This window comes from Bradyrhizobium sp. ISRA442 (assembly GCF_038085055.1).
Lineage (GTDB): Bacteria > Pseudomonadota > Alphaproteobacteria > Rhizobiales > Xanthobacteraceae > Bradyrhizobium.
In genome coordinates, this window is record NZ_JALGCN010000020.1 from 1 (window position 1) to 115,343 (window position 115,343).

The window sequence follows — 115,343 nt, forward strand, 5'->3', positions numbered from 1 at the left end:
ACTTGTTACCTTTCTGGTAGCTACGCGTCCTGTTTGACCGAAATTGATCAAACGACCGGCGGACGGTGCGTCCAAGCCTCTAACAATCCGTGAAATGAAATCGCCGGTTTGTCCCAGACGGACTAACAAAGGTACCCCGAGCCGGCCCGAACCGGCCTCGAACTGGCCCCATCCCCATTGAAATTATTACGCTTTCTGCGTCGACCGTCAGCGTTTACGACCCGTTAACCACATTCAGCAAGGATCAACTCCAAATCAGAGCCGACTGCCGTCATCGCGTGGCGCGCGCGACGCTCGTTACTAAAGAGTTGATGGAGAACAGGCATGGCCCTCAAGGTCGAGCTCAGGCCGCACGAACGCATCATCGTCGGCAATTGCGTGATTACCAACACCGACCAGCGCGCCCGCCTCCTGATCGACGGCGACAACGTGCCGATCCTGCGCGAGCGCGACATCCTCACGCCGGAGACCGCCAACACGCCGGCCAAGCTGGTCTATCTGGCGGTCCAGCTCATGTACATCTCGCCCGATCCGCAGACCCAGCACGGCACTTACTTCAACCTGGTGCGCGACATCGTCACCGCCGTGCCGAGCGCCTGGCCGATCATCGAGGGCATCAACAACAACATCATGAGCGGCGATCTCTACCGGGCGCTGAAGGATGCGCGCAAGCTGATCGCCTATGAAGACAAGCTGCGGAATCAATACGAGGCCACCCATCCCAAGGATGACGTCAAAGGTGACGTCAGTACCGCGGCCTAAGCGCTTCGCCACATCACAATGGTCAACGCCCTGGACGAGGTCCGGGGCGTGTTCATTTCGGTCGCTCTCGAGCTCACTGTACCGCGAGCGGCGGCGCCTCGGTTTCGATCAGGCCTTGGCCCGATCGCCGCGCGCCGAACTCCAGCACGGCCGATACCAGCGCATCGATGTCGGTCTCATCCGTGCGGTGATTGACGATCGCGGCTCGGATCGCGAAGTTTCCGTCCAGCGTCGTGCTCGACGGCGCCGCAATGCCGGACTCCTGGACGTCGGCGACGATCTCGCGATTGATCGCATCGTCGGCGCGATAGCGGAAGCACACGATGTTGAGATTCACGGGGGCGAGCAATTCCAGCCGCGGCTCCGCGAGCACGCGCGACTCGAGATATCTTGCCAGCGCGCAGCTTCGCGCGATCACCGCGCCCAGCCGGTCGGTGCCGAACGTCTTCAGCGTGAACCAGGTCTTCAGCGCGCGGAAGCCGCGCGACAGATCCGGACCGAGATCGCAGGGCCAGACCGCGCCGGCCGCAAGCCCCCTCGCCTCGCGCCGCAGATAGGCCGCGGGCTGCGCGAACGCCTGCCGATGCCGCTCACCGTCGCGCACCAGCAAGAAGCCGGCGTCATAGGGCACTTGCCCCCATTTGTGGAAGTCGAGCGCGATCGAATCCGCCAGCTCGATGCCGTCCAGCAGCGGCGCGAGCTCTGGTGAGAGTATCGCGAGCGCGCCGAACGCGCCATCGACGTGGAACCAGATCCCCTCCTCGCGGCACAGCGCCGCGAGTGCCTTGAGATCGTCGATCGCGCCGATGTCGACCGTGCCGGCGGAGGCAACGACGAGAAACGGCTTGAACCCGACCTCGCGATCAATCGCGATCTGCGCACGCAGTGCGGCGACATCGATGCGATGATCGGCATCGACGTCGATCTTACGCAGCGCGTCGGTGCCGAGCCCCGCAATGTCCATTGCCCTGGAGATGCAGCCATGCGCGGATTTCGACGTGTAGGCCGTGAGCAGCGCGCCGTCATTGCCGATGCCATGCTGCCGTGCCAGCGCGCCGAGCGCGCTCGAGCGCGCCACCAGCACAGCCATCAGATTGGCCATCGACGTGCCCGTAACGAAGAGGCCGCTGGCGCTCTCCGGGAAAGCGAACAGGGCGCGCATCCAATCGACGATCTGGCGCTCGACCTCGATCGGCATGTGATCCCGCCCGCCGAGATTGGCGTTGAGTCCCGCAGACAACATCTCGGCGAGCATGCCGACGGCGGTGCCGCCACCATGCACCCAACCCATGAAGCCGGGATGGACGTTGCCAGTCGCGTAAGGAGCGACGCTCTCGGAGAATTCGCGATAGACATCGGCGAGATCAGTTGCCCGACGTGGCACGTCGGCCCTGAACTTCGCGCGGATATCGTCGGGGATCGACCGCCAGACCGGACGCGCACGGACGTTTGCAATGCCGTCGATCGTCTCGTCCAGCATGCGATGGGCGAGCGCGCGAAACTCGTTCCAGTCCTGCGGATCGAGCGAATTGCCGGTGACGGCTGCTTGCGTGTTGCGGATGATCTCGTTCATGTTGCACTCCCCTCGCCGGCCCCGGCGTGACGGGCCAGCATGGCCGTGAACGCCGCGAAGATCTTGCGCATCTGCGGCTGCTTGTACGGAAAGACGTCCGGCGAATCCATGTTGTGCACGACCGCGGTGTTGTCGGCCTCGAAGATCAGCAGCTCGCCGTCTTTGTTCTCGGCGCAATCGATCGTGAAATAGTCGAGCCCGACGCGCCCCGACATCTCCCGCAGCGCGCCACGATGACGCGCGGCGAAGACATCGTCGAAGTTGCGCATGAATGCAGCCTCTTCCGCGCGCTTCTCTTCGCTGAACGCCATGTAGGCGTTGAGATACCAGATGTCCCAGCGGTCGGCGATCGCCATGTGGCAGGCGTAGGGTTGGCCGTCGACGATAGCGAGACGATACTTGCGATAGAGCCCGTCGGCGCTCGCATAGTCGACGAAGCGCGCGACGAAGAATTCCTGCTCCTGCCTCTCGGCGAGATAGGCCGCGAGCGATGCGGCGTTGTCGAGCTTCGCCAGTCCCGCGCCGGCATGCGAGCCGCGCGGCCGCGCGATCATCGGAAAATGCAGATCTCCGGTGATGTCCGCGCAGCGGATCGTGCCTTGTGCAAGCGCCGACAATTGCGCGCGCGTGACGTTGACGGTTGCGGGAATGTCGAGACCGGTGATACCCGCGAGCAACCGATGCAGCTTGTCGCGATCCAGATTGGCGATGCGGTCCGGATGATTGAGCAGCGGCCGCGGCCAGCGCGGCGCCGCCTGCTCGATCGCAGCAAGCGCCTCGCGGCACTCCTCGGAATCGGATGCGATGACAATCGCAATGTCGTGATCCGGCAGTGGATCAGGCAAACCGAATCCCTTGACGACGTAGAGCGTCATCAGCTCGATGTCGGAGCCTTCGAGCAGGAATTCGATCGGCGTATTGCCGCCCATGTCGATGGCGGCTGCCAGCGCAAGGACGCGCAGGGCCGGCTTTGTGACCGCGCAGGGCGAGCGAAACAATTGATGAAAGGCGAGCACCTCGGCCTGGATTGCGAGTCCCGCCTCCTTGTCGCCGAGAAGCTGGGCGATCAACGATAGATCGAGTCCTTCGCCGGCCTGCGCAGTGCCTTCCGCGATCCGGGCGACGAGCCGGTCGCGGAGCGGACGCAGATCGACGCCGTCAAAAGCCTGGTGAGTCAGCCGGGCAAAGCCGATGCGATCGGCATAGTTTGGTACGGTCACGCCGATCGGCGCGGAAACGGGATGCTGCATTTCACACCTCGAACACGGACTTGCCCGGCAGAGCCGCGCCGTCCACGCGGCCAAGCAGCAGCTCGATCTTCACCAGGACGTGGGCGATACGATCGAGGACATGCTGCAGATTGCGTTGCACCTGCGCTTCGTCCGCCGACCAGGCATCGGTCACGTTCCGCGCGCCGACGCACAGGCGCCGCGGGCCGCCGCCGGAGGCGAGCAGCGTGTCGAGCGGCGTGAAGACATCGCGCAGGCCATAGCGCGAGCCGCCGCCAAAGAGGCGCTCCGCTGCCTGCCAGCGGGATGCGCCGATGCTCATCCCGAAAGACTCACGCCGCATCGGCCGCCGACGTCGCGGGTGCCGGCGCGAATTGCGAGGCGATGTCGCCGTGGAAGACAGACGGGCCGACATGATCGAGCGAGCTCTGGATGTCGGCCCAGATCTCGCCGCCGATGTCGGTCCAGCGCTTGCAGAAGGCGAAGTCCTCGGAAAGGTAGGTGCCGGTCGCCGGATCGATCATGCATTCGAACAGCGCGAACCGGTTCCGGCTCGCCGCCAGCGTGTCATGCGAATGCTCGCGGAAGAATTGCAAGCCCGCGTAATTCGGATGGCGGCACATCGCCTCCAGTACGTGACGCCGGATCATCAGGAATCCGGTGCCGGCAAAACGCACACGGGTAAAGCCGTTGACCACCACGATGCGGTCGGGATCCTCGATCTCAAGGACATAGTCGAGCGAGGCTGCCGCCACGTCGGTCCGGCCTGCCGTGATCGCTCGCTTGGCCTTGTCCCAGTTGACCCGCTTGATCGGATAGCAGCCGGCGACGACGTCAGCCCCGCATTCGACCAGGCGGAACACCTGCTCGGGCTTGAAGCCGATGTCAGCGTCGACGAACAGGAAGTGCGTCGCCGCGGGATCGTCCAGGAACATCGCGACCAGATTGGCCCGCGCCCGCGTGATCAGCGCATCGCCGTCCCGCAGGAGCACCTTGAGCTCGAGATTGGACATTCCGTGCACGGCACGCTGGAGCGCGAAGATCGAACTCGCATAGATGCTCGAGACCTGCCCGCCGAAGCAGGGCGTTGCTACCACGAGCTGCATCTTATCCGGCATCGACGGCCCCCGCCCCCACCTCAAACCCTCACCAAGAGGTAAACAGGCATGGTTAACGGCGACTTAACGCTCCCTTAAAGGAACTTGACCAGCGAGAGCTGCGCGAGGTTCGCGGTGGTCTGGTAGGAGGCCTGGAGCGCGTTCTGGAGCGCCAGAATTTCGCTCGCCACCTGGTCGGGAGAGGCCGACTCCGCCTGGTCGATAATGCTCTGGAGCTGCGCCTTGGCCTGGGTCTGGCGCGTGGTCGCGTCCTTCATCGTGTTCTGGGCCATCGCGATATCGGTCTGGATGTCCTCGATGCGCTGCTGTCCGGGCTGCTGCGTCAGCGCCTGGGTCGTGCGCAGGCTCAGCGCCGCAACCTGCCCGCTTGAATATTGCCCGGTCGGCGAGGTCGAGAACGTGCCGAACACGGCGATCGCCTGGAGCTGCCGGCGGATCGCGTCCTCATCGGCCTGCGCGCCATATTGCACGGTGATGGAATCGTCGACCCGCGCCATCGCGGTCGAGCGCGGCGAGCCGGGCCCATCATTGCCCTGGTACCATTTCACGGTGTTGGCCGAGCCGTTCACCAACGTCGTCGCCGAGCTTGCTGGCGACGAGCCGACACGCAGCGGCGGCTGCGTTGCCGTGATCGGGGACGAACTGAAGCCAAGCGAGGTCATTGCCGCCGTGTTCGTGCTCGTGATGTTCAGGCTGGCAGCATCGTCGGTGTTGATCGTGATCACGCCGCCATGGATCGTCGATGGCTTCGATGTTCCCGTGATCGAGTCGATCTTGCTCAGCAGGGTCTGGATGCTGTCGGTGACGTTGAGCTGGTTCCCGGTCGCACCTGAATTGACGAATGTCAGCGTGGTCCCGTTCACAGTGATGGTGTTGCCGGCGGTGAAGCCGGGCGAGATCGAATCCGATGGGTTGGTGCCCCACAGCGCCGTCGCGCCCGTGGCCGTGGTCGAAGCCGGCGGTGCGGCCTGATTGGTGACCGCCGTAGTCCCGATCGCTGAACTCGCCGTGTTGAAGAAATTGTCGCCCGCCGTGACGGCGGACGCCGCCACCAACGATGTGTTGGCGAGCTTCTTGATGGCGTCGTTCAACGCCGCGTTGAGATTCGATACCGTGTTGGCTGGGTTGGGCGGAGTGCTCGTGTCGATCGCGAAGCTACCCGTCGGCGTCGGCGTGGCCGTGGACGCAGTCAGGTTGACCTGCTCTGTCGATCCGTCCGGCAGCGTGAACTGAACACTCAGCTTGTCGCCGTTGCTCGGATTGGTGCCGTTAAGATTGATCGAGAACGACACCGGCGAGCCGCTCGGGCCGGTGAGCGTTGCACCCGTCAGCGTCGAGGAGACCGCCGCGATTTTCAGGCCGAACGGCGAGGTGGCAGAATCTTCCGCCACCGTGATCGAACTCCCAGTCTGCGTCTGCACCAGCCGTCCCATGCCGTTGGCACCGAGGTCGGCCGCCTGTCGCTCGGCCATCACAGTCTTCAGCCCCGCCTGTGTCGTGGTGCCATTGATGATGATGCCCGCGTCCGCGACCGACTGTGTATTGACGGCCGTTCCGGAGAACAGATAGCGATTGCCCGACTGCGTGTTGAGCACGCCGACCATCGAGCCGAACTGGGCGGCAGCGGTGTTCTGCGCGATGGTCTGTCCGTTGACGTTGAGATCCTGCGCGGTGTTAGCCGAGCCCGTCTGCACCGTATTGCGGATCGTCGTCAGCGACTGAAGCGCCGTGTTGGCGAGGTTGATGTTGACGTTGACGTTGGTGATCGTGTCGGTATAGGCGCCGATGTTGGAAAGCTGTGCGCGCGAGGCGATGGCAAAGCCTTCGTTGGTGCCCATGCCCGAGTAATTCTGCGACAGCTTGCCCGTGGAGAGCTGCGTCGACAGGTCGGTGAGCTGCTGATTGATGTTGCGGATCTGCGCGCCGAGGACCGACGAGGAGTAGTTGATACTGCTGATCGACATCTTTCAGAGCCCTGTACTGGTTACACTTGAGCCTGGATCAAGGTGTTCATCATGCTCTGCACCACCGACATGACGTGGGCGTTGGCGGCGTAGGCGTTCTGGAGCTGGATCAGGTTCGACATCTCCGAGTCGAGGTTGACGCTGGAGGTCGAGTTGAACTTGGCCTGGAGCGTCGACACCACGACACTCTGCCCTTGCTGGAGCTGGGTCGCCTGCGTCGACGCGTTGCTCTGAACGCTGAGGAACTGCTGGAGGTAGTTCGAGACGCTGCCGGTGAAAGGCTGGCTCGCCGAGCCGAGGCCGGTCTGCGGTGAATATGAGAACACCGCCGTGGTGAGCTGCGAATAGAGATAGTCCGAGCGGGTGGTGTCGCCGGCCGGCGTCACCGGCGAGGTGCTGTAGACCGACAAGCGGGTCGGATCGGCGGCCAGTGACGTGTTCACCGCGATGCGTCCGGCAAGGCCCGTCATTTGCGAGCCGGATGCGGTGATGGCGCCTGTATACAGCGCCTGGCCACCGTCGGTGAACAGCGGCAATTGCGGATTGCCCGAGGTCAGCGACGAGATCGTCTTGGTGCTGGACGAGGAATTGACCTTGGCGAGGCCGGTGTTGTCGTCCGTGATCCGCAGCGTCGTGGCGGTGGCCGGCGATGGCGCAGCCGAGAACGTCAGATGTGAGCCGGCAAGCGCGGTGTTGAGCGCGGAGGCGATCGCGCCCATGCCGCCGGAGAAGTTCACACCAACCCGCATCGGGTTGGCATTGGTGGCGTTCTGGAGCGGCAGCGCCGCCGGATCGGTGACGTTGACCAGCGTGATCTGGCGCTGGGTGTTGGTCGTCGTGTCTGTGTAGGTGATGTTGACGGTGTTGCCGGGCTGCGCACCGGCGAGGTCGACGTCGAAGCCCGCCGGCGGGCCGGAAACCGTGCTGCCGGCCGTGGTCTTGTCGGAGAGCGCGCTCGCCATCGTCGCAGCGAGCTGGTCGATTTGGTTCTGCGCCTGCACCAGGGTCTGGTCGCGCAGCTTCAGATCGGCCGCGATCTGGCCCGAGGAGACCACGTTGTTGGCGACGACGTCGACCTGCGAGCCGTTCGGCAGCCTGATGTTGAACGCACCGACGCCGGACTTGGCCGGATCGGTATTGTAGAGCGAGGTCGCCCCGAGCGCGCCGGCCGACGCGAAGGAGAATTGCGAGGCGAGCCCGGCGCCGACGAGCTGGATGCCGGTGTTGGTGAAGATGTTGGCCTGGTTCGAACCGTCGGTGACGACGCGGACGTCGACGTATTTCGACAGCGTATTGATGGCCTGGTCGCGCTGATCCATCAACGTCGCGGCGGACGGATCGTTCGCCGACAGGCCCTGGAGCTTGGTGTTGATGTCGGCGATCTTCTGCATCGCCGCGTTCGCCTGCTGCGCCGAGGTGCCGAGATCCTGCTCGACGTTCGAGCGCAGCGACTGGATACCCTTGGTCGTGACGTTGAGCTGCTGTGCCAGCGTCTGTGCCGCACCGAGAGCGACCGTCTGAGCCGACGAGGAACCTGCGCTTGTCGACAGCGCCTGCAGCGCCGAGGTGAAATTGTTCAGCGCAGTTTCGAGCGTTCCGTCATTGCCGGGCGTGCCGTAGACATTCTGAAGCTGCTTCAGAATGTTGGCCATCTGGTCGGCATAGCCGCTGCCGCCGGTCTCGGTGCGGAGCTGATTCAGCACATAGGTGTCGAGCTCCCGGCTGACGCCGGTCGTCATCGCCGTCGAGCCGAAGTCGCCGGTGGTGACCTCGATCTGGTTCGGCGTCTGGACGACGTAACCCGGCGTCTGCGAGTTGGCGACGTTCGAGGAGACGATCGAGAGCGCGGCCTGGTTGGCACGCAGGCCGCTCATCGCGCTGGCAAGGGCTGAACTCAAACCCATGTTGACTGGCCGCCTTTGGTTACGTCACGCGCCGATCAGCGCAACACGTTGAGGAGGTCCTGCACCATCGAATTCGCCGTCGTGATCACCTTGGTGTTGGCCGAATAGGCCTGCTGGGTCACGATCAGCTTGGTGAATTCGTCGGCGATGTCGGTGTTGGATCCTTCCAGCGACGAGCCGCTGATGGTGCCGGATGCGCCGGCGATGGCCGGGCCCGACTGGTCGGTTACCGCGTAGGCGCCGCCGTCGAGCGCCTTCAGGTAGTTGGTGCCGTTGAAGTGCGACAGCGTCACCGCGGCGAGGTCGAGGTTCTGGCCGTTGGAGAAGGTGCCGACCACGAGGCCGTTGTTGTTGACGGCGACCGAGCGGAGCTGACCGGCGGCGTAGCCGTTCTGCGTGATGGTGTTGATCGTGACCGCGCCGCTGGTGCTGGCATATTGCGTCAGCCCGCCGGAAGAGATGTTGAAGGCGACCGAGCCGAGCGACTGACCGCTGACGACAACGTTGTTGATGGTGATGCCCGAGCCGCTCGGCGACGTCAGCGAGCCGTCGCTGGCGAAGGTGAAAGCCTGTCCAGTGTTGACCCAGCCGACCGTCGTGCCGGTCGCGTTGGGGTCGGTCTGGTAGAACAGGTTCCAGGTGTCGGAATGACCTGCGCCGAGCGAGGCGCTGTCGGTCTTGGCCCAGCGCAGTTGCAGGTTCACCGGCGTACCGGCGGCGTTATATGCGGTCACCGCACCACCGCTGATCGACTCCTTGGTGAAGGTGGCGATATCGTTGCCGATCACGGTGCCGGTGCCGGCGGTGCCGCCGCCGTCGCGGTTCTTGCTGATGGACGAGGTGAATCCGAGCGCAGCGAAGGCTGCGCTGTTAGAACTGGACACTGTCAGGTTAGAGGCGGTGCCGGTGTTCAGAGTGATCACGCCGGCGCTGCTGATCGAGGAGCCCGATGCGCCGCTGAGCGCGTCGATCTTGCCGAGCAGCGTTGTGATGTTGTCGGTGACGTTGATCTGGTTCGGGCCGGATGCACCCGAAGCCACGAAGGTCAGCGTCTGACCGTTCACCGTGATGGTGTCGGCGGGAGGTCCTGCCGAGAAGCCCGATGAGAGCACTTCCGCACCGCCGGCGGTCGCGGTGCCGCTGAGTACCGTCGCACCAGTGATGGCGGGCGTGGACAGCACGTTGCCGCCGCGGGTCACGCTACTGATACCGAGCGCGGTGGCCGCCGTGCCGCTGCCGATCGCCACGTCGGTGCCGGTGCCGGTCGAGATCTGGATGTTGCCACTGGCGCTTAGCGACGCCGTGACGCCGGCGCCGCCGGCGGTCTGGATCGCGTTCAGGATATCGGACACCGTGGCCGTCGTACCCGCGCCGAGACCGATCGTGGTGTTGCTGCCGACCGTCGAGACGGTGGTGCCGGCGTTGAAGGTGATCGTATTGCCGTTGATGGTCAGCGTCTGGCCACTCAGCGCGGTGAGGATACTGGAGGCGAGATGCGTGCCCGCGGAGTTATCGAGGGAGGTGGTTGTGGAGGCTACCGCCGAGGAATTGTTCTGGAGCGCAACCGTGCCCGTTCCGGTCGTTGACGAGTAGGCCGAGCGGACGTTGCCAGTCGCGGCTGCGCCGGAGACCGTCGCATTCGTATAGGGCGCCGGCGGCGTACCCACCGGCAGCGGGTTGGCGGAGAAGTCCGACGGGTTGAGCCCGCCGGCCGCGAGCAGCGATCCGCTCTGCGCCGTTGAGCTTGCCACCGTGTTCGGCTGGGTCGGCAGGTTCGCCGCGTATTGGATTGCGGTCGTCGCCTGCGCCGGGATGAAGTTGTTCTGGAATTGCAGCACCGTCGGCACGTTACCGAGCGGGTTGCCGGTCTTCGGGTCGACCGCGACGCCCATCAGGTAGTAACCGGCGCCGTTGACCAGATTGCCATTGGCATTGACCTGGAAGTCGCCGCGGCGGGTGTAATAGGTGACGCCGTTGAACACCGGCACGTTGTCGACGACACCGCTCGCCTTCTGTACCGAGAAGAAGCCGTCGCCGGTGATCGCCATGTTGGTGGCGACGCTGGAGGCCGAGATTGTGCCTTGCGTCGTGATGGTCGCCTGCGCATGCGCAGTGACGCCGCCGGCGACCTGCTTGCTCGGCACGGAGGAGTCGGGGATGAGATCCTCGAAGCTGGTCCCGATGCCCTTGTAACCGGTGGTGGATGAGTTCGCGATGTTGCCGGAAATGTTCTGAAGCGCATAGGACTGCGCCTGCAGGCCACCCACCGAGGTGTTCATTGCATCGAAGATACCCATAACTTTGTCTCCAAATCCGATCTCGGCGGCCGGTCGACCCATGGCCGCAGTCGAAAGGAGACGTCGCAAGGCCTATGCCAATGCGGTATCTTAAGGAAATCAATGGCTTAAATAGTGATGCCCCGGCCGAATGACCGGGGCACAATTGCCGGGCCGGCAACAATTGCCGGGATCCGACCTACGTCGCGGACGGCGTCGCCGGGTGGAAGACCAGCCCGAAACCGTCGATGCAGTAGCGCAGTCCGGTCGGCTTCGGACCATCGTCGAAGACATGGCCGAGATGGCCGCCGCAGCGGCGGCAATGCACCTCGGTGCGGACCATGCCGTAGGTCCGATCTTCGGTCTTGCCGACATTGCCCTCGATCGGCTGGTAGAAGCTCGGCCAGCCCGTGCCGCTCTCGAACTTGGTGTCGGACGAGAACAGCGGCAGGTCGCAGCCGGCACAGGCAAAGACGCCTTTGCGGTGCTCCTTCAGAAGCGGGCTGGAGCCCGGCCGCTCGGTGCCATGGTTACGCAAGATTTCGTATTGCTGCGGCGTGAGTTGGGCACGCCACTCGGCCTCGGTCTTCTCGATCTCGAACTTTTCCGCGGCCTTCTCACCGGCCTCGGCAGGTGATGCTCGCAGCCAGCGGAGGGCCGAAAGGCCGAACAGGCCGGCGACAGTCGTCAACAGGATGCGGCGGTCAAACATCTCTTTCTCCGTGCGCTGGCCAAGTCCACGCGCTGAGATACGGGTTCTAACGGCCGACGTTACACCGTCAGGCGGAGATTTTTCTCAACTTATTGCGAGAGAGGTTCCTCCTCCCCGGCCCTGCTGCCTGCCACTGGTGCCCGTTCCGGCGGGGCGGCAGGCCGCACCGGCGGGTGCTCTGGGCGCGGACGCCGCGGACCCGTACCGGCGGCCCGGTTGGCTTCGGCGAGCCGCTGCTCCCGCTCGCGTTCCTTGACCCGCGCCTTTTCGCGATAGCGCGCAAGCGAACCTGCGGCGCTGGAACTCGCCCTGGTCCAAATCCCGACGAGCTGGCCCGCAACCCTTCCCGTCGCGCCTCCCGCCCACACCAGTTCGAACGGCGAGAACAGCCGCCAGCGCTCGTCTCCCCTCAGGATGCTACGCGCAATCAATTGTCCGGCCATGGCCGAGGTGTTCATGCCCTGGCGGCCAAAACCGCTCGCCACCCACAGACCTTTGCGCAGCTCACCGATCTGCGGCATGCCGTGCACGGTCTGTCCGGTGGCACCGCCGAACATGTCGGCGATCTCGACATTGCCGAGCTCGGGGAAGATGGTCCGGATCCGCCGCCTGACGGCGCCAGCGAAACGCTGCGGGCGTGCGGCCCAGGTGGTTTCCGGGCTCTCCCACATCAGCCGGTCGCCATCGACGATGCGGAAATGGTCGATGCCGTCGGAATCCATCACCGAGCCCTTGAATGCGATGATGTCATGGATGCGCTCGCCGAGCGGCGCGGTGATCCCGGCATAGCGCGACACCGGCAGCAACGTCTCCGACAAGCGCTTCAATGGCGCGCCAAGATGGATGTTTCCCGCGAGCACGATGTGAGTGGTGCGCAGCCGCGCCGACGGTGTGACGATGCGCTTGCGGATACCGGAATGATCGATGCTGACCACCGGCGTATCCTCGAAGATGCGCGCACCCGCCCGCCGCGCCAACGCCGCAAGACCATGCACATATTTGCGCCCGTCGACCTGGAATGCCCTCGGATAGTACACGCCGTGGAAATACCGATCGGTCCCGAGCACGTCGCGGACGCGATCGACCTGCCAGCCCTCGACTTCCGTGTCGAAATCCTCATTGAGCATCTGCAAGCGGCTGATCAGCCGGTCGCCGGCATCGACATTGGATACTTCCAGCACGCCGTCGCTAACGCCAATGCCCGGCATGTTCGCCTCGGTGGCATTGGCGCGAACGAACTCGGCCCCCTCCTTCGACAGCGTCCACAATTCGCGCGCGTCCTCGAACCCGATGCGCTCGACCAGCTCGGCAAGCGGCAGCGCGAAGCCCGGCATCACCGTGCCGAGCTGGTTGCCCGAGGCGTTCCAGCCGACGTGACGCCCCTCGAGCACGGCGACGCTGGCGCCGAGCCGGGCCGCCTCCAGCGCCACGGAAAGCCCGGCGAGACCGGCGCCGATGACACAGATGTCGGCGTCGAGATCGAACGTCAGCCGCTCGCGCTCACGAAAGCCGGCTTCTTCTTTCTGGGACATGCTTGTGAAAGTCTCGCTCATGCCGTTTTCTTAAAGGACCGATCCGGCGCTTGTCACCTTGTCCGCAACCGGCGTCTGTAGATTATCCAGGACGCGTAATGATTCGAGAATGCCATGCGCCGTTTGATGCTGCTGCGTCACGCCAAGACCGAGACTGACGCACCCAGCGGCCGTGACCGGGATCGCCGGCTCGACGACCGCGGCCACAGGGATGCGGCGCAAATGGGGGACTGGCTGGCCGCCCATCCGCCGTTCCCCGAGGTCGTGCTGGTGTCTCACGCCGTCCGGGCGAGGCAGACCTGGGACATTGCCTGGGAGACGATGAAGGACCGCGTCGCGGCGCCGCAGGTCGAAATCCTGCCGGAACTCTACGGCGCCGATCCGGCGCAGATCCTGGATTCAATTCGCACTGCAACCGCGCCCGCCGCCCCCAGGCGGCTGATGCTGATCGGCCATAATCCCGGCATGCATGAGGTCGCCCTGATGCTGATGGGCGGCGGCGATCCGGCCGGCGCCAAGGCGCTCGCCCACAACCTGCCTACCGCGGGACTTGCGATCTTCGACTTTGACGTCAAGGATTGGGAAGACGTGGCCTACCGCCGCGGCAAGCTGGTGCTGTTCGTCAGCCCCAAGCTGCTTCGACTGGGATGAGACGCGCGGGCGCCGTCTCGACCGGTTGATCCAGCTTGATCAACAGGGAGGCGCAGATGTTCAAGTCCATTCTCGTGCCCATCGACCTCGCCGACACCGATCTGGCAAAGCCGGCGATTGCGACCGCGGCGACGCTGTCGCAGACTTGGAGCGGAACGATACGGCTGCTCAACGTGCTGCCGATGACGCCGGTTATGCTCGCCGAATATGTGCCGGCGGATTTCGACGAGCAGCAGCGCCAGACCTCGGAAGAAGCGCTCGCCATCGTCGCGCGCGAGTCCGGCATCGAGCCGGCGCGCATCTCCAGCGTGGTGCGCCAGGGCGGCATCTATCACGAAATTTTGGAGGAAGCGGCCCACATGAAGGCCGATTTGATCGTCATGACCTCGCACCGGCCGGCGATGCGCACCTATTTCCTGGGCTCAAATGCCGGGCATGTCGTGCGCTACGCCAAGTGCTCGGTGCTGGTCGTACGGCACTAACCTTCGCGCCTATTCCGTCATTGCGAGCGCAGCGAAGCAATCCAGACTGCCGCCGCGGAACGATTCTGGATTGCTTCGCTGCGCTCGCAATGACGATGGTCAGGCATTTCACGCCTCTCGATAGGTCATCACGCCCGGGCGTATTCCGGGCATGATGGTCGTCGAAACACCCTTACAGATACCGCGTCAGCTCGGCTTTGACCTGTCCGTAGACGGCGTCCTCGATCTGGCAGCGCGTGATCCCGATGTCGCGCAGCGCGCGGTCGTCGAGCTCGTTCAGCGTCTTGATGGCGGAGCGGCGCTCCAGGCGCTCGAACAGCGCATAGGCGCCGCTGGCAAGCGCGCGGAAAAATCCGCCCGATGAGGATGGGCGTAAATTCTGCCCGGCAGTTTGCGAGATCGTGGTCATTGTTCTTCTCCGGCGTAGCGTCCCGCGCGGCGCAGCCGATGCCGTTGGCGCACACGCCTGGCGAGGCGCCTGCACCTTTGTGCCCTCGGATTGCTCTCGCACTCCTCGGCTCAATCGCGGAACTTGATGGAACTTAAATGCTCCAGTACAATTCTCGGTGCAAGGAAAACATTGCTCTCGGTGCAATAATGTCCAAGTTCGAGTATGTGAAGCTGGCCGACGCCATTGCGGCCGATATCTCTAACGGGACGTTAAGACCGGGCGACCGGCTGCCGCCGCAGCGCAATTTTGCCTATGACCGCGGCATTGCGGTCTCGACCGCGAGCCGGGTTTATACCGAGCTGCTGCGCCGCGGGCTCGTGGTCGGCGAGGTCGGCCGCGGCACCTTCATCTCCGGCGACGTCAAGCGCGAGATCGAAGTGATGAGCGAGCCGCGCGACGCACGCATCGATTTCGAGGTCAACTATCCGCTGCTGCCGCAGCAGTGGGCGATGATCGCCAAGAGCCTTGCGGGACTGGAGCGCATCGACGCGCTCGAATCCGTGCTGCGCGCCTCGACCAGCACCGGCACGAAGAGCGCGCGCAATGCCGCGGCCGCCTATCTCGCGCGCAAGGAGTGGACGCCGCAGGCCGACCAGATCGTCTTTACCGCCAACGGCAAGCAATCGATTGCCGCTGCGCTCGCCGCACTCGTGCCGACGGGCGGCCGTTGCGGCGTCGAGGCCCTTACTTACCCCTACGTCAAGAGCATCGCGGCACGGCTCGGGGTCACCCTCGTCCCGATCGCGATGGACGAGTACGGCGCGCGTCCCGACGCGGTCCAGAAGGCGCATCGCGAGGCGCATCTCACCGCGCTGTACATCCAGCCCACGATCCATAATCCGCTCGGCGTCACCATGAATGCGGCGCGACGCGCCGACATCATGCGCGTCGCCGAGAAGCTCGACCTCACCATCATCGAGGACACTGTCTACGGCTTCCTCGCCGACGAGACGCCGCTGGCCGCGCTCGCCCCGGACCGCTGCCTCGTGCTCGACAGCCTGTCCAAGAAGGTCGCTCCGGGTCTCGCGCTCGGCATCCTGGTCGCGCCACCTCGCCTGCGCGAGAGCGTGATGAGCGCGGTCCGGACCGGCGGATGGATTGCCTCGGGCCATGCGCTCGCAGCCGGGCAACGGCTGATGGCCGACGGCACGGTCGCCGAGCTGACACGGCTGAAGCGCATCGACGCCACACGACGCCAGCAGGCTGCAGCGCGGCATCTCGCCGGCTATCAGATCTCGGCCGACACGCGCTCGTATCATCTGTGGCTCACGCTGCCGCCGCATTGGCGCTCGCAGACCTTCGTCGCCGCAGCAGCCCGGCGCGGCATCGCGCTGACGCCGTCCTCGACGTTTGCGATCGCGCATGGTCACGCGCCGAACGCCGTGCGGCTCGCCCTCGCACCGCCCTCGCCCGAGCAGCTCGATGCCGGCCTGCGCACGATTGCCTCCCTGCTCGGCACCAAGGAAGAGGATTTCGACTCGACGGAGTAGCGCGAGTGCCTTCGCCGCTCAGCCTTGCGGCCATTCCGCGATAAAGCCCCTCGCCTTGTACGGCTCGATCTTGTCCCATTCGTGCAGGATGCGGCGGCGGAATTCGGCATCGGTGTGCCAGAGCGCGCGCGGAGTTGGAAAGCTGTCGACTGTGAGCAGCATCTTCGTAACATCCGGCCAATGCCGGTGCAGCGTCATCGGGTAGCGCCGCGCGGTCCAGGTGTTGCCGAGGCAGATCACGCTGCGGATGTTTTGCAGTCCCAGCGCCGCGTCGATGATCGGCAGCGAGAGAATCACGTTCTCGCCGGTGTTCATCGCGCGATGTTCCTCCAGGATCCGGTCCGCCGGAATGCCTGCCGCGGCCATCGCCGCCTTGATGATCGTGCACTCGGATTGCTCCGAGCCCGGCGTCACGCCGCCGCTGACAATAGACCAGCGGAAATAGCCGTCGCGCCAGAGCCGCGCGGCGGCCTCGACGCGCAACGCGACGTCCTCGCGCGTGCCGAACATGAACACCAGGTCGGCCGGCAAGAGTGGCGTATCGATCAGATGGGTCCGGTTGATCTCGGCGACCTCATCGGCCGTCGGCACGCGGGTGCTGCGATCCATGGCTGACATGGTCGCACGATGCGACACCGTCGCCCGGTCGCGAAGTCACGTTTGATTGCGGCCGGTTGCAGGCCTAGGCAGCAAGGACTGCGGCAGACGATCGAAAGTATAGGTCCGCGGCTGGTTGCGCCGCACGAAGCCGCCGATCTGCCAGGTGAAGAAGCCGGCGAAGCCGATGACGAACAGTGCGCCGGCGAATTCGCCGACCATGAGCGCACGGATCAGGAGCCCGGCCATCGCCACCGCCAGCATCGCCAGAAGCGCAAGCGCCGCCGCATAGGTTTTGCGCCCGAGCCCTGCCGTCAGCACCGCGCGGCTGCCGGCTTTCGCCATCCGCGCATGCAATTCCACGATGAAGTCGCGATAGCCATTGTCCTGCGGCGCCATCAGGGCCGCGCTCTGCCAGCTCGTCGACAGGATCGCGATGCGGCCGCCGCCCGCACGGCTGACATCTGCGCGGAAGCGGCGCTGCTGCATCGACACCGGACGGAACGACAGCCGGATCGCGCTGATCTCGTCATAGCGCCACAGGCCGGAGCGGCCGGCGATGTGCCAGGACAAGCCCTCGTCCGTCAGTTCGAAGCGGTGCGCCGAGTCGATCAGCGAGGCTTTGTAAGCGTAGCTTGTGACTGAAGCGGCCTGCACCTCGGAAACCTGCATCTTGTTGACCGATCCCGTCCGCGATCGGCTTGCGCGATCGCCCCCCGCCATCCTACAAGCGAGGCATGGCTGAGACGATCTTTTTTCCGCGCCGTCTGATTCTCGGGGCTGCCGTGATCTCCGGCGTGCTGCTCGCGCTCGCGGTGCACGTGCTGGGAGCGCGCTACGGGCTCGACCTCGGCGGCCTCTGGCGCTCGGACACGCACGAATTCATGCCGGCGGGTGCGGCGATCGCCTGGTGGCTGATTGCAACGGTCGGCTTTTCCGGCGGCTACTTCACCGCCACGCTGATGCACAGCGCCGTTTCCGGCCAGATCCCGCAGCGGATGCGGCAGTTCCTGATCGCGGTCGGCGTGCTTCTGCTTGCCGGTGCGGGCCAGGCGGCGTCCGCGCCGAGCACGATCTCGACCGCCTCCGCCGTGCTTGCGGGCCTTGCCGCGCTCAGCCTCGGCGCCGTGATGGCATTTTGCGGCGCGCATTTCGCGCTACGCCGCGGATAACCCTTACGCCGAGGCGCGCAGCCGCGGCCGTTCCAGCATCATCGCCACGTCGGAGGCCGGCCTCGGCTTGCTGAACAGATAACCCTGCGCCTGGGTGCAGCCTTCACGCCGCAGCAGTTCGAGCTGCGCGTCGTTCTCGACACCTTCCGCCGTGGTCACGATGCCGAGGCTTCGCCCCAGGCCCGTCACGGCGCGGATGATCGCCATGGAGTCCTCGCGGGTCGCAAGCTCCGACACGAAGGAGCGGTCAATCTTGATCTTGTCGAACGGGAAGCTGCGCAGATAACTCAGCGAGGAATAGCCGGTGCCGAAATCGTCGAGCGAGATCCGCACGCCCTTGGCGCGCAGCTCGTGCAGGATGGCAAGCGTCGCCTCGCTGTTCTGGAGCAGGACGGACTCGGTGATCTCGAGTTCGAGGCGACGCGCCGCAAGTCCCGACGATTCCAGTGCGTCGACGACGGATGCAATCAGGTTCGGGCTCTTGAACTGGACCGGCGACAGGTTGACGGCGACGCCGATATCGTCCGGCCAGGTCGCCGCATCCGCGCAGGCGCGACGCAGCACGAGCTCGCCAAGCTGCACGATCAGTCCGGTCTCCTCGGCCAGCGGAATGAAGCTAATGGGCGAGATCAGGCCGCGCTGCGGATGGTTCCAGCGCAGCAGCGCTTCGAAGGCGACGACGCGATCGCTGGCGACGTCGCGGATCGGCTGGTAGTGGACCTCGAACTCGCTCCGTTGCAGCGCCGCGCGCAAATCCATTTCCAGAAGGCGCCGCGCCTGCGCGCGCGCATCCATGCCTGCCTCGAAGAAGCGATAGGTGCCGCGGCCGTCCGCCTTGGCGCGGTACAGCGCCAGGTCGGCATTCTTCAACAGCTCGTCCGGATTGCTGCCGTCCTGCGGCGACAGCGATATGCCGATCGAGACACCGATCACGATCTGATGATCGGCAATCTCGTAGGGCGCGGAGATCACCTCGACGAGGCGGCCGGCGAGGACCGTCGCGGCGGCCTCTTCCGACCGGCCGAGCTGGACTACGGCGAACTCGTCGCCGCCGAGACGCGCCACGGTGTCGTTCTCCCCGACGCAGGCGGCGAGCCTGCGGCCGACCTGCTGCAGCAGCGCATCGCCGATCGGATGACCGAGGGAATCGTTGATGTCCTTGAAGTGATCGAGATCGAGGCAGAGCACCGCGAGCTGATCGTTCGCCTTCGCCACGCGAAGCCCCTGCTCCAGCCGCTCGTGGAACAACATGCGGTTCGGCAGATTGGTGAGCGCATCGTGGCGTGCCATGTGCGAGATCTTCGCCTGCGCCTCGAGCCATTCAGTGATGTCCTCGAAGGTCGCGACCCAGCCGCCGCCCTGCATCGGCTGGTTGACGACGCGGATCGAGCGGCCGAACCGCTTGGCGACATCGGTCGTGGTACGGCCGCCGCGGGCGTCCTCCACGAGACGCGCGAAGAACTGGTCGGGATCGCCGTTCCACTGACCCTTGGCCTGCTCTTCCTTCAAGACATCGAGGAGCAGGCGGCCGGTGAGCTGCATGTCGGAGCGGCGCAGCATCGCCGCATATCGCTCGTTGAACAGCAGGATCTTGCCCTCGGAATCGAACATGCACAGCCCCTGCGACATGTTCTCGAGCGCGGTGTCCAGCACGACCTGCTGACGTCCCAGCTCACCCTTGGCGCGGCGGTCGAGCAGCGCTGCCACGAGCGCAATCGCGATGATCGCGACCGCAGCGCTGGCGGTGAGGAAGGACATCGAAGCCGGCGGGATCGACAACCCGCCGATCGCGCGCGCGGGATCGGGCGTCAACTGCACCGCGCCCATGGCCGTGAAATGATGTGAGACGATGGCGACGGTCAGCAGGACTGTCGCGCCCAGAGCGTCGGACAGGCTGTCGCTTCGTCCAGCGACGAACAAGGCAAGCGATCCGAAAATGATGCCGAGCAGGATCGATACCGTCACGGTGCCGGTCGCCCAACTGATATCCGCGGGGATATCGAGCGCCATCATGCCGGTATAGTGCATCGCTGCCACGCCGCCACCGACGACGGCGCCGCCAACCGCGACCAGTGGACGGCGCGTGGTCGACACCGAGATGCTCAGCCCGATGAAGGTGACGGCGATCGCAAAGATGAGCGAGAGGAGCGTCACTGGAATGTCGTAGGCGCCCGCGGCGCCGGGACCATAGGCCAGCATCGCGATGAAATGCGTTGCCCAGATGCCGCCGCCGGCGACAGCAGCGTCGAGCGTGATCCACGCCACACGGGCCCCTCCGTGCGCCGCGCGCGCCCGGTGAAACAGGCTGATCGCCGCCGCGCTGGCGAGCAGGCACACCGCGCCGCCGAGCGCGACGAGGCGCCAATCATGCTCGTCGGTGAGACAGTAAAGAACTTGGTACATGGCCAGCCCCTGTTGGACCTGCACTTGAGCCCACAGAGGTGGATAGTCGGTAACCGGCTACAAATCGGTTTCCGAAATGGTGAACAGAGAATGTGTGCGCTCGCTCACATTGTTCATGCACGCGGCGATGCGCCGAGTCCGATCACGGCCGCCGCAAGCAGCAGCACGGCGGCTGAAACGAGCAGCGACAGATGCAGGCCCGCCATGAACGCGCCTTCGCCCGCGACCAGGGAGCCGAACAGCGCGACGCCCAGCACGCTACCGGTCTGCCGCGTCGCGTTAAGGACTCCGGCGGCAATGCCGGAGCGGACCTTCTCCACACTGCCCAATAAGGTCGAGGTTAACGGTGGCACGAGCAGCCCAAGCCCGCCGCTGATCGCGATGAGCTGCGCGCAGATCGCCCAGTAGCTCGTCCCGGCGCCGATCCAGAGCAGGCCGATGCAGCCGAGCGCCGAAATGCAGGTGCCGACGACGATCGTCGGGCATGGGCCGATGCGCTCGGCCACGCGCGGCGCCAGCAGGTTGACCGGCAGCACGGCGCCCATCATCGGCACGAAGGCGAGCCCGGTCCACCACGCCGACAGCCCATTGATCCTCTGAAAGTACAGGCTGAGCACGAAGATCAGGCCGTAGATCGCAACGTTCACAAGAAGGCCGACGAGCGAGGTCAGTGCGAACAGCCGATGGCAGAACAGCGACAGCGGCAGCATCGGCTGCGCTGCGCGGCTCTCCTGCCATACGAACAGTCCTCCGAGGATCGCGGCCGCGGCGAAGGCTCCGAACACGGCGGGATGGGCCCAGCCGAGCGCGCCGGCTTCGATGATCGCACCGGCGAGTGCACCCAGCGCGCCGATCGCAGCGAGTTGGCCGGGCAGGTCGATCTCGCGCGAGGGGGCGCGCGTAGTCTCGTCGGCATAGCGCCAGGTCAGCCACAGGCCCATCACGCCGATGGGCAAATTGACCAGAAAGATCGCGCGCCAGCCGACCAGCGTAATCAGGCCACCGCCGATGAAGGGGCCTGCGGTGAGCGCCAGGCTCGCGCCGGCGGCCCACACCGCAACAGCGCGTCCGCGCGCGCGATCATCCGCGTAGGCATGGTTCAGCAGCGCCAGCGAATTCGGCACCAGGATCGCCGCCGCCAGTCCCTGGACCAGCCGCGCCCCGATCAGCACGGCCGCATTGGGCGACAGCGCGCAGGCGAACGAGGCCGCGGTGAAGATGGCGAACCCTGCCATGAAGATGCGCTTGGCGCCGATGCGGTCGCCGAGCGCGCCGGCGGTCAGGATGAAGGCCGCAAAGGCGATGGTGTAGGCGCTGACCACCCATTGCAGTTCGGCGACACCGCCGCCGAGCGTCTTGCCCATCTCATCGAGCGCGGTATTGACGATAGTGACGTCGAGCTGCACCACGCCATAGCCGAGACTCATGGCAGCAAGCGTCAGTAAAGACGCGGCTTGCGCGTTCCGTGCGTTCCTTGTCTGCGGCAACGATTGCAGCTCGAGAGATTTTACCGGCATGATCCACCTCGATGTTTGCGGGTGAACGCAGCCATTAGGCTTCCGTTGCGTGATCATGCTTCGGCTCTGATCGAAGCATTGCCGCGCGACGAATCGTATCTTTCAGCAGAAAGCATCGAAGTCTCGGCCCTGCTCGCCACGCAGGCCGGATCCCCATGGTGACATGGGAACAGCGCGAGATTGCTTCGTGTTGATCCCCTCAATTCTCTTCAAGGCAGCGAAGTCATGGCAAGAGTTGGCAACACCTCGATTCCGTCAACGGCAAGATGGGAGTTCGGCAAGAGCGCAACCGTCGTTGCGGTCGCCTGCATGATCGGCGCACTGTTCGCCGGCAGCACGATCGCAACCCCGCTCTACGTCATCTACAAGCAGCAGTTTGGTTTCTCCCAGATCACGTTGACCTTGATCTATGCAGTTTACGTCGTCGGAAACCTGACCGCGCTTCTGGTGTTTGGCCGGATCTCCGACGAGATCGGACGCCGGCGCGCTGCGGCCATTGCCATGGGTATCGCCATCGTGGGCGCGCTCGTGTTCCTGTTAGCGCGCGGGGTTGCCTCGCTTTACGTTGCACGGGTGCTGAGCGGCCTTGCGATCGGGATCGGCGCAGGAACCGGCACTGCGTGGCTTGCGGAACTGATCGCCGAACAGGATCGTTCGCGCGCCACCGTGATCGCGACGGTCGCGAACTTCACCGGCCTTGGTCTCGGCGCGTTGGTTGCCGGTCTGCTGGCCGAATATGTCGCGCTTCCGCTGCGAATGCCGTTCGTTGCTTATCTCGCAACGCTGGTCGTGGTCGCGGCACTTCTTGCCTTTGCCCGCGAGACCGTGGAGCGGCCGCTCGGTACATTCGCCCGGGTGTCGATACGGCCGCGTGCGAGCGTCCCATCATCCATCCGGTCCCGGTTCGTCGCGCCGGCGGTGACCGGTTTCGGCGCCATGGCCCTCGTCGCCTTCTTCGCCGCGCTCGCTCCGAGCGTGCTCGCGAACGAGCTGCACGAAGCCAGCCACGCCGTTGCAGGAGCGATCTTCCTCGAGCTTGCGGCCGCCGTGGCCCTCGTCATCGCCCTGACCCGCTCGCTGTCGAGCCGCACCGCGATGCTGTGGTCGCTCGGTCTCATGCTGCCGAGCCTTGCGCTGCTCGTGATCGCACAGTTCATGGAGTCGCTGGGCATCATGATCGCGGCCACCGCGACCTGCGGAGTGGCGGCGGGCCTCGGCTATCGCGGCAGCCTGCAGGTGGTAAACCAGATCGCGCCCGATGATCGGCGCGCCGAGGTGGTCTCGGCCTATTTCATCTGCTGTTTCCTCGGCAACGCGCTTCCGGTCATCGGCATCGGCATCCTCTCGACCCTGATCAGCTCGACCGTGGCGAGTCTGGTCTTTGCCGTGACCATCGCAGTCTTTGCGGTGGTCGCACTGGCGTTTGGGCTGAAATACCAGGTCGAGTAGGCGCAGCCGCAAAAAGAAACGCTGCACGGGACGCGCGGCGTTTTCCTGACAAAAGGCATCTCGCCTCAGCTTGCCGCGCGCAGGTTCACTTTGCTCTCGGCGAGTGAGGTCAGCTTCTTGTCGGTCGCCTTCTCTTCCTCGAGCGTCTTGGCGAGAACCGCTGCGCAGTCGTTGCGGCCGAGCTGCTTGGCCCAGGCGATCAGGCTGCCATAACGCACGATCTCGTAGTGCTCGGCAGCTTGCGCTGCGTTGATCAGGGCCGCGTCGAGCACCGCCTTGTCGGCGACTTCGCCGGCCGTGTCATCGGTCTCTTCGATGATCCCGTCGATCGCTGGGCAGTCGATCGCCTTCACGGCGACGCCGTGCATCCTGAACACTTCCTCAAGACGCGTGACGTGCTGCTTTGTCTCTTCCAGATGCGTCAAAAAGCCCTGCTTCAACTGTGGATCGGTGGCCCTATTGGCCATTTTGGGCAGCGCCTTGGTGAGTTGCTGCTCGGCGTAATAGATGTCCTGGAGCTGATGCACGAACAGGTCGTTCATGGTTTTGATATCTTTTGTGAACAGTCCCATCGTTCCAATCCTCGGGAGTTTGGGAACAGGACGGCGCGGGCTTGCACGCAAGGCCTATCCCGCCATGTTCGATTGCTGATGCGGCGCTAACCGGCACATTGCGCCGACGTTCCGAAAAAGCTCGCATTCGTTTGCGCTGGAACAATGCCGGCGGAAGGCCCGCGACTCAAATCCTTAACGGACCGCAATGTGTAGCACGTATGACAAAAGCGGCCGGGTCAGATGGAGAACCCATCCTTGTCAAGGGCTGCACAAGTCGACGTTTTTGCCCTAATGGATTAGATCATGCCTAGCGATCCGCGCCCCACTCTTGGTAGCGATCGCGCCCCGATCAGCCTGCGAGCCCGATCGGGCGGTCTTGCCCCCGCCGGGAGGATGAATGCACGGACTGCTGCCCGCGCTGAAACGCGGCTTCAAACGATGGATCGGCTGGCGACGCCTCGGAATTGCCGCGAGCGTCATGATCATCGCCTTCGCGATCACTACACTGGTACGGACCCTCAAGGGCATCGATACCAGCGTCATCCTGACCGCGTTAACCGAGATTCCCCGTGGAAGCATCGGGCTTGCCGCGATTTGTGTGCTCTTCGCGTTCTGTACGCTGACCTTCTATGACTTTTTTGCGCTGCGCACGATCGGTAAGAAACACGTTCCCTATCGCATTGCGGCGCTCTCCAGCTTCACCTCCTATTCGATCGGCCACAATATCGGTGCCACCGTCTTCACCGGTGGGGCGATCCGATTCCGGATCTATTCGGATTACGGGTTGAACGCGATCGACGTCGCCAAAATCTGTTTCCTCTCCGGCCTGACCTTCTGGCTCGGTAACATCTTCGTGCTCTCGATCGGCATGGCCATCCATCCGGACGCGGCCTCGGCGATGGATCAGCTCCCCTCGGCGATTAACCGTCTGATCGCATTGGGCGGTCTCGCCTCGATTGGCGCCTATCTGGTCTGGCTGTCCATGGGCGAGAAGCGTCGCGAGCTCGGCCAGAAGGGTTGGAAGGTGGTACTGCCGTCCGCCCCGCTGACGCTGGTGCAGATCCTGATCGGCGTGGTCGACCTCGGCTTCTGCGCCACCGCGATGTACCTGTTGATGCCGGCCAATCCGCCGATCGACTTCATGTCGCTCGCGGTGGTCTTCATCCTGGCGACGCTTCTCGGTTTCGCCAGCCATGCCCCCGGCTCGATCGGCGTGTTCGACGCCGCCATGCTGGTGGCGCTGCCGGAGTTCGGACGCGAGCAGCTCCTGGCCACTCTCCTGGTGTTCCGCATCCTCTATTTCGTAATTCCGTTCGGCCTTGCCATTTCCATCATGGGCACCCGCGAGCTCTGGATGAACGTGGTCGAACCATGGCAGGAGCGGCGGCGGCTGGCGGAGGCCTGCGCCCAGGCCAACCTACCCAAGCAGGTGACGCCGATGGAGCGCGAGCGGCCGTTGCGGCAGGCCAACAAGCGGTAAGGCGCTGGACGGGCGGCCTTAAACCGGTCAGACAAACGTCGCAGGCGGATCGATCAAGCCTCTCTTATTTCCGCCTCAACTTTGCCGTTGAAAACGCGGGCCATGATCCGAACCACCCTTCGCACCTTCCTCGCAGGCGCCCTGCTTGCCGGGATTCTCAGCGCTTTGCCGATTGAGCGCGCCGCCGCCCAGGACGCGGGCGCCATGCAGATCACCTGGGAGGTCCGCAACCGTTTCCGCCTGTTCCGCGAAGAGCGCGACTTCCTGCTGCATGTTGAGAACGCGCGGAACCGCAGCATCCTCTCCGCCGAGCAGTCGCTGGAAATCCAGAGCGAGGGCCGCGGCTGGGCCCGCAACATGGTCAACCGGCTCTGCATTGATCTCCAGGGCCGGATCAACCAGCCTTGCACCCGCGACAACGTCAAGGAGAACTACATCACCCCGATCGACCATCCCGTCACCGTGCGCCTGACCGGCGCGGTGCCGGTCGGGGCGATCTGCGCCTGGTCGTTCGACGACGGCGACGGGCCGCAAGCCTCGACCTTTGACTGCGCCGAGCCGGTGAACCTGCGCGTCCGCTACGGCAAGCAGACGGTCGCGACTGTCGACGTCTCTGCCGGCTCCGATCCGGTCCAGCGGGTCCAAACCGAGATACAGGTCCGCGACCTCTTCATCGCCGGTCTCGGCGATAGCATCGCCTCCGGCGAAGGCAATCCGGACCGGGCGCTGGCGCTGTCCGACGAAGGCTTCTGCTTCCGCTCCTATCTCGGCACGGCGGGTGCGCAGTACTACCGGCCGAGCCGCGCCGGCTTCAAGGGCGGCCGCGCCTGCGAGGCCCCCGATACGCTCGCCAACTGGCAGCGCTACGGCGCGCTTTGGTTCAACTCTCCCTGTCACCGCTCGCTCTACAGCTACCAGACCCGCACCGCGCTGGCGCTCGCGGTGCGCTACACCCACATCGCGGTGACCTATCTGCCGCTCGCCTGCACCGGTGCCAGCATCAGCGATGGGCTGCTCGGCTCGCAGCGCGCTCGCGAATGCCCGCCCGGCAAGAGCGGCACCTGCCAGACCAGCGTGAGCGCGCAGGTCTCCGAGCTGCGCGAGGCGCTCACCGCTGCCAGGAAGCGCCAGCCGGACCGCACGCTCGACCTCGTGCTGCTCTCGATCGGCGCCAACGACGTCTACTTCTCCGGCCTCGTTGCCGATGTCATCGTCGACACCGCGACCGAGCGCACGCTGTTCCGACGCTCCGGTGTGATGGCGAGCGTCGACGACTCCCGCGATGCGCTGACGCGCGAACTGCCGCAGAACTTCGTCAGGCTGCGCGAAGCGCTAAAGCCGCTCGTCGGCGGCGACCTCTCGCACGTCGTCTACGTCTCCTACGCCAATCCCGCGCTTGCAGATGGCGGCGTGCCCTGCCGCGGCGGCCGCGCCGGCTTCGACATCCATCCATCCTTCAACGCCGATCCACAGCGGCTCGCCCGGGTCTCGACCTTCGTCGACACCGAGTTCCTGCCGCAACTGAGGGGGCTCGCCACCTGCACCCGCGGCGCGCTGTGCCGCGATCCCGAGTCCGACCGGATGACTTTCGTCGATACGCATCAGGGCGCGTTCGCCGATCACGGCTTCTGCGCCCATTCCGGCAACGATCCCGAATTCGACCGCACCTGCTTTGCCGAGAACGGCCAGAGCTTCAATCCGGATATCGTGACCGCGGCGAGCCAGCCGATGCTGTGCGGACGCGGCGCTTCCGAATATCGCGCCTATCTGCCCCGCGCCCGCTGGATCCGCGACGCCAATGACAGCTACTTCGCCGCAATGACCTATCCGCAAGGCTTGCCGGCGGCGAGCCAGCCCACCGACATTCACGATGCCACCTGGGGCGTGCTGTCGGCCGTCTATGGCGGCGCCGTGCATCCCTCTGCCGAAGGCCACGCGGCGATGGCAGACGCGGCGCTTCCAGCCGCGAGCGCCGTGCTCGGGCTTGATGCAGTGCCGCCGGGCGTGACGCGGGGATTTTTGCCGCAGCTCCTGCCGAGCGCGCGGCAGTAAAAAAGAGCTCTCCCAAATCGTCATTGCGAGTGCAGCGAAGCAATCCAGAGTCCCTCCGCGGAAAGATCCTGGATTGCTTCGCTGCGCTCGCAATGACGAGATTGAGGAACGCGCTCGCCACCTTCTCGCTGTCATCGCCCGCGAAGGCGGCGATCCAGTATTCCAGAGGCGGTGACGAATACGGAGAAGCTGCGGCGTACTTCATTCCCCGCTTTCGCGGGGAATGACCGTGGAGTGGCTGGCGGCCATGTTCGCTATCCTCGCTATCGTTCCCCTCACCTGCCGTTCCATCAATCCAAAAACGGTATCAATCGATACCCCCTTCAACTTGGACAGTTTCCCGCACGCGCCTCTAGGAGTCCCCGCGAGGAAACGTTTCGACTTGAGGAGGCGCGTGATGAGCGCAGTGGTGTCCGCAGCGGACGTGAGGAGGTCTCGCGTCAGACTGTTCATCGTGACCATGTTGTTCCTGGTCACCACCGTCAACTATGCCGACCGCGCCACGCTGTCGATCGCGGGTCCCGCGCTCGCCAAGGAGCTCCATCTCGATCCCGTCGCCATGGGCTACATCTTCTCGGCGTTCGGCTGGTCCTATGTGATCGCGCAGGTGCCGGGCGGCTGGCTGCTCGACCGCTACGGTTCGCGCCTCGTCTACGCCTTCAGCATCATCGTCTGGTCGCTGTTCACGCTGATGCAGGGCTGGGTCGGCTTCTTCAGCGCCGGCACCGCGATCGTCGTCCTGTTCGCACTTCGCTTCCTCGTCGGCATCGCGGAGGCGCCCTCCTTCCCGGCCAACGCCCGCATCGTCGCGGCCTGGTTTCCCGGCAATGAGCGCGGCACCGCGTCGGCCTTCTTCAACTCGGGACAGTATTTCGCGACCGTGATCTTCGCGCCGCTGATGGGCTGGATCGCCCACGACTACGGCTGGCGCTACGTGTTCTTCGTGATGGGCGCGCTCGGCGTCGTCATGGGCCTTGCCTGGATCAAGACGGTCTACGGCCCGAAGGAGCATCCTTCGATCAACGAGGCAGAGTTCGACTACATCAAGGAGGGCGGCGCGCTGGTCGATCTCGATGCGCCCAAGGGCGAGCGCGCGCCGGACTCCGGCCCGAAATGGGACCATATCCGCCAGCTCCTCTCCAACCGCATGATGCTCGGCGTCTATCTCGGCCAGTACTGCATCAATACGCTGACCTACTTCTTCCTGACCTGGTTCCCGGTCTACCTCGTCAAGGAGCGCGGCCTGTCGATCCTGCAAGCCGGATTCGTCGCGACACTGCCGGCGCTGTGCGGCTTCATCGGCGGCGTGCTCGGCGGCATCATCTCTGATTTCATCCTGCGCAAGACGAACTCGCTGACTATGGCGCGCAAGATCCCGATCGTCGGCGGCATGCTCCTGTCGATGTCGATCATTGCCTGCAACTATGTCGACGGACAGGCGCTCGTTGTCGGCTTCATGGCGCTCGCCTTCTTCGGCAAGGGCATCGGCGCGCTCGGCTGGGCGGTCGTCTCCGATACCTCGCCGAAGGAAGCCGGCGGCGTCTCCGGCGGCTTGTTCAACACCTTCGGCAACCTCTCCTCGATCACCACCCCGATCGTGATCGGCTACATCGTGGCCGCGACTGGCTCGTTCAACGGTGCCCTCGTATTCGTCGGCATCAACGCGCTCATCGCCGCGATCGCCTATCTCGTCGTGGTCGGCAAGATCGAGCGGGTGGTGCTCAAGCGTTCCTCCTGAGGGCTCCCATGGGAGCTTGACCAGGCAACTCAACGGCGGCTTCACGGCCGCCGTCTTTGTTTTGGGGGTGATCGATGCTAGAAATGCCGGGGAAACGCCTTATCCATCTAAGGCATGTATCGATGTTTGACCTTAACCAGCTCCGCTGCTTCGTCACAGTGGCGGAGGAATTGCATTTCGGCCGCGCCGCCGCGCGGCTGAACATGACCCAGCCGCCGCTATCCAGGCAGATCCAGGTGCTCGAGCACATCATCGATGCGCCGCTTCTGGAGCGCACCAGCCGCTCGGTGCGGCTGACGCCGGCCGGGCGCAGCTTCCTGCCGGAGGCGCGGCGCATCCTCAAGCTTGCAGAGAGCGCTTCGCAGGTCGCCCGCCGCATCGCGCTCGGCAAGACCGGCTCGCTGAAGATCGGCTTCACCGCGGCCGCCGCCTACGGCTTCCTCCCCGAGCTCATCGCGGCCTGCCGCGCGAAATTGCCCGAGGTCGATTTCTCGTTGAAGGAGATGGTCTCGGGCGACCAGTTCGAGGCGCTGACCTCGGGCCAGATCGATGCCGGCCTGTTGCGGCCGCCGATCGCGCGGCCGGAGCTCACCAGCCGCCGCGTCGTCGCCGAGCCGCTGCTCGCCGCGATCCCGAAGAAGCATCCGCTGGCGAATGCCGAGAACATCACCATCAAAGATTTCGACGACCAGCCCTTCGTGATGTACTCGCCTTATGAGAGCCGCTACTTCCACGACCTCTTGGTGGCGCTCTTCACCCGCGCTGACATCCTGCCGCGCTATGTCCAGCACCTCAGTCAGATCCACTCGATCCTCGCTATGGTTCGCGCCGGCCTCGGCCTTGCCATCGTGCCGGCCGCGGCTGCGAGCCTGAAGATCTCCGACGTGCGCCTGCGCCCGCTCAAGCTGCGCACACGCGTCCCCGTGGAGCTGTTCATGGTCTGGCGCCGCGACGACGAGAACCCGCTGCTCTCGGCCCTGGTGAAGATCGCGGGCGAACTGGCCTCGCAGGACACCGCGGAAGATTGATGCTGATTCCGCATCAGTCGATATAGGCTTTGGCTTGGACGCGCATCGAACGGTCTCTTAAACAACGCCGCATGGACGCGGCTTTGGTTGCGTCCTCCACAACATGAGAGAAGGGAGTGGCGCCCATGAGCAAGATGACCCCGCAGGAGATGGCCAAGACAATCGGCTCTGGCCTCCTGTCCTTCCCCGTCACGCCCTTCAAGGCTGACTATTCCTTCGACGAGACCACCTACCGTGCCAACATGGACTGGCTCTGCGGCTACGACGTCGCGGGTCTGTTCGCCGCCGGCGGCACCGGCGAGTTCTTCTCACTGACGCCGACCGAAGTTCCGCAAGTGGTGAAGGTCGCTGTCGAAGAGACCAAGGGCCGCGTGCCGGTGCTCGCCGGCACCGGCTACGGCACTGCGATCGCGCGCGAGATCGCGATCGGTGCGGAGAAGGCAGGCGCTGACGGCCTGCTCTTGCTGCCGCCCTATCTCACACATTCCGAGCAGGACGGCCTTGCCGCCCATGTCGAGGCGGTCTGCGCCGCCGTGAAGATCGGCGTCATCGTCTACAACCGCGACAATGCCATCCTGCAGCCCGATACGCTGGCGCGTCTCGCCGAGCGCTGCCCGAACCTCGTCGGCTACAAGGACGGCATCGGCGACATCGAGCTGATGACCCGCGTCTACACCAAGCTCGGCGATCGCCTGACCTATATCGGCGGCCTGCCGACGGCGGAAACTTTCGCGCTGCCCTATCTCGACATGGGCGTGACGACCTACTCCTCGGCCGTGTTCAACTTCGTGCCGGAGTTCGCGACCAAATTCTACGCCGCCGTGCGCAAACGCGACCATGAGACGATCCATGCAGGCTTGAAGAACTTCATCCTGCCCCTGATCGCCATCCGCAACCGCAAGAAGGGCTATGCAGTCTCGATCATCAAGGCCGGCATGAAGGTGATCGGCCGCAACTCCGGCCCGGTCCGCCCGCCGCTCACCGACCTCACCGGCCAGGAGATTGCGGAACTGACCGCGCTGGTCGAGAAACTGCCCGCCATCCGATCGACACAACAGGCGGCAGAATAACGACACAAAAGGGAGGAGCAGCCGATGGTCGAGAGCGGAATCTCCGGCGCACCAGTCGTCACGTCGATGCAGGTGATTCCGGTCGCGGGCCGCGACAGCATGCTCCTCAACTTAAGCGGCGCGCATGCGCCGTTCTTCACGCGCAACATCGTCATCCTCACCGACAACTCCGGTCACACCGGCGTCGGCGAGGTGCCGGGCGGGCAAAAAATCTGGCAGACGCTGCAGGACGCGCGCGATCTCGTGATCGGCAAGACCATCGGCGCCCTGAACAACATTCTTGCCGACATCCGCACGGCCTTTGCCGACCGGGACGCCGGCGGCCGCGGCAAGCAGACGTTCGACCTGCGAGTCATGATCCATGCCGTTACAGCCGTGGAATCCGCGCTGCTCGATCTGCTCGGCCAGCACCTCGGCCTGCCCGTTGCGGCGCTGCTCGGCGAAGGCCAGCAGCGCAAGAGCGTCGAGACGCTCGGCTATCTCTTCTTCGTCGGCGACATCAACAAGAGCAAGCTCGATTACGTCAAGGGCGACACCGGCAAACCCGAATGGTTCAATCTCCGCCATCGGGAAGCGATGACGCCGGAGACAGTGGTGCGGCTCGCGGAGGCCACCCACGACCACTACGGCTTCGCCGACTTCAAGCTGAAGGGCGGCGTGCTGCGCGGCGAGCAGGAGATCGAGGCCGTCACCGCCATCGCCAAGCGCTTCCCCAAGGCGCGCGTCACGCTGGACCCGAACGGCGCCTGGTCGCTCGACGAGGCGATCCGGCTCTGCAAGGACATGCACGGCATCCTCGCCTATGCGGAGGATCCCTGCGGCGCCGAGGCGGGCTTCTCCGGCCGCGAGATCATGGCCGAGTTCCGCCGCGCCACCGGGCTGCCGACCGCGACCAACATGATCGCGACCGACTGGCGGCAGCTCTCCCACGCGCTGCGCTTAGGGGCGGTGGACATTCCGCTCGCTGACCCCCATTTCTGGACGATGCAAGGCTCGGTGCGCGTTGCCCAGACCTGCCGTGACAACGGCCTGACCTGGGGCTCGCACTCCAACAACCACTTTGACATTTCGCTCGCCATGTTCACCCATGTCGGCGCCGCCGCTCCCGGCAAGGTCACCGCGATCGATACCCACTGGATCTGGCAGGATGGCCAGGCGCTGACCAAGGAGCCGCTCCAGATCAAGGGCGGCCAGATCGCCGTGCCCGATCGTCCCGGCCTTGGCGTCGAAATTGACCGGGCAGCTATCGACGCCGCGCATGAGCTCTACAAGCAGCATGGACTTGGCGCCCGCGATGACGCTATTGCCATGCAGGACCTGATCCCCGGCTGGACCTTTGACGACAAGCGTCCCTGCCTAGTGCGTTAAGAAACTCTGGAGGAAGCGATGACTGCGATCCTGAAGAACTTCATCGGTGGCGAATGGGTCGATGGCCCCGGCGTCACCAGGAACATCAACCCCTCCAACACCAACGATCTCGTCGGCGAATACGCCAAGGCCGATAAGGCGCAGACCGAAAAGGCGATCGCAGCCGCGAAGGCCGCCTTCCCCGCCTGGGCACGCTCGACGCCGCAGGAGCGCTATGACGCGCTGAACAAGATCTCGACCGAAATCCTCGCCCGCAAGGAGGAACTTGGCCGCCTGCTCGCCCGCGAGGAAGGCAAGACGCTGCCTGAAGGCATCGGCGAGGTCGCGCGCGCCGGTCAGATCTTCGCATTCTTTGCCGGCGAAGCACTGCGGCTGACCGGCGAGAAGGGCCCATCCGTCCGTCCTGGACTCGAAGTCGAAATCACCCGCGAGGCGGTCGGCGTCGTCGGCATGATCACCCCCTGGAATTTCCCGATCGCGATCCCCGCCTGGAAGATCGCACCCGCGCTGTGCTACGGCAATACCGTCGTATTCAAGCCCGCCGAGCTCGTACCGGGCTCTGCGCATGCGCTCTCCGAGATCATCACCCGCTCCGGAATTCCGGCCGGCGTGTTCAACCTCGTCGTCGGCTCCGGCTCTGTGGTCGGCCAGACCTTGCTCGAGCATCCCGACGTCGCCGCGATCTCCTTCACCGGTTCGGTGCAGACCGGTCGCAAGATCGCGCAGGCCTGCGTACTGTCGAACCCCATGAAGAAATTCCAGCTCGAGATGGGCGGCAAAAATCCGCTGGTCGTGCTCGACGATGCGGATCTCAAGACTGCGGTCGAGGTCGCCGTCAACGGCGCCTATTTCTCCACCGGCCAGCGCTGCACCGCCTCCTCCCGCCTGATCGTCACCGAAGGCATCCACGACCGCTTCGTCGCAGCGATGACCGAGCGCATGAAGGGGCTGTCGGTCGATGATGCGCTCAAGGCCGGCGTGCATATCGGCCCCGTGGTCGACCAGAGCCAGCTCGACCAGGACCTGCGCTATCTCAAGATCGGCCAGGACGAAGGCGCCAAACTCGCCTGGGGCGGCGAGCTGCTGAACCGCGAGACGCCCGGCTACTACCTCCAGCCGGCGCTGTTCACGGAAGCCAACAACAACATGCGCATCGCGCGTGAGGAAATCTTCGGTCCGGTTGCCACCGTCATCCGCGCCAAGAACTACGAGGAGGCGCTCGCGATCTCCAACGACACCGAGTTCGGCCTCGCCTCCGGCATCTGCACCACCAGCCTGAAATACGCCACGCATTACAAGCGCAACAGCGAGGCCGGCATGGTGATGGTCAATCTGCCGACCGCCGGCGTCGACTATCACGTGCCGTTCGGTGGCCGGAAGGGTTCGAGCTATGGCGCCCGCGAGCAGGGCTCCTACGCCCGCGAGTTCTACACCGCGGTGAAGACCGCCTACACGAATCCCGGCTGATAGGCCGACACCGTAGGGTGGGTTCGCGTCAGCGTAACCCACCTCGGCCACAACGCATGAAGCATGGTGGGTTACGCCTTCGGCTAACTCACCCTACAATTCTGTTCTTGAGGAAAGCGCATGGACCAGGACATCGCGGCGAAAGAGCAGCCCCGCTACATCAAGCTCAACGAGCGCGACAATGTCGCGATCGTGGTCAATGATTTCGGGCTTCCCGCCGGCTCCCGCTTCGCCTGCGGGCTCACGCTGCGCGCTTTCGTGCCGCAGGGGCACAAGACGGCGCTGGTCGATATTGCGGAAGGCGCGCCGATAATCCGCTATGGCGAGGTGATCGGCTACGCGCTGGCGCCAATCCTCGCCGGCGAATGGGTCGATGAGGCACGCATCCGCATGCCGGAGGCGCCACCGCTCGACAAGCTGGAGATCTCCACCGCCGTCCCCGCTCCGCTGCCGCCGCTCGAAGGCTACACATTCGAGGGCTATCGCAATCCCGACGGCTCGGTCGGAACCAAGAACATCCTCGGCATCTCCTCCTCCGTGCAATGCGTCAAGGGCACGATGGAATATGCTGTGAAGCGCATCCGCACCGAGCTGCTGCCGAAATATCCGAACGTCGACGACGTCGTTCCCCTCACCCATGCCTATGGCTGCGGCGTCGCGATCACCGCGCCCGACGCGGTCGTGCCGATCCGCACGCTGCAAAATCTCGCGCTCAATCCGAACTTCGGCGGCGAGATCCTCGTCGTCGGCCTCGGCTGCGAGAAGCTCGCGCCCGAACGGCTGGTGCCGGAAGGCGTGGGCGACGCCATCGTCCGCATGCAGGACGAGGCCTTCGATGGCTTCGGCGCGATCGTCGATGCGATCATGACCCAGGCCGAGGCGCGGCTGAAAGTCCTCAACACGCGCAAACGCGAGACCTGCCCGGCTTCCGACCTCGTCATCGGCCTGCAATGCGGCGGCAGCGACGCCTTCTCCGGCGTCACCGCGAACCCCGCCGTCGGCTTCGCGGCCGACCTTCTGGTGCGCGCCGGCGCCACCGTGATGTTCTCCGAGGTCACGGAGGTGCGCGACGCCATCCAGCTCCTCACCCGCCGTGCCATCAACGAGGATGTCGGCCGCGCGCTGGTGCGCGAGATGGCCTGGTACGATTCCTATCTCGCCCGCGGCGGCGCCGACCGCAGCGCCAACACCACACCCGGCAACAAGAAGGGCGGGCTCGCCAACATCGTCGAGAAGTCGCTCGGCTCGATCGTCAAGTCCGGATCAAGCGCCATCACCGGCGTGCTCTCGCCCGGCGAGAAAGCGACGCAGAAGGGCATGCTGTTCGCGGCAACGCCGGCGTCCGATTTCATCTGTGGCACGCTCCAGCTTGCCTCTGGCATGACGCTGCAGGTGTTCACCACCGGCCGCGGCACGCCCTACGGCCTTGCCGCTGCACCCGTGATCAAGGTCGCAACCCGCAGCGAGCTTGCGCGGCGCTGGAAGGACCTGATCGACTTCGATGCGGGCCGCATCGCCACCGGCGAGAAGACCATCGAGGAAACCGGCTGGGACCTGTTCCGCCTGATCCTCGACGTCGCCAGCGGCCGCACCAAGCCCTGGTCGGACCGTTGGGGCATCCACAACGATCTCACATTGTTCAATCCAGCTCCGGTGACCTAGTTGTATCTTCCCGTCGTCATTCCGGGATGCGCCCACCGGGTCCGGCCTTCGGCCGGCCCGATGACAGGCTCCGACGCAGGCCCGGAATCCATATCCCCAGTTCGTGGTTATGGATTCCGGGCTCGACGCTTACGCGTCGCCCCGGAATGACAGTTCACGATAATCGCGTTTTAAGACCAAGAGGACTCCTGAATGTCCCGCATCACGACCCTGCGCACCATCCGCATCGATGAGCGGCCGAACCTGATCTGGGTCGAGATCGAGACCGACGAAGGACTGACCGGCTTAGGCGAGAGCTTCCGCGGCGCGCAGGCCGTCGAAGCCGCGGTACATGAGCTCGCCGCGCCCCTGCTGCTCGGCCAGGACTCCCGCCGGATCGAGGCGATCTCGCGCCAATTACTGACGCCGTATCTCGGCTTCCACAGCGTCAGCGCCGAGGTGCGCGCCGCCAGCGCCATTGACATCGCGCTGTGGGACATCAAGGGCCAGCGCCACGGCATTCCCGTGCACGAGGCGCTCGGCGGCGCGAGCCAGCTCGAGATCCGTGCCTACAACACCTGCGCCGGCTATGCCTACACAACACCAAGAGCGCCAAGCGCCGCGAGATCGGCGCTGAGGATGCCGCGCTCGGCCCCTATGACGACCAGATCGCCTTCATGCGCGACGCCGGCGCGCTCGCCGAAAGCCTCGTCAGCGAAGGCTTTGGCGCGATGAAGATCTGGCCGTTCGATCCCTTTGCCGCCAATGGCGGCCATTCGATTTCGCTCGCCGACCTCAACACCGGTCTCGAACCGTTCCGTAAGATTCGCGCCGCCGTCGGCGATCGCATCGAGATCATGTGCGAGCTGCACAGCCTGTGGGGCGCGCACACCGCCGAGCGCATCTGCCGTGCGCTGGAAGATTACGGCGTGTTCTGGGTCGAGGATCCGCTTGGCAAGATGGACGACGTGCAGAGCCTTGCCGACCTCAGGCGCCGCGTCAAGACGCCGATCTGCGGCAGCGAGACGCTGGCCGGCGCGGCGAGCTTCCGCAATCTGCTCGCGGCCGATGCCATCGACGTGGTCATGCTCGATATCGCCTGGTGCGGCGGATTGAGCGAAGCGCGCAAGATCGCCGCCCTTGCCGAGTCTTACAACAAGCCGCTCGCTCCGCACGATTGCACGGGACCGGTGGCGCTGATGGCGGGCCTGCACTTGGCGTTGCATGCGCCGACCGCGATCTTCCAGGAGGTGGTTCGTGCGACGCTGTCGACCTGGTATCGCGATCTCGTCACCGCGCTTCCGATTGTAAACAACGGCATCGTATCCGCGCCGACTGCACCCGGCCTCGGACTTGCGCTCAACCCGGACTTGCATCGCCGTGCGGACGCAGTGGTGCGAGAGTCGAAGCTTGGCGCGTAAGGCACAATCTGCGCGTCGTCACGCGACGGCCTCGAAACCGTCCGGAAACATTGGCGCGGAAAAACGTCTGCTCCGCTTCGTTGCGGCCGCACCACGCAGCAATGACGCGCGCTGGCGCACGTCAGAATTTTTCGAGCGCCCGCACCTCGCGTGCTGCGGTCGCCATCAGCGGCTTCACGGCCCGATCCTCGCGACCGACGATCACGCCCGAAGCAAAGGCGCCGGCTCTGCCGTTGCGGCGTGGCGCATGAAGTGCGGCATCAACGGCCATCTCGTGATGGGCGACGAAGTCGTTCAGCGAGCCCAAAGCATCCTGGATATTCTTCATATGTTTCGACAGGCGCGCGAGCTGCTTCTGCTCGCCTTTATCCGCGAACAGGCTCTCGAAAAACTCGATCGCGTATCTGAGCTTCTTGATCCCGATCCGGAACTTGTGCCGCTCCCGCGCGGACATCCGGTCGAGATGCCGGCCATCCTTGCGGACCTTCTTGATGCGGCGATGGAGCACGTCGCGCGCGAATTTTCCGATTCGTGTCTTGCCCTGGTCCGGTGCGATCGTTGAGCCGGATTCGATCCACTGCAACGTATCGATCAGCAGCGCGCGAAATCGCTCCGAACAGACCGCTTTCCTCGCACGCTCGAAGGCCCGCTCTCGCCGCTCCGAAAACTCCTGTCTGATCGCTTTGCCGCCGCGGCGCAGCAGGGCATCGCGGCTAGCCGGCTCGATATTGTCCTTCACGAACACGTCGATCTCACGCGCAGGCGCGAGCTCGTTCGACAACCACTTCAGATCCGTCTTGGCCTTTTCGCGACCCGTTCGCGACAGGATTCCAGAGAACAACGAGATGGCCGCGCGCAGACGCCGCAGGCCCACCCGCATCTGGTGAATGCCTTCCGCATCCCCGCGGCGTACGGCGTTGGCGTTGCCGGAGAAATGGCGCGCGGTCGCGCGGGCAACGATCCTGAATGCGCCGCCCGCGCTCATATTGGCATCCAGCATGATGCCGTCGGCGGACATGACCGGATGCTCCTCGCCGCGCGCGAGAGCATACCCGCGATCAGATTTTGACCGCAAGTCGAGCTCGGCCTGCGACTTGCGCTCGAGCGTCTTGGCCATCCGAAACAGGTCCACTGGGCGGCCGCTCTTGAGCTCGAGCTCGAGCTCCGCGATCGGGCTCGAGCGCGGTCCGGCAATGATCCGGCCACGGTCGATGGCGAGTTCGATCTCGCTGCGCCTGGTGCGGATCGGCAACGTGATGCGACGGACCGACGTCTCGAAGACCGGCTTCAGCTTGCGGCGCAGCTTTTTCGAGGCGATCGGCTCCAGTGGCGTGCCATCGGCCTTGCCAAGGTGCGGCACGTGACCCCTTATCTCGCTTTCCCATTCGCCGCGACCGAACTCGGCCCCGTTCGCCGACTTCACGGTCTGAACGTGCGTGTGGCCATCCCGTCGCACGCGAAGCGTCAACCCATGCCGCTTCAACCTGCATTTGGTGGTATCAAAATAGGTCGAGAGCAAATCGCTTGTGGCGCGCGTTCCCGCCTTGCCGCCCGGCACCCGCCCCTGCGCTATTGTCGCGAGGCGACGCGCAGGAACCTGGAATTTTAATTCGGCTTCGACGGCCATCCCGACCTCCGCACGCTCGGCGGACTTCCTGTAACGCACGAGAACGCACCAGGTGCCGCGATGGACGATGAAGCCGGGAACCGCCTTGCGCAGCCCCTTGAGTGCTTCGCTGCGCTCGCAATGACGAGCTCGAGGTCCGCACGTTCCACACCAATGCTGTCATCGCCCGCCTTGTGCGCAATTGCGCACTGGGGGCCGGCTATGACAGCGGTGTGTGAGGGAAGCGCTCGAGAAGGACCCGCGACGTGGCCCTACTGCTTCGCCGGCGCCATCATCGCCCCGCCCTTCTTCGCCGCAGGCGCCGACGGCTTCACGGCGGCGGCCTGGGCGGGGAGATATTTGGCGATGATGGCCGGATCGATCTGCGCCATGTTGGCGTCCGGCAGGCGGGTCCAGGTCTCGTCCTTGCCGAGCAGCGAAATGCCGAGATAGCCGCGCAAGGTCAGCGTCTGCCCGTCCGGACTGACCTTCATGTTGGCCTTCCAGATGTTGCCGTCGCGCGGATTGAGCACGTTGCCGCCTTCGTACTTCAATCCCTCGCGCTTCATGTTGCGGACGAAGGAGATGCCGAGCAGCGGCGCGTTCTTGCGGTCGTCCGTGCACTTGGCGCAGATCTCGTTCGGATTGTCGCCGGGCCGCGGAAAGGTCTTGGCGATGACGCCTTCGAAGACGCCATTGTGGTCGACGAAGAGAAACCATCCCACCGGCCTGCCGTCTTCGACCTTCTGCCAGAGGCCCGCAGCGGTGGGCTCCGGCGCTTGCGCGGTAGCCGGGCGAACCGCACCGAGCGCGAGCCCGATCGCGAGAAGCGAGAGCAGCCGAGGGCTGGAAACGAGATTCCGCATTATGATCACCTTGCTAAGCCACGACTGGGATGGCCGCAGACTACGGCGATTTCGCGAAGGGTTCCAGCATCAGAAACATGGGGCATCGCCTTCCCGCCGCGGTAAGCTCAGTTGACTCCGAGCTTCTTTTGCAGGCTGGAGGACGAGGTCGTGTACTGGAACACCAGCCGCTTGTCCGGATAGACGTAGCGGTGGGCTTTTTGCGCCATCAGCGCGCCCTCGTGGAAACCGCACAGGATCAGCTTGATCTTGCCGGGATAGGTGTTGATGTCGCCGATCGCGAAGATGCCGGACACGTTGGTCTCGAATGCGGACGTCTCGACCGGCACCAGATTGTGCTCCAGCGCGATACCCCAGTTAGCGACCGGACCGAGCTTCATGGTGAGGCCGAAGAACGGAAGCATGGTGTCGCAGGAAACTTCGGCAATGCTGTTGTCGTTGCCTTTCACGGTGGCGCCGGTGAGCTTGCCGTCGGCTCCGGACAGCGCGGTGACCTGGCCGAGCCTGAGATCCATCTTGCCGGCCGCCACCAGCGCGCGCATCTGTTCGACGCTGTGTGGCGCGGCGCGGAATTCATCGCGACGGTGCAGCAGCGTGACGCGCTTGGCGAGCGGATGCAGGTTGAGCGTCCAGTCGAGCGCGGAATCGCCGCCGCCGACGATCAGCACGTTCTTGTCGCGGAACGTCTCCATCTTGCGCACGGCGTAGTGCACCGAGGTGCCCTCGTAGGCCTCGATCCCCGGCACCGGCGGACGCTTGGGCTGGAACGAGCCGCCGCCCGCGGCAATCACCACCACCTTGCATTCGAACACCTTGCCGGTGTCGGTAGTGCAGCGAAACAGGGGATCGCCGATCTTCTCCACCGTCTCCACCATCTCGCCGAGATGGAAGGTCGGATGGAACGGCTTGATCTGTTCCATCAGCGCGTCGGTAAGGCCCTGGCCCGAAACCTGCGGAATGCCGGGAATGTCGTAGATCGGCTTTTCCGGATAGAGCTCGGCGCACTGGCCGCCGACCTTGTCGAGGATGTCGACGAAATGCGCCTTCATGTCGAGAAGCCCAAGCTCGAAGGCGGCGAACAGACCGCAGGGGCCGGCGCCAATAATCAGCACATCGGTTTTGATCGTGTCGCTCATGTCGTCTCTTTATCGGTGGTTATCGGTTGGACGGCGCCAGACGGGCAGAGGGAACCTTTCCTGTCTAGCCAACGAGGATAGATCAGGGAAGGCATAAAAGCAGGAGCACCCCGCAGCCTGGCCTACTTGCCGGGTCAAAATAACTGAGCTGTAAGGGATGAGGGATATGACGGAGATCAATCGGTGAACGCACCAAGCCACCTCGATACGACGCCGCGACTGGAGGACTTCCCCTATCGGCTCAGCGACAACGTCCGCTTCGGCGATCTCGATCCCAACCAGCACGTCAACAACGCGGTCTACGCCACCTATTTCGAGACCGGCCGCGTGACGCTGATGAAGAGCCCGCAATACGGGCTGACGCCGCCGGGCCTCGCCTGGATCATGGTGCGGCTCGACATCCATTTCCGCGCCGAGCTGCACTGGCCCAACACCATCGAGCTCGGCCTCGGCGTCGTGAAACTGGGCCGGACCTCGGTGACCTTCGAGCAGGTCGTGTTTTCGGAAGGAACGTGTATCGCCTCGGCGACGTCGGTCGGCGTCATGCTCGACGAGGCGACGCGGCGGCCGGCCCCCCTCACCGCCGAGATCGTCGAGAAGCTCAGACCCTGGCACAAGCGCGGTATCGAGGTCGCGCCGCCGAGCATCTAGAACATATGGAATATGTAAGAAGGATCAGGCCTGGCGTTCCGGCGTCGACACCACGAGCCCGTCGAGTTCGTCGCTCACCTTGATCTGACAGGACAGGCGCGAGTTCGGACGCACGTCGAAGCCGAAGTCGAGCATGTCCTCTTCCATCGGCGTCGGGCTGCCGACCTTCTCGCGCCAGGCTTCATCGACATAGACATGGCAGGTGGCGCAGGCGCAGGCGCCGCCGCATTCGGCCTCGATCCCGGGAATGCTGTTGCGGATGGCGGCTTCCATCACGGTCGCGCCGTTCTCGATGTCCACCGTGCGGGTTTCGCCCTTGTGGTCGATGAAGTGAATCTTGGCCATGTGTGCTCGTGCTGCCGGGATCTTTGGAATAAGGGAGGGTCCGGGCTGTCCTATAACGGGTCGATCCGGCCTGCGCTAGTGCGCAAGCCACCGGGTCGCCGCGGGATCGCGGCTCAGGCCTTCAGGATCGTCGCGATGACGGCACGGACCTCGGCCACCGCCTCCTTCAGCGCGGCGAAGGCGCGGGGCGGGTTTTCGCCGGTCCGGATCGCGGTCTCGAGCCCCGCCGCGGCATCGGCCACCGCAAAGGCACCGACCCCGCGCGCGGACCCTTTAAGCTTGTGTGCGAGCACGGCGGCATCGGCCGGCACGGCCGACATCGCGGCGATCAGCCGGACCGACTGCTCGGCGAACATCGCGAGCACTTCCTGTTCCACCTCGGCATCGCCGAGGGTCATGCGCGCGAGATGGTCGAGATCAAGGGGGCTGTCGAGAGGTGCAAGCGGCGGCGAGGGCATCCAGTCCATCCGTTGCAGGTCAGGCATCATGGCGACAGGCCCCCCGGCATCGCGCGGCGCTCCTCCGATCGGGCGGCGAGCTTTGCTTCACCCAAGCATGGAAATGGTTAACGAAGTGTTTGGACGGCTTTACGTAATTCTGCCCGTTTATTGACGAAAAGTTGCCGCAATCGGTCGAGTTCCGTGGAAAATTCCATTTAGTGCTAAGGCGTTACGGCCCGATCCTGTTAACGATGATTAAGAATGTCTTAATCGCGGGCATTTCATTCGCGACGCTCTGCCAATAGGATGTTGCGGAAATTAGCGGACAAGCCGTTCGGGTGGGGACGGCTCGGAGATCCGCATAAGCGGCATGATCCGGTCTGTGGGCTTGCGTGGCGCGCGGGGCTCGCGGGGGGCGTGACAAGTAACGAGGGCTCAGACTGAACATGGCGAACACTCCCAAAAAGGTCAAAGACCCAACTGAAGTGGCACTTTCTGCGATCCAGGAAGCCCTGAACATCAGCGACACCGCTGCGGACACCAGCCGCGCTGCATCGGCAGCGCGCAACGACGCGGTGCCTCCGGTGGCGCCGCCCGCACCTCCCGTGTTCGACGATCCCGCTTTCGAGCCGCGGCCGGCCGCCAACGAGCGGGCGGTGTTCGAATCGATCGAGGAGCCCCGCCCCTCGCACCGCGCCGCCAACGACGACCGCGAGACCATCGGCCAGTTGCTCCAGGCACTGCAGAAGGGCCGCCCCGCCCGCAGCGTGTACACCTTCGCGACCGTGTTCGCCGGCATCTGGCTCGCGGCCTGCGCCGCGCTGAGCGTCGGCTTCCTGCCCTCGATCCAGGCCGCCATGGGCCAGAGCGGCGGCGTGCTGGTCATCGCCGGCCTGATTGCGATGTTCTTCGCGCCCATCATGCTGTTCTACTTCCTCGCGAGCCTCGTCTGGCGCGGCCAGGAGATGCGCATGATCGCGCAGGCCATGGCACAAGTGGCGATGCGCTTCTCCGAGCCGGAAGGCTCGGCCTCCGATTCGATGGTCACCGTCGGCCAGGCGATCCGCCGCGAAGTCGCCGCCATGGGCGACGGTATCGAACGCGCGATCGCGCGCGCCGGCGAGCTCGAAACGCTGGTCGCGAACGAAGTCGCGGCGCTCGAACGCGCCTATTCCGACAACGAAGTGCGCATCCGAGCCCTGCTTCAGGACATCGCCCACCAGCGCGACAACCTGGTCGGCCAGGCCGAGCAAGTCCGCAGCGCCATCTCGGGCGTACAGATCGACCTGCGCCACGACATTGCGCTGATCTCCGATGCGATCGCCTCGCGCGTCGACGAGGTCGCCAAGAGCATCACCGGCGCGCTGGAAGAGCGCGGCGCCCATATCACCCAGGCGCTCAGCAACGCGGGCGACAACATGATCCTGGCGCTCGGCGAGCGCGGCGGCGACCTGCTCGACCGCCTCGAAGAGGCCAGCAACGAGACCACGCGCGCCGTGCTCGACGCCAGTGAGCGGCTGACTACCAGCCTCAACTTCAAGACCGGCCACGTCCACGATGAGTTCGTCGACCTCGCCGACCGCGTCCACGAAATGCTGAACGAGCGCATTGACCGCATCACCGGCGAGTTCGAGCAGCGCTCCGCCGCGATCGTCGATGGCATCTCCGAGCGTACCGAGCAGGTGCACGACTCCCTGAAGAATTCGTCCGACTCGCTGCTGCTCGAACTCGAGCTGCGCAGCAACGACCTCTCCGCCAAGATCGACGACGCCGGCAACCGGCTGGCCGGCCAGATCATGAGCTCCGGCGATAAGGCCAGCGAGGCGCTCGACGCCACCGTGAACACGCTGGTCGCCAAGGTGGTGAGCCAGACCGAGACCGCGCATGACTCGCTGTCGCTGCAGATGAGCGCGTTCGACGAGCTGGTGAAGAACCAGGGTGCCGAGCTGGTCGAGAAGTTCGCCCGCGACTCCGGCACGCTGGGGGCGCTGATCACGCGCCACATCTCCGAGTTCGACCGCACCGTGAAGACGTTCGGCGGCGAGATCGTCGATCGCATGGGTCAGCGCACGCAGGACATTGCCGAAACGCTGAAGACGTACGTCGAGAACTTCGACACCCGCCTCACCTCGAACGGCGGCCAGATCACCGCGGCGCTGGATCAGCGCCTGGTGCAGTTCGAAACCACGCTGGGCGAACGCGTCACCAACCTCGACTCGTCGATCGAGGGCCACATCAAGACCTTCGACGAGCAGTTCGGCGGCCGCGTCGGCGTCCTCGAACAGTCGTTCGATGCGCGCGCGAAATCCGTCACCGAGACCATCGACGCACGTCTCAACACACTGGCGACGTCGCTGACCGACGGCGCCACACAGGCGATCCAATCGATCGACTCCCGCCTCACCCACCTCACGACGTCGCTCACGGATGGCGCCTCGCAGACGATCCAGTCGATCGATGCCCGCCTCACCCATCTGACGGCGACGCTGACGAACGGCGCATCGCAGGCCGTGCAGTCGATCGACACGCGCCTCACCCTCCTGACCTCGACGCTCACGGACGGCACAGCGCAGGCGATCGAGGCGGTCGACCGCCGCATCGCCGGCGTCACCGAGACCATCGACGGCCGCAGCCTGCACCTGACCGACACGGTCACGGCGCGCTTCCAGGAGATCCACCAGGCCATCGAGGCCAAGGTCGGCTCGGTCGCCAACGACATCGACGTGCGCGTCGCGCAGTTCGAGGACCTGCTCGGCTCGCGTGTCGAGGCCGTTGCCGGCCGCATCGAGAGCAGCGGACGCCAGGCCAGCGAAGACCTGATGTCACGCTCCGAGATGATCTCGACCGCGATCCGCTCGCATGTCGAGGACGCCGAGCGCTCGCTCACCAACCTCGTGGTCAACACCAGCGAGACGATCCAGACCGGCGCGCGCGCCGCCCAGCAGTCGCTGATGACGGTCTCCTCCGAGGTCAACGCGCAGCTCAATCTGACCTCGGCCGAGGTCGAGCGCGCGCTGACTGCGGTCGGCACGGGCGCCGCGAACTCGATCCTGGCCAGCGCCCGTGAGGCGCAGTCGACCCTGGTCGGGGCGTCGGGCGAAGCATCGAACCAGATCAAGGCCCTGTCGGCCGACATCGAGCGCACCCTGTCGGCAGCGGGATCGGCGACCGCCGCCTCGATCCTGGCGGGCGCCCGCGAGGTGCAGACCACGCTCGTCACCGCCTCCGCGGACGCGGCGACCCATGTCAAGACGCTCACCGCCGACGTGCAGCACTCGCTGTCGATGGCCGGTGCCACCACGGCCGAGGCGATCACCGCCGGTGCGCGTGATGCGCAGGGCACGCTGATCGCGGCTTCGACCGAGACCGCCAATCAGATCAAGGCGCTGTCCTCGGACGTGCAGCGCTCGCTCTCGATGGCGGGTACCTCGACGGCCGAGACCATCACGGCCGGCGCCCGCGAGGCCCAGACCACGCTGGTCACGGCGTCCTCGGATGCGGCAAACCAGGTCAAGTCGCTCGCAGCCGAGGTGCATCGTTCGCTCTCGCAGGCCGGCCAGATGACGGCCGAAACGATCACGGCCAGCGCCCGCGACGCCCAGAGCACCCTGCTCGCTGTCTCGGTCGAGCAGACCGGCCAGGTCCGCTCGCTCGCGGCCGAGATGCAGCGCGCGCTGGCGACCGCCGGCGGCGCTACCATCGAGGCGCTCACGAGCGGCGTGCGCGAGGCCCAAGGCACGCTGATCTCCGCTTCGACGGACGCAGCAAGCCAGATCAAGTCGCTGACCACGGACATCGAGCGCACGCTGACCGCGGTCGGCGCCGACACGGCCTCGACGATCCTCAACAGCGCGCGCGAAGCGCAGACGTCCCTGACCTCGACGTCGGCGGACGCCGCCAGCCAGATCCGCACGATCTCGACCGAAATCGAGCGTGCGCTCGGCGCGGCCACCGCGAACGCGACCAACGACATCCAGACCAGCGCGCTCAACGCGCAGAACGCGCTGATCAGCGCCTCCAACGAGGCGAGCTCGCGAGTCAAGTCGAGCTCGGCCGACGTCGAGCGCTCGGTGCTCGCCGCCAGCAGCAGCTTCGGCCAGGCTATGACCGGCAAGACCGACGAGATCGTCACCTACGTGCAGCAGCAGGCCGACCGCCTGTCGAACATGATCGACGCCAAGCGCGGTGCGCTGATCGATGCGATCGGCTCGAAAGCCAGTCAGCTCACGCTCGACATCGACCGCGTCACGTCGGACGCGCTGAAGTCGATCGAGACGCGCGGCCAGGCGTTCTCGCAGACGATGATGGGCAACGGCTCCGACGTGGCGCGCACCATCAACGCGGCGAGCGAGCTCGCCACTGGCGCGGTCGCCAAGTCGCTCAAGGACCTCGAGCAAGCCTCGCGTTCCGCGATCGACCAGTCGCGCCAGGTCTCGATCGCGGCGGTCACCGAGATGCAGGAGACCAGCAAGATCCTGCGCACCGACACGGTGGCCCTGTTCGAGCGGCTGCGCGAAGGCAACATCCTCCTCCAGGAGGTGCTGACCGGGGCGCACGACAACCTCAACTCGCTCGAGCGGGCGCTGGTGACGCGCGTCGCCGACTTCGTCTCGGCGATGAACGACGTCACCGCCCGCAACGGCACGGCGACGCAGAACCTGGAAGAGCAGCTCAACGTGTTCAACACCAAGACCACGAAAGCGCTCCAGGATCTCGGCGAGCTGTCGACCCAGTTCGACGCTCACGGCAAGGCGCTCGTCGATGCCGCGACCGTTGTCGAGCAGAGCAACAAGAACACCACCGCTTCGCTTGCCGAGCGCAAGCAGGCGCTGGAGTCGCTCGTCACCACGATCGACCTGCGCACGGCCGATCTCGACCAGCGGCTGTCGCGCTTCACCGGCCTGCTCGATGAATCGCTCGCCGCAGCCGAAGAGCGCGCCCGCGACATCGCCCGCGTCGTGGCAGAGACCGCCGGCGCCGGCTCGGCCGCGATCACCCGCCAGTTCGAGGCGGTGCGGTCCGCGTCCGAAGAGGAACACCGGCAGACCATCGAGGCCATGCACGACATCTACCGCCAGACCACTGACGAGGCGGATGCGATGTTCAAGCAATCGACCGAGAAGTTCGCCAACCTCGTCTCCAGCATGAAGCAGATGGCGTTCGAGATGCACAACGAGCTCGAAGCCACCCGCAACGAGCTGCGGCGCGGTGTGCTCGAGATGCCTCAGGAGGCCGCCGAGAGCACCGCGCAGATGCGCAAGGTGATCGTCGACCAGATCGAGGCGCTCGCCGAGCTCAACCGCATCGTGGCGCAGCACGGCCGCGGTCTCGATGTCACGACGACAGGCCGCGCCACGGTCCAGCGTCAGGAAGAGCCGATGTTGGCAGCCGTCGCCGGCCGTGGCACCGAGACGCGCATGCGCGAGAGCACCAGCGCCTCGACCCTGCCGCCGCCCGACCTCGGCGTGCCCGCCTCGCGCCGCCCCGAGGCTTCCCCGGTCGCGCCCGCCGGCAACGACCAGGGCCGTGACGGCTGGCTGTCGGACCTCTTGAACCGCGCCGACACCGGTCCTGCCGCCCCGGCGGGCCGTGAGGCACCGCGCGGCCGTGCTCCGGCTCCGCAGCAGCCGCAGGCCTCGCAGAACGGTGGTAATCCGCTGGAGTCGCTGTCGCTCGACATCGGCCGGCTGATGGACCGCAACCTCGCATCCGAGATGTGGGACCGCTATCAGCGCGGCGAGAACAAGGCCTTCACCAAGCGGCTCTATACGCCCGCCGGCCAGAAGGCCTTCGACGAGGTCGCCCGCAAGTACCGCGCCGACCGCAACTTCAAGGGCACGGTCGACCGCTACATCGCGGAGTTCGAACGCCTGCTCGACGAAGTCGCCCGCGACGGCCGTGGCCCGCAGGAGCTGCGCAGCCACCTCACCTCGGAGACGGGTCTGGTCTACACCCTGCTCGCACATGCAGCGGGACGGCTGGGGTGAGACGAAGCTCGCGAATGGCGAGTAGCGAATAGCGCATGAAAAACGGAGCCCTCGCGGGCTCCGTTTTGTTTTGGATCGACGCTGTGTGGAGGGCCCTATGGCTATTCGCCACGCACCATTCGCGCCCTCTACTGCCGCCGGCGCTCGTTCGAAGACGTGGGCTTCGGCGGCTCGGCCGGTGGCGGCGCGGCCTGCGTGCTGTTGCTGGCGCCGAACAGCACGCGCGTGGGGTTGCGGTCGAAATTGTTCACGGCGCGACTGATGTCGCCGAGTGTGCGGCGGCCGTCGGCCATCAGCGCACCGGAGCGCTTGTCGAAGTCATCGGCGAGCTCGCGGATCGACTTCACCGCCTGGAATAGCTCGCCGCCGTCCTTGCCGCCGGCGAGCGTATTGAGGCCCAGCATGAGGTTGTCGGCCTTGAGCATCACGCCGTCGACCTTGGCCATCACGGCGTCGACCCTCTCGGAGTTGCGCGCCAGCGAGTTGGTGAAAGTCTCGAGGTTCTTCAGCGACTTCTTCACCGATTCCTGATTGTCGGCGACAAGCTTGTTGATGTTCTGGAGCGTGCCGCGGATCGCCTCGGTGACATCCTGGAGCTTGTTCGGGTCGGCCGTCAGCGTCGGGATGCCGTCTTCGTCGAGCGGCGGCGCGGGCGCGGCCTCCTCGCCGCCCTTGAGCGAGATCGCGGCGACGCCGGTCAGACCCTGGAATTCCAGGCCGACTAGGGTGTCCTTGCGGATCGGGGCATTGTTCTCGACCATGGCGAGTGCGACAACCCGCCGCGGGTTGTCCAGCTTCACCGAAACAACTTCACCTACCCTGATACCGTTGAAGTTGACGCTACCGCCATTGCGCAGGCCGGCCGCCGGTCCCTCGAACACGACACGCAGGGGACTGCGCTGCTTGGTGGTGTGCAGCGACTGAAACCACAGCACGAAGCCGATCGCAGCGGCGATCACCGCCAGCGTGAACGACCCGATCAGTACGTAATTCGCCCGCGTTTCCATCAGGTGCTCCGGCTACTCAACCCATGACCGCGCGGGCGCGCTTGCCATGAAAATACTGCCTCAGCCAGGGATGCTGCGAGGCCTGCATGTCGGCCATCGACCCTGCCGCAATGATCTTACCGTTCCCTAAAACGGCGATGCGGTCACAGGCTGTGTAGAGGCTGTCGAGGTCGTGGGTTACCATGAAAACAGTCAGGCCCAAAGTACGCTGCAGAGTCCTGACCAGCTCGTCGAAATCGCCGGCGCCGATCGGATCGAGGCCAGAGGTCGGCTCATCCAGGAAGACAAGGTCCGGATCGAGCGACAGCGCCCGAGCCAGCGCCACGCGCTTGATCATGCCGCCGGAGAGCTCCGACGGGAAGCGCTCGGCGACCTCGGGCTTGAGGCCGACCATGGTGAGCTTGGCGATGGTGATCTCGTCCATCAGCCGCTGCGACACCCGCAGATATTCGCGCATCGGAAATTGGATGTTCTGCCGTACGGTCAGCGAGGAGAACAGCGCGCCCTGCTGAAACAGCACGCCCCAGCGCCGTTCGACGCCGCGGCGCTCTGCGCCGCCGGACGCATCGAGATCGACGCCGAACACCTCGATGCGGCCGGCGACCTTCGGCACGAGGCCGATGATGGTGCGCGTCAGCACCGATTTGCCCGCGCCCGACGGGCCGACGAAGCCGAGGATCTCGCCGCGCTTGACGTCGAGATTGAGGCCGTCGAGCACGCGCGTCGCGCCGAACTGCACGGTGATGTCGCGGACGCGGATGATGGGATTTTGAATCGCGGTTTGGATTTCTTGCGCCATCATCACATTCCGATCGATGCGAAGAAGATGGCGAACACGCCGTCCATGACGATGACGAAGAAAATGCCCTTCACCACCGACGACGTCGTGTGCTGCCCGAGCGATTCCGCGCTGCCCTGCACAGCTAACCCTTCGACACAGGCGACGATGCCGATCACGGCGGCCATCACCGGCGCCTTCACGATGCCGACGATGAAATGGTCGATCGAGATGGCGTCGCGCAGGCGTAAGAGGAAGGCCTCGGGATCGACGCCACCATAGAGCCACGCCACCAGCCCGCCGCCATAGAGCGCCGCCATGGCGCCGAGAAAGGCGAGGATCGGCAGCGCCAGCACCAGCGCCAGCATGCGCGGCAGCACCAAGACCTCGATCGGATCAAAACCCATGGTCCGCAGCGCGTCGATCTCTTCGCGCATCTTCATCGAGCCGAGCTCGGCGGTGTAGGCACTGCCGGAACGGCCCGCGACCATGATCGCGACCAGCAAGACGCCGATCTCGCGCAGCACCAGCACGCCCAGCATGTCGACGACGAAGATATCGGCGCCGAACCTGCGGAAATGGAAGATGCCCTGCTGTGCGATGATGCAGCCGATCAGGAAGGTGATCAGCACGATGATCGGCACCGCGCGCCAGCAGACCTGCTCGAGATGATGCACGGTCGAGGTCAGGCGGAGCGATCGCGGGCGGATCAGCACGCGGCCGCTCGCCGCAAGCACCGCGCCGAGCATGTCGACGAGGCCCGCCACCGTGCCGGCAACACCAGCCACGGCCCGGCCGATCTGCTCCAGCATGCCGGTGATCGTGACCGCGCCGGTCTCGACGACCGGCGTCGCCTTCACCCGCCGCACTTCGTCGACCAGGCTCGAATAGTCCGCCGACAGACCTGCGATCTGCGCCTCGACGGGACCTTGCGTGAGGCTGCGGCGCAGCCGCTCGATCAGCCAGGCACCAAAGGTGTCGAGTTTCGCGACTTCGGAGACGTCGATGAAAATGCTCTGCGGGCTGCCGGCGAGTTTCTCGGCCTCAGCCACCATCCGCTCCAGGACCGGCGCGAAGCTCGCGGTCCAGGTTCCGGTGGCGCAGAGTGCCAGCGCATTGCCTTTGGCAATCCGCTCCAGCTTCGGATCGCCGCTCAAGATGTCCGCTCCCGTGCCGAGGCATCCGAGGCGGAAGAATAGAGATGGTTGCGCACGCGCCCCTACCTAGAGAAGGTACCCCCAACTAGCCACTGTTAGTTGCATCAGGTAACCAGCCGGTTCAGAAATTGCCAGAGTTCCAAATGACTTCCAGCAAACTTTCGATGTTGGCGCGCATCGAGCGCTTCCCGATCGCCGGGACCTTCACGATCAGTCGAGGTGCCAAGACAGAGGCCGTCACCGTTGTGGCGGAAATTAGCCGGGATGGGCTGACCGGCCGTGGCGAATGCGTTCCTTATCCGCGCTATGGCGAAACGCCCGAGGGAACGCTTGGGGCCCTCCAGGCCATGCAGGACGCCATTGCCGGGGGCCTCACCCGGAAGGCCCTGCAAACGGCTATGCCGCCGGGCGCGGCCCGCAACGCGCTGGACTGCGCCCTGATCGACCTGGAAGCCAAGACAGCGGACGTTCGAGCCTGGAACCTGCTGGGCCGCCCGGTGCCGAGCGAGTGCACCACGGCCTACACGATCTCGCTGGGCAGCCCGGAGGCGATGGCGGCGGCCACCGCCAAGGCGGCGCACCGGCCGCTGCTCAAGATCAAGCTCGGCGGCGATGGCGACGAAGCCAGGATCGCAGCGGTGCGCAAGGCCGCCCCCGAATCGGAACTGATCATCGATGCCAACGAGGCCTGGACCGAGGCCAATCTGGAACGCAACCTCGCCGCCTGCGCCGCGGTCGGCGTCACGCTGGTAGAGCAGCCGCTGCCGGCCAGGCAGGACGGCGCGCTGGCACGGATCAAGCGCCCGCTCGCGGTCTGCGCCGATGAGAGCGTGCATGACCGCTCTTCGCTCGCGCCTTTGCGCGAGCGCTATGACGCCGTGAACATCAAGCTCGACAAGACCGGCGGCCTCACCGAGGCGCTCGCCATGGCCGATGCGGCACAGGCGCTCGGCTTCAAGATCATGGTCGGCTGCATGGTCGCCACCTCGCTGTCGATGGCGCCCGCGATGCTGGTCACGCCGCAGGCGCGCTTCGTCGATCTCGACGGACCGCTCCTGCTGGCGCGCGATCGCGATCACGCCCTGCGCTATGACGGCAGCCTGGTCTATCCGCCGGACTCCTCGCTCTGGGGCTGAGCGCTGAGACGGTGCCGCGTCGACCAGATCACGAGCGCACCAACGCCGGCCATCGCAGCCATCACGTAATACAGGCCCTCGCCGATGCGCGTGTAGATCGCGCCCGAGACGATCGAGGTCGCCGCACCCAACAGCCCGATGCACGCAGCGTAGTAGCCCTGCCCGCGTGCGATCTGATGCGATGGCACGCGCTGCACCAGGAGACTCATGGTGCCGAGGATGGTCATGCCGAAGGTAAGACCGTGGCCAAGCTGCACGATCGCGAGCAGTGCAAGCGGCGGCTCGTTCGCGGTGACGATCCAGCGCGCGACGGCGCCCGCACCGCCGATCGCCATGAGTGACGAGGCGTGCAGCGAGAAGCGCGGCGACAGCGCGAAGACGAGAATCTCGGCGATCACGCCGAGCGTCCACAGGCCCGCGATGGTCAGCCCGCCGAGGCCGTGGGCCCGCCAGTTGATCGCCGAAAATGTATAGTAGGCGACATGGCTGTCCTGGATCAGCGCAGCCGAGACGATGATGGCCCAGAAGGCGGGATCGCGCAGCAGTGCCGTTCCGCCGCGCTGCTCCGCGCCCTTTCGCCGCACATCGTCGAGCGGCTGAAGCAGGAGGCTTGCGAGCGCGGCGACGACGGCAAGCGCGACGATGACCCAGATCAGGTCGCGCGCGGCGATCGTGTCGACCAGAAAGCCGCAAGCGAGAGAACCGGCGGCGAAGGCCGCCGAGCCCCACAGCCGCACCGGCCCATAGTCGAGCTTGTAGTGAGCGACGCCACGCAATGCATAAGCATCAGTCAGCGGGATCGTCGGCGTCCAGAGCACGCAGGTCACAGCGTAGACCAGGAACAGCGCCAGCGGCTGTTGCTGCAGGCCGAGCACGGCAAAGCCCGCGGCGGTCGCGAACACCGACACCATCATGCCGGCGCGAATGGCGCGGCGCTTTTCGGCCAAAGCGGTTGCGTAAGGCAGCGTGGTAAAACGCGTCATCGCCGGCAGCGCCATGATGACGCCGATCCAGGCCGCATCGATGCCGATCGCTTTCAGCCAGACCGAGAAGAACGGCAGATGAGCGCCCGACACCGCGAACACCGCCGAATAGAACAGCGCCAGGCGTACGGCGAATCGCTGCTTCAGAGGTGCAGCAACGGGGATTTGTGATTCGGGTGCCATCAAACCAATTGCGATTCGGTCGATATCGTGGTGATCGTTACTGTAACGCGCACTGATTTGCGCGACGAGATTGCCATGGCCACTGAAGCATTTGCCCTCTCGCCCATGTCTGCCCGCGCGGCCGAGCCGAACGAGCAGGACTACGACGCGATCCGCGAAGCCTTCATGGAGACTGCGCGCGGCCGCTGGTTCCTCGGCGAATACGCCAAGCGCAACCGCAATGCCGACACCCGCATGGTGCTCGATGCGGTCGCGAAAATCGAAGAAACGCTTGCGGCGCAGCGGCAACCTGTCATCGAGGATCGCTTGCCCGAGGCGCTGGTGGCGATCCGCCGCGCGGTCGAGGACACCGAAGGCGCAGCCGCCGCGGCGTTCGATCCGGCGGCGATCGAGGCGGCCCTCGCGCCGATCCAGCGCGGCGTCCGCATCATCAAGGAGATCTCCTGGCGCTGGCGCGAGATCGGCGCCGACGGGCGAATCTGCGACCTGATTGATTCGCAGCTCGCCTCGATCGAGAGCGCCTGCACGCAGGTTTCGACCATCGACCCGCGCACCGAACTCAAGGCCGCCTTTGATCTGCTTAAGGACCGGATCGAGCAGACCGGCGCTGACGGCAGCGCAGCGCCGCAGACAGCCGCACGTCCTTCGTCGGCTCCGGTGCAGGAAGCGCCGGCTGTGGCGGAAGCAGCGGCTGTCGAGGCTGCACCTGCCGCAACGGCCAGTGAAGCGCCCACGGCCTTTACGGAGGCGCCGCAGGGCGTTGCAGCGCCGGCCGAGCCTGAGGCGGCCCTTGAAGAGATCGGCGCCACCGAGGCGAACTCCGGCGCTGACGAAGCGATGGACGTCGCTGTTGAGCCGGAGATCGTTGCCGAAAGCCAGGTCGCGGCTGAAGAGCGCCTCGTTGAACCTGCTGCGATCGCGGAGAAGACGGAGCTTCCGTTCGATGCCGCCGCGGAGGCCGAGGACGAAGCCGTGCTCGAGCGGATCGCATTCGAGATGGCCGCGCCCGATCCGGATTTCAACGAGATCATCGAGCCGATGGAGATGCCCGCGGACATCCGCGAGCCGATGGCCGCTGACGTCGCCGAGCCGATCGCAGCCGAGCCGGCCGTCGCACCGATCGAGGAAGAGCCTGCCGTCGCGCCGATTGCAGCACAGGCGTCGGCTGTCGAAGCGCCGATTGCGGCTGAATCGCTCGCGCGCCTCACCGACGCGATCGCCGAGGCTGCGGCCGAGGTGATGGAGCATCCGGCCCCGGCCGTGGCAGTCACGGCGACATTCCCCATGGCGCCGACCGCGACGCTGCCCATGCCGTCCCCCCTGCCCGAGCCTTCGCTCGGCGCAACCATCCTCGCCAGCGGCATCCTGCAAAAGCCCCGCGCTCCCGCGAACGATCCCCTCGCTCCGATCCGCCGCATGACCCAGGCGGAGAAGATCGCGTTCTTCTCCTAAGACGAGCGGTCACTCCATCATGGCCGGGCTTGTCCCTGCCATCCACGCATCACCGCACGTGAGGGTAGATGTGGATGTCCGGGACCCGGCTCCGCCGAGGCTTCGCCGGGCTACCGGTGTTGGGCCGGCGTAGCTTCAGCGAAGACGGCAAGCCCCGGGCATGACGACCGAAGTTCTGGCGTGCACCTGTCTCTACATCGTCATTGCGAGCGAAGCGAAGCAATCCAGGCTGCTGCCGCGGAGGGATTCTGGATTGCTTCGCTGCGCCGAGGCCGGGGCATTTGCGGTCGTAGATTTGGTGCGCTCAGTCACCCGCTTCTCGCACATGCGGTCGGTCAGGATGACGCTGCACTTGCGGCCCCGCTTGGCTGAGGGGGCGGCGGCAGGGCGGACGGCACCGTCAATTCGGGGAGTGAGGGAGGCCAGAGGGAAATCGATCATCGAGGAGCGGATCAACTGGATGAAGACGCCCGTCCGCAAGCCGGACGGCGAGATGCGGCCCCGGCTGCAGGCGTGGGAGAACACATCAATCTGCCGAAGCTCGATGCGGAACATGCCCGCACCCGCGTCCTTTCCGAGGACGAGATCAAGATATTCTGGCATGGCCTCGACGATGAGAATTTGATGCGGTCATGGGATCGCAGAACGCGGCTGGCGCTGAAGTTCGAGCTAGTGACCATGCTGCGGTCGAGCGAGTTGCTCGGCGCGCACCGCGACGAATTGTTTGACCTCGACGGCGAGCACCCGCGGTTTGATGTGCCGCTGACGCGGGTCAAGAAGCGGCGCGCGAGGAAGGCGCGAAGTTGATACCGGAGCCGACCGCCCCCGATCCGTACATCGAGGAAGCCTATCGCCTCTGGCCATCAAGCAGCGGGGCAGGCCGTGAACGTCCGGTCCGCTCTGAGCTGATTTCAACCCGGACGCCCGCGTCATAGGCGGTCGTGGTGTTGCTACTTTTGGATTACCACCCCGGCCATAGTGCGGGCTGACGTGACCTGTGGTTGTATGCGCTCGTCGCAAACGTAGGGGAGTATACAATGAGGAACTTACTTGCCGTCATTGCTATTGCTGCTCTGGGTATCTCACTTCCGTCAGAGGTAATGGCGCAATCGGCGCAACCTTCTAGCGGGGCGACAAAGACCCCTGCCACGATGCAGCAATCCGGCAAAGGTATAGCCGCGAAGAAAAGGCCGATGATGACTACCTGCACACCGCGTCAAAAGATGTCTGGGGCAGCTTGCTCGTAACAAGCCAGAGGCCGCCTCAGTTGGCGGCCTCTTTCGTGCTCGTTAGCCCCGGCGATATCACCTGTTGAGTGCCCTCATGAGTAACGAGCAGAACAGCCACCGTACCGCTATCGTACTTTTCGCGCTTGCTGTGACAATCGCAACAATCGCGGCACTCGTCACGACGTTTGAGCGGGTCGACACTAGGACCGCTAGCAACGAGACCCCGCCCGGTACGACAGGCCTCGCTAAGCCACACGCGCCACTGGACCGCGCACCAGGCCAGTCGGTGTTTGGCAAGTGAGGCCACGGGAAGCGGACTTCGACAATGCCGGACGACCTCATTGCGTCACATCGCGCACGCCTTTGTGTACCGATCCGCACAAAAAATTTAAGCGCGATTGATGGATGGCAAATATCTTCAAAGGTCGCGGTCGCGCGTACCCCGCGTTTTCCACGCGTCCCAGAGGACCCGGACGACCGTGCGGAGGGAGCAGCCATCCCTCCACGGTCCATCGCTGGCGCCGCATCGCGTCATCACCATCGAGCGCGGCGGCGGCAGGCGGCGCCACGCCGGGAGCGGACTGATCGAGGTCTTTTTGACGCGCCGATGGTGGCTTTCACATCTCCTGCGCATCCCAATGCCTGTTATAATTGGTGGCTTTCCGGGTTCATCCAAGGAATGCCCGCTAGCATGAAGACTTGATCCCCGGAGGAGCACCGCTGCCGAAATGGCCGCGGGCGGGCGCTTTGTTCACTGCGCAAGAATCCGGAGGGGAAACGCCATGAAACGTCGTCATTTTCTCAAAACGGCAGGCGCTGGCCTCGCCGCGTCGGCCGCTGTTGCTGCGCCAGCCATCGCGCAGTCGATGCCTGAAATGAAGTGGCGCTGCACCACAAGTTGGCCGAAGTCGCTGGATGTGCCATTCAGCGCATCAGAGACGATCTCGAAATATGTTGCGGAAGCCAGCGACAACAAGTTTCAGATTCAGCCCTTCGCAGGCGGCGAGATCGTTCCTGCATTGCAGGCGGTCGATGCAGTGAGCAATGCAACTGTCGAGATGTGTCACACAGCCGCCTATTACTTCATCGGCAAGGATCCGACCTTCGCACTTTATTGCTCCGTTCCGTTCGGTCTGAACTCGCGCCAGCAGAATGCATGGTTTCAGGATCACGGCGGTCAGGACATGCTGAACGAGTTCGGCAAGAAGTACGGCATATACGGCATTGCGGGCGGCAATACCGGGACTCAGATGGGCGGTTGGTTTCGCAAGGAGATCAACAGCCTCGAAGATCTCAACGGACTTAAAATGCGGATCGGCGGTTGGGCAGGCAAGACGCTGTCCAAGCTCGGTACGGTCCCGCAGCAGATCGCGGGTGGCGACATCTATCCGGCCTTGGAGAAAGGCACGATCGACGCGACCGAATGGGTCGGCCCCTACGACGATGAAAAGCTCGGCTTCTACAAGGTCGCCAAGTATTACTACTATCCCGGTTGGTGGGAAGGTGGCACGGCGCTGCATTTCTTCATCAATTTGGACAAGTGGAACGCTCTGCCGAAGGCTTACAAGGCGCTCCTCGCTGTCGCCTGCGGCTATGCCAATATGGACGTTCAAGCGCGCTACGATTCGCGCAATCCGCCAGCCCTCAAGCGCCTCGTCGCCAACGGGACACTGCTGCGTCCGTTCAGCCAGGCGGTGATGGAAGCGTGCTTAAAGGCTTCCAACGAGGTCAATGCGGAAACCTCCGCGTCCAACCCTGATTTCAAGAAGATCTACGATTCGCAAATGGACTTTCGAAACGACGAGAATCTCTGGTGGCAGGTCGCGGAGTACTCATATGAAACCTTCATGATCCGCACGCGCCCGAAGGGCTGAACGAAACTGCGACCTCGAACCGGCGCGTGGCCGCGGATGAAGTCGACGTCGTCGGAGAGCGGCAAGAGTTTCCGGGTGATCGAATTGATCGACGTGGCGTGGCTACCGCCGAGAAGGTCGGCGTGTCCGACGACCGCACGTGGTGGACCGGGATGGGCGAGACATACGACAAATCCGAATTTCGGTAAAGCGGAATATTTGCGTCGGGCCGACTTGACAGGCCTTGGAAGCGGCGCAGATGTTTTGCCCGTCGGGCAAACGGGAAGCTTGCGTTCGGTCGCTCGACATAGGTGACGTTTTTTAGGCCCGCGCAGGTGGGTCAAACTACGTTGTGGGAGGTATGGGTCGAAGACAGAAACGATGAGATCGCGTTGCGACCTTATGCGCGCCAGTTTGGCGGGCTGTGCTTGCGCTGCAACTGCGCTACAGTGTGGGCGCTCCCCCGGTCGTCAGCCAGCTCAGGAGTGCGCATGTCTACGGCAATCGCGACACTCGGCGGCGTAGGTCTTTTCCTGCTTGGCATGACCGTGATGACGGAGGGCCTGAAAGCGCTGGCCGGCTCCGCCCTGCGCGCGGTGCTCAGCAAAGCGGCGTCGACGCCGCTGCTTGGCTCGCTTTGGGGCGCCATCGTCACGCTGCTGGTGCAGTCTTCGAGCGCAACGACCATGACGACGATCGGTCTGGTCAGCGCCGGCCTGCTGACGTTCCAGCAGGGCTTGGGCCTCGTCTTCGGCGCGAACATCGGCACCACGGGCACGGGCTGGCTGGTGGCGCTAATTGGCGTCCGCGTTTCGCTCACGGCCGCGGCGCTGCCGATGATTTTCGTCGGTGCGCTGACCAAACTTCTGGGCAAGGGACGGATCTCCGGGGTGGGCGCCGCGCTCGCAGGCTTCGGACTCGTGCTGTTCGGCCTGACGACCCTGCAGCAGGGCATGGGTGGGCTCGCGGAACGATTGCACCCGGCCGACCTGCCTGCCGTTCTCGGTGGCCCCGGGACCCCATGGTGGTTAGGCTTGTTCGGCGTGCTGGCGTTGGTCGTGACCGGACTGGTCATGACCGCGCTGATGCAATCGTCGACGGCCGCCATCGCGGTGACCTTGTCCGGCTATTACGCCGGCGCGATCGGGCTGGACCAATCCTGTGCGTTGATCATCGGCCAAAATATCGGCACGGCGACGAGCTCTGCGCTCGCCGCGATCGGCGCGAGCACCACGGCCAAGCGGCTCGCCATTGCCTATGTGCTTTTCAAGCTGATCGCCGCGCTCATCGCGCTGGTTGCTTTTCCCGTCGTCACACCTCTGCTTCTGCGCGCCTCTGACACGACCGACGGCGTCATGCTGCTCGCCGGATACCACACTGCGTTCAATGTCGTCGGCGTGGCGGTGCTGCTGCCGCTGATCAACTGGTTCACAGGCCTCGTCGAGTGGATCCTGCCCGAGCGCGGCTCGCCGCTGACACGATGTCTCGACCCGTCCGCGCTCGCGACCCCGATCGTGGCGGTGCAGGCGGTGCGACAAACGATCGCGCGCGTGCTCGTGACGGTGTGCGGTTCGGTCGAGGCGCGACTGGCCGGCCGCGCTGGCCCCATACGCCTGGGAAAGACCGCCGTATCCGTCCAAGAGGCGGCCGACGCGCTGCGCCAGGCACAACTCTTCCTGTCGGACGTCACCGGCCCGCCTGACATCGACGACGAACAACGGTCTCTCACCAGCACGCTGCACGCACTCGACCGCGCGTCCCGACTGACGGACCTGGCGAATGGAGAAACCAATTTGGGTGCGATTGCAAACGGACCGGAGGACATCCGCGCTGCAGAGCTATGCGCAGAAGTGATGCGAAGCGCTGTCGCGATTGCGCGCGGTGTGGCGGCGCCGCCTCGCGTCGCTGGATTGCCGCCAGCGTCACATGCCGACGCCATGGCCGGCCCGCGCGCGAACCCGCCTGACGAGGCCATCGCCGAGCTCGAGCGTTGTACGACGGAACTCGACGAGGTGCTGCGCAGGCATCGCAGCGCGACGCTCGGCGCGGTGTCCGATGCCACCCTCACCGCCGACGTTGCCCTGCTTCGCGTCGAAACGGTTCGAACCCTCGAAGCCCTGTCGCAGCACGCCTGGCGCTCTGCGGTTCATCTTGTCGGTCGGGGCTAAATCACGCCCGCGGGGGTCAGGAAGCATCCGGCGCACGACAACGGGCACATCGAAAGATCAGGCAACCAGCTCGGCGAACAGGTCGGCGTCGACATTGCCGCCCGAGAGCACGATCACGACGTTCTTGCCGGCGACATCGAGACGCCCGGCGAGCAGTGCGGCGAGGCCGACGGCGCCGCCCGGCTCGACCACGAGTTTCAGCTCGCGATAGGCGAAGGCCACGGCCGCGCCGACTTCGGCATCCGACGCAGTGACGCCGCGCGCCAGCAGCTTGCTGTTGATCGCAAACGTCATCTCACCCGGCATCAAGGCCATCAGCGCGTCGCAGATGGTGCGGGCTGCAGGCGGATGCGGCTCGCGATGGCCGACGGCGAGCGATCGGGTGTGATCGTCGAACGCCTCGGGCTCGGCCACGACGACCTGGGCCTGCGGGTAGCGCGCCTTCACCGCGGTCGCGACGCCCGCGATCAGGCCGCCGCCGGAGGCCGGCGCGACAACGATGTCGGGCGCGATGCCGAGGCTCGCCATGTCCTCGGCGATCTCGCGGCCGGCGGTGCCCTGTCCTGCGATCACGAAGGGATCGTCATAGGGCTTGACCAGCGTGGCGCCGCGCTTCTCGGCGATGCCGCGCGAGATCGCCTCGCGATCGTCGCGGTCGCGATCGTACAGCACCACCTCGGCGCCATAAGACTTGGTGCGCTCACGCTTGGACAGCGGCGCATCCGACGGCATCACGATGGTCGCCTGCATATCGAGGATCTTTGCGGCGGCCGCCACGCCCTGGGCGTGGTTGCCGGATGAGAAGGCGACGACGCCGCCGGAGCGTTTGTCCTGCGGGATCGAAAAAACCTTGTTGAAGGCGCCGCGGAACTTGAAGGAGCCGGTGCGCTGGAGCATCTCCGGCTTCAGAAAGACCTTTGCGCCGACGCGCTCATTGAGCACGGGAAAGGACAACAGCGGGGTGCGGATGGCGAAGGGCGCGATCACGCGCGCTGCGGCGTCGATGTCGGCGGGGCCGACCGGGAGGGGCTGTTCCGTCATGGGGGATTTGTATCGCGGCTGGCGAGGCGCGGGCAAGACACCCGGGCGTGAGGAGTTTCGGCCGTCAGGCGACGAAGCGCGCCGGCTCCGCCTCGCCCCTGCCCGGCAACACCGCGCCGACCGCCCGGATGTTGTCGACGAAGGACCGCGCCGAGGCCTCCCAGGTGTGGTTGGCGGCGAATTCGACGCAGGCCTGCCGGGAAATGTCGAGCGCCGAAAGGCACGCGCCGCGCAGGTCGTGATCCAGCGCGCCGACCGGCGCATCGCCGATCACGTCGTGAGGCCCTTTCACCGGGAAGGCCGCGACCGGCAGCCCGCTCGCCAGCGCTTCCAAAAGGACCAGGCCGAACGTGTCGGTCTTGCTGGGAAACGCGAAGACGTCGGCCGCAGCATAGATTTCCGCCAGCGCCTCGCCGTGCTTCTCGCCCAGAAAAATCGCCTCCGGATAGGCCTCTTCGAGCGACGCGCGCGCCGGGCCGTCGCCGACGATCACCTTGGTGCCAGGCAGGTCGAGCGCGAGGAAGGCCTCGAGATTCTTCTCCACCGCCACGCGGCCGACCGAGAGGAACACCGGCGCCGGCAGGCAGAGATCGATCGCGCGCGGGTGGAACAACCCGGTGTCCACGCCGCGCGGCCACAGCACGACATTGTCGAAGCCGCGCTCGCCGAGCTCACGGGCCAGCGCCGGCGTCGCCGCCATCACGGCGCTGCTCGCGCCATGAAAGCGGCGCAGCGCCCGCCAGATCAGGGAGCCCGGAACCGGCACCCTGGCGCGCACATATTCGGGAAAGCGGGTGTGGAAGCTGGTCGTGAACGGCAGCTTGCGCTGGCGGCAATAGCGGCGGACCATCAGGCCGATCGGCCCTTCCGTCGCGATATGGATGCTGTCGGGCCGAGCCTCCTCGATCAGCCTCGCGATTCTGGCCGGGCGCGGCACGGCGAGCCGCACGTCGCGATAGCTCGGCATGGCAAAGGTGCGGAACGATTGCGGTGTGAGGAACGCGAACTCGACGCCGAGCGCTTTGGCCGCATCGGCCAGCTTGGTCAGCGTCCGAACGACACCGTTGACTTGCGGGTGCCAAGCGTCGGTCGCGACCAGGATGCGCATCAGGCAGCTCTTGCGGCGACTTGGGGGACCTGCGCCGGCTTGTGCAACTGATCCGCCCAGGTGATAATCTCGAAATGGCCGTCGTCATGTTCGACGAGCGCCGTGCAGCTCTCGACCCAGTCACCGCAGTTCATGTAGCGGATGCCGGCCTCGTCGCGGATCACGGCATAGTGGATGTGACCGCAGATCACGCCGTCGGCCTCGTGCCGTCGCGCTTCGGCCGCGAGCGCCTGCTCGAACGCGCCGATGTAATTGACGGCCTTCTTGACCTTCTGCTTCGCCCATTGCGACAGCGACCAGTAGGGCACGCCAAGCATGCGGCGGAAGAAGTTGACGAAGCGATTCATCTGGATCGCGAAGTCGTAGGCCTTGTCGCCGAGATGGGCGAGCCAGCGCGCGTTCTGCACCACGAGGTCGAAGATGTCGCCGTGAATGACGAGATAGCGCTTGCCGTCGGGGCCGGTGTGGACGGTGTTTTCGACGACGTCGATGCCGCCGAAATGCGTGCCGTAATACTTCCGCAGGAACTCGTCGTGATTGCCTGGGATGTAGATGACCTTGGCACCCTTGCGCGCCTTGCGCAGCAGTTTCTGGACGAGGTCGTTATGCGATTGCGGCCAGTGCCAGCTCGACTTCAGCGCCCAGCCGTCGACGATGTCGCCGACGAGGTAGATGGTATCGGCATCATGGTAGCGCAGGAAATCCAGCAGAAGGTCGGCTTGCGAGCCGCGGGCTCCGAGATGGACGTCGGAGATGAACAACGTGCGAAAGCGCCGCTCCGGGCTTTCGTCACTCACATCGTAACTTCCCATGCGCCAGCCTGTAACAATGTCCCGTGACAGGGGGATGACCGATTGAACCCGTGAGCCACCCTCAGATACGAATCAAACTTCGCCTCGCCCTGTCAGCCGGATACCAGCCGCATGCGACAATCAGGCGACATGGTGCCGCAGAGGTCTCCGCAAAATCCCGGGAACCCATAGGTTTATTGGCTTACGAAGGCGGACCGCAGGGCGTATCCCCGGCCGCAATCGCAGCCGGGATCAATAGAACCGGTGGAAATGATGGATCGGCCCATGGCCGTGGCCGACGCTGAAGCGGTCGGCGGCCGCGATCGCCGCGCTGATCCAGGTCTTGGCATTGCGCACGGCCTGCGCGAGATCGTCGCCTTTGGCAAGACCTGCCGCGATCGCCGAGGACAGCGAGCAGCCGGTGCCATGGGTATTTTTGGTGACAACGCGGGGTGCGGCGAGCGCGATCGTGTTTTCCGAATCGACGAGATAATCGATGCTCTCGGCGCCCTCGCCGTGCCCGCCCTTGATCAGCACCGCACGGCAACCGAGCGCCAGCAGGCGACGCCCCTGGCCCTCGATGTCGGTTTTGCTTGCCGCGACCGGCTCATCCAGGAGAGCGGCTGCCTCCGGCAGGTTGGGCGTGATCACCGATGCGAGCGGCATCAGCTTGGTGCGCAGGGCTTCGACGGCCTCGGTGGCGAGCAGGCGATCGCCGGAGGTTGCGACCATCACGGGATCAAGCACAACGTGCCGGGGCGCCCAGCGCGAGAGCGCGGCGCCGATCGCATCAATGCTCGCAGCCTGCGCCACCATGCCGATCTTCACCGCGCCGACGTCGAGATCGGAGAACACCGCGTCGATCTGCGCGGTGACGAAATCGGCCGGCACCGCATGGATGCCGGTGACGCCTTTGGTGTTCTGCGCAGTCAACGCCGTGATGGCGGAGGCGCCAAAGACACCAAGCGCGGCAAAGGTCTTCAGGTCCGCCTGAATGCCGGCGCCGCCGCTCGAATCGGAGCCGGCGATGGTCAGCGCAACGGGCGTCGTCATGCAGCGATTTTCCGCTTTTCGGAGGCCATGATTTGTCCTAGCGCGCATGCCGGGTAGCAAGCAAGCTTGCACCCGGGGGCACCAAGTTCGCTTGCGCCCGGGACAGCAAGTTCGCTTGCTAAATCGGCCCGGTTTTGGCCTATTAGCCGCCAGATCATGCCCTTCGGAGCAACCGCGATGGTTCCTTTTTTCGTCCAGATCAAATGCAAGCTTGGCCAGTCCTACACGGTCGCCAACGCGCTCGCCGAAGCCGAGATCGCCTCCGAGATCTACTCCACGGCCGGCGACTACGACCTCCTGGTGAAGTTCTACGTCGACAAGGACACTGACATCGGCCACTTCATCAACGAGAAGGTGCAGATCCTGCCGGGCATCCAGGACACCCACACCATCATCACCTTCAAGGCTTTCGGGAGCGGCTAGGGCTGGGGCGCTAGCCGCCCTCCTTGCGCTTCGGCGGCGTCGGTCCATCGACCGGCGGGAGCGACTTGACGTACTCGGCGATCGCCGCAAGATCGGCTTCCGACAATAGCGAGGTGTTCTTGATCACCCGCCTCATCGCGCCGCCGGCGCTGTCACCGTCGGGCAGTTCGCCGGTCTCCAGGAAATAGGCGATATCCTTCGCGCTCCAGTCGCCAAGGTGCTTCTGGGTGATGTTGGGAATCCAGCCCTCTCCTTCCGGATTGGGACCGCCGGCAAAGCGCTCTCCAGCGATGATGCCGCCGAGAACATTGCGCGGGCTGTGACATTCCGCGCAATGGCCAAAGCTGTTCACGAGATAGGCGCCGCGATTCCATTGCGCCGACTGCGCACCGTCAGGCGTGAAGGATTTTCCGTCCATGAACAGGAGCTTCCAGATGCCGACATTACGGCGGATGTCGAAGGGGAAGCGGATGTCATGGTCGCGCACCTTGCCCGCAACCGGCGGAAGTGTCTTTAGATAGGCAAAGAGATCGAGCACGTCCTCGCGCTTGGCATGCCGATAGGACGTGTAGGGGAAGGCCGGAAAATAATGTTGTCCGGCCGGCGACACCCCCTTCATGACAGCGTTGACGAAGTCTGCTTCGTTCCATCGTCCGATGCCATCGTTGGTATCGGGCGAGATGTTGGGCGCGTAGAACGTTCCGAAGGGTGAGCCGATCGCGACGCCGCCGCCGAGCCGCGTGCGGTCGGGCTGTTCGGGCACGGCATGGCATGAGGCGCAGCCACCGGCGTTGAACATCTCCTCGCCGTTCGCAAGGTTCGGCGTGTGAGCAGGTGCCGTGGTGACAAAGCCCACGGCCGGCGCGCTGAGCCACCAGTAGACCCCTGTTGTGGCAATCACTGCGAACAGCGCCACGGAAATTGTTCGTTGCAACATGCGGTCCATCCACGCGTTGTGTCGAAGCTAGGACCGCTGTCGCTGCAACTCCAGCCACGAAGAATTTAGCCCGTCCCCGCAGGAAACGGGAATAAACTGAAACGCAGGCTGTTGGAAGTTTGGCAAGCTAATGAGGCCACCAGGGAGAGTGCCATGAACAAGACCATCATCGCCGTGTTAGCGCTGGGCGCCGTCGCTTTTGCGGGGCCGGCCAGCGCCGAAAAGCTGAAAGCAACGCTCAGCGGCAAGTCCGAGGTGCCGGCCACGACCAGCAGCGGCACCGGGACGGCCGATCTCGACTACGATGCGGCCAGCAAGAAGCTGTCCTGGAAGGTCACCTATTCGGGCCTCTCCGGCCCCGCCACCGCCGCCCATTTCCACGGGCCGGCCGAGTCCGGCAAGAACGCTGGCGTCGCGGTCGCGATCCCCAACGCGACGTCGAGCCCGGTCGAAGGCAGCGCGACGCTCACCGACGCGCAGGCCGCCGATCTCCTCGCCGGCAAGCTCTACGTCAACATTCACACCGCGGCCAATCCGGGCGGCGAGATCCGCGGTCAGGTGACGAAGTAAGCGTTAGCACGCACAGGCCGGGTGCTCGCTTGGAGGCGCCCGGCTATCTTGTAGCCGATGTTTGGGACAGGCTGTGTCTCAGCCTAAGACGTGGCGCGAACATAGTTCAACATCGTCATTGCGAGCGCAGCGAAGCAATCCGGACTGTATCCGCGGAGAGATTCTGGATTGCTTCGCTGCGCTCGCAATGACTGGCTCGCACTTGACGGCGTTTCATGCCGCGCTCAGCGCCTGCGCGAGGTCCGCGATCAGGTCCGACGGATTTTCGATACCAATCGATAGCCGGATCGTGGAATCGAGAACGCCGATTTTCCGGCGGATATCGGCGGGAACGCCGGAATGGGTCATGGTTGCAGGCAGGCTGGCGAGCGATTCGGTTCCTCCAAGGCTCACCGCCAGCTTGAAGATCTGCAGCGCGTTCAGGAATTTCACCGCCGCCGGCTGCCCGCCGACGATGTCGAATGAGAACGTCGATCCAGCTCCGAGGCATTGCCTTGCGAAGACACGTCCGGACGCCGATGCAGCTTCGTGATGACCGAGATAGTGGACCTTCGCCACCTTGGTGTGGTCGCGCAGGTAATCCGCCACAAGGCGCGCATTGCTGTCGGCTTTCTCCATGCGGATGCTCAAGGTCTCGAGCGACCGGCTGATCATCCAGCAGGAGTGCGGATCAAGCTGGGTGCCGATGGCGCCTCGCAGCGCCTTGATGTCCTTCATGATCGCCTTTGAGCCGAGCGCGGCACCCGCGATCAGGTCGGAATGACCACCGACATATTTGGTCAGCGAGTACAACGAGAGGTCCGCACCATGCTCGATCGGTCGCTGAAACACCGGCCCGAGCAAGGTGTTGTCGCACGCGATGATCGGCGCGTGCCCCTGGTTCTTGCCGATCGCGTCGGCGACGCGGCGGATCATGGCGATATCGACGAGGCCGTTGGTCGGGTTGGCCGGCGTTTCGATGAGGATCATCGCAATCCGGCCCTTTTGCGCGGCTGCCTCGGCGGCCTGCGCCACCGCCGCCTCATCTATGCCGTCGGCAAAGCCGACCGCGCTGATCGAGAGGCGTGCAAGCGTGTTGGCAAGCAGGGTTTCGGTCCCACCGTAAAGCGGCTGGGAGTGCAGGATGACGTCGCCCGGCCGGACGAAGGCGAGAATCGTCGTCGCAATGGCCGACATTCCGGACGAGAACAGCGCGCAGCTCTCGGCGCGCTCGTAGACCGAGAGCCTGTCCTCGACGATTTCGCTGTTGGGGTGATTGAAGCGCGAATAGACGAGGCCGGCGCCCATTCCCTCCGGCGGCTCGCGCCGACCGGCGACGAAATCGAAAAAATCCTGTCCGTCCTCGGCGGTCCTGAACACGAAGGTCGAGGTCAGGAAGACCGGCGGCTTGATCGCACCTTCCGAGAGCTGCGGATCGTAGCCGTAGGTCAGCATCAACGTTTCGGGATGCAGCATGTGGTTGCCGATGTGGGTCTTCGACGGAAACGGTTTTGCCATGGCCTGTCTCGCTGTTCGTGATTCAGATCCTCGCCGTACGTTGGAACTCTGCGGGCGAAGCAATCAGGGTTCGGATGCGCCGGCATCCGACGAATCTCATCAACGCTGCGGCGGCTGCACTTGAGGATAGCTCATACGCTGCGCTCTGACACCGCCCCCGAACTGAGAACCGCGGCGGTGCCCGAGTACAATTGAACAACGCAAGCCGGAAAGCGGTGCAGATTTCACCTCCGGGCGCCGTTCGAGCCCAAATGCCGCCGGTGCCATACCTTTGACGCGCCGCCTGCAAACATCCCTGATTCCGTCCCCCCATTTTCGTGTTGCCGCCACAAACAGCGCTCACGACTGCGTGACCGCGTATGGGGAGAAAAAAATGCGCGCACATAGAACATGGAAGGTCGCGGGGGCCAAACATCACCACGCAACTATCGAGCAACTTCAGCTCGATCTGGCAGCGTTCAACCGGTGCATCGACGTGCTGGAAAAAGCCGACGTCAATCCTCAGGACATAGAGGTGCTGACGACGCATGCGCTGACGCTCGCCGAGGAGATCGATGAGGTGCGCTGGTCGAACCCCGCAAAAGCTTTGGGGTGGCTACTCGACAATGAGACCCGCACGCCTGCCGCTCGGAAAGTTTCGGGACCCGGCTGAGCAATTATTCTCGCCGCGCGATACCAGGACGCTCCCGAAAAGCAGGGATGCGCGAGCCGGCTACTTTAGCTTCACGCGGTACGTCTCGTGGCAGTCGGTGCAGCGATCATTGATGCTGGTGTAGGCGGCCTTCAGCGTCGCCAGATTGTGGACCTTGCCCTTGACGTCAGCGATCGCCTTCTGCACCGGCGGGATCTTGGAATCGAAGTCGGCCTTGTTCTGCCAGACCTTCTGCGAGGCGCCGTAGGTCGCGTTCACTATGTCCTGCTTGGGATTGACTTCGAAGGTCTTGGCGATTTTGGCGACATCGGCTTCGAGGTTCGTCAGCGCCTCGTCGACGGCCTTCTGATTGTAGGGGATTTCGCGCTTCGTCATCTTCTGGATGACCGTGTACAGGCTCTTGGCTTGCGAGCGCATCAAATTGTCCTGCTGAACGGCAATCTCCTGCTGCGCCATCACGGCGCCCGCACCCAGCAACAGGGTGCCCGCGACAATCATCGTCCGTTTCATTGGCTCGTTTCTCCGGCCCGCAGAGGTTTACGGAAAGCAGCGTCCACCGCACCGGGGGTAGCGCGGTCCATCACGAATAGAACCCCGCGCAGGGCGTTTATTCCCGCGCGGGATGATCATGATTTAGAGGCTGTGACGGCGACGGTGCTCGTTGATCGCAATCCACACGCGCTCCGGGGTCGCCGGCATATCGATGTGGTCGATCTTGTATTCGCGCCAGAGACCGTCGACGATCGCATTAACGACGGCGGGACAAGAGCCGATCGCGCCGGCTTCGCCCGCGCCCTTCACGCCCATCGGGTTGGTCTTGCAGGGGACGTTGTGGGTCTCGAACACGAAGGGCGGACCGTCCGCCGCCCGCGGCACCGCATAGTCCATGAAGGTGGCGGTGATGAGCTGGCCGTCACCCGCGCCATAGACCACCTGCTCCATCAGGGCTTGGCCGATGCCCTGCATGGCGCCGCCATGCACCTGCCCCGCCAGCAGCAGCGGATTGAGCGTCTTGCCGAAATCGTCAACGATCACGTAATTGACGATCTTGATGATGCCGGTGGCCGGATCGATCTCGACTTCCGCCAGATGCGTGCCGTTGGGATAGGTGCCGTCGGCGCTGGCGAAGGTCGCGCTGCCGTTCATCTTCGATGGATCGGCACCGGGGCGCTTGGCGAGATCGGCGAAGGAGATCGAGCGGTCAGTGCCGGCGATACGGATTGCACCGCCCGAAATCTCGAGGTCGCCGGCGCTTGCCTCCAGCGCCTGCGCCGCGATCTCCTTCAGCTTTTTGCCCAGATCCCCCGTGGCCCGCTCCACACAGACGCCGCCAGTCGGGATCGAGGCCGAGCCGCCAGTGCCGAGCCCGGTCGCGATCTCGTCGGTGTCGCCTTGGTGGATATGGACGCGCTCCGGCGGCAGGCCGAACTGCTCGGCAACGATCTGGGCGTAAGCCGTCTGGTGGCCCTGCCCGCTCGACTGCGTGCCGATCAGGACGGTGACGTCGCCGTTGGGGTCGAGTCTGACGTTCGCAGTCTCTTCTCCCATCACGCCGCAGATCTCGACATAGCTCGCGAAGCCAATGCCGCGGATCAGGCCCTGCTTCTTGGCCGCCTTGGCACGCTTGGGAAACTCCTTCCACTCCGCGATCTCCATCGCGCGCTTCAGATGCGCGGCGAAGTCGCCGGAATCGTAGACCTTGCCGGTCGCAGTCTTGTAGGGAAGCGCCTTCGGCTGGATGAAGTTCTTGCGACGGATCGCGTCCGGCGTCATGTCGAGCTTGCGCGCGCAGGCATCGACGAGACGCTCGATGACGTAGGCGGCCTCGGGCCGGCCCGCTCCGCGATAGGCATCAACCGGGACGCTATTGGTGAAGATGGTGCGCACCCGGCAGTGGAAGGCCTGGATGTCGTAGAGGCCCGGCAGCATGCCGGCACCGCCATGGGGAATGTAGGGCCCGAAGGTCGACAGATACGCGCCCATGTCGCCCATCAGGTCGCAATCCATCGCGAGGAATTTGCCGTCCTCGGCAAGCGCCATCTTCGCGGTGGTTACATTGTCGCGGCCCTGCGCATCGCCGATGAAATGCTCGGAGCGGTCCGCCGCCCACTTCACGGCTTTCTTCAGCTTTCGCGCGGCGACCGCCATCAGGGCATATTCGCGGTACGGAAACAGTTTCGTGCCGAAGCCGCCGCCGACGTCGGGGCAGATCACCCGCATCTTGTCGGTCGGGATATTGAGCACATTCTGGCAGAGGATGTCGCGCAGGCGGTGGCTGCCCTGGCTGCCCACCGTCAACGTCAGATGATCGCGCTTGGCGTCGTATTCGCAAACGGCCGCGCGCGTCTCCATGAAGTTCGCGACCACGCGCGGATTGACGATGGAGATTTCGGCGACCGTATGCGCCTTGGCGAACGCGGCTTCGGTCGCCGCCTTGTCGCCGATCGAGACATCAAACAGCACGTTACCGGGCTTGTCCGGCCAGACCTGAGGCGCGTCCTTCTTCACGGCGTTGACGACGCCGGTCACCGCCGGCAGCGGCGTCCACTTGACCTCGATCGCTTCGATTGCATCACGAGCCTGGTCGATGGTCTCGGCCACGACGAACGCGATGGAATCGCCGACGTGGCGCACCTCGTCCTTGGCGAGGATCGGGTAAGGCGGGCCGGTGAACGGATCGGTCTCTAGATTGAACAGGCACGGCAGATTGCCGAGATCCTTGACGTCATCGGCGGTCAGGATCAGCGCGACGCCGGGCAGCGTGCGGGCGCGGCTCACATCAATGGTGTATTTGGCATGCGCGTGCGGCGAGCGCAGCATCAAGGCACGGAGGGCTGCCTGCGGCGCATAATCGTCGGTGTAGCGGCCCTTGCCGCGGATCAGCGCATCGTCCTCTTTGCGCAGCACGCTTTGGCCAACGCCGAACTTGATGGGGGCAGCCATTTTCTCTCCATGTCCTCATGGTTGTTTTGCCGGCATATTGCAACGGATCGGCGGGCAGCGCAAACGGCTTGACGATAAAAACTAGCTGCGCACCAGGGAGACCAGCCAGCCCCGGCCGAACAGCACCAGGATGGAGAGGCCATAGATGACGGTGCCGGTGACGATCAGCAGGGCCAGCGTCATCTCGTCGCGGAAGCTTGGCATGGTCAAGACATAGGCCGCGCCAAAGCGTGCGGTCAGCCACAGGCCGGCTGCAAGGATCAGCCCGGCCAGGACGAACTTGGCCAGCGAAGAGGTCAGCGCCCTGTCGATCTCCAGATAGCCTCGCCGCGCTGCGAAAGCGAACAGCAGCAGCAGATTGGTCCACTGGCCGGCGGCGGTCGCCAGCGCAAGCCCGATTTGAGCAAGCGCTCCCATCAGCGCAATTTTCAAGGCGACGTTGATCGCTACGCCGCTCAGCATGGCCCGGACTGGTGTCGCTGTATCCTTGCGGGCATAGAAAGTTGCTACTGCGCTGCGGATCATCACGAATGGGATTAGACCCATGGCGTAAGCCGCCAGGGTTGCGGCGGCGGCCGCGGCATCGGCCTTGGAGAAGGCCCCGCGCGCAAACATCGCGCGCACGATCACATCGGGCACGGTCATGAAGGCAGCCACGAACGGCACGGAGAACAGCAGCGTGAAATCGAAAGCGCGGCGCTGCGCTTTCATTGCGCCGTCGTGGTCATTGGCCGTGATCCGCCGCGACATCTCCGGCAGCAACACCGTGCCGATGGCGATGCCGATGACGCCGATCGGCAACTGGTTGAGACGGTCGGCATAATAGAGCGCCGACAGCGCACCCGCCGGCAGGAAGGTCGCGATGATAGTGTCGGCGAACAGGGCAACTTGGGTGCCCATCGAACCCAGCGTGGCGGGTCCAAGCGCCTTGAAGAAGCCGCGGACGTCTTCATCGAGCTTGAGCGGCGCAAAGCGCGGCAGGCCGCCATGGCGCCCGAGATCCCCCGCGAGTAAGAAGTACTGCAGGAAGCCCGAAATCAGCACGCCCCAGGCGGCGGCGTGGCCCGCGCTGGGAAACCAGGCGGCCAGTGCCAGCGTCATCATCATCGTGACGTTGAGGAAGATCGAGGCGGCTGCGGCACTGGCAAAGCGCTGCATCACGTTGAGCATGCCGCCATAGAGCGTCACCAGCGTGATCAGCAAGAGATAGGGAAAGGTGATCCGGGTCAGCTCGATTGCGAGGCGGCGCTGCTCGGCGTCCTCGCTGAAACCGGGCGCCAGAATGCTCATGGCCTGCGGCATGAACAGCCAGGCGACGACCAGGAGCAGAACCTGCGAGGCCAGAAGCAGCGTGAAGATGCGGTCGGCGAACAATTTTGCGGCCGCCTCGCCGCGCTCGCCATGGACGTGGGCATAGGCAGGCACCCAGGCGGCGTTGAAGGCGCCCTCGGCGAAGATCGCGCGGAAATGATTGGGCAGGCGGAGTGCCACGAAGAAGGCGTCGGCCACGGGGCCAGCACCCAGGATCGCCGCGAGCATGATGTCGCGGGCAAACCCCGTCAGCCGCGAGAGCAGCGTATATCCGCCAACCGTGAAAATCCGCCCGAGCATCCACTCCTTCTAAAGGAAGAGCCGGCTCCGCAAAATGGCGAAATCAGGTTGAAAGCGCGCCGCGTACGGCGGCGATGATTCGCTCCTGGGCGGCCTCGTCCAGATAGGCGTGCATCGGCAGGCTGATGACGTCCTGCGACAGGCTCTCGCAACCCGGCAGTCCGCCCTCTGCGACCGGATACTGCTTGTAGGCGGTCTGCTGATGCATCGACTTCCCATAGTAGATCGCGGTCGGCACGCCCTGGGCCTTCAGCGCGGCGGCAAAGCCGTCGCGATCGGTGCCCTTAGGCAGGCGGATGGTGTATTGCGCCCAGATCGAGGTGCAGCCGGGCGCAAGGCGCGGCACGGTCACAACGTTGCCGAGCCCTCGCGCGTAGCGCTCGGCGACCTTGTTGCGGGCGGCGATCTCGTCGTCGAAAATCTTCAGCTTCTCGATCAGGATCGCAGCTTGCATGGTGTCGAGCCGACCAGTCAGGCCGAGCCGGACATTGTCGTATTTGTCCACACCCTGTCCATGCACGCGGATGCTGCGCAGCGTGGCGGCGAGTTCGTCGTCATCGGTGAAGATAGCGCCTCCGTCACCGAAGCAGCCGAGCGGCTTTGCCGGGAAGAAGCTTGTTGTGGTCGCGTGTGCCAGCGTGCCGAGCTTGCGGCCCTTGAAGCTCGCGCCAAAACCCTGTGCGGCGTCATCGAGCACAAAGAGGCCTTCGGCTTTCGCGATCTCGGCGATGGCGTCGTGATCGGCAGGCTGCCCGAACAGGTCGACCGGAATGATCGCCGCAGGCTTGAGGCCGGCCTTCCGCGCGGTCACAATGCCGCGCTTCAAGGACTCAGGGCTCATGTTGAAGGTCGCTTCGTCGACGTCGACATAGATCGGCGTAGCGCCGGTCCGCGCCGCCGGCGAAGCGGTTGCGATGAAGGTGAACGAGGGGCACAGCACGGCATCGCCGGGCCCGACCTTCTTCGCCATCAGCACCATCAGAATCGCATCCGTGCCGCTGGCGCAGCTCACGACATGCTTGGCACCGCAATAGGCCGCAAGCTGCGCCTCGAGTTCGGTGACCTCGGGTCCGTTGACGAACTGGCAATGGTTGAGAACCCGGCCAACCGCATCGTCGATGGCCGAGCCAAGCCTGCGGCGCTGCGCGGCAATGTCGATGAACGGGATGGGATCGGAACGCAAATGCTGGTTCATGGCGCCTTGCCGATTTTCCTGCAAATTTTGAGCGGTCGACATGTGAGAGGGATCAGCCGGCAACGCGGCGCGGCGCCTTGCGGACGGGCGAAGCGGCCGCGGGCCGCGACGGCGCTTCCAGGCACTGCGTGGCGATCTCGAGGCTAGCGACGCCCTCATCGCCGGTCACCGCCGGCGTCTCGCCGTGGCGCACGGCATTGAGGAACGCGATCAGCTCGGCGCGCAGCGGCTCGTCATGGCCGACCGGAAGATGTCGCATCGAATAGCTGCCGTCCGGTTTGAAGCCGAAGCACTCGGTGACCTGGCGTGTCAAGAGATCGCCCATCACGTATTTGCCGCGGGTCGCGACCGTGACGCTGCGCGCCTTGAAGGGCGTCAGCCAGTTGGTGTTGATGTGGGCGAGCACGCCCGAGGCGGTGCGAAACTGGAGTAGCGCGATGTCCTCGCGCTCGGCGACCGCGCTCGACAATTGCGGCTGCACCTCGACGATGTCGGATTCGGTGAACCAGCGGATCAGGTCGATGTCGTGCACGGCAAGATCGATGACCACGCCGACATTGGACATGCGCGGCGGGAACGGTCCGACGCGCGTGATCGCAATCGACAGGATGTCCTCGCCGGCGATCGCCTGCTTGACGGCAGCCACCGCCGGATTGAAGCGCTCGACATGACCGACCATAAGCGTGACGCCGGCCTTTTGCGCAGCGGCGACGATCTCGCGCCCCTCCTCCACCGTGGATGCAATCGGCTTCTCGACCAGCACGTGGACGTTCTTCGCGATCAAAGCGAGCGCGATCTCGTGATGCAGATGGGTCGGCGCCGCCACGGTGACGGCATCGACGCCTTCGGCGACGAGCTGATCGAGCGTCTCGAAGCACTGACAATTGGTCAGCTCGGTCGCGCGCACCCGGTGCGCCGGCGAGGGGTCGACGACGCCGACCAGGCTGACGCCGGGAAGTCCGGCGAGCACCCGCGCATGGTTGCTGCCCATCACGCCCGCGCCAATGACGCCGACGCGCAAGCCGGCCTTCGCCGGTGCAGAGCCTTTGGAACTCATCTGATCGAACCCCGATTCAATGCAAATCCCCGCGCCTCTCCTAGCACGGGTGCCACATTTGTGGCGAACGCCGAGATAGCGATCCGGACACGATTTGATTCAAAAAATTACACGTTCCCCGGGCCTTAGCGGCGAAGGATGCCGCCTTTCGGCCCGGGTCGCGTGATTCGGAGCGTGCTGGTTACGACCTTTGATAGTCGTCTTCAATCCGGATGATGTCGTCTTCCCCGAGATAGCTCCCGGTCTGGACCTCGATCAGCTCGAGCATGATTTTGCCCGGGTTTTCCATGCGATGGACGGCCCCCATCGGGATGTAGATCGACTCGTTCTCGTGCACGGTCTTGACATCGTCATTGACCGTCACCCGGGCGGCGCCGCGGACCACGATCCAGTGCTCGGCACGATGGTGGTGCTTCTGGAGCGACAGCCGCCCGCCCGGCTTCACCACGATGCGCTTGACCTGGTGGCGCTCGCCATTGTCGACGGACTGATAGCTGCCCCAGGGCCGGTGCACCTTGAGATGCTCCTCGGTAACCTTCGGCGCGACCGTCTTGATCTTCGTGACCAGGCGCTTCAGCCCGTTGGCATCCTTCTGGCGCGAGACCAGGACCGCATCCGCCGTCGCCACCACGACGAGGTCATCGACGCCTTCGAGCGCGACCAGCGCAGAATCGGTCGTGACGTTGCAATTGCGGGAATCCTCGAACACGACGGTGCCGTGCGCGGCATTGCCCTGCGTATCCTTCTCCGACAGCTCCCATACCGCGTGCCAGGAGCCGACGTCGGACCAGCCGCAGGATACCGGCACCACTGCGGCGCGCGCGGTCTTTTCCATCACGGCGTAGTCGATCGAGATTGCCTTCGCGGAAGCAAACGCCTTCGGCTCGAGCGTCACGAAGCCGAGATCGCGGCCCGCATCGGCGACGGCATCGGAGACTGCCTGCACGCTCGTCGCGTCGACCTTGCGATATTCGTCGAGCAGCACGGCGGCCGGGAACATGAAGTTGCCGCTGTTCCAGAGGTAACCCGAATTGACGTAGTCGGCCGCCTTCACCGCGTCGGGCTTCTCGACGAATCTTGCAACCGCGTTCACCTGGCCGGAGATCGCCTCGCCCGGGCTGATATAGCCGTATTCGGTCGCCGGCCGCTCCGGCTTGACGCCGAACGTCACGATGCGTCCGGCTTCGGCAGCAGTGAGACCTTCGCGACACGCAGCGACGAAGGCGGCGTTGTCGCGCACCACATGGTCAGCGGCGAGTGCGAGCACGATCGCGTCATTGGAGCGGCCTTGCGCAAAGACAGCGCCCGCGGCGATGGCGGGACCGGAGTCGCGCCGCATCGGCTCGAGGAGCACGTCGGCCTCGATGCCGATCTCCGCGAGCTGCTCCAGCACCATGAAGCGGTAGGACGCGCTGGTAATCACGATCGGACGATCGAACAGCGATTCATCCGAGACGCGCAACAGCGTGTCCTGGAAGGTCGAGCGCGCGCCGAACAGCGGCAGGAACTGTTTGGGGCGCACCTCGCGCGAGGCCGGCCACAGCCGTGTACCGGCGCCACCACACATGATCAGGGGGATAATTCGCTTGTCCATCGTCATCTCAAACCTTGAAGTAGTCGCGATACCACGCGACAAAGTTGCGGACCCCGTGCTCGAGCGGCGTCGATGGCGCAAACCCGGTGTCGCGCATCAAATCCCCGATATCGGCGAACGTCTCGAGCACGTCTCCCGGCTGCATTGGCAGCAGATCCTTCTTCGCCGTTCGACCCAGCTCGCGCTCCAGAAGACCGACGACATGCATCAGCTCCTCAGGGCGGTGATTGCCAACATTGTAGACTCGAGACGGCGCATTTGCGGCAGCCGGATTATCCCCGGGCACCCGATCGATGAGTTTGGACACTACACGGGTGACATCGTCAATATAGGTGAAGTCGCGACGCATCCTGCCATGGTTAAAGAGCTGGATCGGCCTGCCCTCGATGATGGCATTCACAAACAGAAACATGGCCATATCGGGCCGGCCCCACGGACCGTATATGGTAAAGAAGCGCAGGCCCGTGACCGGCAGCCGGTAGAGATGGCTGTAAGACTGTGCGATCAACTCGTTGGCTCTCTTGGTCGCAGCGTAGAGGCTAATGGGATGATCGGTGCGATCCGCCACGGCGAACGGCAGTTTCGTATTGGCGCCGTAAACGGAGGATGACGAAGCGTAGACGAGATGACGACAACCGTTGTTCCGGCAGCCCTCGAGCACGTTCAGAAAGCCCTGAAGATTGGAGTCGACGTAAGCGTGAGGATGGTCGATCGAATAGCGCACGCCGGCCTGGGCCGCGAGGTGCACCACCGTCACGAACCGGTGTTCCGCAAACAGCGCCGCGATCGCCTTCCGATCCACAAGATCGGCCTGCACGAAGGAGAAGCCGCGACCACCCCGCAGAAGCTCCAGGCGTGCCCGTTTCAGCACCGGATCGTAATAGCTGTTGAGATTGTCCAGCCCGACGACCGGCCGGCCTTCGGCCAGGAGCTGCCGGGCGACGTGAAAGCCGATAAAGCCGGCGGCGCCCGTGACCAAAATTGCCTGATCCGTCATCCTGTTCCCAAGGCATGCGTCGCCGCGCCCACTCCGCGGGCCTCTTTAGCCGCTGCGTCGAGGGGGTCGCAATAGCCTCGACGCTCTCATGAGAGCTCTCTCATAACGGCTATTGCAAGATCGGCGCCAAAACCATACCAAAGCGGCCAAATTCGGCGCCTCGCGTCGGGTGACCTCAACCATCGCAAACCCTGTTCATGCGGGCGAGATGCGCCGAATCCTGCTGTCGACGGCCAAAATCCTGATTTCCGCGGCGCTGCTCTATCTTGCGCTGCGCAAGGTCAACCCGTCCGAGCTGTTTTCGCGCTTCACCTTGAGCAGCCTGTTCTGGATCGGCGCGGCCATCGCGGTCACGTTCCTGCAGATCTTCGTCGGCGTGCTGCGCTGGCGCGAGATCAGCGCCGAATGCGGCGCGCCGCTCGGGCTCGGCCGGGCCATGCGCTACAACGTGATCGGCGCATTCTTCAACCAGACCCTGCCCTCCGCGATCGGCGGCGACGCGGTCCGGCTCTGGCTCGTCGCGCGTGCCGGCGCCGGCTGGCGTGCGGCGACCTATTCGATTTTCGTCGATCGCGCGATCGGGCTGGTTGCGCTCGCGATCCTCATCGTCGCGAGCCTGCCGTGGAGCTACAGTCTCATCACCGATCCGAATGGGCGTTCGGCGCTGCTGCTGCTCGACCTCGCCGCACTCGCGGGCGGCGTCGGCTTTTTGATCTTCGGTGCGTTGAAATGGTCGTGGCTCAAGAGCTGGTGGGCCACGCATCACATCCACGCTTGCGCCGTAATCGCGAACCGCGTGATCTTCAACCGCACACGGGGCCCACTTGTCGCGATCCTGTCGCTCGTCATTCACGTGCTGGCGGTCGTGATCGCCTGGTGCGTGGTGCAGTCGATCGCCGCGCCGGTCAATTTCGGCCAGGTCTTTCTGCTCATTCCGCCGGTCATGCTGATCACGTTGATGCCGATATCGATCGCCGGCTGGGGCGTCCGCGAGGCGACCATGGGCCTGGCTTTCGGCTTCGCCGGCCTCGCCGCCAATGAGGGCGTCAATGTCTCGCTGCTGTTCGGCGCCGTCTCGTTCATCGTCGGCGCGTTCGGCGGGCTGGTCTGGATATTCAGCGCCGAGAAGGCGGCGCAAGGATCGGCCCCGATCGAGGTGCCGGAGTGACGATTTTCGTCGCCGGTCCGCAAAATGCATTGGGGCTGATGCTGCTCGCCCTCGCATTGGCCGCACTGCTTTCTGCCTGTATCACCTGGCGGAGCATGCCGCTGCTGCAGCGCTACGCGCTGGCCCGGCCAAACGCACGCTCCTCGCATCGGATCCCGACGCCGCAGGGCGCGGGTATCGCGGTCGTCGCGGCCACTCTGCTGGTCACTGCGCTCTGGGCCGCCTGGGCCCATGCCGCGATTCCCTTGCCCCTGATCGGCGCCACTGTGCTGGTCGCACTGGTCGGGCTTGTCGATGACATCAAGCCGCTGCCGGTCATCGTACGGCTCTCGTTACAGGCTGCCGCCGTGACCACCATCGTGTTCTCGGCACCGGAGACGCTGCGCATCGTGCCCGCCCTGCCGCTGGCCTTTGAACGCGTCCTTATCGTCATCGCCGGCGTCTGGTTCGTGAACCTCGTCAATTTCATGGACGGTCTCGACCTGATGACGGTGTCCGAGGTGGTGCCGACGACGGCCGCGCTCGGGCTGCTCGGATGGTTTGGCGACCTCTCTCCGTCCACCGGACTGCTCGCGACGGCCCTTTGCGGCGCCATGCTCGGCTTTGCGCCCTTCAATCGCCCGATCGCCAAGGTCTTTCTCGGCGATGTCGGCAGCCTGCCGATTGGACTATTGCTCGGCTGGTGCCTGCTGGAGCTCGCCTGGCGGGGCCAGATCGCCGCGGCGCTGCTGCTGCCCGGGTACTATCTCGCGGATGCCACCATAACGCTGTTTCAGCGCATCGCGCGGCGCGAGCCGTTCTGGTCGGCACATCGCACGCATTTCTATCAGCGCGCCACCGACAATGGCTTCAAGGTCCCTCGGGTTGTCGGCGAGGTGTTCGCGCTCAACCTCGTGCTCGCGCTGCTCGCCATCGTCACAATCCGCGCCGGCTCGACCACGATCACCGTGCTTGCGCTGGTCGCGGGAGCGATCGCGATCGGCGCCGTCCTGCGGCGCTTCTCCCGCCCTCAGGCGGCCTGAGCCGACAGCGCGAGCCGCAGGCCCTCATCGAGGGATACTTGCGGCTGCCAGCCGGTCGCGATCGCCTTGGACACGTTGAGTTCGAGCGAGCCGATGAGGCTTTCATGTGTATCCTCCCGGCCGATGACGCCAAGCAGCGAACTCAACAACGCCGGCGGCATACCGAAGAGCCGCGCGCTCTTGCCGGAAGCGGTGGCAAGACGCTCGATGAATTCGGGTGTCGAGACCTGCTCCCTGTCAGCCACGAGGAATATCTCGAAATTGCTTGCCGGGTCAGGATGAGCCAACCGCCGCAGGATGAAGGACGAGAGGTTCTGCACCGCAAGGAAAGCGCGCTGGTTGCGGATCGCGGCAAAGGGTAGCGGCACTCCGAGGCTCACTGCACGCGACAGCAGCGCAAAGTTGCCTTTGGCCCCTGCGCCGTAGACCAGAGGCGGCCTGATCACCGTAGTCTTCATTGCGCTGTCGTGCGCTAGCGTCCTGAGCCCCGACTCCGCCGCCGCCTTCGACATGCCGTAGAGACCACGCGGCGTGAGGACGTCATCCTCGCTGAAGGGCGCCCGGCCCCTATTGGTGCGGCCGTGCACTAGAACCGTACTGACGAAGACGAACTGGCGCACGCCGGCCATCACCGCACTGCGCGCTAGGCGCAGCGTGCCGGCGATGTTGACGTTGCGGTAGAGCTCGACCGCGTGCTGCTCGTACTTGTGATGAACGCGCGCCGCGAGATGGACGACGGCGTCGACGCCGTCGAGTGCGACCTGCCAGTCGGTTTCGGGACCGATCGATCCGATGACGACCTCACCGTCGATGCCTTCGGGGCTGCGGACCGCGCGGCGGACCGCCCACCCCTCTCGCGCAAGAGCCGGCGCAATGTGACGGCCAACAAATCCGCTCGCGCCCGTCACGAGCACGACTGGTTGGCGTTCACTCATCGTTGCTCCGACAATTTTGGATTGCGCAGCAATTCGTCGACCAGATCGGCATAGGCGTCCATCGCCGTAGCGCGATCAAACCTTGAGGCGGCCTTGACCGCACGTGCCGCGATGGCTCCGTGGTCGGAATGGGCCGCCGCTCGGATTGCATCTGCCAGCTGATCGGCCCGGCCAGGGGTCACGACCCAGCCGAGCTCGTTTTCAACCACCGTCAATGCCGCCTCGGCCTCCGGCTCCGAGACAAGCAACACGGGTCGGCCGACCGCCAGCAGATTGTAGAACCGGCTCGGCACCGATACCCCTGCGACGTTCTTCCGGTACGGAATGATCCAGAGGTCGGCGGCGGCCAGAAACGCCTCGAGCTGCACGTCCTCGACCCGCGCCACGAAACTGACATTCGGCAAGTTTGCATCGGCCTGCAACTGCTTCAATCGCTCGAAACCGATACCCCAGCCGGAGAGCAGGAAGTGAATATCCGCGTCGTCCCTCAACAGGCGCGCCGCCGCGAACACGATCTCCGGATCATGCGTGAAGCCGAGATTGCCCGACAGGCCGACGATGAAGCGGGCCGGCAGCCCCCGACGGAACGGATTGTCGAATCTCAACGGACGCGGAGCCGGCACGAGCGTCGCCCAGTTCGGGATGAAGCGGATCTTGTTCCGCGTCATGCCTCGGTAGCTCAGCAGCGGCCGTTCCGCATCGCGGCCGATCGTGATGACGGCATTGAGCGCGAGAAACATTAGAGCGTTGGCTGCGCGCATCGTCCTGGTCAGGATCGAGCCGGGTTTCAGCATCCCCGCCATGACGAGGACGTCGGGGAAGAGATCGTGCATGATCAGCGCGGAGCGCGCGCGCCTGAGCCTCGCTGCCGCGGCCACCGCGTAAGGCAGCATGAACGGCGCCGTCACGGTGAGCACAACGTCGCCGTGCCGCAGCTCCCGGATCAAGGCGAGGAAGGTGCGCGAGGCGAACAGAAGCTCGGCCGCACCTCGCCGCACCAGCGCCGCCTTTCCCGCCATCCGGTTCTTGACCGCCACGATCCGCGGCTTGCCCGGACCCGTCTCCGGCAACGCACCGGCAGAGCCGGACAACACGACGACGTCGTGCGTTTGCGCGAGATGGCAGGCAATCTCGGCCATGATCGCCGCTGTCGTGCTCGGATCCGGCGGGTAATGCTGGCTCGCGACGACGATCTTGCTGAGCGATTGCATATCAGGCCGCTGTTGATCCGAATTCCGGAACAGCATCCCTCAGGATGGTCCTGATGCTAGCCCGATCATCGCGCGCGATCGCTTGCTCGAGCGCCGTGATCCATTTGCGCAGGATCTGCATCGGCGGCTGGTTCGGCTGCGCGGCCATGATACCGGCTACACCGATCTCGGCGGCGGGCTCTTCGGTCGCGAACAGGATCTCATTCAGCCGCTCGCCCGGCCGCATCCCCGTGAACACGATCTCGATGTCGTAGCCGGGCTGCAGACCGGACAGCCTGATCATGCGCTCCGCAAGATCGACGATCTTGACCGGCTGGCCCATGTTGAGGACGTAGACGGATACATCCGAACGCTCCGTGCCGAGCGCATGCGTCGCTGCGGTGATGACGAGATCGCAAGCCTCGCGGATGGTCATGAAATAGCGGACCATGTCGGGATGCGTCACCGTCACCGGGCCACCGACCTCGATCTGGGCCTTGAACTTCGGCACCACCGAGCCGTTCGACGCCAGCACATTGCCGAACCGGACCGAGATCAGGCGCATCGGCGGTTTGAGGCCGACGCCCTGGGTGGCGAGATCGTGATCGAGCGCCTGACAGTACATCTCCGCGAAGCGCTTGGTCAGGCCGAGCATCGACACTGGCTCGATCGCCTTGTCGGTCGAGATCATCACCATGGCGTCGGCGCCGGCGGCAAGCGCCGCATCGGCCACGTTGATCGAACCGAAGATGTTGGTCTTGACCCCCTCGCTCCAGTCGCGTTCGAGGATCGGCACGTGCTTGAGCGCGGCGGCATGGAACACGATATCCGGCTTGAACTCAGCCATCAGGCGCATGACGCGCTCGCGATCGCGGATGTCGGCGATCCGGCCCTCGATCGTCGCCGCGGTGCCATCGGCCGCGAGTGCTTCCGTGACGGCGTAGAGCGCCGGCTCGGAGTTCTCGAGCACCAGGAGGCGCGCGGCGCCGAAAGCGACGATGCGCTCGCAGATTTCGGAACCGATCGAACCGCCGCCGCCGGTGACGATCACGGCCTTGCCCCTGATCAGAGCTTCGAGGCGTGCGTAGTCGATCGTCTCGCTCGGCCGCAACAGCAGGTCCTCAACCGCGACCGCCGTGAGGCGCGGCGTGTCGCCGCTCTCAAGCGATGGCATGCGGTTGACGATCACGCCCAGCTTTCGCGCCCGCATCAGCACCGATTCCGGACGGGCCTCCGGCTCGAAGGCGGACGGCGTCATCACGAGGCGGGCGATCGGCTTGTTGCGCCTGGCGAAGTCGGTGATCACGTCTTCGATGTCGTCGACGCTGCCCAGCACCGGAACGCTGCGGATGAACTGGCCGCGGTCCGCATTCGACGGTGAAAGCACGCCGACCGGCCAGATGCGCTTGATGGCGCCGCTCTCGATGCCGCGCAGAAGCACCTCGGCATCCGCGGAGCGGCCAATCAGCAGCGTCGGCGCAGCGTCCTCGATCCGTGCATGGCGGCGCACGCGCGTATAACGGAAGTAGCGATAGGCGAAGCGCAGCGCGCTGAGGAACGAGATTTCCAGGAACCAATAGAGGACTATCGTCACCTTGCCGAGAAAGAAGGTGCCACGCACGTTGGGGGCGACGAAGATGTAGTCGAGGACGAGCAGCGCGACCGTCAGCACTGTTGCGACGCGGATGATGTTCAGCGCGTCGGGCAGCGAAATGAAGCGCCATTTCGTCGTGGTGAGGTTGAAGGTGAAGAATACGACCACGCTGAAGGCGAGGAAATAGGGCAGGATCTCGAACAGCAGCGGCAGGCGCTCGACAAAGCCCTCGCCGCCCTCGAAGCGCACGTAGAACGCGACGAACAGCGCCGCCATGGTTGCCAGGAGGTCGTGGAATGCGATCAGGAAATTGCGCAAGGTGAGATGCGAGAGTCGCGCCATCCGACGGCCGATGTGATATCCAGTTTAATGCAACCTGATAGCGCTGATAGCCCATATCGGGAAAACTTGCCAGCAGCGCGGCGGGTCAGGAACCGGCTTCCCCAACCTTCGGCGCGATCTTTCGCGCTCGGATGACCATGCCGCCGGCAACGCCGACGCCGAGGACGTACATCCAGCCCTCGTGAAAGTCGAACAGATGGGAGTTGAACAACGAGGTGAAGATATTCTGCACCACGACCAATAGTCCGATCCAGTTGGCAAGTCCATCGCCGCGAAACAGGAGAAGATGGAGAATCCACGTCGTGTAGAGAATGACGATGCCGAAGACACCCCACTGCACGGCGACATTCAGCGTCTGGTTGTGCGGGTTGCCGATCACCTCGGCGGAGGCCTGATAGCCGCTGCCGGTCGCGACCTGCTCGAACAGTCCGCGCGTCGCACCGGTGCCGTGGCCCTTGATTGGCGCTTCCGCGAAGAAGCCGAGAGATTTTCGCCAGAATTCGAGCCGCAGGCCGATCGAGGTCGGCGCTCCCCTCTCCTTGTAGAGCTGATAATCGCTCGAAAATGTGTCGGCGGTCCTGCGCAAATACGGCGAGGCCTGCCAGGCGACCAGCGCAATGGCGACGAGGCCGGCGGCAATGAGCAGGATGCTGCGCCACCTCAGATGAAGCAGCGCGAACACCGCGAGCATGATCGGGACCGTGACCAGCGCGGTGCGCGACACCACCACGAAGGCCATGTTGGCGAAGAAGCTGATGGCAAGCGCGGTGAGCAGCCCGGCGAGCCAGTACCGTTTCTCCCGCACCAGCATCACGACCGGATAGGCCAGCGCGACTGCGCACAGCGTGAATTCCTGGCCCTGGTCGATGTGATTCTTGACGATGATGCCGCGCTCGATGCCGCCCGGTTTGATCGTGAGGTTCGGGTAGAAGGCGACCAGCCACGACGCCATCGACAACAATGCGCAGGAGACGAGAAAGGCGATGAACACCCAATGTCCACGCGGCGAGCGCTCGAAATGGTAGAGCAGGATCGGAAGAACGAGCAGCTTGACCGTGGGGTTGACCGCATAGAGCCGCGCGCCCCAGGCCGCATCCGACCACAACGTTCCCACCAGCGCGAGCAGGAACAGCGCGATCGGCGCCATGCAGATCGGACGTGTCAGCGATTGCAGGAATGCCCTGAGATCGAGAAACGGCACAATGCAGACGAGCATCAGGGCATTGAATATCCCGACAAGCGACGTCGACCAGGGCAGCGAGGCCGCGGTCAGGACCGCGAGCACGTCGACCGTCTCGCTCCATGCCGCCGGATTGCGCAAGCGCCGCAGCAGCAGCGCGCTCGTCGATTCCTTCGCGAGCGTCGTCACTTGCCCCCTCCCCGCGCGCGGTGGACCAGCGCCGTCGTGCTGAAGCCTTGCAGGAGATCGACCAGCACGACCGTCCCGCCCGCGGCCTCCACGACCTCATGGCCGACCACCTGCTCGCGGGTGTAGTCGCCGCCCTTTACCAGCACGCTCGGCTTGATCCGGGTGATCAGGTCGATCGGCGTGTCCTCCTCGAAGATGACGACGAGATCGACGGCTTCGAGCGCTGCCAGCACCTCGGCGCGCGCACGCTCGTCCTGAACGGGACGATCGGCGCCCTTCAACCGCCGCACCGAGGCGTCGCTATTGAGACCCACGATCAGGCGGTCGCAGGCTGCGCGCGCCGCCGTCAACACCTTGACGTGGCCGGGATGCAGGATGTCGAAGCAGCCATTGGTGAAGCCGACGCGCTGTCCCTGCCTGCGCCATTCGACAAGCTGCGCGTCCAGCGCATCGGCCTCCAGAACGATCTTCTCCTCGGCCGCGAGATAGGCATGCGGCAGGATCTTTCGCCGCAGCTCGGCTGTGCTCACGCTGGCCGTGCCCTGCTTGCCGACGGCAACGGCGGCCGCTGCATTGGCCATCCGCAGGGCCGTGTCCCAGTCCGCACCCGCCGCAAGCGACACCGCGAGCGCCGCGGCGACGGTGTCGCCGGCGCCGGAGACGTCACGCACCTTCACGGGGAAAGCCGGCACATGCACCGCCTCGCCGTTGCGCGGCACAAGCGTCATGCCGTGCTCTCCTTGCGTGACGAGGATCGCCTCGCAATCGGCGAGCCGCATCACGTCCTCGGTGGCATCGACGATGCTCTGCGTGGTGTCGGCGCGGCTGCGGGTGGCTTCGGAAAACTCTTTACGATTGGGCGTGAGCAGCGTGGCGCCACGATAGATCGCCCAGTTCAGGCTCTTGGGATCGACGATCACGGGCTTGCCGAGCTTTCGCGCGACATCGATGACATGGCGGATCACGCGCGCGGTCAGGACGCCCTTGGCGTAGTCGGAGAGCAGCACGATGTCGGCGCGGGAAAGGTGCGGCAGGATCGCCTCGATCAGCTTGGTCTCGACCGCGTCGGAGGCGGGCAGCCCCTGCTCCCAATCCGCGCGCAGCATGTGCGTGGAGAAATGTTCGGAAACGAAGCGGACCTTTCGCGTGGTCGGCCGCAACGGATCGCACACCAGCACGCTGTCGATGCCGGATTGCTCGTCAAGCGCGGCCGCCAGCCGCCTGCCCGCGTCGTCATCGCCGACGAGACCGACGAAGATGCAGCGCCCGCCGAGGGAGGCAACGTTGCGCGCGACGTTGCCGGCGCCGCCGATATGGATCTCGCTGCGCTGCGCGGCGATCACCGGCGCCGGGGCTTCCGGCGAAATCCGCGACACCTCGCCATAGACGAACTCGTCCAGCATGATATCGCCGATGCACAGCACGGTACGGCGCGCGATGTCTTGCGCGAGGGCATCGAAGTCCAGAATGGGCGTCGGCATGGTCCTTGGGCCTCAGCGGAAACGATCGAGCTGGTCGAGATATCCGCTCACATAGGCCTTCACCGCATCCTCGAGCGTCGTGAAGCCGCCGTTGTAGCCGGCACCATGGAGCCGATCGACTTCGCTCTGGGTGAAGTATTGGTAGCTGCCGCGGATCGCCTCGGGCATGTCGACGTATTCGATGTTGGGCCTGGTGCCGAGCGCCACATAGGCCGCGAGCATCAGGTCCTTGAAGCTGCGCGCCTTACCGGTTCCGACATTGAAGATGCCGGATACCGAAGGCGTCGCGAGCAGCCACATGATGACCCGCACGACGTCGTCGACATAGATGAAATCACGGCGCTGATCGCCATCGGCGATGCCCTCGCGATGCGACTTGAACAGTTGCACGACGCGCCCCGCCTTGACGTCGTCGAAGCGCCGCGCCAGCACGCTCATCATCGAGCCCTTGTGGTACTCGTTCGGGCCGAACACGTTGAAGAATTTGAGGCCCGCCCATTGCGGCGGCAGCTTGTCGCCGCGGGAAACACGCTCCGCGACGGCAAGATCGAACAGATGCTTGCTCCAGCCGTAGAGATTCATCGGCCGCAATTTCTTCAACGCTGCGAGCGAGGCGTCGTCGCCAAAGCCTTCCGCGCCGTCGCCATAGGTCGCCGCCGACGAGGCGTAGATGAACGGCACCGCGTTCGTCGTGCACCAGTCCAGCAGGCGCATCGACAGACGAAAATTGGTCTCGATCACGAGGTCACCGTCGGTGGCAGTGGTCTCGGAAATCGCGCCGAGATGGACGATCGCCTCGAGCTTGCGGCCTTTCAGCCATTCGAGCACCTCGGCCGGCGGGACGATGTCGGCAAGCTGCCGCTTGGCGAGATTGCGCCACTTGCCGTCGGTGCCGAGGCGATCACAGACCACGACATCGCTCCGGCCGGCGTCATTCAACGCGGCGACGACATTCGATCCGATAAAACCGGCCCCGCCGGTCACCAGCAACATTCCAAAATTCCCTGCCCGATTGTGCGGCCCGGTCCTGCCGTAGCGCATGATCCGCCAAAGTGTAAGCGGTTTTGGGACCCGGTCCCCTCCCGGCTTTACGTTCCGCCCCGGAGCGGCTAACCGATCCGCCACATCAGCGCAGCCGTGACCCGTTTAAGAATGAACAAAGATTCGCAACTTAGCGGAAATGAGGACCCAGGCGACACCCGCCCGATCCTGATCATCCCCTATATGTGGATCGGCGATTTCGTCCGGAATCACACGGTCGTCCGGATTCTGAAGGAACGCTGGCCGAACCGGCCGGTCGACCTTCTGACCACGCCCCTCTGCGCCCCGCTGGTCGATTACATGCCGGGCGTCCGCCGAGGAATCATCTGGGATCTGCCGCGCAGCCGGCTCGCCGTCACCCGCCAGCTCGGCCTGGCGCGCCTGCTGCGCGAGCGGAACTACGGGACCGCGCTGGTGCTGCCGCGGACCTGGAAAGCCGCCATTGCGCCGGCCTTGGCCGGCATCCCCGAGCGGGTCGGCTTTGTCGGGGAGTTCCGGTTCGGCCTGATCAACCGCTGGCGTTGGGGCGAGAAGCGGCTCCCCCGCTTCATCGACAAGAACGCCGCCCTCGCCCAGCCCGATGGCGCGCCCCTCCCGCCGGAATGGCCGGTGCCGCAATTGCAGGTTCCGGCCGAGGAGATCGTCCGCTGGCGGCAGGCCAATGGGCTCAGCGCCGGGGCAGCCGTGGCGCTCGCGCCGGGCTCGGTGGGTGCCTCGAAGCGCTGGACCGACTATCCCGAAGCAGCCCGCCTCCTGGCCGCGCAGGGTCTGGAGGTCTGGGTAGTCGGCGGCCCGGCGGAAAAGGGGCTGGCCCAGGAGATCGTCGCGGCGGGCGGACCGGGCGTGCGGGACCTGACCGGCACGGACTTGCGCAACGGCGTCCTCGCCATGGCGGCGGCGGGCGTCGCGATTTCCAACGACTCCGGGCTGATGCACATAGCGGCGGCGCTGGGGACACCGACCATGGGCATTTTCGGCCCGACCGACCCCTACCTTTGGGCCCCACTCAACGGCCTTGCCGCGACCGTGCGCCAGGACAAGAGCGTGCTGTCCTGCCAGCCCTGCCAGAGCACCATCTGCCGGATGAACGACCATCGCTGCATGCGCGACATCGCAGCCTCCGAGGTCGTGGCGATCGCGCAGCGGGTGCTCAGCGAGACGCGCGCCCGCGCCTCCACCTGACCTCGTCAGAGCAGCGGACGATAGACCTCGCCGATCCGGGCGGCCTCAGCATCGAGGCTGAATTTTGCCAACACACGCGCGCGCCCGCGCTGCCCCATCACTGTTGCAAGCGCCACATCGCGCGTCAGCGGTTCGAGCGCCGCGGCGAGCGCAGCGGCATCACCCGGCGGCGTCAGCACGCCGGTGACGCCGTCCTCGACCACGAGCTCCGCGGCCCCCGCACGCGCGGCCACCAGCGCGCTGCCTGCCGCCATCGCCTCGATCAGCGTCAAGCCGAATCCTTCATTGCGCGAGGTGAAGGCATAGATCGTCAGCCGCTGATACCAGCGCTGCACCTGCTGGATCGGCAACTCGCCGGTGATGATGATGCGCGATTGCAGGCCGGCGGCCTCGATCCGTTTCTTCAGATCGTTCGCGAAGGGAAGTTGCTCCGTCGTGACCTGGCCGACGATGACGGCGGTGAAATCGGGGTAGCGCGGCAGGAGGCGGCACATCGCATCGACGAAGACATCGGTACCCTTCTGCGAGCGCACGCGGCCGAAACAGCCGATGGCATAGCGGCCCGGCAGCCCGCTCTCGGCGAAGGCTGCAGCGCGATCTCTTGGCGGCGCATAGACGTCGGTGTCGACGCCATGGGGAATCACAGTCGCCTTCACTTTCAGGAACGAAGCCGAGATCTCGCTGGTCGCGATGATCGCATCCATCCGCCGGATCAGCCAGCGCGTGATCCAACTATGATGCCGCTGCGCCGCCGAGGTGAAGACGAGTTTGAGCGGCCAGCCGAGCGCGCGTAGCAGCACACCCGCGATCATCTCGTTGTTGCGCCGCGCATGCCAGATCAGGGGCGCCCTGCGGCGCCACAATTTCAGAAAATCGGTAGCGCTCAATCGCGTGATCCCCTCCGGCGCGTTCGCGCCGAACCATGCCGCGCGAAACAGTTTTGCCACCCGCGGCGCCACCATGCGATTGGTCGCGGTGACGCCGGAATAGCGCCTGTGCAGATTTGGCACGATCACCTGGAGATCGCCGGGGAAATTCGCCACTTCACGCTCCGTTTCGGAAGTCCCCTATACGCAACATTAAGCATAGTGACCAGTTCAGGGCCGCCGAAACCCCCTCTTCACCGCGCAAACGTTAGCTTGGCGGGTGATCGGAAGACGGGTGAGATCATGACTGTCTTAGTCACCGGCGGCGCCGGCTATATCGGAAGTCACACGGTTCTTTCGCTGGCGGAAGCCGGCGAGGACGTCGTCGTGATCGACGATCTCTCCACCGGCTTCTCCGCTTACTTGCCCGAAGGCGTGCCGCTGTTCATCGGGGACGCCGGCGACGAGAACCTGCTCGAAGGGGTGATCGCGCAACACAACATCGAGAGCATCATACATTTCGCGGGCTCCGTCGTCGTGCCGGATTCGATGCGCGATCCGCTCGGCTATTACCGCAACAACTTCATGACCGCGCGCAACCTGCTCAACGTCGCAATCAAGCGCGGCATTGGCCGCTTCATCTTCTCCTCGACCGCGGCCGTCTACGGCAATCCGGACCAGGTGCCGGTGCCCGAGAATGCACCGACGCGGCCGCTCTCGCCCTACGGCTCGTCGAAGCTGATGACCGAGATCATGTTGCACGACGTCGCCTCCGCCTACGGCATGCAATATGTCGTGCTGCGCTATTTCAACGTCGCTGGCGCCGATCCGCAGGCCCGCATCGGGCTCGCGACCGTCGGCGCCACGCATCTGCTCAAGATCGCGGTCGAGGCGGCCACCGGCCAGCGCGCCAAGATTGACGTGTTCGGCACCGACTATCCGACCCAGGACGGAAGCTGCATCCGCGACTTCATCCACGTCACCGACCTCTCGCAAGCGCATCGCTCGGCGCTGTCGTACCTGCGCCGCGGCGGCGCCTCGACGACGCTGAATTGCGGCTATGGCCGCGGCTATTCCGTGCTGGAAACCATCGACGCGGTGCGGCGGGTTTCGGGGCGCAGCTTCGCCGTCCAGTACGCGCCGCGCCGGCCCGGCGACATCATGACCATGGTTGCCGATACCAGCCGGATTCGCAGCCTGCTCGATTGGAGGCCGCAATACGACGACCTCGAGACCATCGCGGCACATGCACTCGCCTGGGAGGAAAAGCTGTTCCGCGAGCGCCATGGCGAGCTGCGCCACGCCGCCTCGGCCTAAAATCCGCCCCTGCGCAAGTCCTTAATTGGGCTTGAAAAGCCCCGCTTTAGCGGGCACAGAGGCCATTCGATCCCTGACGCGCGGGCAGGCTTTTCCCTGCGCTGTCAATGGACTACGGATGGCCCAGTTTCCAAAGAAAATCACCGACGATCCCTATGCGGCAGCGATCCTGATTCGCCGCCTCGTCATGGAACAGGGGATCACCTACTGGCGGCGTTATCTCGTTGCCTTCGCGCTGATGGCGGCGGCTGCCGCTGCGACTGCGGCGGCGACCTACGTCCTCGGCCAGGTCATCAACCAGGCCTATGTCGACAAGAACATCCCCGGCATCGCCATGCTGTCGGGCGTCACGGTGATCCTGCTCTTCATCAAGGGCGTGGCGACGTACGGCCACATGGTGATCCTGACCAAAATCAGCAACGCCATCCTCGCCACCAACCAGCGGCAACTCTTCGCCAAGCTGATGCGCGAGAGCGTCGGCTTCTTCTCCGAGCGGCACTCCTCGGAATTTTTGGCGCGGCTGACCGCCGGCGCCAAGTCGATCACCGATGTCCTCAACATGCTGGTCAATGCCATCGGGCGCGACCTGTTGATGCTGCTCAGCATGATCGGCGTCATGGTGTGGCAGGATCCGCTGATGTCGTTCATCGGCCTCGTCGCGGTGCCGCCGGCGATGCTGGTGCTGCGCAAGCTGGTCAAGCGCATCAAGGGCCTCGCCTACAACCAGTTCACCGGCACAGCCGACATCCTGGAGACCATGCAGGAGTCGCTGCAGGGCATCCGCACGGTCAAGGCCTTCACGCTCGAAGAGACGATGCAAAGCCGCATCGACGAGAACATCGCGATCGTCGAGCGCAACGCCAACAAGATGGCCCGCGTCGCCAACCGCTCCAACCCGCTGATGGAGATGCTTGGCGGCTTCGCGGTCGCCGGCTGTCTGCTCTATGGCGGCTACAGCGTGGTCGCGCTCGGCGCGACGCCCGGCCAGTTCTTCTCGTTCATGACCGCCTTCCTGATGGCGACCGAGCCGGCCAAGCGGCTGGCGCGGCTCAACATCGATCTGAACAGCCAGCTCGTCGGCGCGCGTATGCTGCTCGAGGTGGTTGACAGCCCGGCCAGTGAGCACTCCGACGACGACAAACCATCGCTAAAACTGTCCGACGCCCGGATCGAGCTGCGCGACGTCAGCTTCGCCTATCGCACCGGTGAGACCGTCCTCAACCGCATGAGCTTCACCGCCGAGCCCGGCAAGGTCACTGCGCTGGTCGGCCCCTCCGGCGGCGGCAAGTCGACCGTGCTGGCGCTGCTGCTGCGCTTCTACGAGGTGACGCAGGGCGACATCGTGATCGACGGCCAGTCGATCTCCTCGGTCTCGCGAAAGTCGCTGCGGGCGCAGACCGCCTATGTCGGTCAGGACGTCTATCTGTTCCGCGATACCATCCGCAACAACATCGCCTTCGGCCGGCCCGGCGCGACCGAGAACGAGATCATCGAGGCGGCCAAGGCCGCCTGCGCGCATGATTTCATCATGAGCTTCCCGCTCGGCTACGACACGCCGGTCGGCGAGCACGGCACGCAGCTCTCGGGCGGCCAGCGCCAGCGCATCGCGGTGGCGCGCGCGCTGATCAAGAACGCATCGATCATCCTGCTCGACGAGGCCACCGCCGCGCTCGACTCCGAGTCCGAGAAGCAGGTGCAGGAGGCGATCGAGCATCTCTGCCAGAACCGCACCACGATCGTGATCGCGCACCGCTTGCACACCATCATGCACGCCGACGCGATCCTGGTGGTCGAGGGCGGCGAGATCATCGAGCAGGGCCGGCACGACGAGCTGCTCCGCCGCTCGGGCCGCTACGCCTCGTTCTTCCGCCTCCAGCACCACGACGCCGGCCCTCTGGGGCTGGCGCCGATTAGCGCAACCGCCTAGCATTTCCTTCACCCCAAGAGCAGCGAGACCGCTTCATGAACGCCGCCTCCTACGTCATTCCGCTTCCGCCCCAGGCATCGCTTCCCGTCGTCGGGGAGAGCGGCCGCTATCCGGTGCGCCGCATCTGGTGCGTCGGTCGCAACTATCTCGAGCACATCCGCGAGATGGGCAATGACGAGCGCGCGCCGCCGTTCTTCTTCGCCAAGCACGCCGACATGCTGGTGCCCGATGGCGCCACCATTCCCTATCCGCCGCTGACCAAGGACCTGCATCACGAGGTCGAGCTGATCGTCGCGATGAAGAGCGGCGGACTGAACATTCCCTCCGACAAGGCGCTCGACCACGTCTACGGCTATGCCGTCGGTATCGACCTCACCCGCCGCGACCTCCAGATCGCCTCGCGCAAGAAAGAACGCCCCTGGGAGATCGGCAAATCGTTCGACTATTCGGCGCCCTGCTCCGCGGTGCAGCCGGCTTCGAAGATCGGCCATCCATCCAAGGGCAAGATCTGGCTCACGGTCAACGGCAAGGAAGCCCAGAAGGGCGATCTCACCGAGCTGATCTGGAACGTGCCGGAGATCATCTGGCAGCTCTCGCAGCAGGTGAAGCTCGCTGCCGGCGACATCATCATGACCGGCACGCCCGCTGGCGTGTCGCAGCTTCAGCCCGGCGACAAGCTCGAATGCGGCGTCGACGGTGTCGGCACGCTGAAGGTCTCGATCGGCCAGCCGGAATAACCACGACACGTTCCCCAAATAACAAAGCCCCGGAGCATGCTCCGGGGCTTTTTGATTCCAGGCGACGATGTGCGCCAATCACCTCAGCGCCGACACCACGATCAGGCCGAGGATCAGCGCCGTCAGCGAATACTTCAGCGTGTAGTAGACGCTGCGATTCCACTCCTTGACCTTGCGGCTCGCGAGATGGATCTCGTAGAGCTTGCCGAAGACCTTGTTGAGCGCGCCGACATTCTCGCCATCGACATTCTGGGTCGCCGACGCCTTGACGATGTGATGGCTGACCCAGCGGTTCATCGCGGTCATGAAGCCGTACTTCATCGGACGCTCGACGTCGCAGAACAGGATGATTCGGTTGACGTCGGTCGCGTTCTCGGCGCTGTGGATGAACGTCTCGTCGAACATGAAGGCTTCGCCATCACGCCAGACGCATTCGACGCCGTCGACGAGGATGCGGCACTTGTTTGAGTTCGGCGTGACGAGGCCGAGATGATAACGCAGCGAACCGGCGAAGGGATCGCGATGCGCGCCTAGCTTGCCGCCCGGCGGCAGCATCGCGAACATCGCACCGTGTACGGACGGAATCGCGTTCAACAACTCCACCGTCTTCGGGCACAGCGTGCGCGCCGATGGCAGGAAGTCGTCGTACCACTTCAGGTAAAACCGCTTCCAGCCGCTTTTGAAGAACGAGTAGAAGCCCCAGTCGTTGTTCTTCGCCGCCGCGCGGATGAAGCCTTCGTCGAACAGGCGCACAGCCTCGTCGCGGATCGTCTCCCAATTTTCGCTGAGCGGCTTGAGCTCGGGAAACTGATCAACCGAGATCACCGGCTTGTTCGGCACGGCCGAGCCCGCATACATCAGCACGTTGTAGGGCGCGAGATAGGTCGAATGATCGCCGAGCTGGCGCGCGAAGCGCAGCCGCTGCTTGCCGCGGAAGTGGACGTAAAGCGTCGATGCCGCAAGCACGTAAAGGATGACAAGTTGCGGTGCAAAGAGCTGTTTCAGCATATCCCCGTTCCCAAGTGACCCAGCCGGGGTGTCGTGTAGCCCGGCCGCGCCGCACCGGCAAGATATTCGCCAACGGGTTGCCGTCTTTCCAGAAATCGTGAACGGACGGAGCTTGGCGCTGAAACGAACAGGGAGCCGAATCAGGCTCGTCAGGCTCGAGCCAGCGCCTGGAGCCCTTGAAGGTCAGGCGCTTGGGATCCCTGACGCCTTCGAGATAGAGCCGGCGGATAAACGTGGTGGCGGCGTCGCGGTCACAGTCAGTCAGCGCGACGACGGCGTCGACTGCGATCTTCTGGGCTTCCATTGGGTTCACCTCGGCCTTGCGAGTACCCCGGCCGAGACAGGTTAGGACTCACCGGTTAATCCGGCATTAACCGTTCGGGCCGCGTCACCGATTCGGCGTGGGCCCGAATACGCAAAACAGCACATTGGCGCGGCCTGAGCGGCCGGCGCATTGCGGCCCGCCCTCGCCTTCAACTCCCGGCGATATCGACGACGGCCTGGGCAAAGGCCTGCGGAGCCTCTTGAGGCAGGTTGTGCCCGATGCCGCCGGTGATGGTCCGGTGCTCGTACTTGCCAGAAAACTTCTTGGCGTAGGCCGCGGGTTCCGGATGCGGCGCGCCGTTGGCATCGCCCTCCATGGTGATGCTGGGAACGGTGATCACCGGCAAGCTCGCCAGCCGCTGCTCGAACCCGGCATATTTCACCTCGCCCTCGGCAAGGCCGAGCCGCCAGCGATAATTGTGGATGGTGATATCGACGTGATCGGCGTTCTCGAGCGAGGCAGCACTGCGGTCATAGGTGGCGTCATCGAAATGCCATTTGGGCGAGGCGAGCTTCCAGATCAGCCTGGCGAAATCGTACCGGTTCTTGGCATAGCCTTCACGGCCGCGTTCGGTAGCGAAGTAGAACTGATACCACCATTGCAGCTCGGCGCTCGGCGGCAGCGGCATCTTGCCTGCCGCCTGACTCGAGATCAGGTAGCCGCTCACCGAGACCATCGCCTTGACGCGCTCCGGCCAGAGCGCTGCGACGATGTTGGCGGTCCGCGCACCCCAATCGTAGCCCGCGAGCGTCGCCTGCTTGATGCCGAGCGCATCCATCAGCGCGACGATGTCCGCGGCGAGCGCCGCCGGCTCGCCATTGCGCATCGTATCGGGCGACAGGAAGCGCGTGGTGCCATAGCCGCGCAGATGCGGAACGATGACGCGATAGCCGGCCTGGGCCAGCGCAGGCGCGACATCGACGAAGCTGTGGATGTCATAGGGCCAGCCGTGCAGCAGGATCACCACGGGTCCATCGGCCGGACCAGCCTCGGCGTAACCGACGTTGAGGACTCCGGCATCGATCTGCTTGATCGCGGCGAAGGATGTGTTCGCGCCCGGCTTGACGTTGGGCAAAGGCGACGGACTGTCCTTGCCGGACTGCGCGACGGCAGCGCCGCCGAGAACCAGCGGCGCGGCGATGCCGATCGCGGCGCTGGCCAGGAAGCTGCGACGGTCGGCGATTACTTTCTCTGACATATCGATCTCTTGAACTGGAAGGCGGCGCTCGATGAGGCCGGCGGCCGTCTATCACGCCAGATGTAGGCGCAATCGGGAGGGCGACGAGCAGCAGGCGAACGATTGGCATCGTTTCGCTCGGCCAACGAGTCACAATTCAGCGAGGCGCTCACCATGCGAAAGGCGTGACCGCGATGGCGATCAGGAATACTGCATCACGCCGTCGTCGATCCTGCCGTAGCGCAGGGAGACGATGTCGAGGGCGTAGTTCTGATACAGTCGCCACGGCCGCTTGGATCCCTGCTTCGGCATCTTCGCAATCGAGCGCTGGACATAGCCCGAGGTGAAATCGAGCGAGGGCTGCAGGGTGACCGCCGCGTCGTCATTGTGCGGCACGCATTGACGGAAGTTGTGCCGGTCCATGTAGTTGATGAGCCGGCAGACATATTCGCAGGTGAGATCGCATTTCAGCGTCCAGGACGCATTGGTGTAACCGAAGGCGGAGGCGAGGTTCGGCACGTCCGCGTACATCATGCCCTTGTAGGTCAGTGTTTTCGCAAAATCGACGGCGCGGCCGTCGACGCTGATCTCGAGGCCGCCGACGACCTGGAGCACCAAGCCCGTAGCCGTCACGATGATATCGGCCGCAAGCTCGCTGCCATCCTTCAGGCGGATGCCGTCGCGCGTGAATGTCTCGATCTCATTGGTGACGACGGTGGCGCGCTGCTCGCGAATCGCCTTGAGCAGGTCGCCGTCCGGCACGAGGCACAGCCGCTGATCCCAGGGATTGTAGCGCGGCGTGAAATGGGTCGCGACGTCGTAGTCGGGTCCGAGCGCCATGCGCACGCCCTTGAGGATCAGCTCCTTGACCTTTGCGGGGCGGCGCCGGCTGAGCTGGAAGAAGAACATTCCCCACATCACGTTGCGCCAGCGGATCAGGTGATAGGCGAGCGTCGCCGGAAGATTGCGGCGCAGCTTGTTGGCCAGCGGATCCTGCGCCGGCCGCGACACCACGTAGGTCGGCGAGCGCTGCAGCATCACGACCCGCGATGCCTTCTTGGCGAGCTCCGGCACCAGCGTCACCGCGGTCGCGCCCGAGCCGATCACGACGACGCGCTTTCCCGCGTAGTCGACATCCTCGGTCCATTTCTGCGGATGTACGATACGACCCTGGAAATCCGCCGTGCCCTTGAACTCGGGTGTGTAGCCTTCCTCATATTTGTAGTAGCCCGAACACATGAACAGGAAATTGCAGGTGAAGCGCACGAGCCCGGTCGCGCCCTCGCCTGTGGTGCGCTCGACCTCGACGGTCCAGCGCGCATCGCCCGTCGACCAGGACGCGCGCTTGACGCGATGGCGATAGCGGATCTTCTGGTCGATGCCATTCTCGGCCGCCGTCTCCCGCACATAGTTCAGGATTTGCGGCCCGTCGGCGATCGCCTTCGGATCGGTCCATGGCTTGAAGGAATAGCCGAGCGTGAACATGTCGCTGTCGGAGCGAATGCCGGGATAGCGGAAGAGGTCCCAGGTGCCGCCGATGCAGTCGCGCCCCTCCAGGATGACGTAGCTCTTGGCCGGGCATTTCGTCTGAAGATGATAGCCCGCGCCGATGCCGGACAGGCCGGCACCGACGATCAGCACGTCGAAATGTTCTTGGGACATCGTTTCCTCCGCCGCCGAGGATTGTCCGCCCGAGGACGCTGCCCGTCAACTGGCGATCGCTGCAGGATACAACCAGGAGGAGATTCGTACTGCACGCCAAAACGACGAAGCCCCGGATTGCTCCGGGGCTTCGCGCCGATGATCGATCGGATCCGCCTCTCAGTAGCGATAGTGATCGCTCTTGTACGGGCCTTCCTGCTTGACGCCGATATAGTCGGCCTGGTCCCTGCGCAGCTCGGTGAGCTTGACGCCGATCTTCGCGAGGTGCAGGCGCGCGACCTTTTCGTCGAGCGTCTTCGGCAGCACGTAGACCTTCTTCTCGTACTTGCCATTCTTGTTGTTGGCGAACAGCTCGATCTGCGCCAGCGTCTGGTTGGTGAAGGACGCCGACATCACGAAGCTCGGGTGGCCCATGGCGTTGCCGAGGTTCACGAGGCGGCCTTCCGACAGCAGGATGATGCGGTGCTTGTCGGGGAATTCGATCTCGTCGACCTGCGGCTTGATGTTGGTCCACTTCAAATTGCGCAGAGACGCGATCTGAATCTCGTTGTCGAAGTGACCGATGTTGCAGACGATGGCCCGATCCTTCATCGCGCGCATGTGCTCGATGGTGATGATGTCCTTGTTGCCGGTCGCGGTGACGAAGATGTCGGCGCGGGGCGCGGCATCCTCCATGGTCACGACCTCGTAGCCTTCCATCGCCGCCTGCAGCGCGCAGATCGGATCGACCTCCGACACCATGACGCGGCAGCCGGCCTGGCGGAGCGAGGCCGCCGAGCCCTTGCCGACATCGCCGAAGCCGGCGACCATCGCTACCTTGCCCGACAGCATCACGTCGGTGCCGCGGCGGATGCCGTCGACCAGCGATTCGCGGCAGCCATAGAGGTTGTCGAACTTCGACTTGGTGACGCTGTCGTTGACGTTGATGGCCGGGAACAGCAGCGTGCCCTTGTTCGCCATCTCGTAGAGGCGATGCACGCCCGTGGTGGTCTCCTCCGAGACGCCCTTGATGTTCTTGGCGATCTCGCCGAAGTAGCCCTTCGGCTTCTCCTTGAGCAGGCGCTTGACCAGCGCGTAGAAGATCTCCTCTTCCTCCGAGCCCGGCTTGTCGAGGAAGGCGGTGTCGCCGTTCTCGGCGCGCACGCCGGCATGCACCAGCATGGTGGCGTCGCCGCCGTCATCGAGGATCATGTTCGGCGTGCCGCCGCCATGCCAGTCGAACAGCTTTGCGGTGTAGTCCCAGTATTCGGTGAGCGTCTCGCCCTTCACGGCAAAGACGGGAATGCCGGCTGCGGCGATCGCAGCCGCAGCGTGATCCTGGGTCGAGTAGATGTTGCAGGAGACCCAGCGGATGTCGGCACCGAGGGCGGCGAGCGTCTCGATCAGCACCGCAGTCTGGATCGTCATGTGCAGCGAGCCGGCGATGCGCGCGCCCTTGAGCGGCTGCTTCGGGCCGAACTCCTCGCGCGTGGCCATCAGGCCGGGCATCTCGGTCTCGGCGAGTGAGATTTCCTTGCGGCCGAAATCGGCGAGCGAAATGTCCTTGACGATGTAATCGGTGAAGCCGGGCTTCGCATTCATGAGAGCTTCCTGTTTGTTTGCTCGTCATTCCGGGGCGCTCGCGAAACGAGCGAACCCGGAATCCAGAGATTCGAGATTCCGGGTTCGCCGCTTGAAGCGGCGCCCCGGAACAATGGTGTGATTAGACCGCGCGCTTGAGCGGCTCGACCAGATCGGTCTTCTCCCACGAGAAGCCGCCTTCGTTGTCGGGCGTGCGACCGAAATGGCCGTAGGCCGAGGTGCGCGCGTAGATCGGGCGGTTGAGGTCGAGATGGCTGCGGATGCCGCGCGGGGTGAGATCCATCGCCTGCGCCACCGCCTTCTCGAGCTTGTCCTCGGACACCTTACCGGTGCCGTGGGTGTCGATGTAGATCGACAGCGGCCGCGCCACGCCGATCGCGTAGGCGAGCTGCAGCGTGCAGCGGTCGGCAAGACCGGCGGCGACGATGTTCTTGGCGAGGTAGCGCGCAGCGTAAGCGGCCGAACGGTCGACCTTGGTCGGATCCTTGCCGGAGAACGCACCGCCGCCATGCGGGGCCGCACCGCCATAGGTGTCGACGATGATCTTACGGCCGGTCAGGCCGGAATCGCCGTCGGGACCGCCGATGTAGAACTTGCCGGTCGGGTTGATGTGCCAGATGGTCTTGCCGTTGATCCAGTCCTTCGGCAGCGCCTCGCGCACATAAGGCTCGACGATGTCGCGCACCTGGTTGGAGGTGAGGTCCTCGACCAGATGCTGGTGCGAGACCACGATCTCGCGCACGCCGACCGGCTTGCCGTTCTCGTACTGCACGGTGACCTGGCTCTTGGAGTCCGGACCCAGCACCTTCTCGCGGCCGGAGTGACGCGCTTCGGAGATGAGGCGCAGGATCTTGTGGGCGTAGAAGATCGGTGCCGGCATCAGGTCGGGCGTCTCGTTGGTGGCGTAGCCGAACATGATGCCCTGGTCGCCTGCGCCTTCTTCCTTCTTCTCGCCGGGCTGAAGCGCATCGACGCCCTGCGCGATGTCGGCCGACTGCGGATGCAGGAGAATCTCGACGTCGCAGGTCTTCCAGTGGAAGCCTTCCTGCTCGTAGCCGATGTCCTTGATGGCATCGCGCACGACGCTCTCGATGTGCTCGTTGGTGACCGACTTCGGACCGCGCGTCTCACCGGCGATCACCACCTTGTTGGTGGTCGCGAGCGTCTCGCAGGCGGCGCGGATAGCCCAGGGATCGATGCCGGCTTTCGGCCCTTCGCGATAGAACAGATCGACGATCTCATCGGAGATCCGGTCGCAGACCTTGTCCGGATGGCCCTCAGACACGGACTCGCTGGTGAAGAGATAGGACGCGCGCATCAAGTAACCCCTTGTTCCGCCGCTCGCGGCGGTCGTTTGCGATGTTTAACCTTGGGTGATGTCAATCACGCCGACGCGAGATGACGTAGGATTCGTCGAAGAACCAGAGCCCGTTGTGCTTTCGCAGCACGTCCCTGGCGGCATCCAGAGTGCGGCCGTTTTGAGTCGTTTCTGTCAATCGGTCGTCCTCAATCTGAGCGACATACACCGCCGCATTCCACGCTGCAAAGGCTGTCGAGGTTCCGATGGTGCCGGTGACCTCGTTGGGCAGGGCTTCCATATCATACCGGAAGATCGAACGGTTATCGGCATATGCGTTAAAATTGAGGTCGCGCCCGGCCGATCCAAGCTCGTATTTCACCGCGCGCAATAGCTCATGACGGCTCACGGAGAAAGGATTTTCTCCGGGCCAAATGGCCTGGATAATCTCCATCCCCGGGTCATTGCCGTGAGAGTGAATACCGATCAGGCGGCCGCCGGCCCGAAGTGCCCGCGCCAGCGGGGCAACGATGCGTTTTGCCCGGAAATTGACCGAGGATTTGGCCCGGTATGGCTGGGATGCAATGACAAGGTCGAAATTGGCCTCGATCTGGCCCGGCCGCGGAATCGTCGAATCAAGCAGGAATCGGTGGTCCTCCCGGTAGAGCACCAGCACCACCGGCCGCTCATAGAGCGGCATGCCCGTGCGCGGGCTGACGGCGGCACGCCAATTCTGCTCCAGGAACGGCTTTAGATCGGCGATCTGGGCCTCGAACTCGCCGGACGAGGCCCCGCGCAGCGGCACCTCGTGCCAGACCGTGGCAGCCGCGGCCGCGGGCGAAGCCGGCGTGAGCCAGGGTGCCTCGGCATAGTACATGTTGGTAAAGACGAATACGGAGGCCGGGTGCTCGAACAGCCGGTCCGGCACCTTCTCCAACGTGAGGCGGACGTCCTCGAGGCTCAACTCCTTGCCGGCGACATAGAACGGCATGGTTGGATAACGCTGGTGCATCGACCGCAGCACCCGGGCCAGCACCGTGCCATCGCCGACGCCGGCGTCGAACACCCGCAGCGCCGGCGGACGCGGATGAATGGCGGCAAGCTCGAGCGCCACACGATCCGCGATCACCCGCTTCTCGCTGCAGGTGTGGACGAACAGCAGGTATTTCTGCCGGTTCTCGAAGAAGCGGAAATTGCCGCGCGGATCGCGCTTCTCCGGCGGCACCTGAAGCCCGCGCGGCGGCGGCATGCCGCCGGGCATCGACGCAGCCATATAGGCCTGGATCCGCTCCAGCGTGTCGATGGTGATCCGTTTGCCCTCGCGCAACCGCTGCACCAGCTTGCCGTCGTTGACGGCCCGCCGCCCAAACGTCGATTCCGCCATGTCCGCCTTGCGGCAGAATTCGGTGATCTGGCTGAGGAGCTCGCCGTTCTTCATGGGGTGGGACGGGTGCGGGCAGCGGGGTTTGACCCGCGGTCCTAGCATCTTCTGCCCACCGGGGGAATGCGGTGGCGGGGATGTGGCGTTAGGGACGGAATGACAGCGCGACACCCTCAGCGCCGTCCTAGCGCCAGGACGACGTTGGGAAGATGGTGCGCCAACCTCGCAACACCATCATTGCGGGCGCTGGAATTTGAACCCGCGCGTATGGCCGCGCAACAAACGGACGCCTCCCTCCTCCGACAGGATCCCGCCATGCGCCGCCTGTTCGTCGCGCTCTGCCTGCTCACCGCCGCCTTGTGGTCGGTGCCCGCCTTGGCGCAAGCGCGCAATCAGCTCGGGCCGCTCTGCACCACCGAGACCACGCCGGCGGATCAGATGATCGACGCCTGCAACAAGATCATCGCACTGAAGGTCTTCAAGGGCGGGCAGCTCGCGACCGTCTATTTCTGGCGTGCGGTGGGCTGGAACAAGAAAGGCGATTACGCCAAGGTCATCGCGGATGCCACGGAGGCGATCCGGCTGCAGCCGAGCCAGGCGGTCTACAATCTGCGAGGATCGGCCTATTACGACAAGGGCGAATACGACATCGCGATCGCCGATTTCGACGATGCGCTGAAGCTCGGGCCGCCGAGCGGCATCATCTTTCACAACCGTGGCAATGCCTGGCGCGGCAAAGGCGACTACGCCAAGGCAATCGCCGACTACGATGCCACGATCAAGTTGGAGCCGAATTCCGCGTTTGCATTCAAGAACCGCGGCATCTCCAAGCAAGCACTCGGCGATCTCGACGGCGCGCTCGCCGACATCAACCAGGCGATCCGGCTCGACCCGACCCTGCCGCAGCCGCTGATCAATCGTACCGCGATCTGGCGCGCCAAGGGCGATCTCGACCGCGCCATCGCTGACGGCAGCGAGGCGATCCGGCTTGCGAAGGAGAAGCCGCCGACCAACATCATGACGCCGCCGAACAGCGTGCTGATTTCCGGCTATGTCCATCGCGCGCTCGCCTACGAGGCGAAAGGCGACTATTCCCACGCCCGCGACGACTACAAGGCAACGCTGGCGATCGCAGCTTCGGATGCCGGCAGCAAGGCCAACCAGGCGACGGCGAAGGTACGACTCTCGCTGGTGACCGACGCGAGTGCGCCGATCCCGCGCGATGCGCCGACGCCGTCGCCACAACAGCAGGGGACGCCTGTGCAGCAGCAGGGCAACGCCACGCCAGCGTCCTCGCCTACCCCCCGCAAGCCCCGGCAAGCGCATGGCGCTGGTCATCGGCAACGGCGCCTATACCCATGTCAAGGCGCTGCCCAATCCGCCCAATGACGCACGCGCGGTGGCAAAGAGCCTGCGCGAGATCGGCTTCACCGTGTCCGAGGGCGTCGATCTCGACCGCACAGCGATGCAGAAGATGACGCGCGACTTCCTGCGCGACCCGGCGCGTGCGCAGGTGGCGATGGTCTACTATGCCGGGCATGGCGTGCAGGTCGACGGCCGCAACTACCTCATCCCCGTCGACGTCGAGCTCAAGGGGGGCGCCAACATGACGGAGGCGATGATCGATATGGACACGATCATGGCCGGGCTCGACGACCAGGTCCGCACCAACATTCTGATTTTTGATGCCTGCCGCAACAATCCGATGGCGCAGCAGGTGGCTTCGGCCGGGACCAGTCGCGGCATCGAAGGCGCCTCGGGTCTCGCAGCGCCGACGAGTCTCGGCAATGGCGCGACGCTGGGCGCCGGCACGCTGATCGCATTCGCCACCGCGCCGGGCCAAGTGGCGCTCGACGGCGACGGCGCCAACTCGCCGTTCTCCGCCGCCCTCTCCCGTCATATCGGCACGCCGGGCTTAGAGGTGCAGCAGATGCTGACGCGGGTGCGGGCCGAGGTCGTTTCGACCACCAAGAACAAGCAGGTGCCGTGGTCGAACTCGTCGCTGCTGGGCGAGGTATATCTGGTGGAGAAATGAGGGCGCGATTCGCGCCCTCCATCGCGACTGCAGCGAAGCTGCCCGACACACGCACTCAGTCGTCATCGCCCGGCTTGACCGGACGATCAGTATTCCAGAGACAGCGGAGAAGCCGGGGCGTACTGGATTCCCGGCTTTCGCGGGGAATGACAGCGAGGGGAGGAAAAGCAGGCTCCGCATCTCGCTACACCATGCGGGCTACGCCTGCTTGATACGAAGCCGACATCGCTCAAAACGTAGATGGCCGGGACAAGCCCGGCCATGACGCTATCTGCGCTGCTGGAGAGAGCCTAATTGCCCCACACTTCCTTGGCGATCTCGACGGCAAGGCTGAGCTTGGCCCACTGCTCCTCCTCGGAAAGAATGTTGCCTTCTTCCGTCGAAGCGAAGCCGCATTGCGGGGAGAGCGCGAGCTGCTCCAGCGGGGCGAACTTCGCGGCTTCCTCGAGACGCCGCTTGATGTCGTCCTTCTTCTCGAGCTCGCCGAACTTCGAGGTGATGACGCCGACCACGACGACCTTGTTGCCCTTGGGCAGGAAGCGCAGCGGCTCGAAGCCGCCGGCACGGTCGGAATCATATTCCAGGAAGTAGCCGTCGTAGTTGGTGCCGGCGAGCAGGGTCTCGGCGACCGGCTCGTAGCCGCCCGAGGAGATCCAGGTCGAGCGGAAATTACCGCGGCAGACGTGAGTCGAGATCACCATGTCGGCGGGCTTCTCGGCGAGCGCGTAGTTGATGATGCGTGCATAGATCTGCTGCAGGCCGTCCGGATTGTCGCCGCGCTCGCGCGCCTTCTTCAACTCGTCCTGCGAGCAGAGATAGGCCCACACCGTGTCGTCGAACTGGAGATAACGGCAGCCGGCGTCGTAGAACGCCTTGACGGCTTTCCGATAGGTCTTGCCGAGATCCTCGTAGAAGGCATCGAGATCCGGATAGACGTCCTTGGAGATCGACTTGCGGCCACCGCGGAAGTGCAGCACCGCTGGCGAGGGGATCGTCATCTTGGCCGTGACGTGGGCCTGGTCGGCGTACTTCTTCAGGAAGCGGAAGTGATCCAGCATCGGATGGTTGTCGGGGAAGTCGAGCTTGCCGATCACCCGCACCGCGTCATGCCGCGTCTCGACGCCCGCGAACTGGATGCCCGTGTCCGGATGGAACATTTCGCAGCCGGTGAGCTTGGCCAGGAAATCGAAATGCCACCAGGAGCGGCGGAATTCACCGTCGGTCGCGAGCTTCAGGCCGACCGAGGCCTGCTTGTGCACGACCTTCTCGATCTCCATGTCCTCGACCTTGCGCAGGTCATCGGCCGAGATCTCGCCCTTCTCGAGTTTTGCGCGGGCTTCCTTGATCTTGGCTGGGCGCAGGAGGCTGCCGACCTCGTCGGCGCGGAACGGGGCTCTGGTTCGCTGCATTTTCTTACTCCCGGGATTTCTAGTGGGCGGCCGCCCCGGCGACGCCGAGATGGCGCTCAAGGACCGAGGGGTCGGCCTTCAGCGCGGCGCTCAGGGCGTCGTGGACGATCGTTCCGCGCTCCAATATCACAACGCGGTCGGCAAGCCCCAGAATCTTTTGGGCATTCTGCTCAACGATGATCGAGCAGATGCCGCCTGCCCGGGTGATGGTCCCGATCGCCTTCAGCAGCTCCTCGACGATGATGGGGGCGAGGCCCTCGGTCGGCTCGTCCAGCAGCAGGACCTTCGGATTGAGGGTGAGCGCGCGGCCGATCGCGAGCATCTGCTGCTCGCCGCCGGAGAGCTGGTTGCCAAAATTGCTTCGCCGCTCCTTCAGCCGCGGGAACATCTCGTAGATTTTCTCGACTGTCCAGGGACCGGGCTGCGCCACCGCGGTCATGTTCTCCTCCACCGTGAGCGAGCGGAAGATGTTGCGCTCCTGCGGCACCCAGCCGATGCCGGCGCGCGCCCGCTGGTCGGGCCGCAGAGCCGTGACGTCGGTGCCGGCGAGCGCGACACTGCCTGCGAAGCGACGGGTGACGCCGACGATGGAGTTGATCAGCGTGGTCTTGCCGGTGCCGTTGCGGCCGAGCAGTGCCAGCACCTGCCCCTCCGCAAGGCATAGGGACATGTTGGGCAGCACCACCGCCTCGCCATAGCCGGCGCGCAAGGATTCGATTGCGAGCAGATCAGACATTGACCGCCTCCTCGCCGAGATAGACCGCCTTGACCTGAGGGTCGCGCGCGACCTGGTCGGGCGGGCCTTCGGTGAGAAGCGCACCCGAGACCAGCACCGAGATGCGATCGGCGAAGGAGAAAACGAGGTCCATATCGTGCTCGATCAGGAGCACGGTGACCTCGCGCGGCAGCGCGCCGACCACGGCCAGGATATCGTGGCGCTCGCTTTCGGGCACGCCGGCCGCGGGCTCATCGAGCAGCAGCACGCGCGGCTTGGCCGCGATTGCGACCGCGATCTCGAGCAGGCGTTGCTTGCCGTAAGGCAGCGTCACGGTCTGCTCGTTCATGACGTCGAGCAGATGGAAGCGCGTCAGGAGATCGGCGATCTCGTCATTGACGTCGTCGCGCGTCCCCATCCGCCGCCACCAGTCGCCGCCATGGCCGAGCCGCTCGGAGACGGCGAGCCCGATGGTCTCGAGCGGGGTCAGGTCGGGATAGAGCTGGTTGATCTGGAAGGTGCGTGACAGGCCGCGCAGCACGCGCTTGTGCACGGGCAGATCGGTAATGTCCTGGCCTTCGAGCAGGATGCGCCCGGAATTCGGCTTGAGAACGCCGGTGAGTTGGTTGATCACCGTGGTCTTGCCGGCGCCGTTCGGGCCGATCAGCGCGTGACGGGCGCCCTGCTCGATCCTAAGCGACAGGTCGCGGGTGACGCGCAGGCCGCCGAACGTCTTTTCGAGATTCTGGGTTTCGAGCGCAATGGTCATGCGTCGCTCTCCGGCACGGCGACGACGGCCTTGCGCCCGGCCACCTGCTTGATGATCAGGTTCGGCACGAACAGCACCCAGCGATGCAGGCGTTGACGGCCGACCAGGACGATCACGACCAGCACGAGCCCGATCCAGAACTGCCAGTATTGTGGGGTGATGGTGGAGAACCATTCCTGAAGCATGCGGAACACCACGGCGCCGATCAGGCCGCCATAGAGATAGCCGGTGCCGCCGATGACCAGCACCAGCATTAGGTCGGCGGAGCGTTCGAAGGCGAACACGTCGAGCGAGGCGATCGCCGTGGTCTGGGTGAACAGCGCCCCAGCTATGCCGGCATAGAAGGCGGCGAGCGTGTAGATCGCGATCAGGCGGCGGTTGACGGGAATGCCGATCGCCGCAGCCCGCAGCGGATTGTTCTTGATCGCGCGCAGCGACAGGCCGAACGGCGAATGCACGACGCGGCGGGCGAGCAGGAACAAGAGGAACAGCACGGCGAGCGAGTAGAAGAAACCGGCCTTGCCGAACATGTCGAACGGGATTTGGCCGAAGATCGGCTGCATCTCGATGCCCTGCAATCCGTCGGTGCCGCCGGTGATGTTGGAGAAGCGCTCGGCGAGCGCTTCCAGCAGCAGCGCGATGCCGAGCGTCACCATCAGCCGGGTCAGGTCGACGCCGCGGATCACCAGGAAGCTGGTGGCGAATCCGAGCACCATCGCGGCAAGGCCAGCGGCGAGCAGCGCCAGCACCGGCTCGTTGATGATCCCATGCAGGGCAAGAAGGCCTGCGCCATAGGCACCGACGCCGAAGAAGGCGGCGTGGCCGAGCGACACGATGCCGGCATAGCCGAGGATGAGGTCGAGCGACATCGCAAACAGCGCCAGGCGCAGGATGTCGGTCATGATCAGATAGCGCGTGGGAAACAGAAAGCCACAGGCCAGCACGATGAGCCAGAAGGCGACTTCGCCATAGTGCCAGCGCGCCTGGCGCTGGGCGTGGTAACCGACGTCGGAAGAAGCGTTCATCGGCTTTAACTCAACGCGCGGCCGTGCGGCCGAACAGGCCGTTCGGGCGCCAGATCAGGATCACGATCATCATGGTGTAGATCACGAAAGGGCCCATCTTCGGCACGTAATACTTGCCGGCGACGTCGCCGATGCCGAGCAGGAGCGAGGCCAGGAACGGGCCGGTGATCGAGGAGGAGCCGCCGACGGTGACCACGATCAGGAAGTAGATCATGAACTTCAGCGGGAAATACGGGTCGAGGCCGAGGATCTCGGCGCTGAGCGCGCCGCCGAGGCCGGCGAGCCCGCAACCAAATGCAAAGGTGAAGGCGAACACCTGCGGCACGTTGATGCCGAGGCCGCTCGCGGCGCGGGGATCGTCGACCGCGGCGCGCAAACGGCTGCCGAAGCGGGTCTTGGCCAGCACCATCTGGAGCGCGATGGTGAGGAGTCCGCAGATCACGATGATCATCAGCCGGTAGCGGCCGATGCCGATGCCGAACACATCGAACTGGCCCTGGAGCGCGGCCGGCAGGTTGATGAAGACGCGCGATGATCCCTGGATGTAGTCGACGGCGGCGACCGACATAAAGGTCAGGCCGATCGTGAAGAGCACCTGGTCGAGATGGCTGCGCGTGTAGAGATGGCGGTAAAGTGTGCGTTCGAGCGCGATGCCGATGGCCGCGGCCGAGACGAAGGCGAGCGGCAGCGCTGCGAAGAACGGCCAGCCCAGCCGGTTGACCAGCACCATGCAGACATAGCCGCCGGCCATTGCGAAGGCGCCGTGAGCGAGATTGACGAAGTTCATCAGGCCGAGCGTGACCGCAAGCCCGCAGGCGAGCACGAACAGCAGCATGCCGTAGGCAACGCCATCGAACAGGTTGGTGAGGATTGCGGTCATCGATCCTGCTTAGAGCTAGTCGTCATGGCCGGGCTCTTGTCCCGGCCATCCACGCGTTCTTCTCTGGTCTTTCTTTTCTTGGCTTTGCGTGGATGCCCGGGTCAAGCCCGGGCATAACGCAGAGGAGCTGCTTGGCAGCTCCAGTATGACGCGCTTTCGCGCGTCACTTCTTGGTCTTGCCCAGATCCTTGACGCCCTCGAAGGTCGCGAACTCGACGTTGTAGAGCTCGCCGTCGACCTTCTCGACCTTGCGGATGTAGATGTTCTGGACGATGTCCCGGGTCTCCGGGTCGATCGAGATCGGGCCGCGCGGGCTCTCCCACTTCTGCCCCTTCATGGCCTCGACCAGCTTGGTGCCGTCGGTGTCGCCATTGGTCTTCTTCAGCGCCTCGTAGATCAGGTGGATGCCATCATAGCCGCTCACCGCCATGAAACCCGGACGGTTGCCGAAAGCCTTCTTGTAAGCCGCGACGAAGTCCTTGTTCATCTGCGAGGGATGGGCCGCGGAATAGAGATGCGCGGTGACCGTGCCAAGCACGGCATCGCCCATGTTGTTGAGGAGGTCGTCGTCGGTGACGTCGCCCGGTCCGATCACCTTGATGCCGGCCTTGTCGAGGCCGCGCTCGGCATATTGCTTCATGAAGTTGCCGCCCTGGCCCGCCGGGACGAACACGAAGATCGCATCCGGCTTGGCATCCTTCATGCGCTGCAGGAACGGCGCGAAATCCGGATTCTGCAGCGGCACTTTGACCTCTTCGACCACCTCGCCGCCGCCGGCGGTGAAGTGCTCCTTGAAGAAGTTGAGCGCGTCATTGCCCGGCGCATAGTCCGAGGTCAGCGTCGCCACCTTCTTGATGCCGTTCTTCACGGCCCAGTCGCCGATGATCGTCGAGGACTGCGCCAGGGTAAAGCTGGTGCGCACGATGTAGGGCGAGCGTTCGGTGATGATGGAGGTGCCGGCCGCCATCACGACTTCCGGGATCTTGGCCTGGGTTGCGAGCGGCGCGGCGGCGAGCGCGGCCGGCGTCACGCCGAAGCCGGCGATGAAATTGACCTTGTCGTTGACGATTAGCTCCTGCGCGGCCGTCTTGGTCTTGTCGGGAATCGCAGCGTCGTCCTTGACGATGATCTCGACCTTCTTGCCGGCGACGGTGTCGCCCTTCTGCTGCATGTAGAGCTTGATCGCGTTCTCGATCTGCTTGCCGGTCGAGGCCTGGCCGCCGGTCATCGGCAGGATCAGGCCGACCTTGACGCTATCCGCCGCCTTGGCGGGCGCGGCGGCTGCAAGGGCCGCGATGGCGGCCACCGCGGCGACCAGAGAAAACTTGCTTTCGAACATCAGATGTCCCTCCCCTTCATTCCTGACCTCTTGTGCGCCGGACCGAGTGCCCGGTCCTTGCCTCAATTTAGCTCACGCGCGACCCACATGGCGTCTTTCGCGCCCCTATTGTCAATCGGACGTTTGGCGACCATTCGGCGCAAGCCGATCGTTCCGATTGGCGACCGCGGGAGCGATGTCGCGGTTACGTTCAGGTAACCCCGCGCATCTCGACCTTTGTCGCCTTCATTTGTACGGTTGTACAAATAAAATGGACTTGTCAACGAAAAATCCCTTCGCCAATCAAGCCAGTTTGTCGCGAGCCTTTCGGTCCAGTCTAGGAATGGGATGCGCGGCGTGGATGGAGGATTAAGCCTTTCTCTTGCAGAATCTGTACATCCGGGGAGCCGCCGGGCGACCGACTCTTGGTAGCCAATTACCTACCTCGAATAAGCCTATTTTACCTTGTTGATGACTACTCTCCCGGCGCCGGCCACAGCCGGCCTTTCCGTTCCAATTCCCGTGCTCAGACAATGCCGACGCGTTTCCGCTCCTTCACAATCCTCTTAGCGCTCGGTGCAGGGCTCTGCGGCTGCGGCACCGTCAACGAGAAGCTGTCGGCCGGCATGGGCGACTACATCCCGCAATGGGCCGGCGGCCTGCCGGCCGACGCCCCGCCGCGGCCGGGCACGCCGCAATACGACGCCTACATGAAGGAGCGCGAGCGCAAGCGGCTGATGCCGGCGGCCGAGCGCGAGAAGGAGGAACAGGCGCAGAAGGGCGCTACGGGCTCGACGTCAGGCGGCGCGGTGCATTGAGAGGTGAATAGCGAATAGGGAAGCCGGGCTTCTTCCATTCACTATTCGCCACTCCCCGTTCGCTAATCCACAAACACCACGGTCTTGCGGCCGTTGAGGATGACGCGATCCTGCAGGTGATAGCGGATCGCGCGCGCGAGCACGCGGCGTTCGATGTCGCGGCCCTTGCGGACGAGATCTTCGGGCGTGTCGCGATGGCTGATGCGCTCGACGTCCTGGTCGATGATCGGGCCCTCGTCGAGGTCGCGCGTGACGTAATGCGCGGTCGCGCCGATCAGCTTCACGCCGCGCTCGTGCGCCTGGTGATAGGGCTTTGCACCCTTGAAGCCCGGCAGGAACGAGTGATGGATGTTGATACAGCGGCCTGACAGCTTTGCCGAGAGATCATCCGACAGGATCTGCATGTAGCGGGCGAGCACCACGAGATCGGTCCCGGTCTTCGCAACGAGATTGAGGATCTGCCCCTCCTGCTCACGCTTGGTCTCCCTGGTGATCGGCAGGTGATGGAACGGGATCTCGCCGAAATCGAGCCCGGCATAGACCTCACGCGGATGGTTGGAGACGATCGCGGTCGGAATCATCGGCAGTTCGCCGGTACGCCAGCGGTAGAGGATGTCGACCAGACAGTGGTCGGACTTCGACACCAAAAGCATCACCTTGCGATGCGCCGCGCGGTCGCGCATCTGCCATTCCATGCCGAAACGCTCGGCGATCGCGGCAAAACCGGTTTGCAGCGCCGACAGTTCCACGGCGAGATCGGCCGCGGTGAACACCACGCGCATGAAGAATTTCTCGGTCTCGGTGTCGTCGAACTGCTGGGCGTCGAGGATGTTCTGTCCGTTGTGGGCAAGAAAGGTCGACACCGCCGAGACGATGCCGGGGCGATCCGGACAGGAGAGCGTCAGGACATATTGATGGTCGGGCATGGGCCTTGATGAAGGTTTGTGCAAATGATGCGGAACACCGCGATTTGCGCCCTGCTCTATCACCGACCCCGCCCTTGCGCCAATCCCGCACGCGGAGTCAGGATGAATGTAACATTGCGATTTTCGACCGGAGCACGCCCATGGCCGACCGCTTGAACGGCTACCGCATCCTGATCCTGGAAGCGCGCGAGGAGGCGCAGTTCTCGAAGCTTTTGGCCGAGCAAGGCGCCGAGGTCGTGCAATGTCCGATGTTTGCCATTCACGACGCGCCCGACCCCGCCCCGGTCGAGGCCTGGATCCGCCGCGCCATCGACAAGCCGTTCGACGACCTCGTGCTGATGACCGGCGAAGGCCTGCGGCGGATCATGAAGCTTGCAGCCGCGCACGGGCTCGATCGGGCCCTGGTCGCGTCCCTCGCCCAATCGCGAAAATTCGCCCGCGGGCCGAAACCCGGCAGGGCGCTACGCGAGGTCGCTCTCGACGCGCAGCAGACCACGGAGAAGCCGACCACCGAGGGCGTGATCGAGATGCTGGCGAAGATCGACCTGAAGGGGCATCGCCTTGGGCTTCAGCTCTATCCTGACAAGGACCACAGCGCGCTGACCGGCGCGCTTACGGCGCAGGGCGCTGACGTCGATGCGGTGCTGCCCTACGTCTACGATCCCAAGGCGGCCGACGCCAACATCGTGGCCGCGATCGAGGCGATGGCGGAGGGGCGGATCGATTCGATCGCGCTGACCAATCTCGGCCATGTCCGCCGCCTGATCGAGACCGCAAAGGCGCACGGCAGCGAGGCGCGCCTGCGCGCCGGATTCGAGCGGACGCTGATCGCGTCGGTGGGACCTGCGGTCTCTGGCGAGCTCGCGGCGCACGGCTTGCGCGCCGACGTCTCGCCGGTGGAAGACCACTATTTCATGCGCCCGCTGATCTCGGCGATGGCGGCGGCGCTCGCGGAGAAACGGCCGAAAGTGGCGGGCTAATCGCCAGGCGCGATACCTAGCCTGCCACCTGCGAGGCGGCCGACATCAGCTCCTGCGGGCTCGGCGCTCCGAACATGCGCTGGCCGCCGTCAGGAACCTCCGTAAACGTCCAGCGCACGATCCCCTCCCGATCGAGCAGGAACTGGCCGAACAGTTGGCCCGTGCCGGTTGCCGCCATGCGCTGATCGGCTTCGGTCATCTCGTAGCCGTCCTTGTTGTTGAGGTACTCGGCGGCCGTCGGGCGGTTCATCGGGCCGGGCAATTCGCCGGGCATATCGACTTGCATGCTCATGACCACGTCCATGCCCACCTTGCGCGGCCACTCGGTCTCGTTCTCTGTGAACTCGATGTTGGGCAAGCCGAACGCGCGGTGAGAGACCCGATCGGGGTCGGAGGCTGCAAGCAGGTTGGGCAATGGATGATAACGGAAATAGAGCCGCGCCCGGTCGATAGGCGTATTGACGATCGTGAGACTTTCGACGCCCTTCCCGCGCAGCGCACCGTCAAGCTGTGCCTGCGCCGCGATGTGGCGCCGGCAGAACGGGCAGTGCAGGCCACGGAACAAGCCGACCAGAATCGGACTATGCCCGCGATAATCATCGAGCGCGATCTTTCCTTCGCGTGTGATGGCGTCCAGCACGACGTTCGGCGCGCGATCGCCCGGCTGAAGTGGTCCATCGACATGACGGTCTGACATGGTTGAACTCCCTCACATTGGCTAGTCAAGAAACGGCAATACGATGAGCCCTGCGGGATCGAGCCCGTGCCGGGCGCAAACATCATGGGCCAGCGCAAAATACCGCTCGGCCTCGGGCATGTTGTCTCGATCAAGGTTCAGTGTCGCAAGACCATCATAGCACGGAAAGAGCTGCTGCGGCTCGCCGCTCTCGCTCGCCACCTCGATGGCCTCGTTGTAGCAGCGCGCGGCCAGGTCCGGCCGGAAATGGCATTGATGGATCTGCCCGAGCACGATCAAGGGCACCGGCAGATGCTCGCGCTGATCGAGCGCGCGGTCGATCTCGATCGCCTTTTCGGCGGCAGGCACTCCCTCCTCCGTACATCTGTCCGTGAAGGTGCAACAGGCGACGGCAAAATTGGCAAGGAGGCGCGCCTGGAAGCCGAGATCGCCGATACGGTGCGCGACGTCGAGTCCGCGTCGGCAAACCTCCACGGCTTGCGCCGGGTCGATGATCGTGTAGAGCACGCCAAGGTTGGTGTAGCCGCGACACGCCACGTTGAGGAGGCCTGCGGCTTCGGCTGCTGCGACACTTTGCTCCACCTCGCGCACCGCCTCCTGGTGTCGTCCAAGCCGCGCCAGCGCGACCCCCTTGGTGTTGAGAGCCTCCGCAATCGCGCGCGCTGCCTCGAGCCCGGTTTGCTCGTCCGCGTCCACCGGCACGGACCGCGCGTGGCCGAGCGCCTCGTCGGCCCATCTCGCGGCAGCGACGTGATCGCCCAAACGAAACGCGAGACGGCCGCGCTCCTGCAGGAGATGCGCCCACTCGATCGGCGCGTCGGTCGCGCCAAGCCGTTCGGCTGCATCCGCATAGTGCGTCTCTGCCCTGATGCGCTTGCCGGCGTCCCACAACAATCCGCCGAGCTTGCGAAGAATTCGCGCTTCGCCGATGCGGTCCTCCACCGCGCGGTGCCCCTCCAGCGCGCTTTGGTAGTGCTCCTCGGCCGTGCTTCGTCGACCTGCCACACGGCAGAGGTCCGCGATCCGCTCGTACAAGACCAACCGCTCCGGATCCCGTTCGCCGCCGGTCAACAGCACGGCGAGAGACTGCTGGTAGAAGCGGATGGCATCGTCGTTGGCATAGCTCGCGCGTGCGCGATCGCCGGCCGCGCGCAGATAGTGCGCGCCTCTCGGCTTGCTCGCGCTAAGGCTGAAGTGGTGTCCGAGCAGGACGAGATCTTCGAGCCGTTCGGGTGCATTGCCATAGAGCCGCTCCAGCGCGGCGCCGATCCGTCCATGGAGCTCGATCCGGCGCTGCAAGAGCAAATTTTGATAGATCACGTCCTGAAGCATGGTTTGCGTGAAACGGTAGGCCCGCAGCGAAATCGAATTCGAGCCCGCGACCTCCTCGATGATCTCGGCGTCGCACAGAAGTTCGAGCCCTGCTTCGACCCTTGCCGGCTCGGTTGCCGCCGCGCCGAGAACAGCAGCATCAAAGCGCGGGCCTATCACCGCGGCCTCCTGAGCCAAGTGGCGCACCTGATGCGGCAACCGATCCAGGCGCGCCAGCAACAAGGCCTGAATGCTTGCCGGAATATCGGCTGCGGTTTCGTCCGACTTCATCCGCCACTGCGCGCCGTCGC

At 64.7% G+C, this 115,343-nt stretch carries 94 protein-coding genes and 1 pseudogene (1 of these 95 running past the window's edge); 35 read left to right on the forward strand and 60 right to left on the reverse strand.

Annotated features, from left to right (window positions below; all coding sequences use genetic code 11):
* The first annotated feature begins 324 nt into the window (after positions 1 to 324).
* Positions 325 to 762 carry a flagellar biosynthesis repressor FlbT gene (flbT, locus tag MTR72_RS30660; RefSeq protein WP_280969913.1) on the forward strand — a complete coding sequence of 146 codons (438 nt, stop codon included), beginning with the start codon at positions 325 to 327 and terminating at the stop codon, positions 760 to 762.
* Between the two features lie 73 nt (positions 763 to 835).
* Here flbT and MTR72_RS30665 read toward each other — a convergent pair whose 3' ends face one another.
* The 9 genes from MTR72_RS30665 to MTR72_RS30705 all read right to left on the reverse strand — a co-directional run bounded on the left by MTR72_RS30665 (position 836) and on the right by MTR72_RS30705 (position 13,091).
* On the reverse strand, positions 836 to 2,335 hold the full coding sequence (locus tag MTR72_RS30665; protein ID WP_341511667.1) for a pyridoxal phosphate-dependent decarboxylase family protein: 1,500 nt from the start codon (positions 2,333 to 2,335) through the stop codon (positions 836 to 838).
* Positions 2,332 to 3,585: an ATP-grasp domain-containing protein gene (locus MTR72_RS30670; RefSeq protein ID WP_341511668.1), complete on the reverse strand. Its 1,254-nt coding sequence runs from the start codon at positions 3,583 to 3,585 to the stop codon at positions 2,332 to 2,334. Before MTR72_RS30670 ends, MTR72_RS30665 begins: the two co-directional genes overlap by 4 nt.
* Before the next feature lies 1 nt (position 3,586).
* Positions 3,587 to 3,907: a hypothetical protein gene (locus tag MTR72_RS30675; RefSeq protein ID WP_445819649.1), complete on the reverse strand. Its 321-nt coding sequence runs from the start codon at positions 3,905 to 3,907 to the stop codon at positions 3,587 to 3,589.
* Positions 3,897 to 4,682 (reverse strand): hypothetical protein, encoded by a 786-nt coding sequence (locus MTR72_RS30680; RefSeq protein ID WP_341511670.1) that lies wholly within the window; start codon positions 4,680 to 4,682, stop codon positions 3,897 to 3,899. The genes MTR72_RS30675 and MTR72_RS30680 overlap by 11 nt, the downstream gene beginning before the upstream one ends.
* A gap of 74 nt (positions 4,683 to 4,756) precedes the next feature.
* Positions 4,757 to 6,646, reverse strand: coding sequence for a flagellar protein (locus tag MTR72_RS30685; protein ID WP_341511671.1), 1,890 nt, complete (start codon positions 6,644 to 6,646; stop codon positions 4,757 to 4,759).
* A 20-nt stretch (positions 6,647 to 6,666) separates the two neighbouring features.
* Entirely contained in the window at positions 6,667 to 8,550 is a 1,884-nt protein-coding gene (gene flgK / locus MTR72_RS30690; RefSeq protein WP_280969907.1) for a flagellar hook-associated protein FlgK, read from the reverse strand.
* A gap of 35 nt (positions 8,551 to 8,585) precedes the next feature.
* Positions 8,586 to 10,847 carry a flagellar hook-basal body complex protein gene (locus MTR72_RS30695; protein WP_341511672.1) on the reverse strand — a complete coding sequence of 754 codons (2,262 nt, stop codon included), beginning with the start codon at positions 10,845 to 10,847 and terminating at the stop codon, positions 8,586 to 8,588.
* Positions 10,848 to 11,025: 178 nt separating this feature from the next.
* Complete coding sequence (gene msrB, locus MTR72_RS30700; RefSeq protein ID WP_280969905.1) at positions 11,026 to 11,538, reverse strand: peptide-methionine (R)-S-oxide reductase MsrB; 513 nt, start codon at positions 11,536 to 11,538, stop codon at positions 11,026 to 11,028.
* An 89-nt stretch (positions 11,539 to 11,627) separates the two neighbouring features.
* Positions 11,628 to 13,091, reverse strand: coding sequence for an NAD(P)/FAD-dependent oxidoreductase (locus MTR72_RS30705; protein WP_341511673.1), 1,464 nt, complete (start codon positions 13,089 to 13,091; stop codon positions 11,628 to 11,630).
* A 93-nt stretch (positions 13,092 to 13,184) separates the two neighbouring features.
* Here MTR72_RS30705 and MTR72_RS30710 point away from each other — a divergent pair, with 93 nt between their 5' ends.
* Together MTR72_RS30710 and MTR72_RS30715 are read left to right on the forward strand one after the other, a co-directional pair.
* Complete coding sequence (locus MTR72_RS30710; RefSeq protein WP_280969903.1) at positions 13,185 to 13,721, forward strand: SixA phosphatase family protein; 537 nt, start codon at positions 13,185 to 13,187, stop codon at positions 13,719 to 13,721.
* A gap of 56 nt (positions 13,722 to 13,777) precedes the next feature.
* Positions 13,778 to 14,203, forward strand: coding sequence for a universal stress protein (locus MTR72_RS30715; RefSeq protein ID WP_280969902.1), 426 nt, complete (start codon positions 13,778 to 13,780; stop codon positions 14,201 to 14,203).
* A 172-nt stretch (positions 14,204 to 14,375) separates the two neighbouring features.
* Here the strand turns inward: MTR72_RS30715 and MTR72_RS30720 are convergent, their stop codons facing one another.
* Entirely contained in the window at positions 14,376 to 14,612 is a 237-nt protein-coding gene (locus tag MTR72_RS30720) for a DUF1127 domain-containing protein (RefSeq protein WP_341511674.1), read from the reverse strand.
* A gap of 188 nt (positions 14,613 to 14,800) precedes the next feature.
* Here MTR72_RS30720 and MTR72_RS30725 point away from each other — a divergent pair, with 188 nt between their 5' ends.
* Positions 14,801 to 16,144: an aminotransferase-like domain-containing protein gene (locus tag MTR72_RS30725; RefSeq protein ID WP_341511675.1), complete on the forward strand. Its 1,344-nt coding sequence runs from the start codon at positions 14,801 to 14,803 to the stop codon at positions 16,142 to 16,144.
* Between the two features lie 18 nt (positions 16,145 to 16,162).
* On the opposite strand, the gene MTR72_RS30730 is transcribed toward MTR72_RS30725, so the two are convergent.
* Together MTR72_RS30730 and MTR72_RS30735 are read right to left on the reverse strand one after the other, a co-directional pair.
* Complete coding sequence (locus MTR72_RS30730; protein WP_341511676.1) at positions 16,163 to 16,762, reverse strand: YdcF family protein; 600 nt, start codon at positions 16,760 to 16,762, stop codon at positions 16,163 to 16,165.
* Between the two features lie 36 nt (positions 16,763 to 16,798).
* The gene (locus MTR72_RS30735; RefSeq protein ID WP_341511677.1) at positions 16,799 to 17,413 is read right to left on the reverse strand and encodes a hypothetical protein; all 615 of its coding nucleotides are present in this window, start codon (positions 17,411 to 17,413) and stop codon (positions 16,799 to 16,801) included.
* Between the two features lie 65 nt (positions 17,414 to 17,478).
* On the opposite strand from MTR72_RS30735, the gene MTR72_RS30740 reads away from it, so the two are divergent.
* Entirely contained in the window at positions 17,479 to 17,913 is a 435-nt protein-coding gene (locus tag MTR72_RS30740) for a hypothetical protein (protein ID WP_341511678.1), read from the forward strand.
* A gap of 3 nt (positions 17,914 to 17,916) precedes the next feature.
* Here MTR72_RS30740 and MTR72_RS30745 read toward each other — a convergent pair whose 3' ends face one another.
* Complete coding sequence (locus tag MTR72_RS30745; protein ID WP_341511679.1) at positions 17,917 to 20,316, reverse strand: bifunctional diguanylate cyclase/phosphodiesterase; 2,400 nt, start codon at positions 20,314 to 20,316, stop codon at positions 17,917 to 17,919.
* A 113-nt stretch (positions 20,317 to 20,429) separates the two neighbouring features.
* Positions 20,430 to 21,833, reverse strand: coding sequence for an MFS transporter (locus MTR72_RS30750; RefSeq protein WP_341511680.1), 1,404 nt, complete (start codon positions 21,831 to 21,833; stop codon positions 20,430 to 20,432).
* A gap of 225 nt (positions 21,834 to 22,058) precedes the next feature.
* Here MTR72_RS30750 and MTR72_RS30755 point away from each other — a divergent pair, with 225 nt between their 5' ends.
* Positions 22,059 to 23,282 (forward strand): MFS transporter, encoded by a 1,224-nt coding sequence (locus MTR72_RS30755; protein WP_341511681.1) that lies wholly within the window; start codon positions 22,059 to 22,061, stop codon positions 23,280 to 23,282.
* A 65-nt stretch (positions 23,283 to 23,347) separates the two neighbouring features.
* On the opposite strand, the gene MTR72_RS30760 is transcribed toward MTR72_RS30755, so the two are convergent.
* Positions 23,348 to 23,854: a YciE/YciF ferroxidase family protein gene (locus tag MTR72_RS30760; RefSeq protein ID WP_341511682.1), complete on the reverse strand. Its 507-nt coding sequence runs from the start codon at positions 23,852 to 23,854 to the stop codon at positions 23,348 to 23,350.
* 379 nt (positions 23,855 to 24,233) lie between these two features.
* Here MTR72_RS30760 and MTR72_RS30765 point away from each other — a divergent pair, with 379 nt between their 5' ends.
* The 10 genes from MTR72_RS30765 to MTR72_RS30810 all read left to right on the forward strand — a co-directional run bounded on the left by MTR72_RS30765 (position 24,234) and on the right by MTR72_RS30810 (position 37,101).
* Entirely contained in the window at positions 24,234 to 25,316 is a 1,083-nt protein-coding gene (locus MTR72_RS30765; protein ID WP_341511683.1) for a lysylphosphatidylglycerol synthase transmembrane domain-containing protein, read from the forward strand.
* A gap of 102 nt (positions 25,317 to 25,418) precedes the next feature.
* Positions 25,419 to 27,368 (forward strand): hypothetical protein, encoded by a 1,950-nt coding sequence (locus tag MTR72_RS30770; RefSeq protein WP_341511684.1) that lies wholly within the window; start codon positions 25,419 to 25,421, stop codon positions 27,366 to 27,368.
* A 397-nt stretch (positions 27,369 to 27,765) separates the two neighbouring features.
* Entirely contained in the window at positions 27,766 to 29,106 is a 1,341-nt protein-coding gene (locus MTR72_RS30775) for an MFS transporter (RefSeq protein WP_341511685.1), read from the forward strand.
* Between the two features lie 122 nt (positions 29,107 to 29,228).
* Positions 29,229 to 30,134: a LysR substrate-binding domain-containing protein gene (locus MTR72_RS30780; RefSeq protein WP_341511686.1), complete on the forward strand. Its 906-nt coding sequence runs from the start codon at positions 29,229 to 29,231 to the stop codon at positions 30,132 to 30,134.
* A gap of 125 nt (positions 30,135 to 30,259) precedes the next feature.
* Positions 30,260 to 31,204: a 5-dehydro-4-deoxyglucarate dehydratase gene (gene kdgD / locus MTR72_RS30785; protein WP_341511687.1), complete on the forward strand. Its 945-nt coding sequence runs from the start codon at positions 30,260 to 30,262 to the stop codon at positions 31,202 to 31,204.
* Positions 31,205 to 31,228: 24 nt separating this feature from the next.
* Positions 31,229 to 32,572, forward strand: coding sequence for a glucarate dehydratase (gene gudD / locus MTR72_RS30790; protein WP_341511688.1), 1,344 nt, complete (start codon positions 31,229 to 31,231; stop codon positions 32,570 to 32,572).
* An 18-nt stretch (positions 32,573 to 32,590) separates the two neighbouring features.
* Entirely contained in the window at positions 32,591 to 34,039 is a 1,449-nt protein-coding gene (locus MTR72_RS30795; protein WP_341511689.1) for an aldehyde dehydrogenase family protein, read from the forward strand.
* Between the two features lie 120 nt (positions 34,040 to 34,159).
* Positions 34,160 to 35,701: a galactarate dehydratase gene (garD, locus tag MTR72_RS30800; protein WP_341511690.1), complete on the forward strand. Its 1,542-nt coding sequence runs from the start codon at positions 34,160 to 34,162 to the stop codon at positions 35,699 to 35,701.
* Between the two features lie 192 nt (positions 35,702 to 35,893).
* On the forward strand, positions 35,894 to 36,415 hold the full coding sequence (locus MTR72_RS30805) for a hypothetical protein (RefSeq protein WP_341511691.1): 522 nt from the start codon (positions 35,894 to 35,896) through the stop codon (positions 36,413 to 36,415).
* Positions 36,358 to 37,101 carry a mandelate racemase/muconate lactonizing enzyme family protein gene (locus MTR72_RS30810; RefSeq protein ID WP_341511692.1) on the forward strand — a complete coding sequence of 248 codons (744 nt, stop codon included), beginning with the start codon at positions 36,358 to 36,360 and terminating at the stop codon, positions 37,099 to 37,101. Before MTR72_RS30805 ends, MTR72_RS30810 begins: the two co-directional genes overlap by 58 nt.
* Before the next feature lie 121 nt (positions 37,102 to 37,222).
* Here MTR72_RS30810 and MTR72_RS30815 read toward each other — a convergent pair whose 3' ends face one another.
* The 3 genes from MTR72_RS30815 to MTR72_RS30825 all read right to left on the reverse strand — a co-directional run bounded on the left by MTR72_RS30815 (position 37,223) and on the right by MTR72_RS30825 (position 40,709).
* The gene (locus MTR72_RS30815) at positions 37,223 to 38,728 is read right to left on the reverse strand and encodes a CYTH and CHAD domain-containing protein (protein ID WP_341511693.1); all 1,506 of its coding nucleotides are present in this window, start codon (positions 38,726 to 38,728) and stop codon (positions 37,223 to 37,225) included.
* A 251-nt stretch (positions 38,729 to 38,979) separates the two neighbouring features.
* Positions 38,980 to 39,573: a DUF2147 domain-containing protein gene (locus MTR72_RS30820; RefSeq protein WP_341511694.1), complete on the reverse strand. Its 594-nt coding sequence runs from the start codon at positions 39,571 to 39,573 to the stop codon at positions 38,980 to 38,982.
* Positions 39,574 to 39,680: 107 nt separating this feature from the next.
* Positions 39,681 to 40,709: an NAD(P)/FAD-dependent oxidoreductase gene (locus MTR72_RS30825; protein ID WP_341511695.1), complete on the reverse strand. Its 1,029-nt coding sequence runs from the start codon at positions 40,707 to 40,709 to the stop codon at positions 39,681 to 39,683.
* Positions 40,710 to 40,892: 183 nt separating this feature from the next.
* Between MTR72_RS30825 and MTR72_RS30830 the strand changes: the two genes are divergently transcribed.
* Positions 40,893 to 41,360, forward strand: a complete 468-nt coding sequence (locus tag MTR72_RS30830) for an acyl-CoA thioesterase (protein ID WP_341511696.1) — start codon at positions 40,893 to 40,895, stop codon at positions 41,358 to 41,360.
* A gap of 24 nt (positions 41,361 to 41,384) precedes the next feature.
* Here MTR72_RS30830 and MTR72_RS30835 read toward each other — a convergent pair whose 3' ends face one another.
* Entirely contained in the window at positions 41,385 to 41,705 is a 321-nt protein-coding gene (locus MTR72_RS30835) for a 2Fe-2S iron-sulfur cluster-binding protein (RefSeq protein WP_027552706.1), read from the reverse strand.
* A 113-nt stretch (positions 41,706 to 41,818) separates the two neighbouring features.
* Positions 41,819 to 42,163: an Hpt domain-containing protein gene (locus MTR72_RS30840; RefSeq protein ID WP_341511697.1), complete on the reverse strand. Its 345-nt coding sequence runs from the start codon at positions 42,161 to 42,163 to the stop codon at positions 41,819 to 41,821.
* 428 nt (positions 42,164 to 42,591) lie between these two features.
* On the opposite strand from MTR72_RS30840, the gene MTR72_RS30845 reads away from it, so the two are divergent.
* Positions 42,592 to 48,132 (forward strand): apolipoprotein A-IV repeat region-like domain-containing protein, encoded by a 5,541-nt coding sequence (locus tag MTR72_RS30845; protein ID WP_341511698.1) that lies wholly within the window; start codon positions 42,592 to 42,594, stop codon positions 48,130 to 48,132.
* Positions 48,133 to 48,260: 128 nt separating this feature from the next.
* Here MTR72_RS30845 and MTR72_RS30850 read toward each other — a convergent pair whose 3' ends face one another.
* From MTR72_RS30850 to MTR72_RS30860, 3 genes are read right to left on the reverse strand one after another with little or no spacing between them, the layout of a single operon-like run.
* On the reverse strand, positions 48,261 to 49,139 hold the full coding sequence (locus MTR72_RS30850; RefSeq protein WP_341511699.1) for an MlaD family protein: 879 nt from the start codon (positions 49,137 to 49,139) through the stop codon (positions 48,261 to 48,263).
* Between the two features lie 16 nt (positions 49,140 to 49,155).
* Positions 49,156 to 49,938, reverse strand: coding sequence for an ABC transporter ATP-binding protein (locus tag MTR72_RS30855; protein WP_341511700.1), 783 nt, complete (start codon positions 49,936 to 49,938; stop codon positions 49,156 to 49,158).
* Between the two features lie 2 nt (positions 49,939 to 49,940).
* Positions 49,941 to 51,074, reverse strand: a complete 1,134-nt coding sequence (locus MTR72_RS30860) for an MlaE family ABC transporter permease (RefSeq protein ID WP_341511701.1) — start codon at positions 51,072 to 51,074, stop codon at positions 49,941 to 49,943.
* 143 nt (positions 51,075 to 51,217) lie between these two features.
* Between MTR72_RS30860 and dgcA the strand changes: the two genes are divergently transcribed.
* A complete protein-coding gene (dgcA, locus tag MTR72_RS30865; protein WP_341511702.1) occupies positions 51,218 to 52,210 on the forward strand; it encodes an N-acetyl-D-Glu racemase DgcA in 993 nt (330 codons plus the stop codon).
* On the opposite strand, the gene MTR72_RS30870 is transcribed toward dgcA, so the two are convergent.
* The gene (locus tag MTR72_RS30870) at positions 52,180 to 53,376 is read right to left on the reverse strand and encodes an MFS transporter (RefSeq protein ID WP_341511703.1); all 1,197 of its coding nucleotides are present in this window, start codon (positions 53,374 to 53,376) and stop codon (positions 52,180 to 52,182) included. The two genes, dgcA and MTR72_RS30870, sit on opposite strands and share 31 nt — an antisense overlap.
* Positions 53,377 to 53,451: 75 nt before the next feature.
* On the opposite strand from MTR72_RS30870, the gene MTR72_RS30875 reads away from it, so the two are divergent.
* Positions 53,452 to 54,828, forward strand: coding sequence for a hypothetical protein (locus MTR72_RS30875; RefSeq protein WP_341511704.1), 1,377 nt, complete (start codon positions 53,452 to 53,454; stop codon positions 54,826 to 54,828).
* A gap of 192 nt (positions 54,829 to 55,020) precedes the next feature.
* On the opposite strand, the gene MTR72_RS30880 is transcribed toward MTR72_RS30875, so the two are convergent.
* Entirely contained in the window at positions 55,021 to 55,383 is a 363-nt protein-coding gene (locus tag MTR72_RS30880) for a hypothetical protein (RefSeq protein WP_341511705.1), read from the reverse strand.
* A 69-nt stretch (positions 55,384 to 55,452) separates the two neighbouring features.
* On the opposite strand from MTR72_RS30880, the gene MTR72_RS30885 reads away from it, so the two are divergent.
* From MTR72_RS30885 to MTR72_RS30900, 3 genes are all read left to right on the forward strand, one after another.
* Positions 55,453 to 55,635 (forward strand): hypothetical protein, encoded by a 183-nt coding sequence (locus tag MTR72_RS30885; RefSeq protein WP_341511706.1) that lies wholly within the window; start codon positions 55,453 to 55,455, stop codon positions 55,633 to 55,635.
* A gap of 1,204 nt (positions 55,636 to 56,839) precedes the next feature.
* Complete coding sequence (locus MTR72_RS30890; protein ID WP_341511754.1) at positions 56,840 to 57,931, forward strand: TRAP transporter substrate-binding protein; 1,092 nt, start codon at positions 56,840 to 56,842, stop codon at positions 57,929 to 57,931.
* Positions 57,932 to 58,401: 470 nt separating this feature from the next.
* Positions 58,402 to 60,078 carry a Na/Pi cotransporter family protein gene (locus MTR72_RS30900; RefSeq protein WP_341511755.1) on the forward strand — a complete coding sequence of 559 codons (1,677 nt, stop codon included), beginning with the start codon at positions 58,402 to 58,404 and terminating at the stop codon, positions 60,076 to 60,078.
* A gap of 57 nt (positions 60,079 to 60,135) precedes the next feature.
* Here MTR72_RS30900 and MTR72_RS30905 read toward each other — a convergent pair whose 3' ends face one another.
* The 4 genes from MTR72_RS30905 to thiD all read right to left on the reverse strand — a co-directional run bounded on the left by MTR72_RS30905 (position 60,136) and on the right by thiD (position 64,071).
* A complete protein-coding gene (locus tag MTR72_RS30905) occupies positions 60,136 to 61,119 on the reverse strand; it encodes a threonine/serine dehydratase (protein ID WP_280969867.1) in 984 nt (327 codons plus the stop codon).
* A gap of 64 nt (positions 61,120 to 61,183) precedes the next feature.
* A complete protein-coding gene (locus MTR72_RS30910; protein ID WP_341511707.1) occupies positions 61,184 to 62,227 on the reverse strand; it encodes a glycosyltransferase family 4 protein in 1,044 nt (347 codons plus the stop codon).
* Positions 62,227 to 63,039, reverse strand: a complete 813-nt coding sequence (locus MTR72_RS30915) for a UDP-2,3-diacylglucosamine diphosphatase (RefSeq protein WP_280969865.1) — start codon at positions 63,037 to 63,039, stop codon at positions 62,227 to 62,229. Before MTR72_RS30915 ends, MTR72_RS30910 begins: the two co-directional genes overlap by 1 nt.
* 231 nt (positions 63,040 to 63,270) lie before the next feature.
* Positions 63,271 to 64,071 carry a bifunctional hydroxymethylpyrimidine kinase/phosphomethylpyrimidine kinase gene (thiD, locus tag MTR72_RS30920; RefSeq protein ID WP_341511708.1) on the reverse strand — a complete coding sequence of 267 codons (801 nt, stop codon included), beginning with the start codon at positions 64,069 to 64,071 and terminating at the stop codon, positions 63,271 to 63,273.
* A gap of 177 nt (positions 64,072 to 64,248) precedes the next feature.
* On the opposite strand from thiD, the gene MTR72_RS30925 reads away from it, so the two are divergent.
* Complete coding sequence (locus MTR72_RS30925) at positions 64,249 to 64,494, forward strand: Lrp/AsnC ligand binding domain-containing protein (RefSeq protein WP_280969863.1); 246 nt, start codon at positions 64,249 to 64,251, stop codon at positions 64,492 to 64,494.
* A gap of 10 nt (positions 64,495 to 64,504) precedes the next feature.
* Here MTR72_RS30925 and MTR72_RS30930 read toward each other — a convergent pair whose 3' ends face one another.
* Positions 64,505 to 65,431, reverse strand: a complete 927-nt coding sequence (locus MTR72_RS30930; protein ID WP_280969862.1) for a cytochrome c — start codon at positions 65,429 to 65,431, stop codon at positions 64,505 to 64,507.
* Positions 65,432 to 65,584: 153 nt separating this feature from the next.
* On the opposite strand from MTR72_RS30930, the gene MTR72_RS30935 reads away from it, so the two are divergent.
* On the forward strand, positions 65,585 to 66,001 hold the full coding sequence (locus tag MTR72_RS30935; RefSeq protein WP_280969861.1) for a CHRD domain-containing protein: 417 nt from the start codon (positions 65,585 to 65,587) through the stop codon (positions 65,999 to 66,001).
* Positions 66,002 to 66,214: 213 nt separating this feature from the next.
* On the opposite strand, the gene MTR72_RS30940 is transcribed toward MTR72_RS30935, so the two are convergent.
* Complete coding sequence (locus MTR72_RS30940; protein ID WP_341511709.1) at positions 66,215 to 67,498, reverse strand: cystathionine gamma-synthase family protein; 1,284 nt, start codon at positions 67,496 to 67,498, stop codon at positions 66,215 to 66,217.
* Positions 67,499 to 67,769: 271 nt separating this feature from the next.
* Here MTR72_RS30940 and MTR72_RS30945 point away from each other — a divergent pair, with 271 nt between their 5' ends.
* Complete coding sequence (locus MTR72_RS30945; protein WP_280969859.1) at positions 67,770 to 68,150, forward strand: hypothetical protein; 381 nt, start codon at positions 67,770 to 67,772, stop codon at positions 68,148 to 68,150.
* A gap of 60 nt (positions 68,151 to 68,210) precedes the next feature.
* Here MTR72_RS30945 and MTR72_RS30950 read toward each other — a convergent pair whose 3' ends face one another.
* From MTR72_RS30950 to MTR72_RS30980, 7 genes are all read right to left on the reverse strand, one after another.
* A complete protein-coding gene (locus MTR72_RS30950) occupies positions 68,211 to 68,660 on the reverse strand; it encodes a cytochrome c (RefSeq protein WP_341511710.1) in 450 nt (149 codons plus the stop codon).
* Positions 68,661 to 68,783: 123 nt separating this feature from the next.
* Complete coding sequence (locus tag MTR72_RS30955; protein WP_341511711.1) at positions 68,784 to 71,093, reverse strand: xanthine dehydrogenase family protein molybdopterin-binding subunit; 2,310 nt, start codon at positions 71,091 to 71,093, stop codon at positions 68,784 to 68,786.
* A gap of 81 nt (positions 71,094 to 71,174) precedes the next feature.
* The gene (gene murJ / locus MTR72_RS30960) at positions 71,175 to 72,704 is read right to left on the reverse strand and encodes a murein biosynthesis integral membrane protein MurJ (RefSeq protein WP_341511712.1); all 1,530 of its coding nucleotides are present in this window, start codon (positions 72,702 to 72,704) and stop codon (positions 71,175 to 71,177) included.
* Positions 72,705 to 72,747: 43 nt separating this feature from the next.
* The gene (locus MTR72_RS30965; RefSeq protein ID WP_341511713.1) at positions 72,748 to 73,899 is read right to left on the reverse strand and encodes a DegT/DnrJ/EryC1/StrS family aminotransferase; all 1,152 of its coding nucleotides are present in this window, start codon (positions 73,897 to 73,899) and stop codon (positions 72,748 to 72,750) included.
* Between the two features lie 52 nt (positions 73,900 to 73,951).
* Positions 73,952 to 74,956, reverse strand: coding sequence for a Gfo/Idh/MocA family protein (locus MTR72_RS30970; protein WP_280969854.1), 1,005 nt, complete (start codon positions 74,954 to 74,956; stop codon positions 73,952 to 73,954).
* 181 nt (positions 74,957 to 75,137) lie between these two features.
* Complete coding sequence (locus MTR72_RS30975) at positions 75,138 to 76,550, reverse strand: mannose-1-phosphate guanylyltransferase/mannose-6-phosphate isomerase (protein WP_280969853.1); 1,413 nt, start codon at positions 76,548 to 76,550, stop codon at positions 75,138 to 75,140.
* 7 nt (positions 76,551 to 76,557) lie between these two features.
* Positions 76,558 to 77,547, reverse strand: coding sequence for an NAD-dependent epimerase (locus tag MTR72_RS30980; protein ID WP_341511714.1), 990 nt, complete (start codon positions 77,545 to 77,547; stop codon positions 76,558 to 76,560).
* 208 nt (positions 77,548 to 77,755) lie between these two features.
* Here MTR72_RS30980 and MTR72_RS30985 point away from each other — a divergent pair, with 208 nt between their 5' ends.
* Both MTR72_RS30985 and MTR72_RS30990 read left to right on the forward strand, forming a co-directional pair.
* Positions 77,756 to 78,715 carry a lysylphosphatidylglycerol synthase transmembrane domain-containing protein gene (locus tag MTR72_RS30985; RefSeq protein WP_341511715.1) on the forward strand — a complete coding sequence of 320 codons (960 nt, stop codon included), beginning with the start codon at positions 77,756 to 77,758 and terminating at the stop codon, positions 78,713 to 78,715.
* A 38-nt stretch (positions 78,716 to 78,753) separates the two neighbouring features.
* Complete coding sequence (locus MTR72_RS30990; RefSeq protein WP_341511756.1) at positions 78,754 to 79,737, forward strand: MraY family glycosyltransferase; 984 nt, start codon at positions 78,754 to 78,756, stop codon at positions 79,735 to 79,737.
* Here MTR72_RS30990 and MTR72_RS30995 read toward each other — a convergent pair.
* From MTR72_RS30995 to rfaD, 6 genes are all read right to left on the reverse strand, one after another.
* A complete protein-coding gene (locus MTR72_RS30995; protein WP_341511716.1) occupies positions 79,725 to 80,672 on the reverse strand; it encodes an NAD-dependent epimerase/dehydratase family protein in 948 nt (315 codons plus the stop codon). The two genes, MTR72_RS30990 and MTR72_RS30995, sit on opposite strands and share 13 nt — an antisense overlap.
* Positions 80,669 to 81,883, reverse strand: a complete 1,215-nt coding sequence (locus tag MTR72_RS31000; protein ID WP_341511717.1) for a glycosyltransferase family 4 protein — start codon at positions 81,881 to 81,883, stop codon at positions 80,669 to 80,671. The genes MTR72_RS30995 and MTR72_RS31000 overlap by 4 nt, the downstream gene beginning before the upstream one ends.
* 1 nt (position 81,884) lies before the next feature.
* A complete protein-coding gene (locus MTR72_RS31005) occupies positions 81,885 to 83,798 on the reverse strand; it encodes an SDR family NAD(P)-dependent oxidoreductase (RefSeq protein ID WP_341511718.1) in 1,914 nt (637 codons plus the stop codon).
* 85 nt (positions 83,799 to 83,883) lie between these two features.
* Complete coding sequence (locus tag MTR72_RS31010) at positions 83,884 to 85,167, reverse strand: O-antigen ligase family protein (RefSeq protein WP_341511719.1); 1,284 nt, start codon at positions 85,165 to 85,167, stop codon at positions 83,884 to 83,886.
* The gene (gene rfaE1 / locus MTR72_RS31015; RefSeq protein WP_341511720.1) at positions 85,164 to 86,648 is read right to left on the reverse strand and encodes a D-glycero-beta-D-manno-heptose-7-phosphate kinase; all 1,485 of its coding nucleotides are present in this window, start codon (positions 86,646 to 86,648) and stop codon (positions 85,164 to 85,166) included. Before rfaE1 ends, MTR72_RS31010 begins: the two co-directional genes overlap by 4 nt.
* Before the next feature lie 12 nt (positions 86,649 to 86,660).
* Positions 86,661 to 87,641, reverse strand: coding sequence for an ADP-glyceromanno-heptose 6-epimerase (gene rfaD, locus MTR72_RS31020; RefSeq protein ID WP_341511721.1), 981 nt, complete (start codon positions 87,639 to 87,641; stop codon positions 86,661 to 86,663).
* A 159-nt stretch (positions 87,642 to 87,800) separates the two neighbouring features.
* Here rfaD and waaF point away from each other — a divergent pair, with 159 nt between their 5' ends.
* A complete protein-coding gene (gene waaF, locus MTR72_RS31025) occupies positions 87,801 to 88,871 on the forward strand; it encodes a lipopolysaccharide heptosyltransferase II (RefSeq protein WP_341511722.1) in 1,071 nt (356 codons plus the stop codon).
* Positions 88,872 to 88,876: 5 nt separating this feature from the next.
* Here the strand turns inward: waaF and MTR72_RS31030 are convergent, their stop codons facing one another.
* The gene (locus MTR72_RS31030) at positions 88,877 to 89,914 is read right to left on the reverse strand and encodes a glycosyltransferase family 4 protein (RefSeq protein ID WP_341511723.1); all 1,038 of its coding nucleotides are present in this window, start codon (positions 89,912 to 89,914) and stop codon (positions 88,877 to 88,879) included.
* A 126-nt stretch (positions 89,915 to 90,040) separates the two neighbouring features.
* Here MTR72_RS31030 and galE point away from each other — a divergent pair, with 126 nt between their 5' ends.
* From galE to MTR72_RS31045, 3 genes are all read left to right on the forward strand, one after another.
* Positions 90,041 to 91,054 carry a UDP-glucose 4-epimerase GalE gene (galE, locus tag MTR72_RS31035; RefSeq protein WP_341511724.1) on the forward strand — a complete coding sequence of 338 codons (1,014 nt, stop codon included), beginning with the start codon at positions 90,041 to 90,043 and terminating at the stop codon, positions 91,052 to 91,054.
* 118 nt (positions 91,055 to 91,172) lie between these two features.
* Complete coding sequence (locus MTR72_RS31040) at positions 91,173 to 92,981, forward strand: ABC transporter ATP-binding protein (RefSeq protein ID WP_280969843.1); 1,809 nt, start codon at positions 91,173 to 91,175, stop codon at positions 92,979 to 92,981.
* A 35-nt stretch (positions 92,982 to 93,016) separates the two neighbouring features.
* Positions 93,017 to 93,718, forward strand: a complete 702-nt coding sequence (locus MTR72_RS31045) for a fumarylacetoacetate hydrolase family protein (RefSeq protein ID WP_280969842.1) — start codon at positions 93,017 to 93,019, stop codon at positions 93,716 to 93,718.
* A gap of 78 nt (positions 93,719 to 93,796) precedes the next feature.
* On the opposite strand, the gene MTR72_RS31050 is transcribed toward MTR72_RS31045, so the two are convergent.
* The 6 genes from MTR72_RS31050 to MTR72_RS31075 form a co-directional block, all read right to left on the reverse strand.
* On the reverse strand, positions 93,797 to 94,726 hold the full coding sequence (locus MTR72_RS31050; RefSeq protein ID WP_280969841.1) for an aspartyl/asparaginyl beta-hydroxylase domain-containing protein: 930 nt from the start codon (positions 94,724 to 94,726) through the stop codon (positions 93,797 to 93,799).
* Positions 94,727 to 95,199: 473 nt separating this feature from the next.
* Positions 95,200 to 96,249 carry an alpha/beta fold hydrolase gene (locus tag MTR72_RS31055; protein WP_280969839.1) on the reverse strand — a complete coding sequence of 350 codons (1,050 nt, stop codon included), beginning with the start codon at positions 96,247 to 96,249 and terminating at the stop codon, positions 95,200 to 95,202.
* Positions 96,250 to 96,429: 180 nt separating this feature from the next.
* Positions 96,430 to 97,890, reverse strand: coding sequence for a flavin-containing monooxygenase (locus tag MTR72_RS31060; RefSeq protein WP_341511725.1), 1,461 nt, complete (start codon positions 97,888 to 97,890; stop codon positions 96,430 to 96,432).
* A 159-nt stretch (positions 97,891 to 98,049) separates the two neighbouring features.
* Entirely contained in the window at positions 98,050 to 99,471 is a 1,422-nt protein-coding gene (gene ahcY, locus MTR72_RS31065; protein WP_280969837.1) for an adenosylhomocysteinase, read from the reverse strand.
* A 121-nt stretch (positions 99,472 to 99,592) separates the two neighbouring features.
* Positions 99,593 to 100,789 carry a methionine adenosyltransferase gene (gene metK / locus MTR72_RS31070; protein ID WP_280969836.1) on the reverse strand — a complete coding sequence of 399 codons (1,197 nt, stop codon included), beginning with the start codon at positions 100,787 to 100,789 and terminating at the stop codon, positions 99,593 to 99,595.
* A 61-nt stretch (positions 100,790 to 100,850) separates the two neighbouring features.
* The gene (locus MTR72_RS31075) at positions 100,851 to 102,206 is read right to left on the reverse strand and encodes a hypothetical protein (protein WP_280969835.1); all 1,356 of its coding nucleotides are present in this window, start codon (positions 102,204 to 102,206) and stop codon (positions 100,851 to 100,853) included.
* A 258-nt stretch (positions 102,207 to 102,464) separates the two neighbouring features.
* Between MTR72_RS31075 and MTR72_RS31080 the strand changes: the two are divergent.
* Positions 102,465 to 104,184 (forward strand): annotated as a pseudogene (locus MTR72_RS31080) (caspase family protein).
* A gap of 290 nt (positions 104,185 to 104,474) precedes the next feature.
* On the opposite strand, the gene MTR72_RS31085 reads toward MTR72_RS31080, so the two are convergent.
* The 6 genes from MTR72_RS31085 to MTR72_RS31110 form a co-directional block, all read right to left on the reverse strand.
* Positions 104,475 to 105,593, reverse strand: coding sequence for a cobalamin-independent methionine synthase II family protein (locus MTR72_RS31085; protein ID WP_280969833.1), 1,119 nt, complete (start codon positions 105,591 to 105,593; stop codon positions 104,475 to 104,477).
* Positions 105,594 to 105,612: 19 nt separating this feature from the next.
* A complete protein-coding gene (locus tag MTR72_RS31090) occupies positions 105,613 to 106,329 on the reverse strand; it encodes an ABC transporter ATP-binding protein (RefSeq protein WP_341511726.1) in 717 nt (238 codons plus the stop codon).
* A complete protein-coding gene (locus tag MTR72_RS31095; protein ID WP_280969831.1) occupies positions 106,322 to 107,077 on the reverse strand; it encodes an ABC transporter ATP-binding protein in 756 nt (251 codons plus the stop codon). Before MTR72_RS31095 ends, MTR72_RS31090 begins: the two co-directional genes overlap by 8 nt.
* Positions 107,074 to 108,102: a branched-chain amino acid ABC transporter permease gene (locus tag MTR72_RS31100; protein WP_280969830.1), complete on the reverse strand. Its 1,029-nt coding sequence runs from the start codon at positions 108,100 to 108,102 to the stop codon at positions 107,074 to 107,076. Before MTR72_RS31100 ends, MTR72_RS31095 begins: the two co-directional genes overlap by 4 nt.
* Before the next feature lie 10 nt (positions 108,103 to 108,112).
* Positions 108,113 to 108,982 carry a branched-chain amino acid ABC transporter permease gene (locus MTR72_RS31105; protein ID WP_280969829.1) on the reverse strand — a complete coding sequence of 290 codons (870 nt, stop codon included), beginning with the start codon at positions 108,980 to 108,982 and terminating at the stop codon, positions 108,113 to 108,115.
* Positions 108,983 to 109,145: 163 nt separating this feature from the next.
* The gene (locus MTR72_RS31110; protein ID WP_341511727.1) at positions 109,146 to 110,321 is read right to left on the reverse strand and encodes an ABC transporter substrate-binding protein; all 1,176 of its coding nucleotides are present in this window, start codon (positions 110,319 to 110,321) and stop codon (positions 109,146 to 109,148) included.
* 512 nt (positions 110,322 to 110,833) lie between these two features.
* Between MTR72_RS31110 and MTR72_RS31115 the strand changes: the two genes are divergently transcribed.
* Positions 110,834 to 111,118, forward strand: coding sequence for a hypothetical protein (locus MTR72_RS31115; RefSeq protein ID WP_341511728.1), 285 nt, complete (start codon positions 110,834 to 110,836; stop codon positions 111,116 to 111,118).
* 62 nt (positions 111,119 to 111,180) lie between these two features.
* On the opposite strand, the gene purU is transcribed toward MTR72_RS31115, so the two are convergent.
* Positions 111,181 to 112,044 carry a formyltetrahydrofolate deformylase gene (gene purU / locus MTR72_RS31120; RefSeq protein WP_341511729.1) on the reverse strand — a complete coding sequence of 288 codons (864 nt, stop codon included), beginning with the start codon at positions 112,042 to 112,044 and terminating at the stop codon, positions 111,181 to 111,183.
* 140 nt (positions 112,045 to 112,184) lie between these two features.
* Between purU and MTR72_RS31125 the strand changes: the two genes are divergently transcribed.
* Complete coding sequence (locus MTR72_RS31125; RefSeq protein WP_341511730.1) at positions 112,185 to 113,024, forward strand: uroporphyrinogen-III synthase; 840 nt, start codon at positions 112,185 to 112,187, stop codon at positions 113,022 to 113,024.
* 16 nt (positions 113,025 to 113,040) lie between these two features.
* Here the strand turns inward: MTR72_RS31125 and MTR72_RS31130 are convergent, their stop codons facing one another.
* Both MTR72_RS31130 and MTR72_RS31135 read right to left on the reverse strand, forming a co-directional pair.
* Complete coding sequence (locus tag MTR72_RS31130; protein WP_341511731.1) at positions 113,041 to 113,721, reverse strand: peroxiredoxin-like family protein; 681 nt, start codon at positions 113,719 to 113,721, stop codon at positions 113,041 to 113,043.
* A 21-nt stretch (positions 113,722 to 113,742) separates the two neighbouring features.
* Positions 113,743 to 115,343, reverse strand: the end of a protein-coding gene (locus tag MTR72_RS31135) for an adenylate/guanylate cyclase domain-containing protein (protein ID WP_341511732.1). The gene runs 1,702 nt beyond the window's last position; the window shows 1,601 of its 3,303 coding nt (coding positions 1,703-3,303); its start codon lies off the right edge, out of view; the stop codon is at positions 113,743 to 113,745.

Bases quoted from the DNA above. Each gene is read 5' to 3' on its own strand.
- flbT (WP_280969913.1), top strand. From the start codon at position 325: ATGGCCCTCAAGGTCGAGCTCAGGCCGCACGAACGCATCATCGTCGGC.
- MTR72_RS30665 (WP_341511667.1), bottom strand. From the start codon at position 2,335: ATGAACGAGATCATCCGCAACACGCAAGCAGCCGTCACCGGCAATTCG.
- MTR72_RS30670 (WP_341511668.1), bottom strand. From the start codon at position 3,585: ATGCAGCATCCCGTTTCCGCGCCGATCGGCGTGACCGTACCAAACTAT.
- MTR72_RS30675 (WP_445819649.1), bottom strand. From the start codon at position 3,907: ATGCGGCGTGAGTCTTTCGGGATGAGCATCGGCGCATCCCGCTGGCAG.
- MTR72_RS30680 (WP_341511670.1), bottom strand. From the start codon at position 4,682: ATGCCGGATAAGATGCAGCTCGTGGTAGCAACGCCCTGCTTCGGCGGG.
- MTR72_RS30685 (WP_341511671.1), bottom strand. From the start codon at position 6,646: ATGTCGATCAGCAGTATCAACTACTCCTCGTCGGTCCTCGGCGCGCAG.
- flgK (WP_280969907.1), bottom strand. From the start codon at position 8,550: ATGGGTTTGAGTTCAGCCCTTGCCAGCGCGATGAGCGGCCTGCGTGCC.
- MTR72_RS30695 (WP_341511672.1), bottom strand. From the start codon at position 10,847: ATGGGTATCTTCGATGCAATGAACACCTCGGTGGGTGGCCTGCAGGCG.
- msrB (WP_280969905.1), bottom strand. From the start codon at position 11,538: ATGTTTGACCGCCGCATCCTGTTGACGACTGTCGCCGGCCTGTTCGGC.
- MTR72_RS30705 (WP_341511673.1), bottom strand. From the start codon at position 13,091: ATGAGCGAGACTTTCACAAGCATGTCCCAGAAAGAAGAAGCCGGCTTT.
- MTR72_RS30710 (WP_280969903.1), top strand. From the start codon at position 13,185: ATGCGCCGTTTGATGCTGCTGCGTCACGCCAAGACCGAGACTGACGCA.
- MTR72_RS30715 (WP_280969902.1), top strand. From the start codon at position 13,778: ATGTTCAAGTCCATTCTCGTGCCCATCGACCTCGCCGACACCGATCTG.
- MTR72_RS30720 (WP_341511674.1), bottom strand. From the start codon at position 14,612: ATGACCACGATCTCGCAAACTGCCGGGCAGAATTTACGCCCATCCTCA.
- MTR72_RS30725 (WP_341511675.1), top strand. From the start codon at position 14,801: ATGTCCAAGTTCGAGTATGTGAAGCTGGCCGACGCCATTGCGGCCGAT.
- MTR72_RS30730 (WP_341511676.1), bottom strand. From the start codon at position 16,762: ATGTCAGCCATGGATCGCAGCACCCGCGTGCCGACGGCCGATGAGGTC.
- MTR72_RS30735 (WP_341511677.1), bottom strand. From the start codon at position 17,413: ATGCAGGTTTCCGAGGTGCAGGCCGCTTCAGTCACAAGCTACGCTTAC.
- MTR72_RS30740 (WP_341511678.1), top strand. From the start codon at position 17,479: ATGGCTGAGACGATCTTTTTTCCGCGCCGTCTGATTCTCGGGGCTGCC.
- MTR72_RS30745 (WP_341511679.1), bottom strand. From the start codon at position 20,316: ATGTACCAAGTTCTTTACTGTCTCACCGACGAGCATGATTGGCGCCTC.
- MTR72_RS30750 (WP_341511680.1), bottom strand. From the start codon at position 21,833: ATGCCGGTAAAATCTCTCGAGCTGCAATCGTTGCCGCAGACAAGGAAC.
- MTR72_RS30755 (WP_341511681.1), top strand. From the start codon at position 22,059: ATGGCAAGAGTTGGCAACACCTCGATTCCGTCAACGGCAAGATGGGAG.
- MTR72_RS30760 (WP_341511682.1), bottom strand. From the start codon at position 23,854: ATGGGACTGTTCACAAAAGATATCAAAACCATGAACGACCTGTTCGTG.
- MTR72_RS30765 (WP_341511683.1), top strand. From the start codon at position 24,234: ATGCACGGACTGCTGCCCGCGCTGAAACGCGGCTTCAAACGATGGATC.
- MTR72_RS30770 (WP_341511684.1), top strand. From the start codon at position 25,419: ATGATCCGAACCACCCTTCGCACCTTCCTCGCAGGCGCCCTGCTTGCC.
- MTR72_RS30775 (WP_341511685.1), top strand. From the start codon at position 27,766: ATGAGCGCAGTGGTGTCCGCAGCGGACGTGAGGAGGTCTCGCGTCAGA.
- MTR72_RS30780 (WP_341511686.1), top strand. From the start codon at position 29,229: ATGTTTGACCTTAACCAGCTCCGCTGCTTCGTCACAGTGGCGGAGGAA.
- kdgD (WP_341511687.1), top strand. From the start codon at position 30,260: ATGAGCAAGATGACCCCGCAGGAGATGGCCAAGACAATCGGCTCTGGC.
- gudD (WP_341511688.1), top strand. From the start codon at position 31,229: ATGGTCGAGAGCGGAATCTCCGGCGCACCAGTCGTCACGTCGATGCAG.
- MTR72_RS30795 (WP_341511689.1), top strand. From the start codon at position 32,591: ATGACTGCGATCCTGAAGAACTTCATCGGTGGCGAATGGGTCGATGGC.
- garD (WP_341511690.1), top strand. From the start codon at position 34,160: ATGGACCAGGACATCGCGGCGAAAGAGCAGCCCCGCTACATCAAGCTC.
- MTR72_RS30805 (WP_341511691.1), top strand. From the start codon at position 35,894: ATGTCCCGCATCACGACCCTGCGCACCATCCGCATCGATGAGCGGCCG.
- MTR72_RS30810 (WP_341511692.1), top strand. From the start codon at position 36,358: ATGCGCGACGCCGGCGCGCTCGCCGAAAGCCTCGTCAGCGAAGGCTTT.
- MTR72_RS30815 (WP_341511693.1), bottom strand. From the start codon at position 38,728: ATGGCCGTCGAAGCCGAATTAAAATTCCAGGTTCCTGCGCGTCGCCTC.
- MTR72_RS30820 (WP_341511694.1), bottom strand. From the start codon at position 39,573: ATGCGGAATCTCGTTTCCAGCCCTCGGCTGCTCTCGCTTCTCGCGATC.
- MTR72_RS30825 (WP_341511695.1), bottom strand. From the start codon at position 40,709: ATGAGCGACACGATCAAAACCGATGTGCTGATTATTGGCGCCGGCCCC.
- MTR72_RS30835 (WP_027552706.1), bottom strand. From the start codon at position 41,705: ATGGCCAAGATTCACTTCATCGACCACAAGGGCGAAACCCGCACGGTG.
- MTR72_RS30840 (WP_341511697.1), bottom strand. From the start codon at position 42,163: ATGCCCTCGCCGCCGCTTGCACCTCTCGACAGCCCCCTTGATCTCGAC.
- MTR72_RS30845 (WP_341511698.1), top strand. From the start codon at position 42,592: ATGGCGAACACTCCCAAAAAGGTCAAAGACCCAACTGAAGTGGCACTT.
- MTR72_RS30850 (WP_341511699.1), bottom strand. From the start codon at position 49,139: ATGGAAACGCGGGCGAATTACGTACTGATCGGGTCGTTCACGCTGGCG.
- MTR72_RS30855 (WP_341511700.1), bottom strand. From the start codon at position 49,938: ATGGCGCAAGAAATCCAAACCGCGATTCAAAATCCCATCATCCGCGTC.
- dgcA (WP_341511702.1), top strand. From the start codon at position 51,218: ATGACTTCCAGCAAACTTTCGATGTTGGCGCGCATCGAGCGCTTCCCG.
- MTR72_RS30870 (WP_341511703.1), bottom strand. From the start codon at position 53,376: ATGGCACCCGAATCACAAATCCCCGTTGCTGCACCTCTGAAGCAGCGA.
- MTR72_RS30875 (WP_341511704.1), top strand. From the start codon at position 53,452: ATGGCCACTGAAGCATTTGCCCTCTCGCCCATGTCTGCCCGCGCGGCC.
- MTR72_RS30880 (WP_341511705.1), bottom strand. From the start codon at position 55,383: ATGTTCCGCATCGAGCTTCGGCAGATTGATGTGTTCTCCCACGCCTGC.
- MTR72_RS30885 (WP_341511706.1), top strand. From the start codon at position 55,453: ATGCGGTCATGGGATCGCAGAACGCGGCTGGCGCTGAAGTTCGAGCTA.
- MTR72_RS30890 (WP_341511754.1), top strand. From the start codon at position 56,840: ATGAAACGTCGTCATTTTCTCAAAACGGCAGGCGCTGGCCTCGCCGCG.
- MTR72_RS30900 (WP_341511755.1), top strand. From the start codon at position 58,402: ATGTCTACGGCAATCGCGACACTCGGCGGCGTAGGTCTTTTCCTGCTT.
- MTR72_RS30905 (WP_280969867.1), bottom strand. From the start codon at position 61,119: ATGACGGAACAGCCCCTCCCGGTCGGCCCCGCCGACATCGACGCCGCA.
- MTR72_RS30910 (WP_341511707.1), bottom strand. From the start codon at position 62,227: ATGCGCATCCTGGTCGCGACCGACGCTTGGCACCCGCAAGTCAACGGT.
- MTR72_RS30915 (WP_280969865.1), bottom strand. From the start codon at position 63,039: ATGGGAAGTTACGATGTGAGTGACGAAAGCCCGGAGCGGCGCTTTCGC.
- thiD (WP_341511708.1), bottom strand. From the start codon at position 64,071: ATGACGACGCCCGTTGCGCTGACCATCGCCGGCTCCGATTCGAGCGGC.
- MTR72_RS30925 (WP_280969863.1), top strand. From the start codon at position 64,249: ATGGTTCCTTTTTTCGTCCAGATCAAATGCAAGCTTGGCCAGTCCTAC.
- MTR72_RS30930 (WP_280969862.1), bottom strand. From the start codon at position 65,431: ATGTTGCAACGAACAATTTCCGTGGCGCTGTTCGCAGTGATTGCCACA.
- MTR72_RS30935 (WP_280969861.1), top strand. From the start codon at position 65,585: ATGAACAAGACCATCATCGCCGTGTTAGCGCTGGGCGCCGTCGCTTTT.
- MTR72_RS30940 (WP_341511709.1), bottom strand. From the start codon at position 67,498: ATGGCAAAACCGTTTCCGTCGAAGACCCACATCGGCAACCACATGCTG.
- MTR72_RS30950 (WP_341511710.1), bottom strand. From the start codon at position 68,660: ATGAAACGGACGATGATTGTCGCGGGCACCCTGTTGCTGGGTGCGGGC.
- MTR72_RS30955 (WP_341511711.1), bottom strand. From the start codon at position 71,093: ATGGCTGCCCCCATCAAGTTCGGCGTTGGCCAAAGCGTGCTGCGCAAA.
- murJ (WP_341511712.1), bottom strand. From the start codon at position 72,704: ATGCTCGGGCGGATTTTCACGGTTGGCGGATATACGCTGCTCTCGCGG.
- MTR72_RS30965 (WP_341511713.1), bottom strand. From the start codon at position 73,899: ATGAACCAGCATTTGCGTTCCGATCCCATCCCGTTCATCGACATTGCC.
- MTR72_RS30970 (WP_280969854.1), bottom strand. From the start codon at position 74,956: ATGAGTTCCAAAGGCTCTGCACCGGCGAAGGCCGGCTTGCGCGTCGGC.
- MTR72_RS30975 (WP_280969853.1), bottom strand. From the start codon at position 76,550: ATGGACAAGCGAATTATCCCCCTGATCATGTGTGGTGGCGCCGGTACA.
- MTR72_RS30980 (WP_341511714.1), bottom strand. From the start codon at position 77,547: ATGACGGATCAGGCAATTTTGGTCACGGGCGCCGCCGGCTTTATCGGC.
- MTR72_RS30985 (WP_341511715.1), top strand. From the start codon at position 77,756: ATGCGCCGAATCCTGCTGTCGACGGCCAAAATCCTGATTTCCGCGGCG.
- MTR72_RS30990 (WP_341511756.1), top strand. From the start codon at position 78,754: ATGCTGCTCGCCCTCGCATTGGCCGCACTGCTTTCTGCCTGTATCACC.
- MTR72_RS30995 (WP_341511716.1), bottom strand. From the start codon at position 80,672: ATGAGTGAACGCCAACCAGTCGTGCTCGTGACGGGCGCGAGCGGATTT.
- MTR72_RS31000 (WP_341511717.1), bottom strand. From the start codon at position 81,883: ATGCAATCGCTCAGCAAGATCGTCGTCGCGAGCCAGCATTACCCGCCG.
- MTR72_RS31005 (WP_341511718.1), bottom strand. From the start codon at position 83,798: ATGGCGCGACTCTCGCATCTCACCTTGCGCAATTTCCTGATCGCATTC.
- rfaE1 (WP_341511720.1), bottom strand. From the start codon at position 86,648: ATGCCGACGCCCATTCTGGACTTCGATGCCCTCGCGCAAGACATCGCG.
- rfaD (WP_341511721.1), bottom strand. From the start codon at position 87,641: ATGTTGCTGGTGACCGGCGGGGCCGGTTTTATCGGATCGAATGTCGTC.
- waaF (WP_341511722.1), top strand. From the start codon at position 87,801: ATGAACAAAGATTCGCAACTTAGCGGAAATGAGGACCCAGGCGACACC.
- galE (WP_341511724.1), top strand. From the start codon at position 90,041: ATGACTGTCTTAGTCACCGGCGGCGCCGGCTATATCGGAAGTCACACG.
- MTR72_RS31040 (WP_280969843.1), top strand. From the start codon at position 91,173: ATGGCCCAGTTTCCAAAGAAAATCACCGACGATCCCTATGCGGCAGCG.
- MTR72_RS31045 (WP_280969842.1), top strand. From the start codon at position 93,017: ATGAACGCCGCCTCCTACGTCATTCCGCTTCCGCCCCAGGCATCGCTT.
- MTR72_RS31050 (WP_280969841.1), bottom strand. From the start codon at position 94,726: ATGCTGAAACAGCTCTTTGCACCGCAACTTGTCATCCTTTACGTGCTT.
- MTR72_RS31055 (WP_280969839.1), bottom strand. From the start codon at position 96,249: ATGTCAGAGAAAGTAATCGCCGACCGTCGCAGCTTCCTGGCCAGCGCC.
- MTR72_RS31060 (WP_341511725.1), bottom strand. From the start codon at position 97,890: ATGTCCCAAGAACATTTCGACGTGCTGATCGTCGGTGCCGGCCTGTCC.
- ahcY (WP_280969837.1), bottom strand. From the start codon at position 99,471: ATGAATGCGAAGCCCGGCTTCACCGATTACATCGTCAAGGACATTTCG.
- metK (WP_280969836.1), bottom strand. From the start codon at position 100,789: ATGCGCGCGTCCTATCTCTTCACCAGCGAGTCCGTGTCTGAGGGCCAT.
- MTR72_RS31075 (WP_280969835.1), bottom strand. From the start codon at position 102,206: ATGAAGAACGGCGAGCTCCTCAGCCAGATCACCGAATTCTGCCGCAAG.
- MTR72_RS31085 (WP_280969833.1), bottom strand. From the start codon at position 105,593: ATGCAGCGAACCAGAGCCCCGTTCCGCGCCGACGAGGTCGGCAGCCTC.
- MTR72_RS31090 (WP_341511726.1), bottom strand. From the start codon at position 106,329: ATGTCTGATCTGCTCGCAATCGAATCCTTGCGCGCCGGCTATGGCGAG.
- MTR72_RS31095 (WP_280969831.1), bottom strand. From the start codon at position 107,077: ATGACCATTGCGCTCGAAACCCAGAATCTCGAAAAGACGTTCGGCGGC.
- MTR72_RS31100 (WP_280969830.1), bottom strand. From the start codon at position 108,102: ATGAACGCTTCTTCCGACGTCGGTTACCACGCCCAGCGCCAGGCGCGC.
- MTR72_RS31105 (WP_280969829.1), bottom strand. From the start codon at position 108,982: ATGACCGCAATCCTCACCAACCTGTTCGATGGCGTTGCCTACGGCATG.
- MTR72_RS31110 (WP_341511727.1), bottom strand. From the start codon at position 110,321: ATGTTCGAAAGCAAGTTTTCTCTGGTCGCCGCGGTGGCCGCCATCGCG.
- MTR72_RS31115 (WP_341511728.1), top strand. From the start codon at position 110,834: ATGCCGACGCGTTTCCGCTCCTTCACAATCCTCTTAGCGCTCGGTGCA.
- purU (WP_341511729.1), bottom strand. From the start codon at position 112,044: ATGCCCGACCATCAATATGTCCTGACGCTCTCCTGTCCGGATCGCCCC.
- MTR72_RS31125 (WP_341511730.1), top strand. From the start codon at position 112,185: ATGGCCGACCGCTTGAACGGCTACCGCATCCTGATCCTGGAAGCGCGC.
- MTR72_RS31130 (WP_341511731.1), bottom strand. From the start codon at position 113,721: ATGTCAGACCGTCATGTCGATGGACCACTTCAGCCGGGCGATCGCGCG.